Origin of the sequence: Mesorhizobium sp. WSM4312 (genome assembly GCF_002294875.1) — a bacterium.
GTDB lineage: Bacteria > Pseudomonadota > Alphaproteobacteria > Rhizobiales > Rhizobiaceae > Mesorhizobium.
In genome coordinates this window covers 1-110,555 of sequence record NZ_NSFU01000010.1, presented here as the reverse complement: position 1 = coordinate 110,555, position 110,555 = coordinate 1, and the positions used below count along the sequence as shown (strand labels likewise).

The window sequence follows — 110,555 nt, the reverse complement described above, 5'->3', positions numbered from 1 at the left end:
CCGGCCTGTCGCTGACCCTGCTCGGCCTCGGCCTCTCCGGCATGATCGGCACGAGCTTCGTCGGCCAGCCCGGTGTCAGGCTGCCCAATCTCGACATTCCAGGCCTGAGCGCCATCCCGGTCGTGGGCAAGCTGCTGTTCGGCCAGGATCCGGTGTTCTACATCTCGATCGTGCTGACCGCCGCCGTCATGTGGTTCCTGTTCAAGACGCGGACCGGGCTGACGCTGCGCTCGATCGGCGACAGCCACACCTCGGCGCACGCACTCGGCATCAAGGTCATCCGCTACCGCTATCTCTCGGTGATCTTCGGTGGGGCCTGCGCCGGTCTTGCCGGCGGCCATCTGTCGCTGGTCTACACGCCGCAGTGGGTCGAGAACATGACCGCGGGCCGCGGCTGGATCGCGCTGGCGCTGGTGGTGTTCGCGTCGTGGCGGCCGTGGCGGGTGCTGGCCGGTGCCTACATCTTCGGCGCGGTGTGGATCGGCCAGCTTCATGCACAGGCTTTTGGCATTCCGGTGCCCTCGCAGATGCTTTCTTCTCTGCCCTATCTGGCAACCGTCGTGGTTCTCGTTCTAATCTCGCGCAACAAGCGTCTGACGATGATGAACACGCCGGCATCCCTGGGGCAGCCATTCGTTCCGGATCGTTGACAAAAACAAAAAGACGGGAAGCTCCAAGGCTTAACACAGAGAGGTAACACGATGAAAAAACTGCTTATTGCCCTGATGACGACGACAGCGGCACTGTCGCTGGCCGCGTCCGCGGAGGCTGCCGAAAAGTTGAAGGCCTGCTGGGTCTATACCGGCCCGATCGGCGATTTCGGCTACTCCTACCAGCACGACCAGGGCCGGCTCGAAGTCGAGAAGGCGCTCGGCGACAAGGTCGAGACCGCCTATCTGGAGAACGTCTCCGAAGGTCCCGATGCCGACCGTGCTTTCGAGCGTCTGGCGCGCGAAGGCTGCAAGCTGATCTTCGGCACCTCTTTCGGCTTCATGGATGCCGAGGTGAAGGTCGCCAAGAAGTTTCCGAAAGTGATGTTCGAGCACGCCACCGGCTACAAGACCGGTGACAATCTCGGCATCTACAACGCACGCTTCTACGAAGGCCGTTATGTGCTCGGCCAGATCGCCGCCAAGGAATCGAAGTCCGGCGTTGCCGGCTACATCGTCTCCTTCCCGATTCCCGAAGTGGTGATGGGCATCAACTCCTTCATGCTCGGCGCGCAGTCGATCAACCCGAACTTCAAGGCCAAGATCGTCTGGGTCAATTCGTGGTTCGATCCGGGCAAGGAAGCCGACGCCGCCAAGGCGCTGTTCGATCAAGGTGCCGACATCATCGTCCAGCATACCGATTCGACCGCCGCCCTGCAGGTCGCCGAGGAGCGCAAGCTGCATGGCTTTGGCCAGTCGTCCGACATGATCAAGTTCGCGCCGAACGCGCAGCTGACCTCGCTGACCGACGAATGGGGTCCGTACTATATCAGCCGGGTACAGGCAGCCATCGATGGCACCTGGAAGCCGGACAATGTGTGGCTCGGCATCAAGGACGGCGCGGTCAAGCTCGCGCCCTACACCAACATGCCCGACGACGTGAAGGCGATGGCCGAGGCAACCGAGAAGAAGATTGCCGGCGGCTGGAACCCCTTCACCGGACCGATCGCCAAGCAGGACGGTACACCGTGGCTCAAGGACGGTGAAGTCGCCGATGACGGCACACTGCTCGGCATGAATTTTTACGTGAAGGGCGTCGACGACAAGCTGCCGCAGTAAGCGGCGCATCACATTTCGAACAGGAAAGGGCGCCGCGAGGCGCCCTTTTCATTTGCCGGGAGAAAGTGACGAAACGCTCAGACGGCCGAACCATAGAGGTCGTAAGCGTCGGCGCGCTCGATCTTGACGGTGACGATGTCACCGGCACGCATCGGGCGGCGCGACTGGATATGGACCGAGCCATCGATCTCGGGCGCGTCGTATTTGGTGCGGCCCTTCGCCGAATTGCCATGGGCTTCGTCGATCAGTACCGGTAGGCGCTTGCCGACCTTCCTGGCCAACTGCGTCGCCGAAATCTTCTGCTGACGCTGCATGAAGCGGTGCCAGCGTGCTTCCTTGACGTCCTGCGATACCTGTTCGAGGCCGAGGTCGTTGGATCGCGCGCCCTTGACCGGTTCGTATTTGAAGCAGCCGGCGCGGTCGATCTTGGCCTCGTCCAGCCAGTCGAGCAGCATCTCGAAATCCTCATCCGTCTCGCCGGGGAAGCCGACGATGAAGGTCGAGCGGATAGCGAGATCCGGGCACACGTCACGCCAGCCGCGAATGCGCTCCAGCGTCTTTTCGCCACGTGCCGGACGGCGCATGTTTTTCAGTACTTGCGGCGAGGCATGCTGGAACGGGATATCCAGATAGGGAAGGATTTTTCCTTCGGCCATCAGCGGGATGACGTCGGCGACATGCGGGTAGGGGTAGACATAGTGCATGCGCACCCAGATGCCGAGCTTGCCCAACTCCTCGGAGAGATCGAGGAATTTCGCGCGCACTTCGCGGTCGCCGAACATCGACGTCTGGTACTTGATGTCGATGCCGTAGGCGCTGGTGTCCTGCGAGATGACGAGGAGTTCCTTGACGCCTGCCTTGGCCAGTTTTTCGGCTTCGCGCAGCACATCGGCGGCCGGGCGCGAAACGAGATCGCCACGCAGGGCGGGAATGATGCAGAAGGTGCAGCGGTTGTTGCAGCCTTCCGAGATCTTCAGGTAGGCGTAGTGGCGCGGCGTCAGCTTGACGCCCTGCGGCGGCAGCAGGTCGATATAGGGATCATGCGAGGGCGGGGCTGCCTCATGCACGGCTGCCATGACGCTCTCATAGGCCTGCGGCCCGGTGATCGCCAGCACATTGGGATGCTTTTCGCGGATCACCTCCGGCTCGGCGCCGAGGCAGCCGGTGACGATGACCCTCCCGTTTTCCGAAAGCGCGGAGCCGATGGCGTTGAGCGACTCGTCGCGGGCGGAATCGAGGAAACCGCAAGTGTTGACCACGACGAGATCGGCGCCGTCATGCTTGCGGGCGATCTCATAGCCTTCGGCGCGCAGGCGCGTGATGATGCGCTCGGAATCCACGAGCGCCTTCGGGCATCCAAGGCTAACGAAACTGACGCGAGGGGCGGACATAGGCAAGCTTCCAATGGGGGCACGGGCCGAAACGCTGGTCCGGCCTCAAATCGCTGTAAATGTCGGTCTATGGCGCATGGCAGGAGCCAATACGCGCGGCGCAATAGCATGGGTTGCGCAATCAAGCAAACCGGCCGACGGGCTGGTCCGCGCCATCGGATGGCTCAGTGGCCCCCGGATCCGAACCAAGGCGCCAGGAAAGCGAAGTGCTCGGGGAATTGCTGCACGGCCCCGTCAAGCAGCATCTTGACCGCGACATAGAGGATGATTGCCAGGCCGACATAGGCAATCCAACGGTATTTGTGCAGCAGGCGCGCGACGAACGACGCGGCAAAGCCCATCAAGGCGATCGACAGGGCCAGTCCGATGATCAGCACCGTCGGATGGTTCATGGCCGCGCCGGCCACGGCCAGGACATTGTCGAGCGACATCGACACGTCGGCAATGACGATCTGCCAGGCGGCCTGTGAGAAGGTCTTGCCGGATCCCTTGCCGCCGATGACGCCGTCCTTGTCGAAATCGCCATTCGACAGCGCTTCGGTCGCGTCGCGCTCCTCATCCTGGCTGACGCGCAATTCGCGCCACATCTTCCAGCAGACCCACAGCAAAAGCAGGCCGCCGGCGATCAGCAGCATCGGGCCGATGGTCAGCAGCCATTGCGTGATCAGGGCGAAGAAAATGCGAAGCACGGTGGCCGCCGCGATGCCGACCAAAATGGCGCGCTTGCGCTGGGCGGCGGGCAGGCCGGCCGCCGCGAGGCCGATGACGATGGCATTGTCGCCCGCAAGTGCAAGGTCGATAGCGATGACTTGAAAAAGAGCCGATATGCCCGCGGCGGTAAATATTTCCATCGACCGGGAAGCCCTTCGCCGAGTGTTCGTTGTCGATTGTCCAGACGGGCCTAAAGGCATGGTCCGCTGGCGTCAAGACGCCGCGACGGACACCACTGGAAAACCACTTTCGTGGCAGGGGTATTACAGGGGATTCTTAGCCGCTGCCGGCACGTGAGCCAAAGCCTACGCAAGCCCGCGAAAAACTAATCGTAGAGATTGTACTTCGCCCAGTCGGCTTCCGGAATTTCGTCGCCGATCCGGTAGCGCAGCTGCAGGACTTCCATATGGTCCGGCCCGGTCTGGCATTTGAATTTCAGTCGGTACCACTGTCCTTTGCTGCGGAATGCCGCACCCGGACTCCTGATCGCATCGGCGCTCATCTCGGGCGTCGCAAAGGCGTAGGCGACGACCCGGTCGGCCTTGAACTTGCGATCATCGTGGGTGATCCGGTCCAGGACTTCGGCATCGCACCGCTGTTCGAGGCGTGTTTGCGGGTCAAGTTTCATCAGCCCGGCACGCAAAGCATTGTCCATCGCGCTGGCCGGGAAAGTCAGCGTCAGGGACGCAATGGCCATCATGCAGAGTGTCTTCATGGGCGGGACTAGCAGCATGTTTTGTCTGAAAAATCAACCAAAGGACCCGGCAGGTTCCCGTGTTCAGGCGGCCCTCGCGTTCAAAATCCCGTGTCGTGTTTCGTCGTCGGACCGAATTCCTGGTGAACGTTTGGAGCGCCGTCCTCTAAGACTTGGCCGCGCCAACCTGTTGTCGGAGAAACGCCTTTGTGTCCGGTTTGAGATCCCGCCAATCGCAATCGGATAATGCAGCTTCCATCGCATAGAGCGCGAGGATCGTCACATGTCGGCCAAATCGAAACTTTAGGCGACGATAGGCTTCGACCGAGCCAAGATGGCGCAAATCCTCATCGTCGATAATGTCGATTTCCGCCAACATCCGCGCCGTCGCCGGTCCAAGATTTCGCATGCCCTGAATGCGTACCGTCATCATGCCTCCCTGTCAGAAAGTTGATCGGAACGTCCGTTCGATCGGCAAATCCTGCGCGAACTGGATGACGGCTAGAGCACGTTCACGGTCATCCCGCCGAACTGTCCGAGGCCTGCGGCCAACGGATCAACGAGGCGCGGCCGGCGTCGGTGAGGTCGTAGACGCCGCGATCGACGCGCGCGAACCAGCCATAGACATTGTGCTGCAGGATTTTCGGCGCGATCGGCGTCAAGACCTTCAGATCGCGTGGTCGTTTGGGTCCGTCCGCCATCGCGGCCGCACAGGTGAGGGCACTCTGGCGATAGGCGGTCATGATCGGATTGCGCGATCCTCCACCGGCGACAGGATCGCCGCGGCGGCGCTGGTGCTCGTCGACAAGGCGTGAGCGCCGCCGTGCATTCCTGCGCGGCTCCGGCGCGGCGGGACTGACAAGCACCTCGACCTTGTCGTTGGCTGTCACGCCAAGCACGCCGAAGCCAAGCCGGCGGCAGAGGTTGCGGAACCGGGCGTCGCTTTCACGTCCCTTGCCGCGCGCCGACATGCGCGCCGCCAGCCAGACTTCGTCGCAAGCGGCCGCACGGTCGACGCCCTGCAGCACCAATTCCAGATTGAATTGCAGCTTCAACTCGCAGATGACGACGATTGGCGGCTCACCGTCGCGCAGCGCGACGATGTCGCACCCGCCGATCTCGCCCTTCACGACGAAGTCGAGGCTTTCGAGGAACCGCTTCACCGGCGCATAGAGTGAGGTCTCGTTCATGCCGCAAGGCTTAGCCGATTCGACAAAAAAAGCCTTCCCGCATCGGCGCGCGCTGCGCACCGAGCTCTCAAGAATGCATTTTTTCGAGGAAGGCCAGCAGCACGCTGTTGAACTGCCCGGGCAGTTGCAGCGGTGCGAAATGGCTGACGTCGGGCAGGATTATCAATTGCGATGCCGGGATGCTGCGGGCCAGATAGCTCGCGTGCTCGTGTCTGATGAACTCGTCATGCTCGCTTTGAACGATCGCCACGGGCACGCGCGTCCGCGCCAGGTCGGCGGCGGTGTAATTGGGTTCGGACTTCATCATCAGGCCGACGGCTTCGACGAATGCGTCGAACTGGTCCGGGGTCGCCGACAATTCGGCATAGTCCCTGGCATGCCGGCTGAAACAGCGATCGATGACCGGACTGGGCTCGAATTCCCTGGTGCCGCTCGGATCCATGTTGCAGCCGAAGAAGAACACGCCGGTGATGCGGTCGGCGGCTTTCATGCCGAGGATCAGGGCAACGCAGGCGCCATCGCTCCAACCCACCATAGCCGCCTTTTTCAAGTGCAGCCTGTCCATCACGGCCAGGACATCGGAAGCCATCAGTTCATATTTGTATGGCCGCTCGTCGCGGCTGCTGCGCCCATGGCCACGGCTGTCGATCACCACGACCCGATAGCCGGCCTTGACCAGCGCGGGGACCTGAAATCCCCAATTGCCGCTGTGACCGAGGCCGCCATGCAGCAGGATCACGGGGAGGCCGGCGCCAAACGTGGCGTACCAGATTTCGGCGCCATCATGTGCCACCCGGCCTTCGTCCCTTGCGGCCGGCAGGGGCGTCGCGCCATGCGCTTCGAATTTCCTGAGATCGTCATCGTGATGGTCCATGCCGGGAATGCCTCGAGGCGAACGCGCAGGACCCACAATTATTGCCGGTATCAGCCAAAGCCAACCCGCGACGCAACGTCTGCTGCCACCTGGCGACACCGCCGGTTTCGAGCGGCGAAAGACCTGCGTGTCGGTGTCAGCCGTCAGGCTTCGGTGCTCGGCACTGGACGGTTCGATCGCTTCTCGTCCGGCAGGAGCGGATAGCTGACCTGCCCGAAATAGCTGGAGGGGATCGGATCATCGACGCCGTATTTTTCCGGCACCTTGTCGCCAGTGGCATTGTAGGTGCCGAACACCATGTCGAGGACAGGTAATTGCCCGGCGAAGTTCTTGTCATAGGCCTCGCGCTGGTTGGCATGGTGCCAGCGATGGAACTGCGGGCTGGCGATCAGCCACTTCAAAGGCCCGAACGGAATCCGCACGTTCGAATGAACGAGCAGCGTGTGCCAGAAGTAGATGACCGAAAAGATGGCGATCGAGGCTTCGGAGAAGCCGAGGAAAAAGATCGGTGTCAGCGACAATGCCTTTGTGAGGATGGCGTCGACCGGGTGGGAGTGGAAAGCGCCGAGCCAATCCAGTTCCTCAATGCCGTGGTGCACCGCATGGAATTTCCAAAGCGCCGGGATCGTGTGGAAAGCCCGGTGTGCCCAGTAGACGCCGATATCGGTGATCACGATGATTTCGGGAACCTGCAGCCAGACGGGCTGGCCGACAACGGTCTGCGTGATTGATTGCGGAACGAGGATCGCGGCGGCTTCGAGTGTGTTGGCCGCGATCAGAATGATGACCGATTTTACGATGGGGCCATTGAACAGCACATAGATCAGATCGACACCCAGGCCCTTGCGCAGGACCTTCTGGGGCCGTTCGTGGAACAGATGTTCGAACGGAATGAAGATCAGCGCGCAGATCAACAGCCCCCTGATGCCAAATATATCCATTCGCTCGCCTCTATTGCCTAGCCTGGCCAGCACCCGCACGCGCCTCAGCTTCCGAACAGAACCACATTTCTCCTTTCCAAAGGCTTGATGCCGGCGTCCGAGCCCTGCGCATGGCCGAGCATGGAATTGAGCAGCTGACCAGAGTGTCACATCGGTGTCGCAACCGGGCGATATGAAGACAAGGCGCGGTCGACGAACGCAGCGCGTGCCGTGCGTCCTCCCAGGACTAACCCCTCCGGTTCCCTGCCGGTGGGGTTTTCTATTTCAGCTACCATCTTGGCAGTCGCGAGTTATCCTTGCTATCGTGGTCTTCGGTCAGCACAGGACACCCCGTCATGGACGCAAGTGAAATGAGCGCGATCGGCGACACCCTCATGAGGATCGTCACGCCCGACATGTCTCCCAAACAGCTTGTCAAGGCAGCCCAGAAAGCGCACCCCAAGGCCTCGAAGAAGGACATCGCCAGAGCGGCCTTCTTTTCGATCATCGCAAATGCGGATCAGGACATCGGCAAGGCCAAGAACCTGCAGGCATTCGCCATAGCGGAGCGTACCCAGCCGTCGGATTGAGCAATCGCCTGGCATTGCAAGGGCCTGTCGTCGCCGCACGCGCTCATCGCCGCGGATAGGCCACCCGGCAAACCGACATTATGGTGTCGCCCCAACGGCTGGATCGAACGCCCGACCAGTTCGCGGATCAGCGCCTGGATCCGTGCGGTCTTGGCTCGGCCCGCATCACCCCCGCCAACGTGATGCAGGCGCCATTTGACGCGTGCCGACCAACTAAGGTCATGCCGAACGTTGGCCAGCGGCCGCGCGGGCTGCCACGATTGCAACCACAGGAAAAACCTGGGCGCGTAAAGCATCTAGGCGCTGGCTCTCTCAAGCCCGTTTATTAGCCCTCGAAAGGATTTCACGAGACCGCTCTATAAGCCTACGGTTCCGCTCGATGAGTTCCTGAGTTTCCTTAATGCGGATGAGGCTTTGCCGCTCCCGTTCATCGAACTCAACCGGCTTTTTGGTGTCGTCGATCTGTTGCATGCAATGGCCGCCTTTAAATCGTTGCGCGTCCGCCTGCATTAGAAACTCGCGAGGGGTGGAACTGTTCCTCGGCAAGCAACAGAGCGTGGCAGAGGCTTCGGCGGTGGGAGGGATGCTTCGCCGGTGTAGGACGGAGCCTTTGGCCGCTGTGCCGCTAGTAGTCCGGCCAGCGAGCGTTTCTGCGGGCCGCGCTGTCGGCCTGATCTACACGCCAAGAACTTGCTAATATTCGACTGGAGGCGCAAGATTTTCTGACACATGAGGCTCTTTTTGATCGCACTCGTTGTCGCTCACAACTGGTATACCGGCTACCACGATCCGGTCACCGGATATGAATGCTGCGACGACAAGAAGGATTGTAGGGTCATTAGCTCGCGCTATGTCGAGCCGCTACCGGGCGGCGATTTCAATATCCGCACGGGGTCCAAGAGTCGATACTTCATCCCCAAGAACCGCGTCCTAGAGAGCGAAGACAACCAATATCACATCTGCACGTCTTCCCCGAATATGACCATCCGCTGCTTCTTTGCGCCGCACACGGAAGCCAGTCGATAGCGAGGAGGTGGCTGAGGCCACACGATGAGCCGGGAGGAAGTCATATCCGCCTACGCGGCACGGGAGTGGCCGATGCAGACCCACAGTAGCCCGCTGCCTAACAGTTGCGGGCCTTCCGCTTTATGGAGCGCCTAGAGTCCGAATGAGGGAGTCCAAGGGTTGGTATCGTACCCAAGGTGCGGCTTAGGACTACTTGAATCGGCCTGTGGTGAAATGGCCGTACCGGTTGCCGCACAGTCCAATTTCGCGGCAACTGCAGCCTTGATCGAAAGGCCGGCACACGCGTCGGCAACGACCTTTGCCTTCTTGTCGTGCGCCATGGCGGCGCTCGACGCGGCAAGCACAATTGCCGCGCAAAGAATAGCGGTTTTCATTAGAATGCCCCTCTTTTAGCAAAAGCTAATAATAGGTTAACGTTACGTAAGATCACCGTCAATCGTAGAATCGGCCCACCGAAGGCACGTCATTGTTTCGCTTCGATCGCCTCACTTCCCAAAGCCCGCCACGATTTCCCTGGCGGGCTTCATCTTCAGGGGAAGTTAGGAATTGAATTAGGAAATATCGCGGTACCCTCAAAATCTTGCAGATTATTCAAGGTGATGCCGAAATAACTGGCGGAGGGAGTGACCGTAAGTTGGCCTAGTCGTGATTAGTCGCTAGTAGCCAACCTATTGATATCGCTAGATTTTGCTTATCGTGCCTATTCAACTGATCTGTCGGACGGCTCCTATTGGTTAGCACGGCAACGGCCAACTAACCAAAGGGTCACTCCGCAATGGCAACCAAAATCGACACTCTTAACCGCGAACTCCGCAACCGCATTAAGGCGGGCCAACCCAATCTCTGGTCGCATGGCAACGGCTTGTGCTTCGCGCTCGCCAAGAACGGAACGGCGTCATGGGTCATCCGCTACACCGTCAACGCCAAGCGCCGCGTGATGACGCTCGAACCGCATTCCGACCCGATCACAGATCGCAAGCTGAAAGAGCTAGAAGCAGCAAATACCCGAACAGAGGCCGACGTAGCGGCACCGACGACAAACCGCAACAAATTCAACGATTCGAAGGTGCCGCAAGTGCAACAGGCGCGGGCAGGGGAAGACTAGGGGTAAAAATGTCGTCCAGAGCGGGGTTACGTGCCGGTCATCGAAACGCCGGGCGGTGTGAACACTCGCCTTGTGCCTGGGCCGCCAGAAAACCCGTTGCAACAATCTGCGTCAGGTTGCGTCTGGCGAGCCAGCCAATCTTGCAGGTTTTCCGGATATAGAGAGCTCGGTGACTAAGTCTAAGTCTAGTAAGCACCTCTTGTGATGTTCAGCTTCGACACTAGGTTCTTGATGTGCTCCGGGTATTTGCCATAATAGTTTCGCAGCCACTCTTGGTAAACCTCAAAAGCGTCCAGCAGCGCGTCCCTGCTTACATCACCATCATGGCTACCAAGGTTTCCGACGTGCCGAAGGGCGTCGAGCGTATCCATCAGTTCGGGATGCGCTTGGCCGAAGTCGTCAATCCGCTCATGAAGCTTCTTCTTGGGATCGATACCTTCCGCATCCATGATACGCTCGACGCTTATGCGGAGCCTGTTGGCAGCCGATCCTCGATCGCCCCAAAATGCCGTGAAGGCCTGATTCATAGCTCCCGCAGCAGGAGGAGGAACGCTTGCAGGAATGTCCATGAGAGGCGGGCCGGGGTACATACTGTAAGGCCGAAGGGAAGTAAGTGGCTCTTCCTCGAACAGCTCCGCAAACGCGTCGCCCATCACCACAACTACCTCACGGCAGCGACGGTTACTGCACACCAGCGTACAGGTAAAGCGGCCCTCGTCCTGCTCAGGCGTAAAGCCGTATTTGAGATGATGAATATGCGCGCGATTTAATCGCGTCACCTTGAAGCTGTCCTTGTCCAGCTCTAGCCGGCCGGGCCGGCAGGATGGACAGGGCAAGGCAGGAATCGAGTTCTTGTCAAAAAACTCAGGCCATATATCACGGTTGGACGCCATCTCAGGTTCTCTAGTAGGCGTTTCCTCTCTCAATGCGCTCCATTGCTCCCGGGGTCGCGCATAGTCAAGACGGATTGCGCGGCGGATATCATGGATGGAGGGTGTTCAATGCCAAGACCTTACATCAAACGAGCCGCACTTTATCTGGCACTTCGGCTGAAACCGCCCGTCAGCAATGACCCGTTTGACGACGACCCGGCTCGCGGCAACTTCTTCGTGAACTACCTTCACGAAAAGGACGGCCGGAAGCGGTTCATCGTCCGGGACGTGGACACCGATGGCGTGTCCGGATTGTGGTTCGACGAGGACGGTGGGAACGGACAGCCCAAGAAGCTCACGAACGAAGAGCTGAAAGAATTCTCCCTTTCATTTGTCCATCACTACCTCGGCGCACCCATGACCACATATGGCAACTTGTTTGCCTTCTTTTGGGGTGTCTTCACGTTCTACCCGCTTCGTCGCCGTTGGTGGGATAAGCTCGCACAGGATGAGTTCAACCGGAAACCCCTCATTCGTTCGGGGCGGTTGGAGGTTCTACGGTTCTTTCTTAATCAGACAGTCAAGAGGGGTAGCTACAGGGTCAGCTCGGTTTCCCTCATGGCCGATCTTTTCTCCATGAGGTTCTTCGGCCATCCCGAAGAGGAGGAGACCAGCACCTATTACGAATTGGTGCTGAGGTCCCTGGTACACTCAAAGGACCTCCAGACGGAGGACCACGAAATATATTATTCTCTGAGCGATCAAGGTCTCACGACGCTCAGCGGCTACGAGGAGGAAGAACGTCGCCACCGGGGCAACCTATGGCTCCAGGCCCTCATCGTGATTCTGACCCTTGCTACGGTCGGCGTCGCTATATGGCAAGAATACCATCCCGACCCGCCAGAAGCTCCGCCGTCCGCCGATAGACGCAACCTCCCATGACGGAACACCGTGGGAAGAGCTTGACGGAGATGCAAGAAAGCGGCGCAATCTGGCGACGATTGAGGCTCGAAAAGCCTGCGCGAAATCTCCGGAGGAACTTGCGAGCGCCGTGGAAAAGTACATGCAGATCACTCGCGCTTTGACGATAGCAGCAAACATTCAAACCGATGCGAAACGGGAATTCGCGCCGAACGGTTAGTGGATTTGGTTAGTCGCTTTGAAAGCGCTTTAGAATTCACCAATTCCCGGGGGGAGGGGTTCTCCGACTTGCGTCCAACAGGAGAGGAGATGATGGAAAGAAAGCCGCGCGTGGCTAGAGCCAGCGAGTATGGGTTCGCCACCATTTGCGCGAATGCCGGCGTGCATCCGCAAAAGGTCAGCGAGGACGAGACCGGTTGGGACTACCTCGTTGAGTTTCCTCCCGATCCAGACTTCAGCCCTGCGGGCGCGCAGCCTCCAGGCGTTTCAGCGTATTCGCAAATCAAATCAACGACTGGCCGTACCGTCAGCACGTCAATCACGTTGTCGAACGCTCGTCGAATGGCGCAACAAAGCCATCCTTGGTTCATCGTGCTTTTCCATCGACTTCCATCCGGCGAAACTCGAATTTATGCGAAGCACTTTTGGATCGATTTGATCACGGAAAGTTTGAAAGCAATACGCAAGGCCGATTTGGCTGCAGAGAAACTTCACAAAAAGGCGCTGACAATTTCATTCGATGATAGCGACGATCACACAGACGATTTGCTTCAATGGATGGAGGAGACAATTGCGACAATCGATGATTACCATGGACAGAAAACCAGCGTATACGAGTCCGTCGGCTACGAGAATGGCCAAGCATCAGTCAAATTCAGCTTCCAATCCGAAAAGTCGGATGCAGTTGCCAAGGCTTTCTTAGGTATTGGCACAGTGCAAATACAAGATTTTGAGATGGTTCCGCACCGGTTTGGTTTGCCGGACCCGCGCGGTCAGCTCTTGGCCGGAACTGCAACACTCACAGCATCTCCGTCAACGTGGTACAATTGCCGGATTAAGGTAAGGGCAAAGAACGAAGACAACCCAATCGTGATGCCTGGCAAAGCGGCGTTTACATCGTTTCCTAGAGGTTATGCACGCTTTACATCAGAGTACATGGACTTGGTGTGGTCCACAAGCGACAACGGCGTTACATTTAACAGCAAAATCTCCATCCACGAACGCCGAAGTTTGATCGCGCTGGTAACGCACGTCAGACTATTGTCCCTGTTCACAACCACTGACACTGATATCCAAATATGGGTGGGGGGCAGGCGTGTTTACGGAGGCCGAGCGCGAAAGGCTGAGGATGGTCGCTGGCATCAGCTCTATCTGCTTCTAGCGTTCCTGCATTCCCTTTCGCCTGACGAATTAGAGCTGTCGATTGAAGACGTGGTGGCGGCGGCGCCGGAACTGGCGCGTCTTCGCGAGATTGTGGCAGTGAAAGGGGTAACTTGCACTCTTGAGTTTACGGATATCGAGAGGGTGCCAGTTGGTGCGGAACGGCTGCTCTATGCCGCTCAAGTGACGGTTGGTTCAGTGACCTTCTTTGCAATTGTTGAGAGGCCGGTGATTGTCGAGGACGCGACGGGACTGCAAAGACGCTTCGAACTCGGCGACCCTCGAATCATAGAGAGTTACGCTTCGACAGGCGATGGTTTGGGGCAGCAAATGCAAGCGGACTTCGAACGGCAGATCAATCAAAGCCACCTAACTTTAGGTATCGCAGACATAAGACCAGCGCTCGAAGGGCGCGAAATACGCATCTATGGGTCGCCGGGATTTGATCGTCTAGACGAAAGGACCAATTAGCGACCAAGTGCAATCAACTCCCTTGGCAGTTTGTGAAACCTCCAGCCGAACAGCACTTAAGCGATGCCCGCATTTGTAAGCGTCCGATCCAGTTCGAATGCTATCTGGCGCATGGTCGGCAAATGCGGAAAAGGTTGCAAAGGTGACCAACCGGGTTTGCCCGCCTGATTTGTCATGACGGTCATCTCTTTGATATTCTCGAACCAGACCGGATGCCGAGAAAACTCGACATAGGCTTCGTCGGTCAATTGAGGGTCAACGTGCCCCCCTCCATCTTGGTTTCTTAGGGAAAAAACCAAACGGCGCCGGTTCATTGATGCGCCTCTGGGAGACTGGAAAATGATCTCCTTCTCCCACCAATCGTGGAATTGGAGTTTCCTTTCAGCCATGGGCCCTTGGTCTAGCACCGGCTCCCAACTGCTCTTTCCGCCGCCGACTATGTGCATATGTGCCAGCGGCTCTTCCGGCAGCAGATTGTCGGGTCTGACCGGTGTCGCAAAACTGGAGAACCGAAGCCCGACGCGCAAGCCGAGCTGCGTTAGGAGACTTTTTTGAGAGCCATCATGCACCAGAACGAACACTGGCGCTGCCAATCGAACCGCTTCAGCGTGCCGCCCTCCGTCATAGGCTGCGGATGACGCACGCATGAATGAGATTTGATCTTGCAGCGCTTGCTCAATTTCTTCGCGTGGGCGGGTCCAACCGGCCTTACTATTAGGTTTCCTAGACATCCCTTTGCATAGCCGCAAAAAGTATGGGGATCAAAGATACGCGTCACGAACCCTGCAGAAGCGCAGCGCAATTGTTCCTCGCCGTGCATATCTTTGCAATCAACTCAGTGCCAACCGCTGTGGTTAGCGGATTGGTTAGTTACCGGCTAACCGAAAGTTGCCAAACCCTACGCTTTCCGGGCCTTCTAGGGGTTGACTTGGCGGAGGGAGTGGGATTCGAACCCACGGTGAACTTGCGCCCACGCCGGTTTTCAAGACCGGTGCCTTAAACCGCTCGGCCATCCCTCCAGTGACATCAGTCACATGCGACTGCTCTAGTGTGCCCGGCAAAGGCCTGTCAACCGGCATGCGTGGCCGCGCGTGTTCCTTCACTGAACCATGCAGCAGGGCAGCGCCACAATCTTGCCCGGTTCCGGCCACAATCAATTAATACCGTGATAAACAATTCCTGCGCACAAAGGATCGGGGTTCAGGGTGCCGTTGGTATTGTCGAGCGAGTGCTTTGGCTCCTCTGCTGTTCATACGACGGCGTCTTGATTGAGACTGTAGGGGATTTCAGGACAATGCAGGCTATGACGCGCCCGCGTCTTCGTCGCGCTTCCACGCTTACGCTGCTTGCTGCGTCGGCTGCTCTGCTGGCGGCTTGCGCGTCGCAGCCTGAGCCGAAGGGGATGGTCAATCCCAAGCATCGCTCCAAGGAATATTTCGCCGAAACCGAATATGGCGTGAAGGCGAGCCCGCGCGCTGGCTTCATGCGGCGTGGCGGCGGTCGCGACCAACTCGGCAAGCCTTACCAGGTGCGCGGCAAGTGGTACTATCCCAAGGAAGATCGGCACTACGCGAAGGTCGGCCTGGCCTCGTGGTATGGCGACGCCTTCCATGGCCGGCTGACCGCCAATGGCGAAGTCTACGACATGACGCATCTAACGGCCGCGCACCCGACCATGCCGCTGCCCAGTTACGCCCGTGTCACCAACCTCGAAACCGGCAGTTCGGTCATCGTGCGCGTCAACGACCGCGGACCGTATCATGAGGGCCGCATCATCGACGTCTCGGAGCGCGCGGCGCAGATGCTCGACTACGACAAAGTCGGCACGGCGAAGGTCAAGGTCGAATATGTCGGTCGTGCGCCGCTCGATGGCAATGACGACCAGTATCTGATGGCCTCCTACCATCCCGGCAACAGGATTCCGGATCCGTCGGATGGCCTGCCGACCGGCGTCATGGTGGCCATGAACGGACCGTCGCCAAGCCTGCCGGTGGGCGCGGCCGCCGTGCCGTTCCCCGGTCAGCTGACGGATTCAAGCGAGGCCGCGCAACCGTCTTTGTCGGCGCAGGCGCCGGCTTTCGGCGATCTGGCGCTGCCCGATTTCGGACCGATCGTGCCGGAGCGTCCGGAGATCGGCCTGCCGCCGCAGTCGCCGTTCGCGGTGGCCTCGCTGTCCTATGCGGATGAACGCGTGCAGCGCGCCGACGTCTTTGCCGCGCTGGATGATAGCGGCATGTCACCCGCCGATATCCTGCGGTCGTGGCAAAAGTCCAATCCGCAGGCGTCACCGTCCAGCGCCGACTATGTCGCCGCCGGCACGTTCGACGACGCCACCGAAGCCAAGCGCGTGGCAACGGCACTTCAGCCCTTCGGCCGAACGGAAATCCAGCGTTCCGACCTCGACGGCAATGACTGGTACGCGGTCAATCTCTATCCGAACGGCCATGGCGGCCTGGACGAATTGCTGCAGGCGGCATGGTCGCACGGCGCACCCGATGCGCTGGCTGTGCGCAACTGATCTATTTTCTCCGCGCGGTTGATCCGGCGGAAAAAACCCTGATAGCTTGGCTGTGCCAAAACCGGCAAACGGGTCGAGATTTCATGCAGTTGCGCGCCTTTCCGCCATTTGCCGGCTTTCTGGGACTGGCCTTACTGCTGCTTTGCCTCGCACCAGCCCAAGCGCAGCTTTTCGAGACCAAGGCCACACAAGCCTTCATGATCGATGCCGACACCGGCACGGTCCTGTTCTCGAAAGACGCCGACAAGCCGATCCCGCCGGCCTCGATGGCCAAGCTGATGACCATGGAGGTGGTTTTGAACGCCATCAAGTCCGGGCGCCTCAAGCTCGACGACACGTTCGTGGTCAGCGAAAACGCCTGGCGCAAGGGCGGCGCGCCATCGGGCACGTCGACGATGTTTGCCAAGCTCAAATCCGCGATCCGGCTCGAAGACCTGATTCAGGGCGTGACGGTGCAGGCGGCCAATGACGGCTGCATTGTCATCGCCGAAGGCATGGCCGGCTCCGAGGACAATTTTGCCGCGCAAATGACCGAGCGCGCCCGCCAGATCGGGCTCAAGACATCGACCTTCGTCAATTCGACCGGCCTGCCGGCCGACGGCCAGCAGACGACGGTGCGCGAGCTGGCGCAGTTGGCGCTGCATTTGTGGCGCGATTATCCGGATTTCTATCGCTACTACGGGCTGAAGGATTTCACCTGGAACAAGATCTCGCAGAAGAACCGCAATCCGCTGTTGGCCATGGACATCGGCGCCGACGGTCTGGCCGTCGGTGCCAGCGAGGTGGCCGGCTTCGGCATCGTCGCTTCGGTCGCTCACAACGGCACGCGGGTGATCATGGCGATGAGTGGGTTGGCCAATGACAAGGAGCGTGCCGAGGAGGCGCGAAAGCTGCTCGACTGGGGCGCGCGCTCCTTCGAGAAGACCGAGATCTTCGCCAAGGACGAGGTGGTCGGCGAGGCCCAGGTTTTCGGCGGTGCGAAATCCGGCGTGACGTTGAAGGCAAAAGGGCCGATCGACATCTTCCTGCCGATCACCAACCGCGACAAGCTGACGGCCAGGATCGTCTACACCGGGCCGGTTGCGGCGCCCGTGGAGGAGGGCCAGCCGGTGGGGGCGCTGCGCGTCTGGATCGGCGACACGCTGAGCCAGGAGACGCCGCTTTTCGCTGCCGAATCGATCGGCGTCGGCACATTGCCGCAGCGCGCGCTCGATGCCGTCAAGGAACTGGCGATCGGCTGGCTGCGATAGCACCGACGGCATGGACGTTTTCCCGAACGCGGACTATCTAGAGCGCAACAATCCACCTGGACAAAGGCCCTTTCGATTGGCGCGCGGATTTTTCATCACCTTCGAAGGCGGCGAGGGCGCAGGCAAGTCGACGCAGATCGAGCGGCTGGCGAGAAAGATGCGCGCCAAGAAGTATGATGTCCTGCTGACGCGCGAACCGGGCGGCTCGCCGGGCGCCGAAGCGGTCCGGCATGTGCTGCTTTCGGGTGCCGCCGAGCCATTCGGACCGAAGATGGAGGCGCTGCTCTTCGCCGCCGCGCGCTCCGACCATGTCGAGCAGGTCATCCGGCCGGCGGTCGAGCGCGGCTCCATCGTGCTTTGCGACCGTTTCCTTGATTCCTCGCGCGTCTACCAGGGCGTCACCGGCGGGATCGACCCGGCGTTCATGGCCACGCTGGAACAGGTCGCCATCAATGGCATGATGCCCGATTTGACGCTGATCTTCGATATCGATCCGGCCGAGGGCCTCAGGCGCGCGACGCTGCGGCGCGGCAGCGACGCCGACCCCGACCGCTTCGAAAAGGAGACGCTGGCCATTCATCAAGCCCGCCGCGCGGCCTTTCTGGCGATCGCCGCGGCCGAGCCGGAACGCTGCATCGTCGTCGATGCCTCCGCCGATCCCAATATGGTGGAGGACGTCGTCACCGCGGCCGTCTTCGCGGCTCTGGAGGCGAGGGCGCCCGCGCGCAACAGGCAGGCCGCACCCGTATGATCTTCGAACGCATCGCGCCGGAACAGCATGACACGCTGGACGGCGTTCCCGAACCCTCCGAAACACCCCGTCTGGTCGGGCACAGGCAGGCGGGCGAGATGCTCGCCGCCGCCTATCGATCGGGAAAGCTGCCCCATGCGCTGATCTTCACCGGACCGGTCGGCATCGGCAAGGCCACGCTGGCCTTCCACCTGGCGCACCATCTCTTGAAGCACCCGGCCTTCGGGCAGGCGCCGGAAAGCCTTGCCAGTCCCGATCCGGCCTCACCGCTGTTTCGCCAGATCGCGACCGGGGCGCATCCGGGCGTGCTGCATCTGACCCGGCCGATGAACGACAAGACCAAGAGCTTCAAGACGGTCGTCACCGTCGACGAGATCCGCCGGGTCAGCCGCTTCCTGTCGATGACCTCGCATGACGGCAGCTACCGGGTCGTCATCGTCGATCCGGCCGACGACATGAATGCCAACGCCGCCAATGCCTTGCTGAAGAATCTTGAGGAGCCGCCGGCGCGAACGCTGTTCATTCTCATCGTCCATGCGCCGGGCAGCCTGCTGCCGACGATCCGCTCACGCTGCCAGGTGATACGCCTGACACCGCTCGACGCCGACGAGTTGATGGCGGTGCTGGAAACAGCCGAACCGCCGCCGCCGGACGATCCGGCCGCGCGGGCGGCACTGGTCGAGCGGGCAGGTGGAAGCGCCCGCAACGCGATCCTTTTGACACAATATGGCGGGTTGGAGATCGCCTCGACGCTCGACGCGCTGGTTGCGAAGGGAAAAAACGACATCGGCGGCGCCTATCGGCTCGCCGAAGCCGTCGCCGGCCGCGATCAGGCGATCCAGTTCGATATCTTCAACCGCCGGGCGCTCGACCTTTTGTCGGATGCTGCAAGCCAGGCCGCGCTCGCAGGCGACCTCGCAAGGGCGAAAACGCTGTCGGACACTTGGCATGAGGCGCTGGACGCTATATCTGAGACCGACACCTACAATCTCGACAAAAAGCAGCACGCCTTGATCATGATCGACCGCCTGAATTCTGCGATGCGAATGTGACGGCCTCCACCGGGATGGCAATCGCCATTCCGATGCGATATCCACCGCCACGGCTTCCATTCAGACATTCATGACGGTTCATTCATGTCACGCGACACATTCTACATCACGACCGCGATTTCCTATCCAAACGGCAAGCCGCATATCGGACATGCCTACGAGCTGATCGCCACCGACGCGCTTGCGCGCTTCCAGCGCCTCGACGGCAAGCAAGTCTTCTTCCTCACCGGTACCGATGAGCACGGCATCAAGATGCTGCAGACGGCGAAGCGCGAAGGCATTTCGGCGCGCGCGCTGGCCGATCGCAACGCGGCCGATTTCAAGCGCATGGCGACCGCGCTCAACGCCTCCAATGACGATTTCATCCGCACCACGGAAGAGCGGCACTATGCGTCCTCGCAGGCGATCTGGAAGGCGATGGACGCCAATGGCGACATCTACAAGGGCGGCTATGCCGGCTGGTACTCGGTGCGCGACGAAGCCTATTACGGCGAGGAGGAGACGGAGGTCCGTCCCGACAATGTCCGCTACGGACCGCAGGGAACGCCGGTCGAATGGGTCGAGGAAGAGAGTTATTTCTTCCGCCTCTCGGCCTACCAGGACAAGCTCATCGCGCTTTATGAAAGCCAGCCCGACTTCATCGGCCCGGCCGAGCGCCGCAACGAGGTGATGAGTTTCGTCAAATCGGGACTGAAGGATCTGTCGATCTCGCGCACGACCTTCGACTGGGGCGTGCCTGTGCCGGGCGACGACAAGCACGTGATGTATGTCTGGGTCGACGCATTGACCAATTACATCACCGGTGTTGGCTATCCCGATGAAAACGATGAGAAATGGCGCTTGTGGCCGGCCGATGCGCACATCATCGGCAAGGACATTGTGCGTTTCCATGCGGTTTACTGGCCAGCCTTCCTGATGTCGGCCGGCATCCCGCTGCCGAAGCGGGTTTTCGGCCACGGCTTCCTGTTCAACCGCGGCGAGAAGATGTCGAAATCGGTCGGCAACGTCATCGACCCGTTCACCATGATCGAGCATTACGGTCTCGATCAGGTGCGCTACTTCTTCCTGCGCGAGGTACCGTTCGGCCAGGATGGCAGCTACAGCCATGAAGCGATCGTCAACCGCACCAACGCCGATCTTGCCAATGGCCTCGGCAATCTGGCGCAGCGGTCGCTGTCGATGATCGCCAAGAACTGCGGCGGCGTGGTGCCGAAGCGCGGCGATTTGACGGAAGCCGACAGCGCGATCCTGGATCAGGCGGTGACCGCTCTCGCCACCGCGCGCAAAGCCATGGCCGGGCAAGGCATTCATTTGGCACTGGCGGCGATCTTCGATGTGGTGGCGGAAGCCGATCGATACTTCGCAGGACAGGCACCATGGGCGCTGAAGAAAACCGATCCGGAACGCATGGAAACGGTGCTGTGGACGACCGCCGAACTGGTGCGGCGCGTGGCGGTGCTGTGCCAGCCCTTTATCCCCGGATCGGCAGCGAAGCTGCTCGACCTGCTGGCGGTGCCCGCGGACAAACGTGATTTCGCGCATGTCCACGCCGACCATGCGCTGGTGCCGGGCACTGCCTTGCCGGTGCCGGAAGGCGTGTTTCCACGTTACGTCGAACAGCCGAGCGCGAACGCCTGATGCTTGTCGACAGCCACTGCCATCTGGATTTTCCAGATTTCGCTGAGGAGCGGGCGGCCATTGTCGCCCGCGCCAAGGCGGCCGGAATTGGCCGTATGGTAACGATCTCAACCCGTGTGAAGCGGTTTCAGCAAATACTTGAAATCGCGGAGACTTTCGACGATGTCTATTGCTCGGTCGGCACCCATCCGCACAATGCGGAGGAAGAGTTGGACGTGACGGCGGCGGAGCTGATCCGCCTGTCGGCACACCCGAAGGTGGTGGCAATCGGCGAAGCGGGGTTGGATTATTTCTACGACAAGGCGCCGCGCGATGCGCAGGCGCAGGGCTTTCGCAATCACATTGCCGCCGCTCGCGAGACCGGCCTGCCTCTCGTCATCCATTCGCGCGATGCCGATGACGACATGGCAGCCATTCTCGAGGACGAAACAGGGAAGGGCACCTTCCCCTTCATCCTGCATTGTTTCTCCTCCGGACGCCGGCTGGCCGAGGTGGGCGTCTCGCTCGGCGGCTACGTGTCGTTCTCGGGCATACTGACCTTCAAGAACTCTGCCGAACTGCGCGTCATCGCCGCCGGCGTGCCGCATGACCGCCTGCTCGTCGAAACCGACGCACCCTATCTGGCGCCGATCCCGTTTCGCGGCAAGCGCAATGAGCCGGCCTATGTCGCGCACACCGCCAAGGTGCTGGCGGAGACAATTGGTGTCAGCGAAGCTGAAATCGCCGATCTGACGACGAACAATTTCTTCCGCCTGTTCGGCAAGATGCCGCGACCTGCTGAACTGAGCGCCTGAGCGATGGCTGACCGGCTGCGCCTCACCATTCTGGGCTGCGGCTCGTCGCCAGGTACGCCGCGCATCACCGGCGACTGGGGCAATTGCGATGCGACCAATCCGAGGAACCGGCGCATGCGCACGGCAGCGCTGGTCGAACGGATTGCGGCCGATGGCGGCCGTACCACCGTGGTCATCGACACCGGGCCGGATTTCCGCGAGCAGATGCTGCTTGCGTCGGTCAAACGCATCGACGCGGTCGTCTACACCCACCCACATGCCGACCATATTCACGGCATCGACGATCTGCGCGGCTATGTGCTCGAGCAGCGCCACCTGATCGACATCTATGCCGACCAGCCGACGATGCTGCGCCTGCGGCAGGCGTTCGGCTATTGCTTCGAGACGCCGCCGGGCAGTTCTTATCCGCCGATCGTGCGGGCGCATATCATCGACCACGCAATGCCTGTCATGATCGAAGGCGAGGGCGGTGCCCTCGCCCTCGAACCGCTGCCGCAGATTCATGGCGACATCATCTCGCTCGGCTTCCGCATTGGAGGGCTGGCCTATTGCCCTGATATCAGCGACTTTCCCGACGCCACCGCCGAGCGGCTGCGCGGCCTGGAGATGCTGGTCATCGACGCGTTGCAGTACAACCCCCATCCCAGCCATCTGTCGCTGGGCCAGGCGCTCGGCTGGATCGAAAAGCTGACACCGAGGAAGGCCGTGCTGACCCACATGCACGTGCCGCTCGACTATGCCACGGTCAAGGGCGAACTGCCGGCCAACGTCACCCCGGCCTATGACGGCATGGTGATCGAAATTCCCTTTGAATCAGCTTGATACGAACGGGCTCTGATGAAGGTGCTCTGCGTTTTGGGGCGAACATCAGCAGCGTTCACATCCGTTCATAGCCCGTCATGCACGAACACTTCAATCGGCCAGTTCGATCTCCACGCTTTGCTATCATCATTCGCGCAGCGTCGGCCGTTAGCTCAAGGCAACACGCCCCGATCGAGCCAAATCCATGAAAATCAACGGCAATTTCCAGATGCTGGCCAACAGATAAGTTCCATAATCTATCTTATGCGACTTTCGGACATCGTAAACGCTGGACGTTGCGCTTGCCCCATGCGTGATCCTCAAACTCCTCCGCCCGCCGACATTGACGGCCTGTCGGCGCTGACCGTCGCGCGCCTTCTGGTCAATGTGATGGGCACCATCGCCCGGCAGGTTTGAAACCCCGGACCATCCTCGCAAGCTTTCCCGTCACGTAGCGCCGGCCGCTGAAATGCGCCGATGCACGCCGTCCAGGCTTTCCGCCAGCGCATCGAAGACGTTGCGGGCCGTAAGTTCGTTCAGGACCTGCTCGTTGATGCCGCCACGGGTCGCATAATCCTGCGCCAGATGCGTGAAGTCCGCATCGGGCGCCGTCTCCGGAGCGTGTCCGAGCGCCATGAAGAGCGCGGCGATATAGTCGCGCCCCTTGGTGTCCGGCACATCATGCGCTTTCAGCCAGCGATGGATCGTATCGAGGTACTTGAAATAGGTGGCATAGGTCGCGGTAACGACGCTCAACGCATCGAACTCGCTGGAGCTCTCGACCTCGATCACGGTCCCCAGCCCGCCGAACAAAGCGGTCATGTCCCGATCAGGCGGATAAATGATCGTCGCCCCCCGCCGCCGGGCGATCATCGGCATCGGCAGCGCTTTGGTCACGCGGCTCGCCGGTGCGGTCAGGCCGGTGATTTCCTCGCGCGACAACGTGGCGATCAGGCTGACGAGGTGATGGTCGCGCCGAAATTTCAATTCAGGCAGCACCTGGTGGGCATCTTGCGGTCGGACAGCCAGCATGACGGTATCGCAATCGTCGAGCACCGCCTGGTTGTCGGCGGCAACACGTACGTTCGGATAGCGGGAAGCGAGGTTGGCCGCGATCTCTTCGTTGCGTGGCGACAACACCACCGATACCGGATCGCCATCGAGGGATTTGAGCCCGGTGACAATGGCTGAAGTCAGCGCACCTGTGCCGATGAAGCCGAGTTTCATTGGGTACTCCCAGCTGTTCGCTCTGCAGCTCGGTCGGTCACCGCCGCCCCTGCTCCAGACCGATCCGGTAGCTTAGCGAACGCTTGGCCCCCGGCTCGATCAGCATCACGCCGGGCTTGTCGCTGAACTCGCCGTCGAAATCGGCCGGGCTCGCAATACCACGCCAGGGTTCGATGCACAGGAAGGGCGCGCCGCCGGGCTTGGACCAGATGCCCAACTCTTCGGCTCCCTGCCATGACATTTCGATTGCCGGACCGCGCTCGGCTGCATATCGCACACTGGTGCTGGCGGGCCGATCCAGGATGACGGCGTCGTCATCGAACAGCCGTTCGGACAGCGCAAGCGTTCTGCCATCGATGGGCGTCGTCCGCGTTTCCGAGACGAGAAGGCCATCCTTCAGGCGACGAACCGGCGCCGGCTCACTCGCGGCAAAGGTCAGCCGATAGGCCTCCTTGGGCAACTCCGGCAGCAACGGCCAGTTGAATGCAGGATGAGCACCGATCGAGGCCGGCAATTTCTCGTCGCCGGTGTTGGTCACTCGCAAGGTCACATCGAGCTGCTGTCGGTCCAGCGTATAGGTGACGGCAAGGCGAAAGGCGAAGGGATAATGCGCACGCGTGTCGGCGTCGTCGGTGAGCACCAGCGTGCAGGAGCGGGGTCCCCTCTCCTCCCAGGTGAACGGTTTGTCTCGAGCGAAGCCGTGCTGCGTCATCGGATAGGTTCGGCCGCGATGACGCAGTCGATCGCCCTTTAGCCGGCCAACGATCGGGAACAGCACCGGCGAATGGCGCCGCCACTCCGGCCCGGCCTGCCACAGAAACTCAAATCCCCGCCCATCCTGCAGCGAAACCAGTTCGGCACCCTGCCCTGTTATGACAGCCGAGATGCCGTCGCCATGAAGCGTTTGGCTGTCCTGTGCCACATGTCCTCGCGGGCCGGTGTTGAAGGCTGGTGCGGCGGCAGACTAGCAAAACCTCTTGGGGACTCAAGGTGCGGCCGGAACGATTTGTGGCCGGAGGATCTCTCCTCCGGCCACCTCTCCGCATCAAGGGCGAGAACCCCCGCCCTTGCCCATGGCGGACAGTCGCTACTCGCGCTCACCGGTGAAGTTTAGCAGCAGCTGGAAGATGTTGATGAAGTTCAGGTAGAGCGAGAAAGCACCGAAAACAGCCAGCTTCTGGCGCGATTCCGCGTCGAAATTCTCGGCATATTGTTCCTTGATCGTCTGCGTGTCCCAGGCGGTCAGGCCGATGAAGACGGCGATGCCGATCACCGAAATGGCGAACTGCAGCGCGGTCGAACCGAGGAAGATGTTGACGATGCTGGCGATCACCACGCCGATCAGGCCCATGATCAGGAAGGACGAGAACTGCGTCAGGTCGCGCCTGGTCGTGTAGCCGTAGAGGCTGGTGGCGCCGAACATGGTGGCGGCGATGAAGAAGGTGCGCGCGATGCTGGTGCCGGTGAAAACCAGGAACACGGAGGCGAGCGACAGGCCCATCACCGCGCAGAAGGCCCAGAACATCGCCTGGGCGCTGGCCGCCGACATGGTCTGCATCTTGAACGAAAACAGCATGACGAAGGCCAGCGGCGCCAGCATCACCACCCATTTCAACGGGCTGGAGAAGATTGGCACGTAGAGCGCCGGCGTCGATGACACTAGGAACGCGACCAGGCCGGTGACCACGAGGCCAAGGCCCATATAGTTGTAGACGCGCAGCATATGCTGGCGCAGGCCCTCGTCAAAGACGGCTCCGGCCTGGGCGCCGGCGCCGACGCGATATCCCAGATTGGGCGTGTTCATTTGCAGTCTCCTTTGTGGCTCGGTCAGTAAAGCGTTCTGGCGAGCGTCTCGGCGGCGCGGTCGAGATCATGAACCCCGCTCCGCGCGACCACCGCATAGGCGACCTCGCCGATCTGGAAATAGGCCGAGGAAATGTCGCCCGACGGCGCGACGGTCGGCTTGACCACGTCGAAGGTTCCCGGCCGGATCGCAAACAGCGACACCAGGCCCATATCCTTGGTGTCGACAGCCATCTCGACGCTCGGGCCGAAGCGCGACGGGTAGATCTGCACGTCGCGCACCTTCCAGTCCTTTGGCAGTGACGGCATGACGATCGCGGTCGCCGCACGGATCTCGCCGGCACTGTAGTTGGGCGCTTCCGGCTGCGAGGGCATGGTCTCGCGCACCAGCGTCGTCCGGTGCGCGCGCACCGCCTCGTCGACATAGGCGGGCGGCTGCGGCGACGCGACGACCTTGGTCACCGACATCGGCCCGATGATGCCGTTTGCCACCCAGCCGGCGGCAACGAAGGCGGCAACGGCTGCAGCACGCTGCAGCACGCCGAAGATGCGGCCACGGACAAGTCCCCTCTCCAGCCGCCGCGCCGCGTCAGCGGTGGCCGGCCGTGCCATGCCCTTGGAGCCGGCAAGCGCCACGCGCAGTTCATCGCGGGTCCGCAGATCCGACATGACGCGCGCGGCGGCCTCCGGGCGTGTCGACAGGAAGGCTTCGACCTCGATGCGGCGGGTGACATCCAGCTGGTCGTCGACATAGGCGTCGAGGTCAGTTTCCGTCACAGGGTCGACAAGAGCGCTCATGGCTCACCTCCCACGATGCTGAGATGATTTCTTCCGCGCGCCGGGGCGGCATCTTCCATCTGGCGCAGTGCCGCGCGCGCCCTGCCGATGCGCGACATCAGCGTGCCCAGCGGCACGCCGGTGGCATTGGCCGCCTGCTGGTAGGAAAGCCCTTCGATGGCGACCAGATGCAGCGCCGAGCGCTGCTCTTCCGGCAGGTTGAAAAAGGCGTCCCGCACCTGCGCCAGGCGCACCGAATGTTCCTGCGGCGCCGGCGTAGCGGCGTCGGCGAGGTATCCGGCCTGTTCGATGCGCATCGCTTCCGAGCGGCGCGAGCGCATGCGGTCGACAAATGCGTTGTGGACGATGGACAGCAGCCAGGCACGCAGGTTTGCGCCCGAGCGGAAGGTGCCGCGCCGCTCATAGGCGCGCACAAGCGCGTCATGCACGAGATCCTCGGCATCCGCGCTGTCGCGCGTCAGCGACCGCGCATAGCGCCGCAGCGACCCGAGCTGTCCTATGATGTCAAAGCGTGGCATCGACCGTTTCATGCCCTGTTTACGGAGCATGTGGGGATGTTAATCCCGACCCGTGCCATTTTTCCTTGGCGGTTTCCCCGGAGGATTGCGCTCGCAGCCCCTCCGCCCGCCCGGCTCTTAGGGGCGAAGTGGTTTTGCCGGTTTGGGTGTAGTCACACCGCAAGCGCGCAACACCCATCGGCCGCCGTCGCTGCGAAAATCGGTGATGCTCAGCGGCTCGATATCAATCTTCCGACAGGCGGCAAGCGGAGCACCCAGAACGTGCACGATCGCGGTGCGAATGACACTGGCATGGGTCAGCGCGATGGTGTGGCCAGGCTCTGCCATCAACCGGTCCATTAACTCGGAAGCCCGGCGGCCAACGTCGGCCAGCGACTCGCCGCCATGCGGCGCTGCGTTGGGGTCGGTCAGCCAGGCGGCGATGTCGCCGGGCTGTTGGGCCTGCACGTCCTCAAAACTCTTCCCGGCCCAGCCTCCATGATCCTGGTCCGCCAGGAGCGGTTCGACCGATGCGTCCAGCGATAGCGCCTCGGCGGTCTGGCGGGCGCGAAGCGCGGGCGCTGTCCATGCGCGGTCGGCGCGGCGCAGCGTCCCGCGCATCGCCTTCGCCTGCGTCAGCGAGCGCGGGTCCAGCGGCTCATCGAGCGGAAACGAACCCCGCCGGGTCGCGGCCGTGGCGCCGTTGCAGATCATCGTCAGCCGTACGAGCATGAGGCAGTCATTCCTTGAGCCGCTTTCGAAGCGAGGCATACGCTGCAATTAGAATAGCTGCTATCGTTTCGAAAGGCCGCGCCCCCTGGGGTGCCGCCCTCCGTTTTGCGCAATTAAAACCGCTGGCGAAGCGCCTTCGATTTGCGTATCACTCCGCCGCGCAAACGGAACCATAACGATGTTCGAAGACCTGCAGCCAGCTCCCGCCGACAAGATCCTGGCCCTTATCGGCCTCTATCGCGCCGATCCGCGTCCCAACAAGGTCGACCTCGGCGTCGGCGTCTACAAGGATCGCGACGGCAAGACGCCGGTGATGCGCGCGGTGCGTGAGGCTGAAAAGCGGCTGCTGAACAGCCAGGACACCAAGACCTATCTCGGGCTCGCCGGCGACACCGGCTTCAACGCGGTGATGGCCAAGCTCGCCTTCGGGCCGGGCGCGGACATGACGCGCATCCGGGCGGCACAGGCGCCCGGCGGCTCCGGTGCGCTTCGCCTTGTGGCGGAGCTGCTCAAGCGGACGCGTTCGGACGCCACGATCTGGCTGTCGGACCCGACATGGCCGAACCACATGCCGGTGATGCGCGCAGCCGGCCTGCAGATTCGCGAATATCCCTATTTCGACGCTGCCTCCGGTGCTGTTCGTTTCGACGACATGCTGGCGGCGTTGCGAACGGCCAAGAGCGGCGACGTGGTGCTGTTGCATGGCTGCTGCCACAACCCGACCGGCGCCAACCTCGATGCGGGGCAGTGGCAGGCCGTCACCGATCTGGTCGTCGAGCGCGGCCTGCTGCCGTTCGTCGACATCGCCTATCAGGGCTTTGGCGACGGCCTCGAGGCCGACGCTCTCGGCCTGCGCCTGCTGGCGGCGAAAGTTCCGGAAATGGTCGTTGCCTCGAGCTGCTCGAAGAACTTCGCCGTCTATCGCGATCGTGTCGGCGCGGCGATGGTCTTGGCCAGGGACAGCGCGCAGGCCGACGTGGCGATGAGCCAGATGCTGTCGGCCGCACGCGCCATGTATTCAATGCCGCCCGACCATGGCGCGGCGGCGGTGCGCATCGTGCTGGAAGACGCAAGCCTGCGCGCCGACTGGGAAGCCGAGTTGGAAGAGATGCGCCTGCGCATGCTGAGGCTTCGCATGGCTTTCGCCGACGCGCTGCGCCGGCAGTCCAACTCCGACCGCTTCGACTTCGTCGCCAGCCATCGCGGCATGTTCTCGCGGCTTGGTCTCACGGAAGCGCAGGTCGAGCGGTTGCGTACCGAGCACGGCGTCTACATGGTCGGCGACAGCCGCATCAACGTCGCTGGATTGCCGGAGGACGGCATGGACGACCTCGCCAAGGCGATCGTCTCCGTGCTCGACTGAAGCGGCTCAGCTGTGGACAAGGCCCCCTCGCCGGCTGACAGTGTTGGCCGTGCGTCGGGTCGCAGGATAGCATCCGCCGCATGACGCCATCCAAAGACATTTCGCGCCTGATCGAGATCATGGCCGCGCTGCGCGCGCCGAGGACCGGCTGCCCCTGGGACATCGAGCAGGATTTCTCGACCATCGCGCCCTATACGATCGAGGAAGCCTACGAGGTGGCGGATGCCATCGCGCGCGGTGACCTCAACGATCTGCGCGATGAGCTCGGCGACCTCCTGCTGCAGGTCGTCTACCACGCGCAAATGGCCGAGGAAGCGGGCGAATTCGCCTTCCCGGATGTCGTCCAGGCCATCACCACCAAAATGATCCGGCGCCACCCGCATGTCTTCGGCGACGAGGAAGCCCGCGGCGCCGGCATGGCCAAGGGCATGTGGGAGAAGATCAAGGCCGAGGAGAAGGCGGAGAAACGGCAAGGCCGTCTCGCGCGCGGCCTCGACCCCGAAGACAATGGCAAGGGATTTCTGGACAGTGTTCCGGTCGCCCTGCCCGCTTTGACGCGAGCGCTAAAACTTCAGGAGAAGGCTGCCCGTGTCGGCTTCGACTGGAGCGAGGCAGCCCCCATCCTCGACAAGATCGAGGAGGAGATCGGCGAGTTGCGCGAGGCTCTGGCAAAGGGCGAGACGGCCTCGATCAAGGACGAGTTCGGCGACATGCTGTTCGCCGTCGTCAATCTCGGCCGTCATCTCAAGCTCGATTCGGAAGCCGCTTTGAGCGGCACCAACGAAAAATTCCGGACGCGCTTCCACTATGTCGAGCAGGCTCTCGAGAAGTCCGGCAACACACTGGAGAAGGCCACCCTGGACGAGATGGAAGCGCTCTGGCAGGAAGCGAAGAGCGCGAAGTAGGCCTGTAGATCGGCAATCCGGGACGGAAACGCGTTTAGACTTTTCCTATAGTTGCTCCGGCCTAGCCGTTGTTTTTGCGACGCAATCGGCTTTCGATCTCTTCGCGAGCGCTTTGTGTAGCCTTGAGCGAGATGGTGGCGCTGCCGTCTTCATTGTCGGTGCGCGAAACGATATCGCCATTGCGATACAGCCAATCGACAAAGCCAAATTGTGCCGGCTCGATCGTCACCGTCAGATCTTCGAGCTCGCCGGCCATGCGCGTCTCGATGAGCGCCTTAAGCGCATCGATGCCCTCGCCGGTCACCGCCGATATGGCGATCGGCGGACCCTTGCTGCCGTCCGCGGCATCGGCAAGCAGGCGGCTCCTGTTGCCTTCGTCCAGCAGATCGATCTTGTTCCAGACTTCGATCACACGCTTGGTGTCACCGGCGTCAACACCGAGGTCGGCCAGGATGCGCTCGACATCCTCGGCCTGTGCCGCCGTGTCGGGATCGGAAATGTCGCGCAGATGGATGACGAGATCGGCCTCGACCACCTCTTCCAGCGTGGCGCGAAAAGCCGCGATCAAATGCGTCGGCAGGTCGGAGATGAAGCCGACCGTGTCCGACAGGATGATCGGCGTGCCATGCGGCAGGCGCACGCGGCGCAGCGTCGGATCGAGCGTGGCGAACAGCATGTCCTGCGCCAGCACGTCCGCCCCGGTCAGCCGGTTGAACAGCGTCGACTTGCCGGCATTGGTGTAGCCGACGATCGCCACCACCGGGAACGGCACCTTCTTGCGCTTGGCGCGATGCAGGTCGCGGGTGCGACGCACCGTTTCCAGCTCGTGCTTCAGCTTGATGATCTTTTCCTGCAACTGCCGCCGGTCGGATTCGATCTGGGTTTCGCCGGGACCGCCGAGGAAGCCGGCGCCACCGCGCTGGCGTTCAAGGTGGGTCCAGCTGCGGACCAGGCGGCCCTTCTGATAGTTGAGATGGGCAAGCTCGACCTGCAGCGTGCCTTCCTTGGTGCGGGCGCGCTCGCCAAAGATTTCTAGGATCAGCCCGGTTCGGTCCAGAACCTTGGCATGCAGTTCCTTCTCGAGATTGCGTTGCTGCACCGGGGTCAGCGGATGGTCGACGATGACCAGCTCGGCGTCGTTGTCCTTGACGATTTGGGCGAACTCTTCGACCTTGCCGCTGCCGAGCAAGGTTGCTGGACGCGGATCGTTGACCGTCACGACAGCCGTGTGGACAGGGTCGAGATTGATGGCGCGCGCAAGGCCGATCGCCTCGTCATGGCGAGCGTCGGCCGAACGCGTCAGCCGCGGGCGGTTGGTGTCGTCGTCGCCGCGCGGCTGACGAGTAAGTACAGGCACAATGACGACAGCCCGGGTCGGCCCCTTGGCTTCCGTCCCGGGATGATGCGCTGGTTTTCCGCGAACCGTGCCGTCCGCGTCCTTCTCACGTGCCAATCAGGCGCCCTGGCTTTCCTCGCCATCGAACATCTGAACCGGCTGGCTCGGCATGATCGTGGAAATGGCGTGCTTGTAGACGAGCTGGGAGTGACCGTCGCGGCGCAGCAGCACACAGAAATTGTCGAACGAAGTGACCACGCCGGTCAGCTTCACGCCGTTGATGAGGAAGATGGTGAGCGGGTTCTTGCTCTTGCGAACTGAATTCAGGAACAGGTCCTGAAGATTTTGCGATCGTTCCGCCATTGTTCTTGTCTTTCGCCGATCCCCTTCGGTTTGCAAGCCAATGCGCCAAATTGTCGGGCACATGTCAAGCGCGCAAACACCGTCTTGTCGTCAGTAACGACAAGCAGAACGAGATATATTGATGTTCATTCCACCTGTGCGGTTATCAGGCTGGACTTTTTTCCGCAATGTCAAAAAAGGCCTGCCGTAACGAAAGTGTCACTGAGCCGGGGTGCCCGTTGGCCACAGGATCGCCGTCAATGGCCACGACCGGCATGGCGATCGTCGTGGCGGAACTGATGAACGCCTCGCGCGCCGCCTTGGCCTCGGCGACGGAAAAACCGCGCTCTTCGATCTTCAGGCCGAGCTTCGCCGCAACCTCGAACATGGTCGTGCGGGTGATGCCGCGCAGGATGCCGTGATCGGCCGGTCTGGTAACCAGGACGCCGTCCCTGGTGACGATCCAGGCGTTAGACGAGCCGCCTTCCTTGACGTTGCCTTCGGGGTCGACGAACCATGCCTCCTGCGCGCCGGCCTCCTTGGCTTTTTGCTTGGCCAATACATTGGGCAGCAGTCCGACGGTCTTGATATCGACCCGGTCCCAGCGATTCTCTGGCACGGTAATGATCGAGATCCCGGTCTCGGCTCGCTTTGCTCCAGCCGCCGGATCGGCCTTTTTGGCAGTGACCACCAAAGACGGCTTGGTGTCCGCCGACGGGAACACAAACTCGCGGCTGGCGACACCGCGCGTTACCTGCACATAGACCAGGCCGTTGACGACATGGTTGCGGTTGACCACTTCGCGCAGGATGAGCGGCAGCACGTTGCGCGCGACCGGCCATGCAATCGACAGTTCGGTCAGCGAGCGGTTGAGCCGGGCAAGATGGCGCGGCATGTCGACGATGAAGCCGCGCGCCACCTCGCAGACCTCATAGACGCCATCGGCGAACTGATAACCGCGATCCTCGATATGCACGGAAGCGTTCGCGTGAGCGACATAGCGCCCGTTGACATAGGCAATGCGCGGCATTGGCGACCCCTGAAAAATCTCGGGCCTTCTTATGCGATTCCGCCGCCGCCGTAACCGGCAAATGCTTGGACCACGCGCTGTTCAGCACAGGTCCCGCGCGTCAGACGCCCAGCGACTTCAGTTTGCGGTGCAGCGCCGAGCGCTCCATCCCGATGAACTCGGCGGTCTTCGAGATGTTGCCGCCAAAGCGGTTGATCTGGGCGATCAGATAGTCCTTCTCGAACTGTTCGCGCGCCTCGCGCAGCGGCAGCGCCATGATGTGCTGGTCGGACTGATTCGGCGTGCGCGGCATGACATCGCCGATCTCGGACGGCAGAAGGTCCGCGGTGATCGGCGCATCGACGTCGTCGCCGCGCGCCAGGATCATCAGGCGCTCGACATTGTTGCGCAGCTGACGCACGTTGCCCGGCCAATTGTGCGCCTGCAGCACGGCAAGCGCATCGTCGCCGATACGGCGCGGCTTGATGCCGGCCTGGCGGGCGATCTGCTTCATGAAATTGTCGACGAGATAGGGAATATCCTCGCGCCGTTCGGCCAGCCCCGGCACCATCACCGGAACCACCGCCAGGCGATGATAGAGATCCTCGCGGAAACGCCCGTCGGCGATCATGGCTTCCAGGTTCTGCGAGGTCGAGGAGATGATGCGGACATCGACCTTGACCCGTTTGGTGCCCCCTACCCGCTCGAACTGCTGCTCGACCAGCACACGCAGGATCTTGTTCTGCGTCTCGCGCGGCATGTCGGCCACTTCATCGATGTAGAGGATGCCGCGATGGGCTTCTTCCAGCGCGCCGACCTTGCGCTCGACACCGTTCGATTCGGTACCGAACAGTTCGATCTCCATGCGCTCGGGCGTGATGTTGGCAGCGCTCAGGGTCACGAACGGCCCGCCCTTGCGGGCCGACAGCGTGTGGATGGCGCGCGCCGCCAGTTCCTTGCCTGATCCGGACGGGCCGATGATCATCACACGGCTGTTGGTCGGCGCGACGCGCTCGATGGTCTGGCGCAGTTGGCTCATCGCCGACGACATGCCGATCAGGTCGAAGGTTTCGCCGCTGCGCTGCTTGAGGTCGGAAACCTCGCGCCGCAACTTCGAGGTTTCGAGCGCACGCTCGGCGATGAGGATCAGCCTGTCGGCCTTGAACGGCTTCTCGATAAAATCGTAGGCGCCACGGCGGATGGCCGAGACCGCCGTTTCGATGTTGCCGTGACCGGAGATCATCACCACCGGCAGAGTGGGATGCATGGTCTTGATCTCGTCGAGCAGCGCCAGGCCGTCCAGGCGCGAGCCCTGCAGCCAGATGTCGAGGAAAATCAACCTCGGCGCCCGATCGGCTATGGCCGCCAACGCGCTGTCGGCGTCAAATGCCGTACGGGTTTCGTGACCTTCGTCGCTCAGTATGCCTGCGACGAGCTCGCGGATGTCTTCCTCGTCATCGACGATGAGAATATCAGACGCCATTACCGACCTTTTCAGTTTCTCTTTCGTGTTCCGTCTTGCCTTCGCCGCGCAACGGCGTGACGGCCGCGGGCGGCAGGATGATGCTGATCATCGCCCCGCGGCCACCATGGAAGTCTGCAGGCGCATCATGAAGTTCCAGCCTGCCGCCATGGTCCTCCACGATCTTCTTGACGATAGCGAGACCAAGCCCGGTGCCCTTCTCGCGCGTGGTCATATAGGGCTCGAGCAACCGTTGGCGATTCTCCCGCGGCAGGCCTTTGCCATTGTCGATGACGTCGATTCGAATCGCGCCATTCTGACGGCCGGCTTGAATCCGGATTATGCCGTGCGAGCCGTCCTTTTGTTCCAGTCCGTCGATCGCCTCGGCGGCGTTCTTGATCACATTGCCGAAAGCCTGCGCCAAAAGGCGGCTGTCGAACGTGCCCTTGAGCGGTTCGTTGCCGAAAATCCGCTCGAAGGTGATGTCGGCGCGGCTGACTTCGACCAGGAAGGACGCCTCACGCAGCGATTCGCGCAGATCGATGGCTTTCATCTCGGGCTTGGGCATGCGCGCGAAGGCGGAGAATTCGTCGACCATCCGGCCGATGTCCTCGACCTGCCGGATGATGGTGTCGGTGCATTGGTCGAAAACCTCACGGTCTTCGGTGATGACCTTGCCATAGCGGCGCTTGATGCGCTCGGCCGAAAGCTGGATCGGCGTCAGCGGGTTCTTGATCTCGTGGGCGATGCGCCGCGCCACATCGGCCCAGGCGGAAGAACGCTGCGCCTGGACCAGATCGGTGATGTCGTCGACGGTCACGACGTAGGATTTCTCCTCCGAGCCGTCATCGCCCGCCTCGACGGTGATCTGCACGTTGAAAGTACGCTCGGTCCCGGCGCGGAAAAACGTCACCTGCTCTCGGTAGACGGGCTTGCCCGACTGGCGACCGATCTCGAAGACACGGCCAACATGCGGCAGAATGGCGGAAAGGTTCTGCCCGAGTGCGGCACTGGCGGAGACGGCCAGCATCGATTCGGCTGAACGGTTGACGATGGTGACGATGCCGTAGGGATCGACGCCGATGACGCCGGCGGTGACACCGGCAAGCACGGCTTCGGAAAAGCGCCGCCGTTCGTCGATCAGGTCCTTTGCCGACAGGATCTCGTTGCGTTGCGATTTGAGCTCCAGCAGCATCTTGTTGAAGGTGTCGCCCAGCGAGGCGACGTCGCCGTCGGAAGGCCTGACCGGAACCGCGACGTCCAGATTGCCTGTCGCCACCTCGTCGGCGGCGCCGATAAGCTGGCGAATCGGCCGCACGAGACGGTCGGCGACCGCGATGCCGGTCCAGATTGCCGACAAGATGATGATCAGCGTCAGCGACAGATAGGGCAGCGCGAAGGCCACTTGCGAGGTGCGCCTGTTGTCTTCGAGATTGCGATACTCGTCGGTGTTGGACCTGACGATCTGCCGCGCCTTGATCACCTCGGGATCGACAAGGCGGATGGTGTAGAGGTAGAGGCCCTCGATCTCGCGCAGCTTGACGATGGCGCCCATGATGTTGCGGGTGCGCGGCTCTATCAGCACCGGTTTGCCGTCGGTGGCGCTGCTGACCGCGCCTTCCGGCGGTTCCGGCATGGCGAAATCGGCATCGGTCTGCGCGCTCATGACGAACGAACCGTCGGGCTTGATCAGCGCCGCATGGGCCAGCGACCGGCCCACCGCCTCCTTGTTCAGGAGGTCGAGAAAGCCTGTGCGATCAAGGCCGTAGAGTGTTCGCGACGCGTCGAGATCATAGGCCATCGACAGCGTCGTGCCCTGCAAGTTGCGGGCATTTTCCTGAACATAGGCATCGGCGATCGATAACGAGGAATTGACGATCGTCTTGGTGCGAATCTCGAACCAGCGATCGAGGCCGATATCGAGCGTGATCGAGGCGATAATGGCCACCATGATGGCGGGAATGGCGGCAACCAGCGCGAACATGGCAACGATGCGCACATGCAGCCGCGAGGCCGCCTTGCCATGCCGGCGCGCCATGACGATGCGATGCACCTCGCGCCCGACCAGCGCCATGAGGAACAGCACGAAAGCGGCGTTAAGCGCGATCAGCGCCCAGGTCGTCCTGGCGTCAGGCGCGATCGGCGTCGCGCCGACCAGGATAGTGAATGAAATGGCCGCCATGACCAGCGCGCCGACGACCGCCACCACGCCGGGCAGCGCCAGCAAGCGGCGTCCGTCGCGCGCGCCGGGTTCGCTGAATAGCGGTTGGTTGAGTACAGGTGCCTGCGGAGCCATGTCGCCGTCTGGGAGCCAATGATTGCGTCCGATCTATGCAACGCATTGTGGCGATTATGCAACAAGTGTGACAATGGCGGAAATCTTTCGCCGCTCAGTCCCCTGAAAAGAGTGCGTCAGACCAGCACTCAGCCCGGCCGCGACGATTTATAGACGTTGACGCCCAGTTCGCGAATCTTCTTGCGCAGCGTGTTGCGGTTCAGCCCCAGCAGTTCCGCAGCCTTGATCTGATTGCCGCGGGTTGCCGTCATCGAGGCCAGGACCAGCGGATATTCGACTTCGGACAGGATGCGCTGGTAGAGCCCGGCTGGCGGCAATTCGCCGGCAAACGAGGCGAAATAGCGCTGCAGGAAATGCTCCACCGCCTGGCCGATGGAAAGGTCGTCGGGAATGAGGTTGCCGCCGCCGGGGACCACGGGGCGCTCGCCGGTCTTCAGCTCCGCCTCGATGATTTCGGCGGAGATCTCATCCTGTGAATAGAGCGCGGCCAGCCGGCGAACCAGGTTTTCCAGTTCGCGCACATTGCCTGGCCACGGGTAGCGCTTCATCAGTTCGATGCCGCCGGATGAAATACGCTTGGTCTGCAGCCCTTCCATTTCGCCGAGCTTGAAGAAGTGGCGCACGAGATCGGGCACGTCCTCGGAGCGCTCGCGCAGCGCCGGCAACCTCAGCGGAACGACATTGAGACGATAGAACAGATCCTCGCGGAACAATCCCTGGTTGATTAGGGTACGCAGATCCTTGTTGGTGGCGGCGACGATGCGCACATCCGTCTTGATCGGCGTGCGGCCGCCGACCGTCGTGTATTCGCCCTGCTGCAGGACACGCAGCAGGCGCGTCTGCGCCTCCATCGGCATGTCACCGATCTCGTCGAGGAACAGCGTGCCGCCCTCGGCCTGCTCGAAGCGGCCGGTGGAGCGGTTCTGGGCGCCGGTGAAAGCGCCCTTCTCGTGGCCGAACAGTTCCGATTCGATCAGGTCGCGCGGGATCGCCGCCATGTTGATGGCAACGAACGGTCCGCCGCGACGGCGGCCATATTCATGCAGCGCGCGCGCCACCAGTTCCTTGCCGGTGCCGGATTCGCCCGAGATCATCACCGTCAGGTCGGTCTGCATCATGCGCGCCAGCATGCGATAGATGTCCTGCATGGCCGCCGACCGGCCGACCAGCGGCATCGTTTCGGGCTGCTCGTCGGGCCGCGCATCGATTTTCGGCCGGCGGGGCTCCGACAGCGCCCGGTTGACGATATTGAGCAGTTCGGTCAGATCGAACGGTTTCGGCAGATATTCATAGGCACCGGTCTCGGATGCACGGATCGCCGTCATGAACGTGTTCTGGGCGCTCATGACGATCACGGGCAGCTCTGGCCGCGCCTTCTTGATGCGCGGCAGCATGTCGAAGGCGTTCTCGTCCGGCATGACGACGTCGGTGATGACAAGGTCGCCTTCGCCCGCCGCCACCCAGCGCCACAAGGTCGAGGCGTTGGACGTGACGCGCACCTCGTGGCCGACGCGAGAGAGAGCCTGGTTGAGCACGGTGCGGATCGCCGCATCGTCATCGGCGACGAGAATATTGCCGCGAGCGGTCATTTGCGGTCTCCTTCACCGTCTTCTTCAGGGCCGAACGGCGTTTCCTTCCAGGCCGGCATCAGGATGCGGAAGGTGGTCCCGCGCGGGGTCGATTCGCATTCGATGATGCCGCCATGCTCGCCGACGATCTTGGCGACCAGCGCCAAGCCCAGCCCCGAGCCGTTCGGCTTGGTGGTGATGAAGGGATCGAACAGGATCGGCAGTATATCCTCCGAGACACCGGAGCCATTGTCGCGCACGCAGAATTCGAGCGGCAGCGACACGCGGTCCTGCGTGCCTGGAACCGAAACGCGGATGCCAGGCCGGAAGGCGGTCGACAGCACGATCTCGCCATGCGGGTCGCTGCCGATAGCCTCGGCGGCGTTCTTGACCAGGTTCAGGAACACCTGGATCAGCTGGTCGCGATTGGCGAATACCGGAGGCAATGATGGATCATAGTCCTCCAATATCTTGATTTTCTTCGCAAAACCGTTCTTTGCGATCGCCTTCACATGGTCGAGTACGACATGGATGTTGACGGGGTAGCGATCGATCGGCCGCTCGTCGGAAAACACCTCCATGCGATCGACCAGCGAGACGATGCGGTCCGTCTCGTCGGTGATCAGCCGGGTCAGAGCGCGGTCTTCATCGGAGGCGGACAGCTCGAGCAGTTGCGCGGCGCCGCGGATGCCGGAGAGCGGGTTCTTGATCTCGTGGGCGAGCATCGCTGCCAGGCCGGTCACAGAGCGTGCGGCACCGCGATGCGTCATCTGCCGGTCGATCTTGTCGGCCATCGACCGTTCCTGGAACATGACCACGACGGAGCCCGGGAATTCCGACACTGGCGCGACATAGAGATCGACGACCTTCTCGATGCCGAGGCGTGGCGACGACACATCGACCCGATACTCGTTGACCGGAGCCCGACGCTCGCGCACCTGATCGACCAGGGTCAGCAGCGGACTGCCGAAGGGGACGAGCTTGGCCAGCGTGTTGCGCGCCAGCATGGTCGCGCTGGAGCGAAAGAAATCCTCGGCATCGGCATTGGCGAAGGTGATGAACCCGTCCTCGCTGATCATGATCACCGGGCGGCGGATGGTGTTGAGGACGATCTGGGCGGCATCCACCATTTCAGTTCCCTGGCCAGCGGTGGCGTTCATGCGGCGCTCCGCAGGCTCAAGGGTTGCGGATCGCGCGAAAACACATTGCGCAGCAAGGCAATGACGCGAGCCGGATCGAACGTCGTCAGGATAGCCTTTCGGTCTTCGTCGGCGACGCCAACGGCATGGTGATCGAGATACCAGCCCAGATGCTTGCGCGCCTGGCGCAAACCGCTCTCGACGCCATAAAGCGCCAGCATGTCCTCGTAGTGACCGACGACATAGTCGGCCAGAGCCGCGGGAGTCTGCGGCACGTTGGCCGCCGTTTGGCCCGCCGCAGCTGCCGCGATGCCACCGGCGATCCAGGGCGCGCCGTAATGCGCGCGGCCGACCATCACAGCATCGGCGCCCGATTGGTCGAGAATGGCGGCTGCCTCGGCCGGGGAACAGACATCGCCATTGGCAACGACCGGAATGGACACGGCTTCCTTGACACGGGCGATGGCACGCCAGTCGGCCTTGCCCTGGTAGAACTGGCAGCGCGTGCGGCCGTGCACCGTCACCATCTTGACGCCCGCCTGCTCGGCACGGCGCGCGAGGATGGGCGCATTGAACGCGCCTTCGTCCCAGCCGAGCCGCATCTTGACCGTCACCGGCACCTTGACCGCGCCGACCACAGCCTCGATCAGCGACAGCGCATGGTCAAGATCCAGCATCAATGCCGAGCCGGCATAACCACCGGTGACCTTCTTGGCCGGGCAGCCCATGTTGATGTCGATGATGTCGGCGCCCTCGCCTGCGGCAATCCGTGCGCCTTCGGCCATGTGGATCGCTTCGCGGCCGGCTAGCTGCACCATATGGACCGGCAGGCCGGAATGCCGTATGCGCAGGTCGAAGCCGGCCCTACCCTTGGCGAGTTCGCCGCTTGCCACCATTTCGGACACGACCAGGCCCGCGCCATGCGCATGGGCGCGCTGCCGGAAGGGCTCGTCGGTGATTCCCGACATCGGCGCGAGGAATACGCGGTTGCGGATTTCCACGCCGCCGACGTTCAAAGGCGCGGCCAATCTGGTTGAGTTAACCATGCACAAAAACCAAGCATGTCCATTCGTTGCACATTCTCTAGCCATATCAGCGGCAATGTGCAACGCGGAATGACGTCACATTGAGGCGCAATTGGGAAAATTCCAGAGCCTTGGGGATTTGCCGTGGCCAAGGCGCCGCGCGTCCTTCATGCCGTGTGAAGGAGGCTTTGAGTTCATATTTGACGCACGATCTTTTCGGAAAACCAATTACACTTTTGGGGATCGTGCGCTAAGCCAATCGCCATGACTGACGGAAGTGAAAACTCGAGCGCGACAGGTGGGGTTGCGGTGGTGATCGTCGCCGCCGGCCGCGGCGCTCGTGCCGGGCAGGCCAACGGACCCAAGCAGTACCAGAACATTGGCGGCCGCGCTGTCATTGCGCACACGCTGGAGATGTTTCTGACCCATCCGCGAACTGGCCGGATCGTTGTCGCCATTCATGCCGACGACCACGAATTGTTCCGGCAAGCAGCGGGCGCACAGGCACAGCGCGTCACTGCCATCATTGGCGGACCGACCAGGCAGGAGTCCGTTCGGCTCGGGCTGCTGGCGCTGAAGGAACACGCGCCGGGCCAGGTTCTGATTCACGACGCCGTCCGCCCGTTCGTCGATGCGGAGTTGATCGACCGCACCATCGCCGCCATCGGCGAGAACGAGGGGGCGTTGCCCGCCCTGCCCGTCGCCGACACGCTGAAGCGCGAGTCGGCCGCCGGCGTGGTCGCGGAGACCGTTTCCCGCAGCGGGCTGCACGCGGCGCAAACGCCGCAAGGTTTTCCCTACGGGCCGATCCTTGCCGCGCACGACAGGGCCTACCAACTGGGCAGGCTGGATTTCACCGATGACGCGGCCATCGCCGAATGGGCGCAGATTCCAGTCAATCTCGTTCCGGGCTCGCCGGACAATGTCAAACTCACCTGGGCACGGGACATCGCCATGGCGCACCAGCGGCTTTCCAGCGAACGCACGCATTTCCCCGACATCCGCACCGGCAACGGCTACGATGTCCACGCCTTTGAGCCCGGCGATCACGTCACACTGTGCGGCGTCGCCATTCCACATGACAAGAAACTGTCCGGTCATTCCGATGCCGATGTCGGCCTGCACGCCTTGACCGACGCCCTGCTGGCAACCTGCGGCGCCGGCGACATCGGCACGCATTTTCCGCCATCCGATCCGCAGTGGAAAGGTGCGGCGTCGCGGATCTTCGTCGAACACGCGGCGAAGCTGGTGCGCGAGCGCGGCGGACGCATCGCCAATGCCGACGTCACATTGATCTGCGAGGCGCCGCGCGTCGGGCCGCATCGCGAGGCGATGACGGCAGCCCTGTCGCGGATGCTGGGGATTTCCGCCGACCGTATCTCGATCAAGGCGACAACCAACGAAAAATTGGGCTTTGTCGGTCGTGAAGAAGGCATTGCGGCGATCGCCACCGCCAGCGTGGTGTTCCCCGGCGAGGTGCCGGAATGAGCAACGCCGAACTGGCCATTGCCCTGTTCGAGGCCTGCCGCGAACGCGGCATCATGGTGGCGACGGCGGAAAGCTGCACCGGCGGCATGATCATCGCCGCGCTGACCGACATTGCCGGTTCCTCGGCCGTGGTCGATCGCGGCTTCATCACCTATTCCAACGACGCCAAGATGGACATGCTTGGCGTTTCAGCGGCGACGCTCGAGGCGCATGGCGCGGTGTCCCGCGAGACGGCGATCGAGATGGCGGCCGGAGCACTTGCCCGTTCGCGAGCGGGACTAACCCTTGCGGTCACCGGCATCGCCGGGCCAGGCGGCGGTTCGTCGCAGAAGCCTGTCGGCCTGGTGTGGTTCGGCGTCGGACTGGAAGGCCAAACCGTGACGGCCGAACACAGGCAGTTTGCAGATAAGGGCCGCGATTTCATCCGCCGTGAGACGGTCGGGCACGCCCTGGAGCTTGGGCTGCGAGCGCTTGGCCGGATTTAGGTCGACGACGCGACGCCATAGATGACGTCGGCACGCTTTTCGAAAGCCTCGGCGAACATGCGGAAGGCACGGTCGAACATGGTGCCCATCAGCGCGCCCAGGATACGGCTCTTGAACTCATAGTCGATGAAGAAGCGAACGGCACAGCCGGCGCCATCGGGCTCGAAACGCCAGACATTGCTCAGATATTTGAACGGACCATCGATATACTTCACGTCGATGGCGTTCTCGTCGGGCTTCAAAAGCACCTGCGTGGTGAAGGTCTCGCGGATCGCCTTGTAGCCGATGCTCATGTCGGCCAGCAGAACGGTACGTCCGTCACGCTCCTTGCGCGAGCGTACCGTCAGCGCTTCGCAAAGCGGCAGGAATTGCGGATAGGCCTCGACATCGGCTACCAGCGCAAACATCTGTTGCGGCGTATGGGCGACGCGGCGGGTGGCTTCGAATTTCGGCATTCAACCAGCGCTAGACCGACTTCTGAAGCTGTGCTTCCCGCGCCGCGCGCAGCCGGGCGAAATCGTCGCCGGCATGGTGCGATGAGCGCGTCAGCGGGCTCGATGCCACCAGCAGGAAACCCTTGGTCCGGCCGATCGTCTCGAAGGACTTGAACTCTTCGGGCGTGATGAAGCGGATCACCGGATGGTGCTTCTTCGACGGCTGCAGATACTGGCCGATGGTCATGAAGTCGACATTGGCCGTGCGCAGATCGTCCATCAGCTGCAGGATTTCATTCCGCTCCTCGCCCAGGCCGACCATGATGCCGGACTTGGTGAAGATCGACGGATCGAGTTCCTTGACCCGTTGCAACAGCCGGATCGAGTGGAAATAGCGGGCACCCGGCCGAACCTTCAGATAATTCGACGGCACGGTTTCGAGATTGTGGTTGAAGACGTCGGGCTTGGCCGCCACCACAATCTCCAGCGCGCCGTCCTTGCGCAGGAAATCAGGCGTCAGGATTTCGATCGTCGTCGACGGCGTTGCCGCGCGGATCGCGCGGATGACATCGGCAAAGTGCTGCGCACCGCCATCGGCAAGATCGTCGCGGTCGACGGAGGTGATGACGACGTGGTTCAGCCCCATCTGCCTGACGGCATGCGCGACGCGGGCCGGCTCGTCGGGGTCGAGTGCGGTCGGAATGCCGGTGGCGACATTGCAGAAGGCGCAGGCGCGCGTGCAGATCTCGCCCATGATCATGAAGGTGGCGTGCTTCTTGTCCCAGCACTCGCCGATGTTGGGGCAACCAGCCTCTTCGCAGACCGTCACCAGCTTGTGCGATTTGACGATCTCGCGTGTCTCGGCATAGCCCTTGGAGACCGGCGCCTTGACGCGAATCCAGTCCGGCTTGCGCAACACCTCCTGGTCGGGCTTGTGCGCCTTCTCGGGGTGCCGCAGCCGTGGCGCGTTGGCGATCGTGTCGAGGACAGTAACCATCTGGACCCTGGCTTTTCTCGCGACCGCCCGTCGGCGATCGTCACTTCATCGTCATCTAGGACTTTTCGGCGCAAAGAAAAAGGCAGCGGCGGCGCATGCCGCTACAACCGTTTTCGCATAGCCGGGAACGGTACCGACTAGCGGCGCACCAGGCGACCGACCCAGATCAGCAGGCAGGCACCGATGAAGCCGGTGATCAGATAGGCGGTCCAGCCGACTCCGAACGGGCCGAAATTGAGCGCCTGCAGGATGGCGTTCAACACGATCGCTCCAACGATGCCCATGATAATGTTCATGAAAATGCCAGTGTTGCTCTTCATGACCATTTCGGCGAACCAGCCTGCCAGGCCGCCGATAATGATGGCTGCGATCCAGCCCACGCCGTTCAAGTGCATATGCCTTCTCCTTGCGCGCGTAAAAATGCATGCGGAAACGAGCTGCCTTGCCGTCGAACTCCTGCGGCTTTCGCGGCTGAGTCTCTTGCGGCGAATCTATCATGCGTTCAGCGCGCGGCCATAGGCGTCGAGCACGCTCTCCTTCATCATCTCCGACAGCGTCGGATGCGGGAAGATGGTGTGCATCAGCTCTTCCTCGGTCGTCTCCAAGTTCATCGCGACGACAAAGCCCTGGATCAGTTCGGTCACCTCGGCGCCGACCATATGGGCGCCGAGCAGCTGACCGGTCTTCTTGTCGAAGATGGTCTTGATGAAGCCCTGATCCTCGCCAAGCGCGATCGCCTTGCCGTTGGCGGCGAACTGGAAGCGGCCGACGCGGATATCCTTGCCTTCGGCCTTGGCCTTGGCTTCCGTCAGGCCGACGGAGGCGACCTGCGGATTGCAGTAGGTGCAGCCGGGGATCTTGAGCTTGTCGATGGCGTGCACGCCGGGGAAGTTGGCGATCTTTTCCACGCACACGACGCCCTCATGCTCGGCCTTGTGGGCAAGCATGGGCGGGCCGGCGACATCGCCAATGGCGTAGATGCCGGGTACGTTCGTCTTGCCGTAGCCGTCGACGACGACGCAGCCGCGGTCGGTCTTCACGCCGAGCGCTTCAAGGCCGAGATTCTCGATATTGCCCTGGACGCCGACGGCCGAGATCATGCGGTCGGCGGTGATCTTCTCGACCTTGCCGTCCTTCATCTCGACATGCGCGGTGACCGAGTTGGCGCCCTTCTCGACCTTGGTCACCTTGGCTTCGAGAATGATCTTCATGCCTTGCTTCTCGAACTGTTTTTGCGCGAATTTCGAGACTTCGGCGTCCTCGACCGGCATCACCGCCGGCAACAGCTCGACCACCGTCACCTCGGCGCCCATGGTGCGGTAGAAGGAAGCAAATTCGATGCCGATGGCGCCCGAGCCCATCACCAGCAGCGATTTCGGCATCTCCTTTGGCACCATGGCCTCGAAATAGGTCCAGATGAGCTTGCCGTCCGGCTCGATGCCGGGCAGCGCGCGCGGCCGCGCGCCGGTCGCCAGGATGATGTGCTTGGCGGTGTAGGTGCCCTCGCCCTTGACGCCCTTCGGCACCGGCGGCTGCGGTTCCATCGGCTTCTTGGCCGTCTTGGAGACGACGACCTCGCCGGGTTTCGACAGCTTGGCTTCGCCCCAAATGACGTCGACCTTGTTCTTCTTCATCAGGAAGGCAACGCCGCCATTGAGCCGCAGCGAGACTTTGCGCGAGCGATCAACGACGGCCGAGGTGTCGACGCTGACCTTGCCGTCGAGCTTCAGGCCATAGTCCTTCAGATGGTCGGAATAGTGCATGATCTCGGCCGAGCGGAGCAGCGCCTTGGTCGGAATGCAGCCCCAGTTGAGGCAGATGCCGCCAAGATGCTCGCGCTCGACGATCGCCGTCTTGAAGCCGAGCTGGGCGGAACGCACCGCCGTGACATAGCCGCCGGGGCCGGAGCCGATGATGATGACGTCGTAGTTCTCAGCCACGGATTTTCTCCTTCAGTCACAATTCCAGCATGACGCGCACGACCGATGTCAGCGTCTTGCCGATGTTTCGCGTGTTTTCGGCATCGAGATGGACGCCGTCGAGCGGTGTGGTTTGCGCCACCGTGCCGGCATCGAAGAAGCCGCAGCCGACTTCGTCGGCGAGCGCCGCATATTGCGGGGCAAGCTGCTTCGACGCCTCATCGCCGCCGGCAAACATGTCCCTGAAATCGGCATTTTCGGTGCGGCTTACAACGGGCGGCGACACAATGAGTATCTGTGGCGCCGGCCAGTCGAACGGATAGTCATGACCACGCACGATGTCGATCAACCGTTGGATGCCTTGCTTGGCCGCGACCGGATTGCCGTGGATCCAAGGCTTCATGTCGTTGGCGCCGAGCATGATGATGATCAGATCGATCGGTGCATGCGTCGTCAGCACCGTCGGCAACAGCCGCGCGCCGTTGCGATCGGCACCTGCCAGATGGTCGTCGAAGGCCGTGGTGCGGCCATTGAGTCCGTCGGCGATAACCTGGACGCCACTGCCAAGGCCGGCCTGCAGGACGCTTGGCCAGCGGTCTTCCAGCGCATGACGCCCGCCTTCGGCGTTGTAACCCCAGGTCAGCGAGTCGCCGTAGCAAAGCACCGTCTTCATGCGTTCACCTGTGCATTCATCAAACCGCGCCCCAACCGCCAGCGTACGAACAGCCAGTGAACCAGCACCGTGGCCAAGCTTGGCAAGACCAGGCCGGCGACGAGTCGATGATCGCGGGTGCATTCGAAAAAAACTTCGCAACGAAAAACACAATCGTCACGACAATGGTGACAAGCGCGGACGCCATGAACACCAGAATGTATTCTTCCCGGGCTTCCGTTGCGGTGGCCAGTCCCAGCGCCGTCAGACCGCCGGCAAACCAGGAAATGAAAAAGGCGAAAAGGCTGGTGAAGAACTTCCGCACAGCCTTTTCCTTTCCTAGACCAGCATGCCCATCGGGTTCTCGATCAGCCGCTTGAAGGCGACGAGCAGTTCCGCGCCGAGCGCCCCGTCAACCGCGCGATGGTCGGTCGACAGCGTCACCGACATCACGGTGGCGATTTTGATCTCGCCATTCTTGACCACCGCCCGCTCCTCGCCGGCGCCGACCGCCAGGATCGTCGCATGCGGCGGGTTGATGACAGCGGCAAAATCCTTGATGCCGAACATGCCGAGATTGGAGACGGCCGTCGTGCCGCCCTGATACTCTTCCGGCTTCAGCTTGCGGCTGCGGGCGCGGCTGGCCAGGTCCTTCATCTCGTTGGAGATGGTGGACAGCGTCTTTTCATCCGCATGCCGAATGATCGGCGTGATCAGGCCGCCGGGGATCGACACGGCGACGCCGACATCGGCATGCTTGTGCTTGACCATGGCGCTTTCGGTCCATGAGGCATTGGCATCCGGCACCGCCTTCAGCGCCATCGCCATTGCCTTGATGACCATGTCGTTGACCGACAGCTTGTAGGCGGGCACCTCGCCCTTCTCCGTCTTCTTCATCGGGGCCGCGGCATTGATCTGCGTGCGCAATGCCAGCAGCGCATCGAGTTCGCAGTCGAGCGTGAGATAAAAATGCGGGATGGTGGACTTGGCCTCGACCAGCCGGCGCGCAATGGTCTTGCGCATGTTGTCGTGCGGGACGAGTTCGTAGGAGCCGGGTTCAAACAGCTTCAGCACCTGGTCGTCCGACATCGCTTTCACCGCCGGAGCAGCGGCGGCAGGTGCACCGGCAGGAGCCTTGGCGGCGGGCTCAGCCCTGGCCCCGCCACCGGCAATCGCGGCATCGACATCGGCCTTCACCACGCGGCCATGCGGGCCGGTGCCGGTCACGGCTGACACATCGACGCCGGCTTCCTTGGCGATACGGCGTGCGAGCGGCGATGCGAAGGTGCGCTCGCCAGTCGCATGGCCATTGGCGACCGGAGCCGGCTCTGCCTTCGGAGCGGCTGCGGCAGCAGGTTCAGCCTTTGGTGCCTCAGCCTTTGGTGCCTCAGCCTGGGGAGCGTCCGCTTTCGGCGCTTCGGCTTTCGCCGGTGCGGTACCGCCACCGCTTTTCGCGGCGGCGCCCGCATCCTCGCCCTCAGCGGCAAGCACGGCGATCAGCGCGTTGACCTTGACGCCTTCGGTGCCGGCGGGAACGACGAGCTTGGCGACCGTGCCCTCGTCGACAGCCTCGACCTCCATCGTCGCCTTGTCGGTCTCGATCTCGGCGATGACATCGCCCGGCGAAACCTTATCGCCTTCCTTGACCAGCCACTTCGACAGATTGCCCTCTTCCATCGTGGGCGAGAGCGCCGGCATGGTGATGTTGATTGGCATTTTGTCCTCCCGGCCGGTTCAGCGATACGTGACGGCTTTGACTGCCTCGATGACCTCGCCGACATTCGGCAAGGCCAGCTTTTCGAGGTTGGCCGCATAAGGCATCGGCACATCCTTGCCGGCAATGGTGATGACCGGTGCGTCGAGAAAATCGAAGGCGCGCTGCGACACCTGGTTGGCGATATGGTCGCCGACCGAGCTCTGCGGATAGCCTTCTTCGACCACGACAAGCCGGTTGGTCTTCTTGACCGAAGCGATGATGGTGTCGAGGTCGAGCGGGCGGACGGTGCGCAGATCGATGATCTCGGCGTCGATGCCCATGCCGCGCAGTTCGGCTTCGGCCTTGACCGCGTAGGTCATGCCGATGCCGAAGGAAACGATGGTGACATCCTTGCCTTGCTTGTGGATGCGGGCCTTGCCGATCGGCAGCACGAAATCATCAAGCTTCGGCACGTCGAAGGATTGGCCGTAGAGGATTTCGTTCTCGAGGAAGATGACCGGGTTCGGGTCGCGGATGGCTGCCTTGAGCAGACCCTTGGCGTCGGCGGCCGTATACGGCATCACCACCTTCAGGCCAGGAATGTGGCTGTACCACGCGGCGTAACACTGCGAGTGCTGGGCTGCGACGCGGGCAGCAGCCCCGTTCGGTCCGCGGAACACGATCGGCGCGCCCATCTGGCCGCCGGACATGTAGAGCGTCTTGGCGGCCGAATTGATGATCTGATCGATCGCCTGCATGGCGAAGTTGAAGGTCATGAACTCGACGATCGGCTTCAACCCGGCCATCGCCGCACCGACGCCGACGCCTGCAAACCCATGCTCGGTAATCGGCGTGTCGACGACGCGACGCGGCCCGAACTCCTGCAGCAACCCTTGGGTGATCTTGTAGGCGCCCTGGTATTCGGCGACCTCCTCGCCCATGACGAAGACATCGCCGTCGCGGCGCATTTCCTCGGCCATGGCATCGCGCAGTGCTTCGCGCACCGTGGTCGAGACCATCTCGGTGCCCGCGGGGACATCCGGGTCAGCGGCAATCTCGGTCTTCGGCGCCGCCGCGACAGGTGCCGCGGCCTCGTTCTTCGCCGCAGTTGGCGCCGGCGCAGCCGTTTCAGCCTTGGCGGGCTCGTCGCCAATACCTTCGCCGGCCTTGTCGGTGTCTTCGCCGTCAACCGCAAGCACGGCGATCACCGCGTTGACCTTGACGCCTTCGGTGCCGGCGGGAACCACGATCTTGGCAAGCGTGCCTTCGTCGACGGCTTCGACTTCCATCGTCGCCTTGTCGGTCTCGATCTCGGCGATGACGTCGCCGGCGACGACCTTGTCGCCCTCGTTCTTCAACCACTTGGAAAGATTGCCCTCTTCCATGGTCGGCGAGAGCGCGGGCATGAGAATTTCGATCGGCATGTCCTGGCCCTCCCTTACAATACGATATCGGTCCAGAGCTCGGACGGATCCGGCTCCGCATCGTTCTGGGCAAATTCGGCGGCGTCGGCGACGATGTCGCGAACCTCCTTGTCGATGGCCTTGAGTTGGTCCTCGGTCGCCCATTTCTTCTCGGTCAACCGCGCCTTGACCTGTTCGATCGGGTCATGCTCGGAGCGCATCTTCTGCACTTCTTCCTTCGAGCGGTATTTCGCCGGGTCGGACATCGAGTGACCACGATAGCGATAGGTCTGCATTTCGAGAATGATCGGCCCGTTGCCGCCGCGGCACCATTCGGTCGCCTGATCGCCGGCGGATTTGACCGCGCGCACATCCATGCCGTCGACCTGAATGCCGGGAATCTTGAACGAGGCGCCACGATGCGAAAAATTGGTTTCGGCCGACGAGCGCGACACCGAGGTGCCCATGGCGTAGCGATTGTTCTCGATGATGTAGATCACCGGCAGCTTCCACAGCGAGGCCATGTTGAAGCTTTCATAGACCTGGCCCTGGTTGGCGGCGCCGTCGCCGAAATAGGTCAGCGAAACGTTGTTGTTGTCGCGGTAGCGGTTGGCGAACGCCAAGCCCGTGCCGAGCGACACCTGCGCGCCGACAATGCCGTGGCCGCCGTAAAAATGCTTTTCCTTGGAGAACATGTGCATCGAGCCGCCCTTGCCCCTGGATAGGCCGCCACGGCGTCCGGTCAGTTCGGCCATGACGCCGCGCGGGGAAAGCTCCATGGCCAGCATGTGGCCGTGGTCACGATAGGCCGTGATCATCTGGTCGCCATCGATCAGCGCCATCTTCATGCCGGTGACGACAGCTTCCTGGCCGATATAGAGATGGCAGAAGCCGCCGATGAAGCCCATGCCGTAGAGCTGGCCGGCCTTTTCCTCGAAGCGGCGGATGAGCAGCATGTGCCGATACGCGGCAAGCTCCTCATCCTTGGTGAATTCGGCAGGTTTGGGCGCGGAAAGCCCTGATTTGGCTTCGGATTTGGATTTGGCAGGCGCTTTTCTGGCTGCGGTGGCCATGCATCACTCCCTGTTGGCGTCTCTTTGCGGACATTAGGGCAGGATGAAATCCGCCCTGGGAAGATCAGCTCTCCCCACCGATTTATGCAAGGCTAACACGCGTTAGAGCGTTGCGCCATGACGAATTTGCATAGCTGGCATGCGCCTAAGCGATTAAAATCATTGAAAATATTGCCGATTAACTGAAATTCAGTTATTTCGACGAAGCCGGCAGCATGATGGTGATTTCATCGGCCTGGGACAGATTGAGCGCCCTGCGCGCCTGTTCGTCAAGCATGTCCTTCTCCAGCGTGCCGTCATGCATCAGCCGAACGCGCCGTTCGAGTTCCATCCGGCGCGCCTTGATCGCATCAAGCTGAGCCTGCAGAGCAACGGTCTGGGCTTCCAGCTGATATTTCGAATTGATGCCGAACTCGCCGTGATAGGCATGGAAGCCGAAATAGGCGAGAAACACCACGCAAAGCGAGGGGATGATCAGCCGGCCGGTATTTCTCTGCTTGTGCTGACGCGTCCACATGATCCGAATCCCCGCGGCCGCGAACTCATGCGGCTCGCATCTTTTTCGCCCGATTGTGCTTAACGGACGGTTACGTGCCGTGGGGTTTGGCGAGCGGGGCATGACCTGGCCCGGCAAGTTGCATCCGGCCGTCGTTTTTTTTCAATCCTTTGCAGTCGTGCAGCTTGCATGCGGAAAAGCGGTTGACGTTCTGCCGAAATAACATATGCATACGCTATGCACTTATTGGACGCCAACAAACTCGGCGCGCTCGGCGCCATGATTCGCGACAGGACGGAAGCCTCGTTGAGAGAGCTTTCACCAAGTGCTGCGGCGGTGCTGTCGATGCTGCATTTCAAACCCGGGTTGACGACGACAGAACTCGCCGAGGTCGTCGGCGTCAGTCAACCGACAGCCGTGCGTTTGATCGACGGCCTGGAACGGCAGGCGCTGATAGTGCGTGGCAGCCCGGTGGGTCGCGTCACTCCGCTGTCGCTGACGGAGACTGGCCACGCCCAGGTAAGGGAAATGCAAGCTCTTCGGCTCGCCGCGCTCGACGGATTGCTGTCTGCGCTGCGGCCGGACAAGCGGCGGCACTTTGCTTCCATGCTGGACGAGATCCTTGCCGGCGCGACGACTTCCCGCGCTTTCGCGAGAACAACGTGTCGCCTCTGCGAGCATGACCTTTGCGGGCATGAGATTTGCCCGATCGGCTGCCGCGCGGCTGAGATCGAGAGAGAGGAGAGCGAGCGATGATCGTTTCTTATGCAGGGCATTCGCCTGCGATCGACACCGATGCTTGGGTCGCCCCGGATGCCACAGTATGTGGCGATGTCGTCATTGGCGCTGGCAGCCGGATCATGCACGGCGCCCGCCTTGTGGCGGAGGCGGGCGGCTCAATTCGCATTGGCCGCGACTGTATCGTGTTGGAAAATGCAGTGATCCGGGCCACAGCGAGTCATCCTTGCACCATGGGGAACCATTGCCTTGTAGGCCCTAACAGCCACGTGGTTGGCGCGGAAATCGGCGATGACGTTTTTGTCGCTACAGGCGCGGCGGTGTTCCATGGTGCGCACGTAGGCCGCGGATCGGAAGTCCGCATCAATGGCATCGTTCACCTGCGTACCCGCCTCGAACCTGGTACGGTCGTACCGATCGGCTGGATTGCCGTCGGCAATCCAGCTCAGATTCTGCCTCCGGACCAGCATGAAGCGATCTGGTCTCACCAGAAACCGCTCGATTTCCCAGGCTTCGTCTACGGTGTCGAGCGAGACTCGCCGGATATGATGCAGAAAATCACTGCAGACCTCTCGTTGGCGCTAGGCGTGCATCGCACGGAAAGCGCTTGAGCGCTTCCCGCCACAGCAGAAGCGTTCCAGTTCGAGCTCGGCAGTGCATGTCGCCCAAAGCTTGCTCATGGGGCCAGGACCGAGGGTGCGCAGCGCGTCACACGAGGCCGTGTGACGCGCGTTGGCGGCAGCGAATGACCCGCCTACACATTCCCTGGAATTCCCGGATCAGGCCTTCAACACCGACTTGCCGGCGTAACTCGCCTGCTTGCCAAGCTCTTCCTCGATGCGGATCAGTTGGTTGTATTTGGCCATGCGGTCCGAGCGAGAGAGCGAACCGGTCTTGATCTGCCCGCAATTGGTGGCGACGGCGAGATCGGCAATGGTCGAATCCTCGGTTTCGCCCGAACGGTGCGACATGACAGCGGTGTAGCCGGCCTTGTGCGCGGTCTCGACGGCATCGAGCGTTTCCGTCAGCGAGCCGATCTGGTTGACCTTGACCAGGATCGAATTGGCAACGCCCATGCGGATACCGTCGCGTAGACGCGCCGTGTTGGTGACGAAGAGGTCGTCGCCGACCAGCTGCGTCTTCTTGCCGATCAGGTCGGTCAAATACTTCCAGCCTTCCCAGTCGTCCTCGGCAAGGCCGTCCTCGATCGAGATGATCGGATAGTCGGCGGCGAGCTTGGCGAGGTACTTGGCCTGGGCCTTGGGATCGCGCGTCTTCTTCTCGCCTTCATAGACGTAATTGCCGTCCTTGAAGAACTCGGTGGCGGCGCAATCGAGGCCAAGCGCGATTTCCTCGCCCGGCTTGAAGCCTGCCTTTTCGATCGATTCCATGATGAAATCGAGCGCCACCGGCGCGCTCTTCAGGTTCGGGGCAAAGCCGCCCTCATCGCCGACATTGGTGTTGTGGCCGGCATCCTTCAACTTCTTGCGCAGTGTGTGGAAGATTTCCGAGCCCCAGCGCACGCCTTCGCGCAAAGTCGGCGCGCCGACCGGTAGGATCATGAATTCCTGGAAGTCGATCGGATTGTCGGCATGGGCGCCGCCATTGATGATGTTCATCATCGGCACAGGCAGGATATGCGCCTTGGTGCCGCCGACATAGCGATAGAGCGGCAGGCCGGCCGTGTCGGCAGCAGCCTTCGCCACCGCCAGCGAAACGCCGAGAATGGCATTGGCGCCGAGCCGGCTCTTGTTGGGCGTGCCGTCGAGCTCGATCATGGTCTGGTCGATATGGATCTGGTTCTCGGCTTCCATGCCGCCGATCGCCTCGAACAGCTCGCCATTGACCGCCTCTACGGCCTTGAGCACGCCCTTGCCGAGATAGCGGGCGCCGCCGTCGCGAAGCTCGACGGCTTCGTGGGCGCCGGTCGAGGCGCCCGACGGCACCGCGGCGCGGCCCATCGAACCGTCTTCGAGTACGACATCGACCTCGACGGTCGGGTTTCCACGGCTGTCCAGGATTTCACGTCCGACAATGTCGATGATGGCGGTCATTGCGATGTCCCCGATTGATCTGACGAAAGGTCGCGCCCGTCTTAGCCAAAGCGACGCAAAAGGCAATCCGGCCATGGCCGAATAGTGCCACCAGCCCGATTCACGAAGCGCAAATTTCTGTCATGATAAGTCATGCGCCCGGACATCCATTTCGGGTTATGGCTGTTGTCGCGCGGGGCGAAACAGGAGGAGTTTCGCCATGTCCGAGTTAAGCGGTATCGTCAGTTTGTTCCTGATCGCGGCGGCGTTGCTGACGTCGTGCGACACACAGCAATCGCCGCCAAAGGCCCTTGCGCCTTTGTCGGCGTTGAGCACCAGCGAATAGGCGTTCGTGTTGAATAAAAAAGGACCCCGTCGAGACGGGGCCCTTTTTGATCGTGGCTGCATCAGTGCCAGTAGGGCGTGACCTTGTAATATTCATAGGATGCGTCTCGCGCCGCCTCGCCATCCGCGCCGGCCAGTTCGTTGATCGAATAGGCGGGTGCTGCTTTCAGCTGCTCCTTCGAGAAGGGCACGACATAACCGCCCCTGTTCTCGTCGTAGTCGAGGCTGGCCCAGGGAATGGCGTGGTACTTCTCGCCGATGCCGAGAAAACCGCCAAAGCCGATCACCGCGAACATGATGCCGTTCGACGTCTTGTCGAGCATGATGTCCTCGATGCTGCCGATGCTCCTGCCTTCAGTATTGTAGACCGACGTGCCGATGACGCGCGAAGCGGCTATGGCTTCGGTGTGGCCTGTCTGTGTTGTCATAATCTGCTCCTCGTTGTCGTTGAACTCTGCTTTGACAATGAGGGGCGCGGGTGAAAGTTCCCGACTTTTTCGGCGTCGGCCAATCACTCCGCGAGGATGAAAGTCACCTTCATGTTGACGCGATAGGCAACGATCTTGCCGTCCTCGACGACGATCTTCTGATCCTGGATCCAGGCGCCTTCCACGTTCTTCAGGGTTTTCGCAGCGCGGGCGATTCCCTTCTCGATGGCGTCCTGAAAGCTCTTCTTCGACGACGAGGTGATTTCGGTGACGCGGGCGACGGACACGGCTTCCTCCTGGCAACACGCATTTGCCGGCCAAGCGTACAACCGGCCCCTCCCGACCACAAGCACGGCAGGAAGCGCAGGGCTCAGCGGCCCTTCGCGATCCGGTCGAAAGCCATCAGCCTTTCCAGGAGGGCCGGCATATCCTTCAGCGGCAGCATGTTGGGCCCATCGGAAGAGGTCGAATTGTCAGGATCCTGATGGGTCTCGATGAAGACGCCGGCGACACCGACGGCTACGGCCGCACGGGCCAGCGTCTCGACAAAGCGGCGCTCGCCACCGGACGAGCCGCCCTGCCCGCCTGGCTGCTGGACCGAATGCGTGGCGTCGAAGATCACCGGCGCGCCGATCTCGGCCATGACAGGCAGCGCGCGCATGTCAGACACCAGCGTGTTGTAGCCGAAGGACGCGCCACGCTCGGTAGTGAGCACATTGGCGTTGCCGGAACCGGTGATCTTGGCGACCACATTCTTCATATCCCAGGGCGCGAGGAACTGCCCCTTCTTCACGTTGATGACCTTGCCCGTTTTCGCGGCGGCGACCAGCATGTCGGTCTGGCGCGACAGAAAGGCTGGGATCTGCAGCACATCGACATGCGGCGCGACGATCGCGCACTGTTCCTCGGTGTGGACATCGGTCAGCACGGGGAGCGAAAATTCCTTGCGCAACTCGTCGAAGACCGGAAGTGCGGCGTCCATGCCGGCGCCGCGCGTTGCCGACAGCGAGGTGCGGTTGGCCTTGTCGTAGCTGGTCTTGTAGACGAGGCCGATGCCGAGCTTGGCAGTCAGTTCCTTCAGCGCGCCGGCCATGTCGAAGGCATGCTGGCGCGACTCGAACTGGCATGGGCCGGCGATCAGCGCCAAAGCCGCCTTGTTGTCGAACACGACATTACCGACCGTTACCGACGAATTGGGTGCCATCGAATTGGGCACTTGGGGCTTGTTCATTGTATCTCCCGGAAGATGAAAGCCGCGCCCTGTCCGGATGCCGGCCGCACGACAATATCAGTGCCCGCTATATCGTGCTGGACAGCATTGGCTGCAAGCAGGCTCGACGTGGCATCGATGCTGCGGACAGCAAAGACGATCGCGGCGAAGCGCAGCTTCGTGGACGAACCCGCCGGAATGCCAAAGCGAGCGGTGAAGAATTTGGGGTCGAGCACGCTCAAGGTTGCGTTTGGCAGGAAAAACGCCCCGCCCTCGCCGCTGGCAGCAGGATCGTTCGCCGCGATGGACACCAGCCTATGCTGTTCGGCGGGCTGGTCGCTGATCGCCACCACCTCCAAAATGCCGGTGGCGCCATTGGCGTGGGCCTGCAAAGCCGTACGGTCCAAGTCAGGCGCATTGATCCGCTGACAGGCAAACAGGAACGCGTCGGTTGCTCCGCGGGTCGCAGCAAAGGCGAGCTTGAACGATGCGATATCGCTCTTGCCCGACGTATCGGCGAAAGCGCGCGAAAAGCTCAGAATGTCTCCCGCCGACAGACCGGCGCCGACAAAGCGTGCATGGTCGGCATCGGCATTGTCGGTCGCCAGGACCACAGCCGAAAACCCCTCATCGCCACGGCTGTCGCGATAGAGGCGATCGCGCGCGACGAAGACGTTACCGGCGGCCGTCGCATCGATCGCTGCCTGCTCATCGCCAATCGCGAGCGGCTCCAGATAGGTGCCGTCGGCGAGGAAGACGCAGCAGTTTACCGTTCCAAAGGGATGGACACCGGTCGGCGCAACGACGAAGCCCAGCGCAGTGAGCCGGGCTCGCGCCACCTCGAGGTTCTGCGTCGGCAGAACGAGATGGTCAAGCGGATGCGTGCCGGTGGTTGGTCTGTCGGTCATCGGGCGCGGTGTGCATCATTCGGGAGCGCGGTTCAAGGCCGTTTCCGGTCGGCGGCCGCAGGCACTTGTCGAGATCCAGAACCGCGCCCGGGATCAGCTGCCGGCGACGACATCGGCGGAATAGCGCAGTTCGCGTAACGGTTTGACCTTGGCTGTGGTCTGCGCATAGAGCGGATGCGCCTTGTAGGCGGCCAGCGCCGCGTCGTCGGCGAACTCGGCGTAGACGACGACATCAATTTCATCCGACAGCGGGTCGACCTTGGTGTTCAAAGTGACCTCGAAGAAACTGGAATGCGGAATTTTGCCGAGCGCCAGCAGGCCGGTGCGCACCGCCTCCACAACCTCCTTGCGCCGCGCGCTGAAGAAAACGATATGCCGGATCAATCCCGCCTCCTCGATCTGAATGCCGGGGTCTTTTGTGACGGCGGTTTCGTCGCGTCAACCGTTCATGGCGCCACGCGTCCTTGCGACGCGCCCCAAACGATGCGGGTGCCAATCCCGCGGCGCCGGGCACGTCGTGCGACGCGCCAGGCTGCGCTCTTCGGGAGGGAAATTCAGGCCTTGCCGGTCACGTAACGCACGACGTGGTTGAGCTCCCTGACCGAGATGTCGAGATACCGGCCCTGGTTGTAGAGACCGTCCCAGATCAGGAAAAACGCGATTGCCGCAATGACGATTACATAACGCATGGCTAAAGCTATCGCACATGCGCTGCGACGGCCATAGACGTTTTGGATCGTGGACAGCAGCAACTTGACGCAAGGCGCCGATGCCAGACGCCACGTGGCACAGCCCAGCCAGTGGCCTGCCTCTTGAAGTTCCCCCTCATCACGTGGAAGATTGTGGCAGGCATTCACTGGGAAGCACTGGGAGCTACCTGGACAGGCAAGGCTTTCGAACCTGGCGAATGATCCAAGAGAACCGTGACCCGGCAATTTGCGCCGGCACCACGGAAATCCAGGGGCGTGAAATGGCAGACGGGGACCATCAAAGCGTAGCGCCGGGCGAAGCGGTCAGGCTCGACGAGTTCAATTTCGCCGAGATCGTCAAGGGCCTGCCCGCCAAGGCGCGCATGGTGCTGTCGGCGGCAATGAACCTGCCGCGCGGTTCGCTCAAGGTCAGGATGCCGGATGGCCGCGCCGTTCTGGTTGGCGGCAAGGGGCCCGGCCCGGACGCCGAGCTGGTGCTCAAGAACTGGCGCCTGCCAGGCCGCGCCTTTTCCGGCGGTACGATCGGCGTTGCCGAATCCTACATGGACGGCGATTGGGAAAGCCCCGACGTCACCAGCTTCCTGGAATTGTTCGTGGTCAATTCGGCGATCGGCGAACGCGTCGCTGGCGGCGCCAGCTGGCTCATCAACACCGTCCAGCGCATCCGCCACTGGTTCAACGAGAACACACGCACCGGTTCGAAGCGCAACATCTCGGCGCATTACGATCTCGGCAACGCCTTCTACAAGGAGTGGCTCGATCCGAGCATGACCTATTCCTCGGCGCTCTACGCGAATGGCGCCAACGACCTGGAGAGCGCCCAGGCCGCCAAATATCGGGCGCTGGCCAGGGACACGGGTATCGGCGGAAAGGACCATGTGCTGGAGATCGGCTGCGGCTGGGGCGGTTTTGCCGAATTCGCGGCACGCGAAATCGGCTGCCGCGTAACCGGGCTGACGATCAGCAGCGAACAGCACGATTTCGCCAAGGCACGCATCGCCAAGGCCGGGCTTGCCGACAAGGTCGACATCAAGTTGCAGGATTACCGCGACGAAACAGGGACTTACGACCGAATCGCCTCGATCGAGATGTTCGAAGCGGTCGGCGAGAAATACTGGCCGGTGTTCTTCTCGAAGATGAAGTCCTGCCTGAGGCCCGGCGGCACCGCGGGCCTGCAGATCATCACCATCAACGAGGCCTCCTACGACACCTATCGCGCCAGGCCGGATTTCATCCAGCGCTATGTGTTCCCGGGCGGCATGCTGCCAACACCGTCGATCCTGAAGGCGCTCGGCAAGGACCATGGCCTCGCGCATCTGTGTGAGCGCGTGTTTCCCAACGACTATGCGCGCACGCTCGCCGAATGGCGCAACCGCTTCTGGGGATCCTGGGAGAAGATCGTGCCTCTCGGCTTCGACGACCGCTTCAAGAAGCTCTGGGAGTTCTACCTGCACTATTGCGAAGCCGGTTTCCGCGCCAGCTACATCGACGTGCGGCAGGTGGTCTACAAGGCGTAGGCTTTACACGCGTCGGTATCATTTGCCTGCGGCAGACGCCGATACCCCGCAACCAACGGAAGCCGCCGTTTCGCGACCAAGCCCACGCTTGTATGGCGTGGGCCTGTCTCCAAGGGATCGCCGATACCCTCAAAGAAGGATGCGATATTTCGCAAACCCTGCTTCGCCCTCGCCCGCCGGTTCGATCTTCAGCGCCTTCACATCGGCAATGAAATCCTTTGCCTTTACGCCTGTCTCGAACACGACGCTGGTTCCCGGCAGTGGTGCGAACGACCAGTTGCCGTCGGCCGACGGGTTGATCGTGCCCTGGCTCACAATGTAGCGAACGATGACGTCGCGGTTGGTGTCCGGCGCCTCGTAGATGATCTTCGAGGCATTGATGTCGGGGAAATTGCCGCCGCCGCCGGCACGGTAATTGTTGGTCGCAACGACGAATTTCTGATTGGAATCAATTGGTTTGCCGGCGAACATCAAGTCGACGATGCGATTGGCGCCGGCATTTGCCACTCCGCCCTTGGTGTCATATTTCGGCGGCTGCGCGAGATCGATCTTGTAGGAGACGCCATCGATGACATCGAAATTGTAGGACGGGAAATCGGTGTTTATGAGAGCCTGGTCGGCCTTCCCCACCTCTATCCTGTTGAAAATGCCGGCCGACATCTCCAGCCATTCCTTCACCTGGGCCCCCGTGATCTCCACGGCCCGCACGGTGTTCGGGTAGAGATAGAGGTCGGCGACGTTCTTGATGGCGATGTCGCCGGCCGGCACGTCGGTATAGTAGTCGGCGCCGTTGCGCCCGCCCGCCTTGAAGGGAGCAGCGGCCGACAGCAGCGGCACGTCCTTCCACTGCGTACTTTTGAGAATATCCTTCAAGTACCAGGTCTGCGCCTGGCTGACGACCTGCACCGACGGATCGTCGGCGACCAGCGCGAAATAGGAATAGAGCGGCGCGGAGGTCTTGCCGACCGGACGGCGCACATAGGTCAATGTCGCCTGGTGGTCCTGTTCGAGGGCGGCGATGATGCGCTTGTCGTCGGGGACAGTCGGCTTGTTCTTGTTGTCGACGCGCTCGAAGATCGGCCGCGCTTCGGAGGTCGCGGAGACAACCTTCCATTTCGATCCGTCACGCTCCAGCATCAGGTCGATCAGACCCATATGCGAGCCCCAGAAACCGCCCATCACAGCGGGCTTGCCCTGCAGCGTGCCTTTCTGCGTGTCGACGCCTTCGAGCGACTGGAAGTCCTTCTTGCCGGGGAACACCAGATGCTGGTGGCCGGTGAACACGGCATCGATGCCATCGACGCCGGCAACGAAGAACGAGGCGTTCTCCATCATGTCGCCCTGCTTCACGTCGATGCCGGAATGCGAGAGCGCGATGACGATGTCGGCGCCCTCTTCCTTCATCTGAGGCACCCAGGCCTTGGCCGCCTCGACGATGTCTCGCGTCTTGACGTTGCCTTCGAGATTCTTGAGATCCCAGACCATGATCTGTGGCGGCACGAAGCCGATGATGCCGATCCTGATCGGCTGTTCGGCGCCCGAACCGTCCTTGATCTTCTTGTCGAGGATCACATAGGGCTTGAGATAGAGCTTGTCGTCGCGCGGGTTGGCGGCAAGCTCGGTGCCGCGGATCAGATTGGCGCAGACGAAGGGGAAATTGGCGCCCGCCAGCACCTTGTCCAGGAAGGAGAGGCCGTAGTTGAACTCGTGGTTGCCGAGCGTCGAGCACTCGTAGCCCAGCAGGTTCATGCCTTTCATGATCGGATGCAGATCGCCGTCCTTCAGGCCCTTCTCGTAAGCGATGTAGTCGCCCATCGGGTTGCCTTGCAGCAGGTCGCCATTGTCGATCAGCATCGAATTGACGGCTTCCTTGCGCACCGCGTCGATCAGCGACGCCGTGCGCGAGAGACCCATCGTGTCGTTGGCTTTGTCGGCGTAGTAATCATAAGGCAGCACGTTCACGTGGATGTCGGTGGTCTCCATGATCCGAAGATGCGCCTGGTTGGCTTGAGCGCGGGCGGAGAAGGGATGAAGCACGATCAGCGCCGCTGTGGCTGCGGCGCCGGCGAGGAAACCGCGGCGGGAGACTGGATGGAGCAGTTGCGACATGTTTTCTCCTCATTGACGACGTGACACGCCCTGCCCCAAGCGAACTTCGCGCCGAAATCAGCTCAAGTCCATTCAAGAAGTCGCGCGCATCCGCACGTCAATCCATCAGCACCAGATGACGGGCGGATGAATGGGACAGCAAAGAAGAGTCAGGTCTTGTCGTTGTCACCCTGGGTGATCAGCCGGGCGCTGCGCTGGCCCGTCACGTAGATCCATAGCCAGCTCAGGGAAACCGCAAGTCGGTTGCGGAAACCGATCAGGAAATAGATGTGCGCGATGCCCCACAGCCACCAGGCGAGCCAGCCCGTGAGCTTGATCCAGCCGAAGTCGATCGCGGCGGCGCGTTTGCCGATCGTCGCCAGATCGCCGGCATGTTTGTATTGAAATGGCCGCGTGGTGTCGTCACCGCCGAGCCTGGACTTGATGGTCGCGGCGACGTGGCGACCCTCCTGCTTGGCGGAAGGCGCCACGCCGGGTACCGGCCGTCCATCGGGCCGCAGCACAAGGGCGGCGTCGCCGATGACGAAAATCTCCGGGCTGCCCGGCACGCTGAGGTCAGGCTCGACGAGCACCCTGCCCGCGCGGTCCGCCTTCGCTCCCAGCCATTCGGCGGCGGGCGAAGCGGCAACGCCAGCTGCCCACAGGATCGTTCGGGCTGCCAGCTGCTTGTCGCCAAACACGACACCTTCGGCGTCGCAGCGTGTGACGGCCCGGCCGAGCTCGACCGTCACGCCGAGCCGCTCGAGCGCCTTGCTAGCATAATCTGAGAGTTCTGGCGCGAAATTGGCCAGGATGCGGTCACCGGCCTCGATCAGCACCACGCGCGTTTGCCGCGTGTCGATGTTGCGGAACTCGCCGCGCAGCGTGTCGTGCGCCAGCTCGACGATGGTGCCGGCCAGTTCGACGCCAGTCGGCCCGCCGCCGACGATCGCAATGGTCAGCAGCGCCTGGCGTCTGGCGGGATCGGTTTCCCGCTCCGCCTGCTCGAAGGCCGTGAGAATGCGCCGGCGAATGGTGGTGGCGTCCTCCAGCGTCTTCAGGCCTGGCGCGAAAGGCTCCCATTCGTCGTGGCCGAAATAGGCGTGACGGGCGCCGGTGGCGAGCACCAGCGTGTCATAGGCGACTGTGCTGCCGTCGTCGAGCAATACGCGTTTGCCGGTACGGTCGACGCCGGTGACATTGCCCAGCAGCGTCGTCACGTCCTTGCGTTTGCGCAGAAGATGGCGGATCGGCCAGGCAACCTCGGAGGTCGCCAGCGCGGTCGTCGCCACCTGGTAGAGCAGCGGCTGGAAAAGATGGTGGTTGCGCTTGTCGATCATGGTGATGCGCACGGGCTGTCCAGCCAGCGCGTGGGTGAGTTCGAGGCCGCCGAACCCCGCGCCGACGACGACAACATGGTGGCTGACCTGGTTCATCTCGTTCACCCCAATGGCAAGATGCCTGTCCCGGATGTAGGTATTTTTGTGCAATGCAACAACAGAAGGATAGTGCCCGGGACTCGCCGTCCCATGTCGTGAATGCACAAGTTGTATCGTGTCGCGAGGTATAGCGTCACCGAATACGCTATGAGGTGACGCATGGCCAACAATCATGACGACCAGGGTCCGGCACAGTATGCCTCGCCGCCCTGTTTCATGCATGAACTCGATCCGGAATTCCGGGCGCCGCTGTCCGACTGGACCGATGTGCGGCGCTGGCGCAAGGCCGAACGCGAGCGACTGATCGCAGCCCGCCTTGGAGTTTCGGCCGACGCGCGAACGGCAATGTCCCGGCGCATCGCCGAAGGGCTCGACACGATCATAGGCGAGATCCGCGGTCGCATGGTCAGCCTTTACTGGCCGTTTCGCGGTGAACCGGATCTGCGGCCATGGATGGCGTCCGTCAACGAGCGCGGCGGCAGCACGGCGTTGCCCATCGTCGTCGAGAAAGGGCACCCCCTGATCTTCCGTGCCTACAAACCGGGCGACCGATTGGAAAAGGGCGTCTGGAATATCCCGATCCCGGCCGAGGGCGATCCGGTGCTGCCTGACATCGTCATCGCGCCGATCGTCGGCATTGATCCGGCAAATTATCGCCTGGGTTATGGCGGCGGCTTCTTCGACCGCACGTTGGCCGCCATACTGTCCAAGCCGCTGGTCATCGGCGTCGGCTACGAACTGCAGCGCATCGCCACCATCTATCCGCAGCCGCACGACATTCCGATGAATCGGATCGTCACTGAAGCCTGAAGCCTGTTTAGAGCAAGGTCAGGCCGGCAAGCTCAAGCCATCTCCGGCTTCATGCCCATGGCGGTGCGGTCGACGATTTCGCGCAAAGCGAAGGACGAGTTGATCTTGGTCACATGCGGCATCGCCGACAGCCATTCCTTGTGGATGCGCTCATAGTCGACCAGGTCTTTCGCTGCGATGCGCAGGATGTAGTCGTACTCGCCCGACATCAGGTGGCAGGACAAGACATTGGGGCAACGCTTGATGGCTGCTTCGAAATCCGACAGCGTCTTCTCGAACTGGCCCGACAGCGATATATGCACGATCGCCGTCATCCGATGGCCGAGCGCGGCATTGGACAGCCGGGCGTGGTAGCCACGAATGGTTCCGGATTTTTCCAAATTATCGAGCCGGCGCGAACAGGCCGACTGCGACAGGCCAACCTTCTCCGCGAGCGCCGCATTGGGTATCCTCCCGTCCTTCTGCAAAGTCTCAAGAATGGCGATATCGATCCTGTCGAGCGGCATTTTTCGTGAATCCTGCGAATATCCTGCTATTTCGCGCAAGGATTAGCGAAACCTGCCTGTCCGCGCAAGCGCATTCGCAAACACTTGCGAGCCGATTCATGGTTCACTCCGACAATACAGGGAGTGAGCCCAAAAGGGCCTGGATCAGGAGAAGAAAATGCGCGTCGGCTGCCCCAAGGAAATCAAGAACCACGAATATCGTGTCGGCCTCACACCAGGCTCGGTCCGCGAATATGTGGCGCACGGCCACGAAGTTCTGGTCGAAGCCGGCGCCGGCGCCGGCATCGGTGCCGATGACAACGCCTATCGCGCCGCCGGCGCCAGCATCGCCAAGACCGCCGCCGACGTGTTCGCCAAGTCGGACATGATCGTCAAGGTCAAGGAGCCGCAGCCCAATGAGTGGGTTCAGCTGCGCGACGGCCAGATCCTCTACACCTACCTGCATCTGGCTCCGGATCCGGAGCAGACCAAGGGCCTGCTCGCTTCGGGCGTCACGGCGATCGCCTACGAAACCGTGACCGACGATCGTGGCGGCCTGCCGCTGCTCGCGCCGATGTCGGAAGTCGCCGGCCGCCTGTCGATCCAGGCCGGCGCCACGGCGCTGCAGAAGGCCAATGGTGGCCGCGGCGTGCTGCTCGGCGGCGTGCCCGGCGTGCTGCCCGGCAAGGTCACCGTGCTCGGCGGCGGCGTCGTCGGTCTGCACGCGGCCCGCATGGCCGCCGGCCTTGGCGCCGATGTCACCATCATCGACCGCTCCATCCCGCGCCTGCGCCAGCTCGACGACCTCTTCGCCGGCCGTGTGCACACCCGCTACTCCACCGTCGAGGCGCTCGAGGAAGAATGCTTCTCGGCCGACATCGTCGTCGGCGCCGTGCTGATTCCCGGTGCCGCAGCACCGAAGCTCGTCACCCGCGAAATGCTGTCGGGCATGAAGAAGGGCTCGGTGCTGGTCGACGTCGCCATCGACCAGGGCGGCTGCTTCGAGACCTCGCATGCGACGACTCACGCCGAGCCGACCTACGAGGTCGATGGCGTCATTCACTATTGCGTCGCCAACATGCCAGGTGCGGTGCCGGTCACTTCGGCCCACGCCCTCAACAATGCGACGCTGCACTACGGCTTGCAGCTCGCCGACAAGGGCCTGAAGGCGCTGGTCGACGACCATCACCTGCGCAACGGCCTCAATGTCCACAAGGGCAAGATCACCAACCGGGCGGTCGCCGAAGCGCTCGGCTACGAGTTGGTCGAGCCGAAAGCTGTTCTGGCCGCCTGATACACCCAGAAAAAGTCAACTTGCTATTGTTGCCCGCCGGTCCACGCCGGCGGGCTTATTATTGGCCGATCTAGGGCGGTGGCCTGTTTACTGGGCAGAACAGTGTCAGCCGCAGGTTTTGGTTTGCCCAAAACTGTTGCACATTTGTCATTCCTAATCTGACCGACTCCCTGCTAGAGACGCGGCGGGTTTATTGATTAGGGGTTTGGGCTATGTTTCTTCGCGTTTCCGCGAAATCTTTCCTTTTAAGCGCAGTTTCTGCAGTGGCTTTGATGTCTGCCGCGCATGCTGCCGATGTGGTGCAGCCGGTCGAGGCGTCCGGTCTCAACTGGAGTGGGCTGTATGTCGGCTTCGGTGTGGGTGCAGGTGCCAACGTTCATAAACTCAGCAGCGACTTTATTCCGATTTCACTGAACGGCATTGGCGGTGAGGGTGTTTACGGCGAGCTGACCGCTGGTTACGACTATATGGTGTCTCCCCGCTTCCTGCTCGGCGGATTGCTGGACGTCCACGTGGGCGATATCAAAACCAAGATCGATGCCGCCGGTTTCAACGCCTCGATCCAGGAGACATACGGTTTCGACGCTGGCCTGCGCGTCGGCTATCTGTTTACCCCGAACACACTGGGCTACGTGCTCGGCGGCTATTCCTGGCAGAAGTACAAGCTCGATACCAATGCTGGCTTCGGCTTTGATTGGGACCAGAGCGGCTACTTCGTCGGCGGCGGCATTGAAACGGCCATCAACAGCAACTGGACGATCAAGACAGAGTACCGTTATACGCGCTTCGGCACCAAGGAGGATCTCCTCTCGGAGGCCGGCCTTATCGGAGCTCCGGATGGCCTTCTCAACCTCGATACGTCGCGGCATACGTTCCAGATTGCGGCCAACTATCGTTTTGGCGCCCGGAATGGCGGCGGTGCCACTTTTGAAACCCCTGCATACAACTGGACCGGCTTCTATATCGGCGGCGCGGCTGGCGCGGGTGCGTCCGTGCACCAGATTGAAATCCCGCCGCTCGGCGGCGCCAAGTTCAATGGCCTCGGTGGCGAAGGCGCGTTTGGCGAGTTGAACGTTGGTTACGACCAAGACTTTGGCAACTGGGTTGCAGGCGTTATGGTCGACGCCCGCTACTCCGGCATGACCTCGAAGCTGGACCTTGGCGGCGGATCGATCAATGTCGACACCGACTACGGTTTCGACGTGCTCGGCCGCGTCGGCATGAAGATGAACGAATCGACGCTTGCCTACGCACTGGCTGGCTACAGCTGGCAGCATTTCGACATAAATGCTTCCGACCCGATCGGCGATATCCTCGACTGGGGTTCCAGCGGTTTCTCGGTTGGTGGCGGTCTGGAAACGGCAGTGTCCAGCAACGTCACGGTCGGTGTCGAGTATCGCTATTCGCAGTTTGCCAAGAAGGATTTCTCGTCGGAGTCGGGGCTGCCCGACGACTCCATCACATCCACTTCTTCTTTCCATACCGTGCGTCTCGGCGCGAAGTACAAGTTCAACTAAAGCCCTCCAGGTAAAAGTTGCGGCCCGCCGGCCTAGCCGGCGGGCTTTTTTTTGCGCTGAAGGCTTTTGCGCTGGACCCAAGCAACAAAAAAGCGGAGCCAAAGCCCCGCTTCCTCGGTATCGAGATTGCCGCCGGTTCATCCGCGGTCGGCCAATCTATCGACAATCGGGTTCTATCGCATCTATGCGACGGGAGTACGACAGGCTTCCCGAGCGCAGTCCTTTGCGTTTCAGGCCCGCTCAATCCGGCACTGGTAGCAGTTGTTACGCGCCGAGCGGACATGCACATAGGCGATGTCGTCGCGCTCGAACAAAGTCTCGGCCCGTGCCGCAATCGCTTCGGTAGGAATGACCCCGCCACTGCCGTAGACGATTCGATCATCCCTGCCATAGCCGCGCACGATGTAGTCCGGGCTTTCGAGGACCTCGGGAAGCAATTCGGTCTCGGCCGCACGCTCGCACTCTTCCGCATGCAGAAAGATCGGCCCGGTTTCAGCATAGGGCTGAAGCTCCGGAAAGGGGCGGTAGGCAAGGATGAGATAGGCATCGCCGGCTGCGATGTTCTTCAGGCAATGCCGGCAAGGCATGCCGTCGCCGTCGGAAATCCTCCGCTCTGGCCTCTGGCCGTAAGCGTCGAGACCGCCGCGTTGCAGCGTCCTGACTTGTTCGCTGGGTAGCGCCTTGAACTGAATGGCCATGATGAAAACCTCCGGTTTGCTGACCGGAAATTATGTGCTCGGGCCAATGTTTCCCACCCGATTCTTGCCAAGGGATCGAGGGACCGATCCGATGTCGGTCCCTCCCATAGATCAAAAAGCATCATCGATAGGGCCGACCGATTAAAACAAGCCAGCTAATTAAAGTTGATCGAACCCTGGTTCACCGAATGAAATCGTCGAAGCGTCGCAATGTCACCCTGCGATTCTGCCAGTTTTCGTTCTGCGTCGGCACGAGCAGGAACTCCTCGCCGTAGCCCACGGTTTCCAGGACATAGCCGGGCACGCCGAATTCGCGCACCAGCGTACGTTTCAACGAAGCGGCCCGTCGTTCGGAAAGGATCTGGTTCGACTGGAAGGAACCGACGGCATCGGTATGCCCTTCGATCAGCACGCGGGCGCCGGGATCGCGGCGCAGGATGCGCCGCAGCGCGTCGGCGATATTCTCGATCTTGTCGTATTGCGAGCTGGAAATAGCCGCCGAGCCGAAGGCGAAATTGATCGACTGGATGTCGATCGAGCGCGCCATGCGGCGCAAATCCGGCCGGCGCTTGAATTCGCGGATGGTGACACGCTCGTTGGGCCGCAGCTTCACCCGGGGCGCCGCCTCGAGCTTGCGCTCGATCGTCGCGGCCGAAGGCGTCGTCGCCTGGGCGGCGGCAAGGCTCGGCATGGCGATCGCTGCGATCAGCGCGGCGACGAGTGTGCGGCGTGTCAGCATATCTATTTCTCCTTCGGCCTCGGCCGCATTGATGATGCGGGCAAGATGCCAAAGGCAGGCTGAAGCGCCGATGAACGGCCGGTTCAGGTTCCGGCCAATGTCACGGGCGCATGACGCTGGCCGAGCGCTCGGCGAAAGGCAGCGGATGCACGACCTCGTTCTTCTGCGCGACCGGCTTGAAGCCGAGCTTCTGGTAAAGCGGCAGAGCTGCCGGATGGTCCAGCGTGCAGGTCTGCACCGTTACCCGTTTTGGCCCATGCGACCAGGCGGCTGAAATCGCCGAACCCAGGAACCAGCGGCCAATGCCTTGCCCGGTGGCATGTTCCATCATGCCGAAATAGGCGAGTTCGACTTCATCAGGCAGATGCGGCTTGAGGTCAAAGAAGCCGGCTGGCGCGCCGTCGAGGTAGAGCACCCTAATGTCGCGGTCCTCGCGGTGGATGCCGGCCGAAAGCTCCTCATCGTCCAGCCTGAGAACATTCACCCAATGCCATTTGCGGCCGACCCGGTCCATCAGATAGCGATAGAAATGCAAGGGGATGTCCCTGGTCTTCAGCAGCGCGATCTGGCGGTTGTAGGGCACTGGCGGGGAGACCGCAGGAGGGGCATGCATTTCGAGAAAAGTCACCGTGACTTCAATGTCCTGCAGCACACCGTTTTCCATCGCGTTCATTCCTTGCCGCCCTTGGCGGGGCCGGTCTTGGCGGGGCCAACCGTCGCGGGGCCGGTCACGACAGGCGTATCGGAGAGCCCGCCCCATTCCGTCCATGAGCCGTCATAAAGCCTGTTGTCGGTGTGGCCAAGCGTCTCCAGCGCGAGCGTAACCACCGCGGCGGTGACACCGGAGCCGCAAGACGTGACGACGGGCTTCGACAGGTCGATGCCGGCGTCCTCGATCACCTTGCGCAAACGGTCCTTCGACAACAGCATGCCGTTTTCCGACAGTGCGGAGTACGGCACGTTGCGTGCGCCCGGCATATGGCCGGAGCGGACACCCGCGCGCGGCTCGGGCTCGACGCCGGTGAAGCGGCCGGGTCCACGGGCATCGGCAATCTGGCTGGCGCCGGTCTCGACGATCCCTCGCATGTCGGCAAGGCTGGCGACGCGGCCGGCGTCGAAATCGGCATGGAACACGCTTGGCGCGATCTTCGTCGGCTCAGACGTTACCGGGCGGCCGGCCGCCTTCCAAGCGTCGAAACCGCCATCCAGGATATAGGTCTGGAAAACACCCATGATGCGGAACATCCACCATGCCCGGGGTGCCGAGAAGAAACCCGGACCATCATAGACGACAATGGTGTCGTCGGCGGACACGCCCATCGCACCGACATATTGCGCGAAATGCTGAGGCGAAGGCAGCGTGTGCGGCAAGGCAGCGTCGGGATCCGACACCGCGTCCTGGTCCAGGAAGCGGGCGCCTGGAATATGGGCGGCATTGTATTCGGCGCGCGCGTCGCGCTTTTGCGCCGGCAGGTACCAGGACGCGTCCACGATGGTCAGGCCGGGCTCGCCCAGGCGCGCCTGCAGCCAGTCCGCGTCGACGGTGAAAGGACTGTCTTCGGCCATTCTGGTTCTCTCTATTGCGGGTAGGGCAAGGGTTAAGTGTCAGGCGGCCGGCATCGGGCCGAAACGGATGCGGAAGCGCCTGTTCTCGCGACCCTTCTTTTCGATCTTGCCGATGTGGATTTCACCGATTTCGCCGGTGCTTTTCACGTGTGTGCCACCACAGGGCTGGCTATCGACCGCGCCATTCTCACCAATGCAGACCAGGCGGATCCTGCCGGTGCCGACCGGCGGCCGGACGTTCTTCGACTTGACCAGGCCGGGGTTAGCGGCGAGTTCCTCGTCGCTGATCAGCCTGGTGAAAATCGGATGATCGGCGCGCACCAGATCCATCAGGCTGGCGGTGACCTCTTCCTTCGAGAAACTGGCGTCCGGAATGTCGAAATCGACCCGGCTATCGTCCTCGGAAACCGCGGCACCGGTGATTGGAAACGGACAAACGACGGTAAGCAGATGGCAAGCCGCGTGCATGCGCATCAACAGGTGCCGACGTTCCCAGTCTATCGCGAGGTTGACCTTCTCGCCAACCACCAGATCCGCCTGCTCCGGCGCCGGCACATGGATGATCTCGTCCTTGGTCTCACCTGTGATGGTGGCGGCAATGGCGATGCGGCTGCCATCGGCACGTACGAGATAGCCGGTATCACCCGGCTGGCCGCCCGAGGTGGCATAGAAGATCGTCCGGTCGAGGATGATGCCGCCACGATCATTGACTGCGGCAACCGCCGCATCCGCCGTACGCAGATAGGCGTCGTCGCGAAACAGCGCTTCCGTCTTGTGCGCCATCATGCGACCTTTTCGAAAGGCACCGAAATCTTGCTCTGCAGTTCCATCCAGCCCGGCACCGGGAGATTCTTCTCACGCAGGAATTCCGGATTGAACAGCTTCGACTGGTAGCGTGTGCCGTAGTCGCAAAGAATGGTCACGATGGTGTGGCCCGGGCCCAATTCCCTGGCGAGCCGGATAGCGCCGGCAATGTTGATGCCGGTCGAGCCGCCGACGCACAGGCCTTCTTCCTGGATCAGGTCGAAGACGATCGGCAGCGCGTCCTCGTCCTTGATCTGGAACGAGAAATCCGGCGTGAACCCTTCGAGATTGGCGGTAATACGCCCTTGCCCGATGCCTTCGGTGATCGAACTGCCTTCGGACTTCAATTCGCCGCTGGTATAGAAACTGTGAAGCGCGGCGCCAAGCGGGTCGGCAAGCGCGATTTTCACATCCTTGCTCTTGGCCTTCAGCCCGAAAGCGACGCCGGCCAGCGTGCCGCCTGAACCCACCGCCGAGACGAAACCGTCAACCTTGCCGCCGGTCTGGGTCCAGATTTCCTCCGCCGTGGTGCGGATATGCCCATCGCGGTTGGCGACATTGTCGAACTGGTTGGCCCAAATTGCGCCGTTGGGCTGGGTCCTAGCCATCTGCTCGGCCAGCCGCCCCGACAGTTTCACGTAATTGTTGGGGTTCTTGTAGGGCACGGCCGGCACCTCGATCAGCTCGGCGCCGAGCAACCGGATCGTGTCCTTCTTCTCCTGGCTCTGCGTATCGGGAATGACGATGACGGTGCGATAACCCAATGCCTTGGCGACCAGCGTCAGCCCGATGCCCGTATTGCCTGCCGTGCCCTCGACGATGACGCCGCCCGGCTTCAACAGGCCGCGCTGTTCGGCGTCGCGGATGATGAAAAGGCCGGCGCGATCCTTGACCGATTGCCCCGGATTCATGAATTCGGCCTTGCCCAGGATCTCGCAGCCGGTTTCTTCGGACGCTTTGTTAAGGCGGATCAGAGGCGTGTTGCCGATCGCGTCGATCACAGAACGGGGCATTCAGGATTCCTTGTGTGCGTGCGCCGAAACCCTAGAAACCCGAAGCTTCGGTTTCAAGGCAAGAATTCGCCTGGTCCAGTCGCATTTCCGGCACTGCTGTGCGTCTACACCCTTTGCAGCCTGCTCGATATCCCACAGTTCATTTGCATCCGTGGTCGAAAAGCACTCTTTTCATTCGATTCCCTGACCGCTAGAGCAAGGCACCAACAACTCGGCAGGGCGCAGCATGACACTCTATCGGGCAGATCCGAAACACGGCGTCGCCTGGGTCACGGGCGGCAGCAGCGGCATTGGCCGCTCGCTGGCCAGGGATCTGGCGTCCCAGGGCTATGCGGTGGCGGTAACGGCTCTGGATGACGATCCGATCGACACGCTCATCGTCGAGACCGCGCAGATGCCGGGCAGCGTCACGGCCTTTCCCTGCGACGTCACGGACGAGCCGCGCATGGCAAGAACGGTGGCCGCGATCGAGAAGGAGCTCGGCCCCATCGTGCTCGCCGTCTTCAATGCCGGAAACTACATTTCGACGCCTGGAGAGGCTCTCGTCGTCAAGGACTTTCGCCGGTCCTTCGAGGTCAACTATTTCGGCATCATCAACGGCTTGGTGCCGGTCGTGGAGTATATGCGCGTGCGGTCGCGCGGCCACGTCGTACTGGTCGGATCGGTCACCGCCTATTTCGGCTGGCCAACGACGGCCGCCTATGGCGGCACCAAGGCGGCGATCAATATCCTGGCCGAGTCGCTGAAGTATGATTTCGACAAGATGAACATCCGCGTCCAGGTGATAAACCCCGGCTTTGTCGACACGCCGCTGACCGAAAAGAACATGCTGCCAATGCCAGGCCTGATGCCGGTCACCCGGGCGACGCGCCGCATGGTGAAGGCAATCAAATCCGGCGGCTTCGAAGTCACTTTTCCGTACCGCACGAGCTGGCCGCTGAAATTTCTCGCTTTGTTGCCCAGGCCGATAAGCCGATGGGTGATCAGCTTGATGACCAGCTGGAAGGCACGGCCGCTGCATTACGAGCGCAAGTCACCCAACGAATAGGAAGCCCACAGGATTTGGTGGTGCGACGGCCTGAACGGTCGTTGCCTGTTCATGGCCACCGCCATAGGCTTGTTGTTGTTGCGTGGAGTCTGCGATGGGGCGACGGATCGTGCTTGCTGTGCTGACCCTGGTCGCCGTCCTCGCATTGGCCTTCGTCTTCGGCCCGCGCGTTCCCGTCGACACCACGATCCGCTTCGATCCTTCCGTCATCGGTGACGATCCGCAGGCCTATGTGGCGAAGGTGGAAGCCGCCGTGCCCGGTATCCGCGACGGGCTCGAGAAGGAGATCGTCTGGGCCAACCCCATGGTGCATGCCAAGACGCCGCTGTCGATCGTCTACATCCACGGTTTCTCGGCTTCGAAGGGCGAGGTCCGCCCCCTGCCCGACGACGTGGCCGACCTGCTGGACGCCAATCTCTTCTACACCCGCCTGACCGGTCACGGGGGGGACGGCGCGGCGATGACGCAAGGCAGCGTCAACGCCTGGATCAACGACTATGAGGAAGCGCTCGCCATCGGCCGGGCGATCGGCGACAAGGTGATCGTCATCTCGACCTCGACCGGCGGCTCGCTGGCGGCATGGGCGGCAACGCAGCCGGGTGCATCGGATGGGGTGGCGGCGATTGCATTCATCTCGCCCAATTTCGGCGTGAAGGCATCCGGCGCCGAGATCCTGACCATGCCCTGGGGCAAGCAGATCGCCGAACTCGTCACCGGCAAGGAGCGCAGTTTCCTTGCGCGCAACGCGCTGCACGAGAAATTCTGGACCACCAAATATCCGGTTGCCGCGACGCTGCCGATGCAGGCGTTGACGGAACTCGCCTATAGGGCGCCGGTGGAGAAGGCCGATATCCCTGCCCTGTTCATCTTCTCGGATTCGGACAGGGTGGTGCGGCCAGACCGCACCCGCGAAATCGCCGGGCGCTGGGGGGCACCGCACGAACTGGTGCCGGTCGACGACACCGGTGACCCAGACAACCATGTCATTGCCGGCGATGCGCTGTCGCCATCGACCACGGCATTTCTGGCGCAACGGATTGCCGTCTGGATCGAGGCGGTGGCGAAGTAAGGTGCGCAGACGAAAAAGGCGGCTGAAGCATCGCTTCGGCCGCCTTTTTCTGTGTCAATCAGGCAACCAGCCAAGCGCCAAGGCTTGGCCGGCCTTCATGAGGCTGGTCAGGCAGCCCGCGCTGCCGGACGCTTGCCGCCGAAACGGCGCTTGTTGTTGCCCTTGAAAGGCTTAGCGCCTTCCGGCTTGCGCTCACCGGCAAAGGCCGGCTTGTCGCTGAAGCGCTTCTTGCCAAAGCCGTTGCCCTTGTTCTCGCCGCCCGGCCGCCGGCCGTCACGACGGCCATTGCGGTCGTTGCGATCATTGGCGGGCTCGAAGCGTTCGTGCTTTTCAGCCGGATTGCGCTGCGGATCGGGGCTGCCGAGATGGTCGGCGACGATCGGCAGTTTGGTGCGGATGATGCGCTCGACCTGGCGCAGCTTGCTGTTTTCCGAAGGATCGCAAAGCGTGATCGCAATGCCGTCCATGCCGTTGCGGCCGGTGCGGCCGATGCGGTGGACATAGCTTTCAGCCTCGTCCGGCAGGTCGAAATTCACGACATGGCTGATACCGGGGACGTCGATGCCGCGCGCCGCGATATCGGTCGCGACCAGAATGCGGACCGATCCATCGCGAAAATCGTTCAACGCCTTCTGACGGGCATTCTGCGACTTGTTGCCATGGATGACGGCGGCCTTGAAGCCATCGCGCTCGAGATCCTTGGTCACCCGGTCGGCGCCATGCTTGGTGCGCGAAAAGATGATGACGGACTTCATCGCCTCGTCGGCAAGCATCGTCGACAGCACCTGGCGCTTCTGCTTGGTGCGGGCGAAGACGACGCCCTGGACGATCTCGGCCGCCGCGGTGCTTTGCGGCGAGACTTCGATACGGACCGGGTTCTTCAGAAGACCCTTGGCCAGTTCGGCGATCTCGTCCGGCATGGTGGCCGAGAACAGCGCCGTCTGGCGGTCAGGCGCGGTCGCCTTGGCGATGCGCTTGACGTCGTTGATGAAGCCCATGTCGAGCATGCGGTCGCCCTCGTCCAGCACCAGCCATTTGGTGTCGGAGAGGATGAGGTCGCCCTCGCGCACCAGGTCGGTCAAGCGGCCGGGCGTGGCAATCAGGATGTCGACGCCGGGAGCAACCTTCTTCACCTGGCTGAAGCGCGAGACGCCGCCCAGCACGAGTGCCGTCGAGACATGCGCGCCCTTGGCGAGGATCTTGATCGTGTCCTCGATCTGCACGGCGAGCTCGCGGGTCGGCGCCAGGATGAGCGCACGGGTCGTCTTGGCGCGCCGCTTGGTGCCGAGCGCGATGATCTTCGACAGGATGGGCAGCGCAAAGGCCGCGGTCTTGCCGGAGCCGGTCTGCGCGATGCCAAAAATGTCACGGCCTTCCAGCTGCGGCGGGATGGCCTGCATCTGGATCGGCTTCGGCTCCGTGAAGCCGGCATTGTGGGTGGCCTTGAGCAGCGCACCCGTGATTCCCAGCGCTGCGAAGCCGGAGAGTTCCACGGTTTCGTTGCTGGGCAATGTGTTTTCGTTGGTCAAAATATTCTTCTTTCACGCGGCTTCTTGGCCGCAAACATCAATGGCGGCAGGGCGCAACCTGCCGTCGAAAAACTGATATGAAACGACAAGGCGGGCGGACGCGTGCGTCCGCTCGGCTGCGCTGTCGTGCCCGCAGGCATCATGCCACGGGGCTTTTTCGCCGCCTTACCGATTTGCCGGAAAGAGGGAAAACAGACGCAACCAGTCTCATTTGTCGAGAAGGCCGGAATCTCCCGGCCCAAGCGCCTATGGGCTGCATATGGCTGAGTTCGCCCCGGAATGCAAGGGGCGTCATGTTGCAGCGCAGCAAAACCAGCTGGGAAAGCCGACGCTTGCACTCCCCGACGGGCATCATTACCACAAATGCAGCTTCTATTTTGGGGACCGAGCGATGAAGGACGTGCTGAAGGAACTCGAGCGCCGGCGCGACATCGCCCGTATGGGTGGCGGACAGGCGCGCATCGATGCCCAGCACAAGAAGGGCAAGCTCACCGCGCGCGAACGCATCGAGGTGTTCCTCGACGAAGGCTCCTTCGAAGAGTTCGACATGTATGTCGAGCACCGCTCGACCGATTTCGGCATGGAGAAGACCAAGATCGCCGGCGATGGCGTCGTCACCGGCTGGGGCACGGTCAACGGCCGTCCGGTCTACCTCTTCGCCAAGGACTTCACCGTATTCGGTGGCTCGCTGTCGGAAGCGCATGCCGAAAAGGTCATCAAGGTGCAGGAGATGGCGCTCCGCAACCGCGCGCCGATCATCGGGCTCTACGATGCCGGCGGCGCGCGCATCCAGGAGGGCGTAGCGGCGCTCGGCGGCTATGCCGAGATTTTCCAGCGCAACGTGCTGGCCTCCGGCGTCATTCCGCAGATTTCGGTGATCATGGGTCCGTGCGCCGGCGGCGACGTCTATTCACCCGCCATGACCGACTTCATCTTCATGGTGCGCGACACCTCCTACATGTTCGTCACCGGCCCGGATGTGGTGAAGACCGTCACCAACGAGACGGTGACGGCCGAAAGCCTCGGCGGCGCTTCGGTGCACACGACGAAGTCCTCCATCGCCGACGGCGCCTATGACAATGACGTCGAGGCGCTTTTGCAGATGCGCCGGTTGGTTGACCTGCTGCCGGCCTCGAACACATCTGACATTCCCGAGATCGAATGCTACCAGTCCGTCACTGACCACGATTTGTCGCTCGACCGGCTGATCCCCGACAACGCCAACAAACCCTACGACATCAAGGAGCTGATCCTGAAGGTCGCCGACGAGGGTGACTTCTTCGAAATCCAGCAGAGTTTCGCCAAGAACATCGTCACCGGCTTCGGGCGCGTCGAGGGCCGCACGGTCGGCTTCGTCGCCAATCAGCCGATGGTGCTGGCCGGCGTGCTCGATTCCGACGCCAGCCGCAAGGCGGCGCGCTTCGTGCGCTTCTGCGACTGTTTTTCGATCCCGATCGTCACCTTCGTCGATGTGCCGGGCTTCCTGCCCGGCACCGCGCAGGAATATGGCGGGCTGATCAAGCATGGCGCCAAGCTGTTGTTCGCCTATGCCGAAGCAACCGTGCCGAAGATCACTGTCATCACCCGCAAAGCCTATGGCGGCGCCTATGACGTGATGGCGTCAAAGCATTTGCGCGGCGACATGAACTATGCCTGGCCGACGGCGCAGATCGCCGTGATGGGCGCCAGGGGCGCGGTCGAGATCATCTACCGCAAGGACATTGGCGATGCGGAAAAGATCGCAGCCCATACAAAGACTTACGAGGATCGCTTCCTGTCACCCTTCGTCGCCGCCGAACGCGGCTATGTCGACGAGGTGATCATGCCGCACTCGACGCGCCGCCGCGTGGCACGGGCGCTGCGGATGCTGCGCAACAAGGACATGCAGAACCCCTGGAAGAAGCACGACAACATCCCGTTGTGAGGCGACGGCCTTCAGCGCCCGCCTCGATCCGCAACCAGTTCGCGCAGCACCGGCACCAGCGCCAGCGGCAGATCCTCGGCAATCAGCCCCGCACCGAACCGGCTGCCGGCCTCGGCATGGATCCAGACCGCGGCGCAGGCCGCTTCGAACGCCGGCATGGCTTGCGCCAGCAGACCGGCTGATATGCCGGACAGCACGTCGCCAGACCCGGCAGTGGCAAGCCAGGCCGCGCCATTGGAATTGATCGCCGCCCGGCCGTCGGGAGCAGCGATCACCGTGTCGGCGCCCTTGTAGACGATAACGGCATTGGCTCGTGCGGCCGCCGCGCGTGCCTTGTCGAGTTTGGACGAGGCATTGTCAGAGGCGATGTCAGGAAACAGCCTGGCGAACTCACCGTCATGCGGCGTCATTACCAGGGCTGGCGCATGTGGCCTGCGCGCCGCTTCGAACAGGACGTCCGGCGCGTCGCGAAACGCGGTGATCGCGTCGGCGTCGAACACGAGGCCATCAACCTGTGTGGCAGCAGCTTGAGCCTGTCCGGAGGCGAGGAGTGCCAGCCCAAAGGTCCGCGTTTTGTCACCAACGCCGAAGCCGGGGCCAAGAACGAAGGCCGAAGGCCGGCGTTCGCCGACAAATTCCCTGATATCGGCGACATCATCGGTTTTGCGCAGCATGATCGAGGTCAGATGGCCGGCATTGACCCGCATGGCATTGCCCGGCGACAGCACGGTCACCGCCCCTGCTCCGCTTCGAGCCGCGGCAAGCGCCGACAGCCGCGCGGCCCCGGTAGCGCTCGGCCCGCCGGAAAAGACGCCCACATGGCCGCGCTTGTACTTGTGTGTGTCGACAGCCGGCACCGGGAAATCGCGCAGCCAATGCGCCGGCCTGTTCTCGAATATCCGGGACTGGAGCCGTGCAATGATGTCGTCGCCGATGCCGATATCGGCGAGCACGATGTCGCCGCATCGCTCTCGGCCCGGCAGAAGCAGATGGCCTGGCTTCTTGCGCGCGAAGGTCACAGTGGCGGCTGCGGCAAACGCCAAGCCCAAAACTCTGCCGCTGTCGCCGGAAACGCCCGAGGGCAGATCGACCGCGACAACCGGCAAACGCCGATCAGTGGCGACCCCCACCGCCCTGACGGCATCGCCCGACAGCGGCTTGGACAGCCCTGCCCCGTAAAGCGCATCGACCACGATCGAGCCGGGCTCCGCTTCAAACCTGGACAGCGGCCGGGGCGCGATTGGGCACTCCGCCGCCGCAAGTGCTGCGTCGCTTTGCGGCCTCGGTGCACCGGACGCCCAGATCGTGGTGGTGACGCCGCTGCCGGCCAGGATGCGGGCGACGACATAGCCGTCGCCACCATTGTTGCCGGGCCCGCACAACACGTGGACGTGCATCGCTGAGGGGTAACGCCTGAAAACTTCGCCCGCGACCGCTTCGCCCGCACGCTGCATCAGGCCATAGCCATCGATTGGACCGGCGGCAATCGTCAGCCGGTCCGCCTCGCCCATTTCGGCGGAAGTAAGAAGTTCATCGCTCATGGATTGCCGATCCGCATTCGATCAAGCATTGTCCAGTTTTCGAGCCGACGCAAACAAAGAGGAGCGCATCACCAACTGCGGCCATGCCACCAAGGCGGGTATCAAGGCAAAATCGCACACCAGATGAGCATCCTGCCTAATTGTTAGGCGGACGCAATCATGGGGACTGTGTCGCTTCAGCAGGCCATGCCGCATCCGATACTGCGAATGACGCGAATTTGCATCTCGGCGCGGCATAGGTTGGAAATCGTATGAAACCGCTTCGAATCCAGCTATCTGGCACAGTTCGTGCTTGATGGAGGCGCAAGCGGGGGTTCACAACCCGTTTTTTTGGCAGTGGAGGCCACTTTTTACATGAAAAAGATCGAAGCGATCATCAAGCCATTCAAGCTGGACGAAGTGAAGGAAGCGCTTCAGGAGGCCGGACTGCAAGGCATCACCGTGACCGAGGCCAAAGGCTTCGGGCGTCAGAAAGGCCATACCGAACTCTATCGTGGCGCCGAATATGTCGTCGATTTCCTGCCCAAGGTGAAGATCGAGGTCGTGCTCGGCGACGACGCGGTCGAAGGCGCCATCGAGGCCATCCGCAAGGCGGCCCAGACCGGCCGCATCGGCGACGGCAAGATCTTCGTCTCCAATATCGAGGAAGTCGTGCGCATCCGCACCGGTGAGACCGGAATGGACGCGGTCTGACGCGACCAGCCTTCCAAGAAACGTCATCCATCAAAAAACGTCATCAAACAGGGATACATGACATGACGACAGCCAAAGACATCATGAAGCAGATCAAGGACAACGACGTGAAATTCGTCGACCTGCGCTTCACCGACCCGAAGGGCAAACTGCAGCACGTAACGATGGATGTCGTCGAGGTCGAGGAAGACATGTTTGCCGATGGCGTCATGTTCGACGGCTCCTCGATTGCCGGCTGGAAGGCCATCAACGAGTCCGACATGGTGCTGATGCCCGATCCGGACACGGTCCACATGGACCCGTTCTTCGCCCAGTCGACCATGGCCATCCTGTGCGACATCCTCGACCCGGTCTCGGGCGAATCCTACAACCGCGACCCGCGCGGCACGGCCAAGAAGGCCGAAGCCTACATGAAGTCGGAAGGCATCGGCGACCAGATCTTCGTCGGCCCGGAAGCCGAGTTCTTCGTGTTCGATGACGTCAAGTACAAGGCCGATCCCTACAACACCGGCTTCAAGCTCGACTCCACCGAACTGCCGTCCAACGACGACACCGACTACGAGACCGGCAATCTCGGCCACCGCCCGCGCATCAAGGGCGGCTATTTCCCGGTGCCGCCGATCGACAGCGCGCAGGACATGCGCTCCGAGATGCTGACCGTGCTCGCAGAAATGGGCGTACGCGTCGAAAAGCATCACCACGAGGTCGCGGCTGCGCAGCACGAACTCGGCATCAAGTTCGACACGCTGGTCCGCAACGCCGACAAGATGCTGATCTACAAGTATGTCGTGCATCAAGTCGCCAACGCCTATGGCAAGACGGCCACCTTCATGCCGAAGCCCATCTTCGGCGACAATGGCTCGGGCATGCACGTCCACCAGTCGATCTGGAAGGGCGGCAAGCCGACCTTCGCCGGCAATGAATATGCCGGCCTGTCCGAAAGCTGCCTGTTCTACATCGGCGGCATCATCAAGCACGCCAAGGCGATCAACGCGTTCACCAACCCGCTGACCAACTCCTACAAGCGTCTGGTGCCCGGCTATGAAGCGCCGGTGCTGCTCGCCTACTCGGCGCGCAACCGTTCGGCCTCCTGCCGCATCCCGTTCGGCTCGTCGCCGAAGGCCAAGCGCGTCGAGGTCCGCTTCCCCGATCCGGGCGCGAACCCCTACCTCGCCTTCGCCGCCATGCTGATGGCCGGCCTCGACGGCATCAAGAACAAGATCCACCCGGGCCAGCCGATGGACAAGGACCTCTACGACCTGCCGCCGAAAGAGCTGAAGAAGATCCCGACCGTCTGCGGTTCGCTGCGTGAAGCCCTCCAGAGCCTCGACAAGGACCGCGGCTTCCTGAAGGCCGGCGGCGTCTTCGACGACGATCAGATCGACAGCTACATCGAGCTGAAGATGGCCGAGGTGATGCGCTTCGAAATGACCCCGCATCCGGTCGAATACGACATGTACTATTCGGTGTAAGAACCCGTACCGGTAGCGTTGAAAAGGCCTTTGAAGGATATCCGCCTTCAAGGGCCTTTTGCTGTTCGTCAATGCTCATCGACCAATGCTCACCGATGGGCGCGCACGTCGCCAGCCACGCAAGCGCTGCTATTTCGTTCCAAAGGATCGTTTGATGTCCCGTGCCAGGGCCGTGACCACCGGCGGAAATCACAAATGAAGGCTTGTGGGTGGCAGTTTCGAGCGCGCGATCGAACGCCAGGAGCGAGCGGCGCACTGCCTCAGGCTGCAATGCCCGCTCGTCCGGCGCCCCCGCCAATGCCGTCGTTCAAGAAACCCCGCCCCGTTCGAACAGCATCGCTTTGGCGTAACCACATGGCCACGAATACGCATGCCGCAGCGTGATCTGTCAACGTCGCCGGACGAAGGCATAAATCGCCGATTTCAATGTATGAACAGAGGCTTATAGAAAGGATCGTTGGACTACGGATGAGATGAAACAGGCCGTTTTCCGGGCTTTTCCGGCGAAGTGGAAAGCGCACCACACCGGTGGCGGCAAGTAGTATCAGCCAAAAGCCTCTCCGTCCGGCAAATTTGCCCGGTCTTTTTCAACCTGACTTTTTTTGGGGGTATTCGCTCCGCCAGGCGACATTGACCTCGATCTCGCGCAGCAACTGCCTTTCCGAGCGCACGCCGAACAGGTAGCCCACAAACAGCGCCTTGAACATCAAAGTCGGATCAAGCGGCGGCCGGCCATTGTCGGCGCAGTAGAGCGGGTGCCGTCAGATCGTGGATGAGGGAAAAGTCGACTGCGCGGTCGATCTTGCGTAACAGGTGGTCAGCAGGATCCAACTGATCCAACGTTACCATCTCAAGCGCGGTTCGGGGGCGGGTCGCTTCAACATGACCCATTGAATCAAAAACCCCCGGCAATTGCCAGGGGTTTGTCAGAAACCTGAGCCCTGGCGTTTCCGCCAGGGCTTTTTGTTATCGAGTTCTGGTCGAGGCGAAGACCTTGCGTTCGGCGCCGCGAACAATCAGGCGGCGGCCGAAACCTTCGCGTCGGTCGCGACCTGCGAGATCGTCTTCAGCACCTGCGAAGCGATCTGGTAGGGGTCGCCCTGGGAGTTCGGACGACGGTCTTCCAGATAGCCCTTGTAGTCGTTCTTGACGAAGGAGTGTGGCACGCGGATCGACGCGCCACGGTCGGCGACGCCATAGCTGAACTTGTTCCACGGCGCGGTCTCGTGCTTGCCGGTCAGGCGCTTGTCGTTGTCCGGACCGTAGACGGCAATGTGGTCCATCAGGTTCTTGTCGAACTGCGCCATCAGGGCCTCGAAATAGGCCTTGCCGCCGACTTCGCGCATGAACTTGGTCGAGAAGTTGCAATGCATGCCGGAGCCGTTCCAGTCCGTGTCGCCGAGCGGCTTGCAGTGGAACTCGATGTCGATGCCGTAAGCCTCGGTCAGACGCAGCAGTAGGTAGCGCGCCATCCAGATCTGGTCGGCGGCCTTCTTGGAGCCCTTGCCGAAAATCTGGAATTCCCACTGGCCCTTGGCCACTTCGGCGTTGATGCCTTCATGGTTGATGCCGGCCGCAAGGCACTGGTCGAGATGCTCTTCGACGATCTTGCGCGCGACGTCGCCGACATTCTTGTAGCCGACGCCGGTGTAGTACGGGCCCTGCGGCGCGGGATAACCGCTCTCGGGGAAGCCGAGCGGGCGGCCGTCCTTGTAGAAGAAGTATTCCTGCTCGAAGCCGAACCAGGCGTCCTCGTCGTCGAGGATGGTCGCGCGGCTGTTCGATTCATGCGGGGTGACGCCATCGGGCATCATGACCTCGCACATGACGAGAATGCCATTGGTGCGGGCCGGATCCGGGTAAAGCGCCACAGGCTTCAACACGCAATCGGAGCTGCGGCCTTCGGCCTGCATGGTCGAGGAACCGTCGAAGCCCCACAGCGGCAGCTGTTCGAGCGTCGGGAATTCGGCGAATTCCTTGATCTGCGTCTTGCCGCGAAGGTTGGGGACCGGGGTGTAACCATCGAGCCAAATGTACTCGAGCTTGTATTTCGTCATTCTAGCCTCTCGTTGCTTGTTCATGGAACACCAAACGGCCTCGACACACGTCTGCCGTCGGCAGCCGGCGCTGCCGATCCCTAAAACGCAATTCATGTGCCACTCCGACTTCGGCGGGTGCGGCAAAATGGCAGGGGTATCGCGTCGAATTTGCTGAGCCGCCTCAACACTGGGCCCAAATCAATCAAGCGCGAATTATGCATAAATATTCGGCAATTGCTGATCTTTTCATAGGCATATTGCCTAAAGGAATCGCAGGACCTATCTTGTGGGAAAGCTGAATCGACAAGCTCCTGAAAACTAAGGAAACCGCCCATGGAAGTCGTCCCCTCCCGTCCGTCGGCAAAAATTCTGATGTTCCCTCTTGCAGCGCGAAGATCTGCCTCAAATTTAGGCGCAAAGGCGAAATTCGCGGCAGAGATCGCTTCGTTGCGCTACACGTACGCCGATTTTGACGGCTGGTATCACGAAGCGGCGATCGAGGAAGAAAATCAGCCAAAGAGCTGATCAGCTTCTTCGGAGTCCCAGACACGGAAAAGCCCGGCGTGAGCGATCACGCCGGGCTTTCTGTTGGCCGAGGCCAGCTACTCCTTGCCGTGCAGGTCGGTGCCAAGCGTATCCTTAACGAAGATCATGCCGATGATCAGCGTCATCGCCGCGATCACCACCGGATACCACAGACCATAGTAGATATCGCCCTTGTAGGCGCTGAGCGCGAAGACTGTTGCCGGCAACAGGCCACCGAACCAGCCATTGCCGATATGATAGGGCAGCGACATGCCGGTGTAACGAATGCGGGTCGGGAACATCTCGACCAGGATCGCCGCGATCGGCCCGTAGACCATGGTCACGAACAGGACCAGGATGAACAGGATGCCGATCGTCATCGGCCAGTTTACGGCGGCCGGATCGGCGAACATGGCGAAGGCACCGCCGCCCGGTATGTTGTAGACGGTGACCTCTGGCGCGCCGGCGGCCTCGTCGGTGGTCAGGAGCTTGTCCTTGACCGCCTGATCGGTCGGCACCGCGGTTTTTTCGCCACCGCGAATGGCGGCGGCATCGAGCTTCAGTTCCGGATTGGCGGCGACAAATGCATCGAGCTTCTGGTCCGGTATCTTGATCGCCGCACGCTTCAGTGGATAGCCGCCGTCCCGAAGCGAGATATTGACGGCCTTCATGAAGGCTGCCTCTTTGGCTTTTGACTGGTCGCCGGCGGCGACGACGTCGTAGGACTCAACCGTCTCGCTACCGATTTTGACCGATGCCGCTGTTCCAGGGGCCGCCGTAGTGATCACGTCATAGGGAACTGAGTTCCTGGTTAGGAATGCCGTTGCCACATCACACGATGTGGTGAATTTCGCATTCCCCACCGGGTTGAACTGGAACCTGCAGTCGCCGGGTGCTGCCGTGACCGTTGCCTTTGTGTCCAGCTGCGCCTTGGCGAGTGCCGGATTGGCGGCCCAGGTCAATGCCTTGAACAGCGGGAAGGTGCAGACGATGGCGAGCGCAAGGCCAGCCATGATGATCGGCTTGCGGCCGATCTTGTCGGAAAGCCAGCCGAACACGACGAAGAAGATCGAGCCGAGTGCCAGCGCGATCGCGATCATGATGTTGACCGACTGCGCATCGACTTTCAGCACGTTCTGCAGGAAGAACAGCGCATAGAATTGGCCATTATACCAGACGACGGCCTGGCCAGCAGTCAGGCCAAGCAGCGCCAGCAATGCGATCTTGGCATTCTTCCACTGACCGAAGGCTTCCGAAAGCGGTGCCTTCGAGCCCTTACCTTCGTCCTTCATCTTCTGGAAGGTCGGAGACTCCGAGAGAGACAGTCGAATCCAGATCGAGACGGCGAGCAGCACGAAGGAAACGATAAACGGAATACGCCAGCCCCAAGCGGCGTAGGTTTCCTTGCTCAGGGAGCTCTGAACAGTCAGAATGACGATCAACGACAGGAACAGGCCAAGTGTCGCCGTCGTCTGAATCCACGACGTGTAGAAACCGCGGCGGTCATCAGGCGCGTGCTCAGCGACATAGGTCGCCGCACCGCCATATTCGCCGCCGAGGGCTAGGCCCTGCAGCATGCGCAGCCCGATCAGGATCACCGGAGCCGCGATACCCAAGGTCGCATAACCGGGCAGCAAGCCGACCAGGAAGGTCGACAGACCCATGATCGTCATGGTGACGAGAAAGGTATACTTGCGGCCGACGAGGTCACCGATACGGCCAAACACCAGGGCGCCGAACGGGCGGACGAGAAAACCGGCGGCAAAGGCCAGCAGCGCGAAGATGTTGCGCGTCGCCTCCGGAATGGTCGGGCTGAAAAAGGTCGAGCCAATGAAGGCCGCCAATGAACCGTAGAGATAGAAATCGTACCATTCGAAAACGGTGCCGAGTGAGGAAGCGAAGATGACCTTCTTCTCTTCCCGAGTCATGCCGCGGCTCGTTTTGCCGGCGGTCGATGCCATTGCCATAGAGTTGTCCTCCCGTGAGACCCTTGTCCTCGATGCCGGCCGCCAGTGTCAGCGCTCTCCTCCGAACGCGGACTCGGAAAGTGCCGGGCCATCACGGGAAAAATGACAGAAAGCGCCCGCCGACGGCAGAGCGACGATGGGATTATGACTTTGGTATTAGGTGCGGTGCGGCAATCGCCGCATAGTCAGCCCTTGAGTGCTTCGAGAAGGCTGACGGCAGCCATCATATCGCGTTTGCGGGAGGCACGGCGCGCAACCGCTTCGGCATCCTGCCCCCAATGCTCGATCTGCCAGTCCTCGTCGACATGGCTGGCGGCCCAGGCAGTCTCGGCATCGAGCTTGCCGAAATCGACCGCCAGCGCCAGCAGCGCCGAACCCGTCAGCGAGGTCATGAGGTGGATGGCGGCCAGCCGCAGCGGCTCGGCGCGCTGATTGAGATGACTGCCCAGAACGGCGATCGTCTCGCGCGGCTGCTCGACATGGATGATCCCCTCGGCAAGGTTGAAGCGAGCCCCCAATGTCGTGCGCGCCCAATCGATGACCGGATCCCACTGCTCGTTCTGCCGCTCGACCAGCCCCTGGGGGGCGTCGGCGCGGTAACAGAGCAGATCCGATGAGGCAAACCGCAGTATGTCTTCCAGCACCGCCTGCGGATCGCTGGCAACGCCGTCGATGGCGGTGTTGACCAGGCGCATCACCGGCATCGTCACCGGATTGATCGTCTCGCCCTGTTCCGCGAATTCGCCTGCAACCAGCACTGCCGCCGCCTCGGTCGGCAGCGCCAGCAGCGCCTTGCCCGGCGTGCGCACCGGCTTGCCGTCGAGATGCACGGCGAAACCTCCCGCTATCGGCGCAACCGAAGCGGTTTTGTAGAAGCGCTTGGGCAGCGGCGTCTTCATCTGGATCTGGGCGCGGCGCACCGGATCCGGATCGGAAAGATACTTGCCCGCTTCGAGGTCGTTGAGGATGTCACGCATGAAAAGCCTCTCTCACACCGGTGTCAGCTTGCGCGCCGGCCGGTTAACGATGATCAGGCCCGCCGCAATCAAGCCAAGTGCCAGGAAAATGCGAATGGTCAGCGGCTCGTTCAAGATGATCGCGCCGCACAGGACACCAAAAACCGGCGACAGGAAGGTAAAGCTGGACAGGCCGGAGGCCGGATAGCGACGCAGCAGCCAGAACCACAGGACATAGGTGAAGGCGACGATATAGATCGCCTGGAAAAGCAGTGCCAAAGTCGGCAACAAGGACGGATCGCGCACCGGCGGGCCGGCGAGAGGCAGCACCAATATGCCGACGATCGCCGCACCGGCGAGTTGGTAGAGCAGCAGCTTCTCGGCGCTCGCCTCAACCAGTTTCGAGCGCTTGATGAGGATATTGGTCAAAGCCCAGAAAAATCCGGAGCCAAGACTGAGCAGATCGCCGAACAGCATGTCGCCGCCGCCAAGCTTGTCGGAAAAGACGGCGGTGAGGCCGGCAAAAGCCAGCAGCAGGCCGAGGAACTTGCGCATGGTGATCTGTTCGCCAAGCAGGAAGTGACCGCCAATCAGCATCCAGAACGGCATCGAGTTGACCAGCAGCGTGTTGCGGGCAACGGTCGTATGCTCCAGGCCGACATAGAGGCAGAGGAACTCGATGCCGAAAAGCACGCCCACGGCAATGCCGGCGAGCAATGTGCCATCGCGCCTGAACAGAGCGATGCCGCGCCAGCGGCACCAGAGGAAGACGCAGACGCCGCCGATGATCGAGCGTGCGATCGACAGGAAGACGGGGTCGTAGCCGGCATAGGAGATTTTGGCGGCGACGTAGTTCAAGCCCCAGGAAAAGGTCAGACCGACCATGATGGCGGCGGCGGCCATGTCGACCGTGTCGCGCCGATCGAGCGCGTCAGTGGCGCCGCTCAAGATCAATCCTCCGCGCTGGCGTCGTCGAAGCCGATCAGATTCCAGCTCTGGCGCATATGCGGCGGCATCGGCGCGGTGACGTCGATGACGCCTTTGTCGGGATGCGGAATGATGATGCGGCGCGCATGCAGATGCAGGCGATTCTGAATACCGCCGGGGAAGTCCCAGTTGGTGTCGGCCTCGAAATATTTCGGGTCGCCGATGATCGGGCAGCCGATATAGGCGGCATGGACGCGAAGCTGGTGGGTGCGGCCCGTATAAGGTTCCATCTCCAGCCAGGTCATGGTCTGCGCCGCCTGCTCGATGATACGGTAGTAGGACACGGCATGGTCGGCGCCTTTTTCACCATGCGCGGCGACCCGGACACGGTCGCCATCCTCGGTCGGCTCCTTGATCAGCCAGGTCGAGATCTTGTCCTCGCGCTTCGGCGGCACGCCCCTGACCAAGGCCCAGTAGGTCTTCTTCGTTTCGCGGGCGCGGAACGCCTCCGACAGCTTCATGGCGGCCAGTCTCGTGCGGGCGACGACCAGCACGCCCGACGTGTCGCGATCGAGCCGGTGGACCAGCCGCGGCTTCTCGCCCTTCTGGTTGCGCCAGGCCTCCAGCATGTCGTCGACATTGCGGGTGACGCCCGAGCCGCCCTGCACCGCCAGGCCCGCCGGTTTGTTGAAGACGAAAACCTTTGGGTCCTCGTGGATCAGCATTTTCGCCAGGACGTCGGCATCGCCCTGGTTGCGGATCGAATGGCCAGTCAGCGCGCTCTCGCCCTTCTTGTCGACCTCGAGCGGCGGGATACGCACCACCTGGCCGGGCTCGACACGGCTGTCGGCCTTGACGCGGCCGCCATCGACGCGGATCTGGCCGGAGCGCAGCAGCTTCTGCAAATGGCCGAAACCTAGGCCCGGGAAATGCGTCTTGAACCAGCGATCGAGCCGCATGCCCGCCTCGCCGGCCTCCACCGTGATCTGTTCAACGCCTGCCATTTTTTCTTCGCTTATCCGTTTCCAAAGCAGGGCTCGGCCTGCGCTTGGCGCGGCAATAGCATTAAGGCAGGCTTCTTGCGAGCCAAAGACCTAAAAACAGGGCGATGATCGCGCCAATGACACTGGCCAGCGCATATCCAAATGCCGGCAGCGTGGCTCCCCGTTCCCACAGCGTCGCGAAATCGAGCGAAAACGCGGAAAAGGTAGTGAAACCGCCAAGAATGCCGGTGGCGACGAACAGCCTGACTTCGTTCGACCCGCCACGCCGCACCAGGATGGCGATGAACAGGCCCATGGCAAAGGAGCCTACGATGTTGATGGCCATCGTGCCCCAGGGATAATTGGGGCCGACAAGACGCAGCGCGCCCATACTGGTGAGATGGCGAATGCCGGCGCCGATGCCGCCGCCGACGACCACGAGAAGCAGATTGAACATTATGGTCTACTGCCCGTGTCGAGGCGGTGGCGTCAATCCCTTCACCGTCACCATTCAGGCGCTGCCCAGTCCGGATACTTCTTCCTGAATTCAGCGTAGAGGGCGTCGACCTCGGCTTTGCTGACCGGGCGCACCTGTTCGTAAAGATAGCCGGCGACGCCGCCTGACAATTGGTACTGCGCAATGCGCCCGTACGCGGCACCGATACCCTTGCCTTCAAGAATATACTGGTTCGGGAGCGTGACGCAGATCTGCGCGCTCGGTTGCAGATAAGTAACCGGCCGGTCGGTCACGACAACGTATCTGGATTTCAATGCGTCCGGTTGGAACCGGTCACGACTGTCCACCTGGCAAATCCATCCGACATGGGCAACAAGATCCCGTTTCATGCCGAACAACAGGGCGTCGCTCATCACAGGACCCGACGCAAATACCGAAAAGCGGTCCTTCGGTTCCATCCTGTCGACGAGGTCATCGATCAGGCGGCTGTATTCGGCGAGATTGTCGAGGTGAAGGGGAAGCGTGGCTTCCCTGGCGAAGACGAAGCCAACCGGGGACAACAACTGACGGCCGGCTGGAAAAAACGTGCCCAAAAAAGCAAATCCGGCAACAGCGACCATAGCGACGGTCGGCCATCGTGATTTCAGGCCCGGCACGGAGACGATCGAAACAATTGCCTGGGCATAGGCGGGAAAGAGCCAAAGAAACATCGGCAAGGAATGATGACGTTCCGGGTCCTGCGTCCGGATGAAAGCCAGGAAGGCAAGCACCGAGGCCATGGCACAGAACACCGCAAATCTGTTGCGGCGCACAACCGAGATGTGGAGGCCCACCACAATCAACGCCCAGTTCAGATAGCTGAGCCGGGATCCGACGTCACCGAGCTGAGTGACAAAGGTCGTCTTGTATCCGCTGTAAAGGTCAGCGTAGCTGGTTTGCAGAATCTTGGCAATCAACGGCAGCTGGAAGTTCAACGCCGTCGCGGCAATAAGGAAAATCGCGCACGCGCCGCCCAGGGCCGCGTTGCGGAGGGCCGGCAAATCCCGCTCCCTTGCAATCTGCAGCAAACCCAGGAATGCCGCGGAAACGGTGATCCCTATGTCCGCATAGGCGTACCAGCGGCGCAGCATGAACGCCAACCACAGGCAGGCGCCGACGGATATTCCGCTCATCACCGGTTCGCGGGTCAGGAATTTGGATTTCCAGAGAAAATAGGTTGCCGCGGTCAAGGCGAGACAGCCGGCAATGTCAGGCATTCCCCGAAGCGTCGGCGCCCAGAATGGCGTGTACAGGAAGGCCGCGATCCATACGGCGATCCAACTACGGGAGGGCGTCTCGGAGACCGCCTCCTGATAGCTTATTCTGCCTATCAAAAGAACCGCCGGAACCAGGTAGACCGCGACTATTCCGGTAACGAAGGAAAGCCTTGAACCGCCAAAAACAAGGTGAAACGGCATCAGGGGCACCAGGATCGCCACGCCGTAATCTTCCGTGGCGATGGAGGTGCCCAATTGGCTCAGCCATTCGAAAGGGCTCTCGACAAGCAGAGCGCCCTGCTGGTTGAACATGTTGAAATAGGCCGCGAAGTCCCAGTAATAGACGGGCTCTTCGAGATTTATGTACGCGGCGCTCAGAGCGGCGCCAAGTAACACGGTGCAGATGTAAGCACCCCAGAATCCGAAGATTTTTTTCCCGATCACCTGAAGCCGCCAACAAAGGAAGAGACGGGTCTGCCGCAGTCTAATTTAAGCTATTTCTAATGCACTCGAAGTGCCGTTCCACCAATCGGGATTACCAAATTCGTATCACGAATTATTGATGACTTGATAAAGATGTATACTTAAACGCATGGACATCGCAAGCGTCGACGACGCACAGTAATACCGCCGAAGGGACCGCTTCTTCCAAACGGCCGTTCGATATATTATACATATGTGATATACAGAAGCCGTGCGCGAGAAAGTCGGCAGAGATAAAATGCATCTCACCCTGACGCTGCCAGCAGAGCCGGCAGCGTCGACGTTTTCAGGTCAGGTGGTTTCGACCTTCTTCGGCTTGGTCGAGCCGATCATCTTCCAGTTCTTGTAGAACATCGAATTGATGCGCTCGACGCTGACCGAGACAACCGCGAGCATGCCGGCAATGAGTCTCGGGAACGGGGACGGCCTGATGATGTCCATGAACACGCAGTAGCGGCGGCCGTCATATTCGTTGACCGAACGGTGCAGCAGCGTGTCGTCGAAAATGAACTGCGGATTGTCGTACCAGTAGTTCTTGACGTTGCCGCATTCGACGAAGATTTCCGCTTTCACGGGGATCAGGTTGTAGAGGATACGCAGGCTGAGCCGCAGCGGGCCGAAATGCCAGGAAGTCGATTCGCGCTTGCTGAAGACCGAAACGGCGATGGTCTTGATGTATTTGAAATCCTTGTTGAACTCGGCGACGTTGTCGATCCGGTGCTTGCCGTACCACTGGTAGACATACATGCCACGCCGGCCGGCGCCGAAATTGGCGTCGATGTCGGCGATGATCTCATCCTTGCGCGCCTTGAAGATGTCCAGGACCTCATTGACCTCGCGCTGATAATCCTCCGGAAACTGCTCCAGCTTCCACACGCCGGGATTCCGGTAGCAGAGCAGATCGACCAGCAGGTTGAACGGCGACAAGAGCCAGGTGAACAGGCCGTTGCCGAGGAAGTAGCCTGAGAACAGCGCCAGATCCTTCCTGTCGTTGCGCAGCACGTCGATCAGGCCGCAGACGATGAAGATCGTCGTCAGAATGGGGATAAAGTAGAAGCCAAGGGCGAGAAGCGGGATGGCGATGGCGAATTTGCGAAGGGATTTGCGAAGGGCTTTTGTCATTTTTCCACGCGCGGAGCGCGATCCTGTTGCGAATGAGTGTGCCAAATCTCGGCAACGACCACCGCCCGGTCGTGCGCCTTGATAAGGTTTTTTGGGTCGCCGCACAACGCCACGACATCGTGGCCCGGCAGTTGCCTGGTGGAATTTACCAGCCGTCGGTCAATGCACCGCTGGCAAGCTGAGCTCGTCCCATTTCTCCCTGGCCACGGGATCGCCGACCAGGAACTCAAAGCCGATGACGCTTTCGCCGTCCCGCGCGAGCTGGCATTTGAACTTCAGACCATACCAGTTTTTGCGACTGCGGAAAGCCGCGCCGTCCGCGGTGATCGCGGTGCCGCTGATCTTCTCCTCGGCCGTTGCATAAGGCACGACGCGTTCCGGCTCAAAGTCCGCGCGCCATCGCCGGATCTGGTCCATGGCCTCGAGATTGCACAATTGCACCATGCGTTCATCGGAAGCGAAGGTCGCGAGATCTGCGCGCGCCTGCCGGCTGCGCGGATCGGCGAGCGTCTTGGCCGACAGCATTTCGGTCGGCCGAATCATGGTCGGCGCGGTGGGTGGTGTAGATCGAGGAGCGCTCGGCGTTGGCGTTGGCGTTGGTGCGGGCGCTTGTGCCTCGGGTGCTGAAGGCGGTGCTGGCGCCGGCGGCGGCCTTGTCGAGGCCTCGAACTGCTGGGGTGTCAGAATGTCGACCGACACCCGTTCCTCGTCCAGCCGCTTCGGCCGCTTTGGCAGCGGCATGAGCGCCAACATCGCAGCCAGCAGGGCGTGGAGAGCAACCGAGGTTGAGATGCCCCATGGCGAGGCCTCGCTTCGAAGCGTGACGACCGCCGGGCCGCGCAATCCTATTATTCCCGTTCCTTGCGCAGCTTCGCCCAATAGTCGAGCCGCTTCCTGATGTCGCGCTCGAAACCACGCTCAGGCGGATCGTAGAAGGTCTGGCGGCCAATCTTCTCCGGAAAATAGTCCTGGCCCGAAAAGGCGTCAGGCTCATCATGATCGTAGCGATAGCCGGCGCCGTAATCCTCTTCCTTCATCAGCTTGGTCGGCGCGTTGAGGATATGCTTCGGCGGCAGCAGCGAGCCATGCTGCTTGGCTGCCTGCGTTGCCGCCTTGAAGGCGGTGTAGACGGCATTGGATTTGGGCGCGGTGGCGAGATAGACGGTGGCCTCGGCAAAGGCGAGCTCGCCTTCCGGAGAGCCCAGATAGTCGTAGGCGTCCTTGGCGGCATTGGCGACGACCAGCGCCTGCGGATCGGCTAGGCCGATGTCTTCCATCGCCATGCGCACCAGCCGGCGGCCGAGATAGAGCGGATCCTCGCCGGCGTCGAACATGCGGGCGAGATAGTAGAGTGCCGCGTCGGGATCGGAACCGCGCACCGATTTGTGCAGCGCCGAGATCAGATTGTAGTGCCCGTCCTGGCCCTTGTCGTAGATCGGCGCACGGCGCTGGACGACGCGCTGCAGCCCCTCGGGATCGAATATCTCGCCGGGCTTGGCGGCGCGCCAGACTTCCTCGGCGAGGGTCAGCGATGCGCGGCCGTCGCCGTCGCTCATGCGGATCAGCATGGCGCGGGCCTCGTCGTCGAGTGGAAGCGCCCTGCCCTCCGTCTCCTCCGCCCGCACCATCAGCTTGGCTATGCTCTCCTCGCCGAGCGAATGGAAAACCATGACGCGCGCGCGCGATAACAGAGCCGCGTTGAGCTCGAAGGACGGGTTTTCGGTCGTGGCGCCGACCAGGACCACTGTTCCATCCTCCATGACAGGAAGAAAGGAATCCTGCTGTGCGCGGTTGAAGCGATGGATCTCGTCGACGAAAAGCAGGGTCTGGCGGCCGTTGGCGCGGCGCAGCTTGGCCGTCTCGAACACTTTCTTCAGGTCGGCAACGCCGGAAAACACCGCCGAAATCTGCTCGAAGGCAAGGCTGGTCTCGCCGGCGAGCAGCCTTGCCACCGTGGTCTTGCCGGTGCCCGGCGGCCCCCAGAAAATCATCGAGCCGAGTGAGCCCGAGCCGATCAGCCGCGTCAGCGCGCCATCGGGGCCGGTCAGATGCTCCTGGCCGACGACCTCGCCTAGATTTCTCGGCCGCAGCTTGTCGGCCAGCGGCCGCCCGGGCGGCGCCTTTTCCGGTTCATCGACACTGAACAGATCGGCCATGTACTTCTTTTGGTTTGGAGCGCGATCCCTTCAGATCGAACTCAATAACGCAACACCTGGCGCAGTATCTGCCCGCCGCGCTCGACGGTAAAGCGCCACCAGCGCGTATCCTGCTGGGCGACCTGCGCCAGTGTCGCGGCGGTATCGATGGTGGTGCCGTTGACCTCGCGCACGATGTCGCCCGGCAGGAAGCCGAAATCGGCGGCCGGCGAATCGCGGTTGATATCGATCACCGTCACGCCCTTGAGATCGGTGCGCAGGCCAAGCTTCTGGGCAAGGCGCGGCGACAGTTCCGCAACCTTGGCGCCCGAGAACGGGCTGCGGCCATGCAGCGTCACTTCCGAGGCTTTCGCACCTTCGGGCGCGCGCTCCAGCGCGATGTCCATGGCTGCCTGCTGGCCCTTGGTCAGGATCGCGAAATTCGCCTTGGTGCCGATCGACAGCGTCGCCATGCGATAGTCCAGCGCCTCGATGCTCTCGACCGGCTTGCCGTTGATCTGCAGCACGACATCGCCCGCTTTCAGCCCGGCCTTTCCGGCAGGACCGGCGGCATCGACCGAAGACACCAACGCACCGGTCGGCTTTTCCATGCCGAGCGATTCGGCGATCTGCGGCGTTACCGCCTCGAACTCGGCGCCGATATAGGGGCGTTCGAAGAAATCGAGGCCGGCCTTGGCCGCATCGGCGAAAGCCCGCACCATGTTGGCGGGAATGGCAAAGCCGATGCCGATCGAACCGCCGCTGCGGCTGTAGATGGCGGTGTTGATGCCGACCAGCTGGCCGCCCATGTTGATCAGCGCGCCGCCGGAATTGCCGGGATTGATCGCCGCGTCGGTCTGGATGAAATAGCCCGAATCCGAGACGCCGATATGGCTGCGGGCAAGCGCCGAGACGATGCCGCTGGTGGTGGTCTGGCCGACGCCGAAGGGGTTGCCGATGGCCAGCACTAGGTCGCCGACCTCAAGCGCGTCGGAATCACCAATGGCGATGACGGGGAACGGCTTGTCGGATTCGATCTTGAGCACGGCAAGATCGAGCGTCTCGTCCTTGAGCATCACCTTGCTGGTGAATTCGCGCCCGTCGGCGGTCGCCACCTTGACCTCGTCGGCATCCTTGATGACGTGGAAATTGGTGACGATGACACCGCTCGGATCGACAAGCACGCCCGAGCCGAGCGAGGACTGCGCGCGCGGCTGGGCACGGCCGAAAAACTCCTCGAAGAACGGATCGCCTTCAAAAGGCGATGTGACCTTGGCCGTCTGCGAGGCATAGACATTGACCACGGCCGGCGCCGTCTGCTTGACCAGGGGCGCGAACGAAAGCTGCACCTCCTCGCGGCCGAACGGCACGCGCTTGTCAGGCCCCGAGGTGGCGTTCTCGCCTTCGACGCCATGCAACAGATCGGTCAACACATCGGATAGACCGGGATCGGCGGGCTTTGCGGCGTCTTCTGCCAGCGCCTGCCGGACTGCCGGTGCGGCTGCGAACACCATGAAGGCGCAGAGCAGAACAAGGGACAGTCTTTTGGCGCGCATTTCGCGAATCCTCCAAGGCAAGGTCGGGCGCATTGTCCCGACGATTGTGCAAAATGAAAGGCTAAGCCGCTGAAATCCGATTATTTTATGCAGCAAAAGCAGCTACAGCTGATTTCGAAACCGAAAACCTCCTCGGCGCTCATGAAAAAACAACTGATGTCATTCCGTGACTTTTTGAAGACCGGCAAACTGGGCGCAATCTCCCCCGACATGACAATGACCGAGATTGTCAAAGTGCTCGGTACGCCTGAGCATGCCGATCCAGATTACTGGACGTTCGGAAAGCTCGAAATTTCCTTTGATATCGAGGCGCCTCGCCAGATGAACTGGTTTCAAATTGAAGAGGCCGGCTACCTCAAAGGCGACCTTGAGGTTCTCACCAATCGCCTTTCGCTTTCGCTGGATGGGTTGAGCGGAAAGACAAAGCCATCGCAATTTCTGGATGCCGGCCTGTGGGCTCCAGATCAGGTCAAAATTTTCTATGCAGCTTCCGGGAATGACATCTTGCTGAACATATGCGCCGGACCAATACAGATGCACTTTCGCGTTGATGCCAACTTGACCGGCGGCCAAGACGCCGAAACATATTTGAGCAGTTCCCCCACGTCGCAACTAATCATGGAGATCGACTCTCGAGTCGTTCTCGACAGTATCTATTCCTATCCATACCCGAAGACCGAAGAGGTACCGGGAGCGTTCAATTGGAAGCTGTTGAGCGGAAGCCGCTACCTGATCTTGGCCGGCAGACGATAAGCACCGGCAAACCAAAGGGGCCCGCAGGCCCCTTCAATTCATTCCGGAAAGACGTGGCGTTATGCGGCCGCGGCTTCCGTGTCGGTGCCTTCGGCTTCGAGGCGAGCGCGGTCGGCGGCGCCCTTGGCATCCGTGTCGCGATCGACGAACTCGATGACGGCCATCGCGGCGTTGTCGCCGTGACGGAAGCCTGCCTTCATGATGCGCAGATAGCCACCGTTGCGGTTGGCGTAGCGCGGGGCAATGGTGTCGAACAGGCGCTTGACGACGCCTTCATTGCCGATCTGCGCGATCACCTGGCGGCGGGCGTGCAGGTCGCCGCGCTTGCCGAGCGTCACCAGCTTCTCGACGATCGGACGCAGGTCCTTCGCCTTCGGCAGGGTGGTGACGATCTGCTCGTGCTCGAGCAGCGACACGGCGAGGTTGGCGAACATCGACTTGCGATGGCTAATGCTTCGGGCGAAGCGGCGGCCTTTGAAACCGTGGCGCATGGCTCTTTTCCTTCTTCAGTTATTCAAGAGGCCAAGGCCTCTGATGGTTTTCCGCATGACCGTCGGATCGAGCGGCGTACGCCGCCGATCCTTGGAATTCATGCTCAATATTGATCTTCGTAACGCTTGGCGAGGTCTTCGATGTTTTCCGGCGGCCAGTCCGGCACTTCCATGCCGAGGTGCAGGCCCATCGCCGCGAGCACTTCTTTGATCTCGTTCAGCGACTTGCGGCCGAAGTTCGGGGTGCGCAGCATCTCGGCTTCGGTCTTCTGGATGAGATCGCCGATGTAGACGATGTTGTCGTTCTTCAGGCAGTTGGCCGAACGCACCGAAAGCTCGAGTTCGTCGACCTTCTTGAGCAGCGCCGGGTTGAAGGCGAGCTCGGTGACGGCTTCGGCGGCGACTTCCTTCTGCGGCTCGTCGAAGTTGACGAACAGGCCAAGCTGGTCCTGCAGGATGCGAGCGGCGAAAGCCACCGCGTCCTCGCCCGAGATCGAACCGTCGGTCTCGATGGTCATGGTCAGCTTGTCATAGTCGAGAACCTGGCCCTCGCGGGTGTTCTCGACCTTGTAGGAGACCTTCTTGACCGGCGAATAGAGGCTGTCGACCGGGATCAGGCCGATCGGCGCGTCCTCGGCGCGGTTGCGCTCCGCCGGCACGTAGCCCTTGCCGGTGTCGACGGTGAATTCCATGCGGATTTCAGCGCCTTCGTCCAGCGTGCAGATGACGTGATCGGGGTTGAGGATCTCGACATCGCCAACCGTCTGGATGTCGCCGGCGAGAACCGCACCCGGTCCCTGCTTGCGCACGACCATGCGCTTGGGGCCATCGCCTTCCATGCGGATGGCGATTTCCTTGATGTTCAAGACGATATCGGTCACGTCCTCGCGCACGCCGGCGATGGACGAGAATTCATGCAGAACGCCGTCGATCTGCACGGCGGTCACGGCCGCACCGCGCAGCGAAGACAGAAGCACGCGGCGCAGCGCGTTGCCGAGGGTGAGACCAAAGCCACGCTCGAGCGGCTCGGCGACCAGCGTGGTCAGCGTCTTCTTCTTCGACGAGAACTCGATCTTGTTCGGCTTGATCAGTTCCTGCCAATTTTTCTGGATCATGATGCTTTCCTTCCGTTGACCCGCCACCATCCAATCGTGGCGGGCGACCTGGAATACCACGGAGGAACGCCCCTATGAGCGTTCGCGCGGCGTTCGGTAATTTCTTAGACGCGGCGCTTCTTGCGCGGGCGGCAGCCATTGTGCGGGATCGGCGTCACATCACGGATCGAGGTGATGGTGAAGCCGGCCGCCTGCAGGGCGCGCAGCGCCGATTCGCGGCCCGAGCCAGGTCCGCAGACCTCGACTTCGAGCATGCGCATGCCGTGTTCCTGGGCCTTCTTGGCGACGTCCTCGGCAGCCATCTGGGCGGCGAAGGGGGTCGACTTGCGCGAACCCTTGAAGCCCTGGGCACCGGCCGACGACCAGGCAATCGAATTGCCCTGCGCGTCGGTGATGGTGATCATCGTGTTGTTGAAGGTCGAATTGACGTGGGCAACGCCCGACGAGATATTCTTGCGTTCGCGACGGCGAACACGAGCGGCTTCCTTGGCCATGGTATTCCTTTCAGTTGATCTCTACACCGCCGTAATGCCAGCGGCTCCACCTGGAAAGCGAGTAGTGAATTGGTGAGTAGTGACGAGACGCAGGCGTTGACGCTGCTTCTCACTACTCACCACCGACTACTCACTTCAAATTACTTCTTCTTGCCGGCGATCGACTTGGCCGGACCCTTGCGGGTGCGTGCATTGGTGTGCGTACGCTGGCCGCGGACCGGCAGCGAGCGACGGTGACGCAGGCCGCGGTAGCAGCCGAGGTCCATGAGACGCTTGATGTTCATCGACACTTCGCGGCGCAGGTCGCCTTCGACCTGATAGTCACGGTCGATGGTCTCGCGGATCTGCAAGACTTCCGCGTCGGTCAGCTGGTTGACGCGACGCTCGGCCGGGATGCCGACCTTTTCGACGATCTCCTGGGCGAACTTCTTGCCAATGCCGTGAATGTACTGAAGCGCGATGACGACGCGCTTGTTGGTCGGAATGTTGACGCCGGCTATACGAGCCATGTTCTTTCCTTCTCCATGTGGGCCGACCAACCTTTCAAACAAGGCAGGCCTGGCGCTGTCAAAGTTGCCCCGCGTCCGGTGGAGGCCGGCCCTTGCGGGAGTTTCCAGTTCAAAGCGACTGCCTTGCCCTTGCGGACAAGCAAAGTTCGCACCTGATAGGAAGACGGGCCGCCATACCGCAGCGGGCCGCCCCCGTCAAGCCTAATCTTTAAATTCCCTTACAGCGCCTCGGCGGCCGCCGTGAGCAGGGCCTCGATCTCGGCGGTCACCGCGTCGATGCTGGCCATGCCGTCGACCGTCTTGAGCTTGCCTTTGGCATAATAATAGCCGGTCAGCGGAGCGGTCTTCTTGTAGTATTCGCGCAGGCGTTCCTCGAACACCGCGGGATTGTCATCCTTGCGCACCGGTTGCCCGGCGGCCTTGGCGTCCTCGGCGCGCTTGACGATGCGGCCGACCAGGGCCCTGTCGTCGACGACCAGTTCGATGACCGTGTCGAGACCGATGCCACGCTGCGAAAGCATCGATTCAACCGCATCGGCCTGCACCAGTGTGCGCGGGTAGCCGTCGAGGATGAATCCCTTGGCGCAGTCGGCCTGGTCGATCCGCTCGGCGACGATGGCGTTGACGATGGCGTCGGACACCAGTTCGCCGGCATCCATCACCGCCTTGGCACGCTTGCCGACTTCGGAACCGGCCTGAACGGCGGCACGCAGCATGTCTCCCGTCGAGAGTTGGGGTATGCCGTGTTTTTCTACCAGTCTTTGTGCTTGTGTCCCCTTGCCCGCCCCTGGCGGCCCAAGCAAAATCAACCTCATCTGGCTTTCTTCCCCCCGCGCAGCTTCGACTTCTTGATCAGGCCTTCATACTGGTGCGCGATCAAGTGGCCCTGAATCTGCGCAACCGTATCGAGCGTGACACTGACCACGATCAGAAGCGATGTGCCACCAAGGTAGAATGGTACGCCAGTCGCCGAGATCAGGAACTCCGGCAGCAGGCACACCAGCACCAGATAGATGGCGCCGACGACGGTGATGCGGGTGAGAACGTAATCGATGTAATCGGCGGTGCGCTCGCCCGGACGATAGCCCGGGATGAAGCCCGAATGCTTCTTGAGCTGATCGGCGGTGTCCTTCGGGTTGAAGACAATCGCTGTGTAGAAGAAGGCGAAAAACACGATCATCGCCGCGTAGAACGCCATGTAGAGCGGCTGGCCATGGCCGAGCGAGGCCAGGATGGTGCTCGCCCAGGCGGGCATGTTTGTGGTCTGCGAGAAGCCGGCGACTGTGGCCGGCAGCAGGAGCAGCGACGAAGCGAAGATCGGCGGGATGACGCCCGACGTGTTGAGCTTCAGCGGCAGATGCGAGGTGTCGCCCTGGAACATGCGGTTGCCGACCTGGCGCTTCGGATACTGGATCAGCAGGCGGCGCTGCGCGCGCTCGAAGAACACGATGAGCGCAATGACGACGATGGCCAGGACGATGATCGCCAGGATGAGGCCGGTCGACAGGGCGCCAGTGCGGCCAAGCTCCAGCGTGCCGGAAATGGCGCGCGGCAGGCCGGCGACAATCCCGGAGAATATGATCAGCGAAATGCCGTTGCCGATGCCGCGGGCGGTGATCTGCTCACCGAGCCACATCAGGAACATGGTGCCACCGACCAGCGTGACCACGGTCGAGATGCGGAAGAACATGCCGGGATCATTGACGATGCCGTTCCCGTTCTCAAGCCCCACCGAAATGCCATAGGCCTGCACGAGTGCCAAAAGCACGGTGCCGTAGCGCGTGTACTGGTTGATGACCTTGCGGCCCTGTTCGCCTTCCTTCTTCAGCGCTTCCAGCGACGGGATGACCGAGGTCATCAGCTGCATGATGATGGAGGCGGAGATGTAAGGCATGATGCCAAGCGCGAAGATCGCCATGCGCTGCACGGCGCCGCCGGCGAACATGTTGAACATGCCAAGCACGCCCTTGCTCTGCGAGGAGAAGGCCTGGGCGAAGGCGTCGGGGTTGATTCCGGGAAGCGGAATGTAGGTGCCGAGGCGGTAGACGAGCAACGCGCCAATGGTGAACCAGATGCGTTTCTTCAGGTCCTCTGCCTTGGCGAAGGCCGAGAAATTCAGATTCGAGGCTAGTTGTTCAGCAGCCGAAGCCATGCCTGATTCTCCGCTTGGTAACGCTTGATGGCCCGTGAGGTCAGGCGGTGCGTTTCACCGAAGCTCACGAGATAAGCTCCGGGCTCTAAACATGCAAGCGGCCGCGTTGACGCGGCCGCTTAATTGAGCAGATCAAAGCGCAATCGTGAGCAAAAACGGGATCCCACTCTTGCCGATCGCGCTTCAAATTGCCGTTACTCGGCAGCTGCCTTTTCCGGCAACTTGACCGAGCCGCCGGCCTTTTCGATCTTCTCGATCGCCGCCTTGGAAGCGCCGGCGACGTCGAAGGCAAGCTTGGCCTTCAGTTCACCATCGGACAGTACGCGCACGCCATCCTTGACGCGGCGGATGACGCCGGCGGCGACAAGCGCCTCGGCCGTCACGGTTGCCTTGGCGTCGAGCTTCTTGGCGTCGACGGCTTCCTGGATACGGCCCAGCGACACGACGACGAAGCTCTTGGCGAAGATGTTGTTGAAGCCACGCTTCGGCAGGCGCCGGTAGAGCGGCATCTGGCCACCCTCGAAGCCGTTGACGGCGACGCCGGAGCGCGCCTTCTGACCCTTGACGCCGCGACCGGCGGTCTTGCCCGAGCCGGAACCGATGCCGCGGCCGAGACGCTTCTTGGAATGCGTCGCGCCGTCCTTGTCACGCAGATCGTTGAGTTTCATCTGAGTTCTCCTGCGCTTTGGCTCAGCCCTCGTCCACGACGCGGACGAGATGCTGAACGGCGGCGATCATGCCGCGCACGGAAGGCGTATCTTCCAGCGTGCGCTGCTTGTGCATCTTGTTGAGGCCGAGGCCGACCAGCGTCGCGCGCTGCTCCTTCGGACGGCGGATCGGCGAACCGATCTGCTCAACGGTGATGGTCTTGGTTGCTTTCTTGGCCATGGTCAAAATCCCTGGTCAGATCGACTATTCTTCAGCCGCAACGGCGGTGCCGCGGCGGGCCTGAAGGGTCGAATACTTGATGCCGCGAGCGGCAGCCACATCCTTGGGATGCATCTGGCTCTTCAGCGCGTCGAACGTGGCGCGAACCATGTTGTAGGGGTTCGACGAACCCATCGACTTGGCGACCACGTCATGCATGCCGAGCGTCTCGAAAACGGCGCGCATCGGGCCGCCGGCGATGATGCCGGTACCCTGCTTGGCGGCGCGCAGCAGAACGCGTCCGGCGCCCCAGCGTCCCTCGACGTCGTGATGCAGCGTACGGCCCGAGCGCAGCGGCACGAAGATCATGTCGCGCTTGGCCGATTCGGTTGCCTTGCGGATGGCTTCCGGCACTTCGCGTGCCTTGCCGTGACCAAAGCCGACGCGCCCTTTCTGGTCGCCGACAACGACGAGTGCGGCGAAGCCGAAGCGACGGCCACCCTTGACGACCTTGGCGACGCGATTGATGTGGACCAGCTTGTCCACCATGCCGTCGTCGCGCTCTTCGCGCTCGCGGCCGCGGCCGCCTTCCCTACGTTCCTGTGCCATATCCTGTTCCTTGTTCTTTTCCGGAAGCACGGGTTGCTGATTGCCGGCGCCGCTTTGGGTCGCCGACGGTGAAAGATTAGAAGCTCAGGCCGCCTTCGCGGGCAGCTTCAGCCAGCGCCTTGACGCGGCCGTGATAGATGTACGGGCCACGGTCGAAGACGACTTCCTTGACGCCGGCCTTGGTGGCGCGCTCGGCGATCAGCTTGCCGATCGCGGCGGCGGCTGCGGTGTCGGCGCCGGTCTTGAGCGAACCCTTGAGGTCCTTCTCGAGCGTCGAAGCGGCGGCGATGGTGTGGCCCTTGGCGTCGTCGATCACCTGGACGTAGATGTTCTTCGAGGTGCGGTGAACCGACAGACGCGGACGCTCGCCGGCGACCTTCCTGATCTGCCTGCGAACGCGCTGCGCACGGCGCTGCGTGGATTCCTTGGTACCCATGATGGTCTTCCTTGCCTTCAAAAAACGGGGGCCGCCCTGTGCGGTAGGCGAAAGCGCCTCCCGCGGCCGCTCCCCGCGGCGTTACACTTCCTTGGCTTGGTCCTTTCCGAAAAGCCTGCGACTTTTCAGGACCAGGTCCACTACTTCTTCTTGCCTTCCTTGCGGACGATCTTCTCGCCAGCATAGCGAACGCCCTTGCCCTTGTAGGGCTCCGGACCGCGATATTCGCGGATCTCGGCGGCGACCTGGCCAACCTGCTGCTTGTCGATGCCGGTCACGGTGATTTCCGTCGGCTTCGGCACAGCGATGGTGACACCGGCCGGCGTCTCATAGACGACGTCATGGCTGAAGCCAAGAGCCAGCTGCAGGTTCTTGCCCTGCATGGCGGCGCGATAGCCGACGCCGGTGATCTCGAGCTTCTTCTCGAAGCCGTCCTTGACGCCATGCAGGATGTTGACGATCTGCGTGCGCGACATGCCCCACTTGGAGCGGGCGGTCTTGGTCTGGTCGCGCGGCTGGACAGCGATCTCGCTGCCTTCCATCTTGACCAGGACTTCGTCGTTCACCACGAACTTCAGCTCGCCCTTGGGGCCCTTCGCCGTCACGGTCTGGCCGTTGACGGTCGCGGTCACGCCCTGCGGCAGCGAAACGGGTTTCTTTCCAATACGAGACATTTTGTTGTCCTCGTCACTTCTCTTGTTTCAGGTCTCTGTCTTCGGAACGATCCGAAGACCGGATTCCAATTTGCGGTCGCTGCCAGATCAGAAGATCTGGCAGAGGATCTCGCCGCCGACGTTCTGTTCGCGGGCTTCGTGATCGGCCATCACGCCCTTCGGCGTCGAAAGGATGGCGATGCCGAGGCCGTTGGCGACGTGCGGGATCGACTTGGCCGAGACGTAAACGCGGCGGCCCGGTTTCGAGACGCGGGCGATTTCGCGCACGACCGGCGCGCCGTCGAAATACTTCAACTCGATTTCGATCTCGGACTTGCCGTTATCGAAGTCGGTCTGGCTGTAGTCGCGGATATAGCCTTCAGCCTTCAGCACGTCGAGGACGCGGGTGCGCAGACGCGAGGCCGGCGTCGAGACGCTCGACTTCTTGCGGCCGTAGGCGTTGCGGATGCGGGTCAGCATATCGCCGAGAGGATCGCTCAATGACATGTTATGTCCTCCTTACCAGCTCGACTTGACCAGGCCCGGGATCTGGCCGTTGTTGCCGAGATCACGAAGCGCGATGCGCGATACTTTGAGCTTGCGATAGTAGGCACGCGGACGGCCGGTGACTTCGCAGCGGTTGCGGATGCGGATCTTGGCCGAGTTGCGCGGCAGGGCAGCAAGCTTGAGCTGAGCGCGGAAGCGCTCCTCCATCGGCTTGGACTGATCCATGATGATCGCCTTCAGGGCGGCGCGCTTGGGACCGTACTGGTCGGCAAGCTTGCGGCGCCTGTTGTTCTTCTCGACTGAGCTGGTCTTTGCCATTTCAGATTTTTCCTTTTCTCGCTGCCGTTACTGGCGGAAGGGGAAGTTGAAAGCCTTGAGCAATGCCCTGGCTTCGTCGTCCGTCTTCGCAGTCGTACAAACGATGACGTCCATGCCCCAGATCTGATCAACCTTGTCGTAGTTGATCTCCGGGAACACGATGTGCTCCTTGATGCCCATGGCGTAATTGCCACGGCCATCGAAGCTCTTGGGGTTCAGTCCGCGGAAGTCGCGGACGCGCGGCAGCGCGATGTTCACGAGGCGGTCGAGGAACTCGTACATGCGTTCCTTGCGCAGCGTGACCTTGGCGCCGATCGGCATGTTCTCGCGGACCTTGAAGCCGGCGATCGAATTGCGGGCGCGGGTGACGACGGCCTTCTGGCCGGCGATCAGCGCCAGGTCTTCGGCCGCGACCGAGGGCTTCTTCGAATCGGCGGTCGCTTCGCCGACACCCATGTTCAGGACGATCTTGTCGAGGCGCGGAACCTGCATGTCGTTGTCATAGCCGAACTGCTCCTGCAGCGCCTTGCGGATGGTCTCGTTGTAGACCTGCTTCAGACGCGGCGTGTTGGTGGCAGTCGCCTGCTTGCTTTGAGCCTTAGCCATTGATGACTTCTCCCGAGCGCTTGGCGACGCGCACCTTCTTGCCGTCCTTCTGGAAGATGAAACCGACGCGGGTCGGCTTGCCATCCTTGGGGTCGGCCAGCGCGATGTTCGACAGCTGGATCGGCGCTTCCTTGGTGATGATCCCGCCCTCTTGGGACTGGGTCTGCTTCTGGTGACGACGGATCATGTTGACGCCGCGCACCAGCGCGGTGTCATCCTTCGGCTGAACCGAGAGGACTTCGCCCGAACGGCCCTTGTCCTTGCCGGCCAGCACGACGACCTTGTCGCCTTTTCTAATCTTTTGCATTGGTCCGGCTCCTTACAGCACTTCAGGCGCGAGCGAGATGATCTTCATGTGGTTCTTGGCGCGGAGTTCGCGCGGAACCGGTCCGAAGATACGCGTGCCGATCGGCTCTTTCTTGTTGTCGACGAGAACGGCCGCGTTCTTGTCGAAACGGATCACGCTGCCGTCCGGGCGGCGGATGTCCTTGGCCGTGCGTACCACGACCGCCTTCATCACATCGCCCTTCTTAACGCGGCCGCGCGGAATGGCTTCCTTGATGGACACCACGATGATGTCGCCCACGGAAGCGTATTTCCGCTTCGAGCCGCCCAGCACCTTGATGCACATGACACGACGCGCGCCGGAATTATCCGCCACGTCGAGGTTTGTTTGCATCTGAATCATGACTGGCCGCCTTCTTCTTTTCTAACGGGACGGGCTCGAAGCCCCTCCCCGGTCTGTCCAAAATTCGTTGTTTACGCCCAGAGGTCAGGCTTGGTCCGAAGACACGACGATCCAGCGCTTGTCCTTGGAAATCGGCTTCGATTCCTGGATGAACACCTGATCGCCAACCTTGTGGGCGTTGTTCTCGTCGTGCGCCTTGTACTTCTTGGTCATGCGCACGGTCTTCTTCATCACGGGATGCGTGAAGCGCCGTTCGACCTTGACGACAACCGTCTTCTCGTTCTTGTCGCTGACGACGGTGCCCTGCAGAATGCGCTTTGGCATGGTTTTCGTCCTTAAGCCTTCTTGGCCGCGGACTTTTCCGCAGCGATGGTCTTGATACGCGCAATGTCCTTACGAACCTGCCTCACGCGCGCGGTCTTCTCGAGCTGGCCGGTGGCCTTCTGGAAGCGCAGGTTGAACTGCTCCTTCTTCAGGCTGGCCAAGTCGTCGGTCAGCTGGTCCTGGGTCTTGGTCCGGATGTCTTCGGCTTTCATGATCAGCCCGTCCTTATTCTGCGATGCGCTGTACGAAGCGCGTCCTGACCGAGAGCTTGGCCGCGCCGAGACGCAGCGCCTCACGGGCGGTTTCTTCACTGACGCCGTCGATCTCGAACATGATGCGGCCCGGCTTGACGCGCGCCGCCCAGTAGTCGACGGCACCCTTGCCCTTGCCCATGCGGACTTCGGTCGGCTTCGACGTGACCGGCAGATCCGGGAAAATACGGATCCAGACACGGCCAGCACGCTTCATTTCACGAGTGATCGCGCGGCGGGCCGCCTCGATCTCACGCGCGGTGACGCGGTTCGGCTCAAGCGCCTTCAGCCCGAAACCACCGAAATCCAGGTTGGTGCCGCCCTTTGCGGTACCATGGATACGGCCCTTGAACTGCTTGCGGAACTTTGTGCGCTTTGGCTGCAGCATCGTTCTAACTCCAAATTCCTAAATGTCTCAGGCGTTTTCGCGACGACGACCGCGTTCGCGATCACCACCACCGCCATGCGCAGCATCACCCTCGGTCGCGCGACGTTCCGAAGCCATCGGGTCGTGCTCGAGGATCTCGCCCTTGAATACCCAGACCTTGACACCGCAGATGCCGTACGCCGTATGCGCTTCGGCCGTGCCGTAGTCGACATCGGCGCGCAGCGTGTGCAGCGGCACGCGGCCTTCGCGGTACCACTCCATGCGGGCGATTTCGGCGCCGCCGAGACGGCCCGAGCAGTTGATGCGGATGCCTTCGGCACCGAGGCGCATCGCCGACTGCACGGCGCGCTTCATGGCGCGGCGGAACGCGATGCGGCGCTCGAGCTGCTGGGCGATCGACTGGGCGACCAGGGTCGCGTCGATTTCCGGCTTGCGCACTTCGACGATGTTGAGGTGCGTCTCGGACTTCGTCATCTCCATCAGCTTCTTGCGAAGCTTCTCGATGTCGGCGCCCTTCTTGCCGATGATCAGACCCGGGCGCGCGGCATGGATGGTGACGCGGCACTTCTTGTGCGGGCGCTCGATCACGACCTTGGAGATCGCGGCCTGCTTGAGTTCCTTCTCAAGATACTTGCGGATCTTGATGTCCTCATGCAGCAGCTTGCCGTACTCGCCGGTGTTCGCGAACCAGCGCGAATCCCAGGTGCGGTTGATGCCGAGGCGAAGACCGATCGGATTGACTTTCTGGCCCATTATGCGGCCTCCCCTTTTTCTTCGACTTCACGAACGACGATCGTGAGGTGCGAGAACGGCTTCTCGATGCGGCTGGCGCGACCACGGCCACGAGCGTGGAACCGCTTCATGACGATCGACTTGCCGACATAGGCTTCCGCCACGATCAGCGCATCGACGTCGAGGTCGTGGTTGTTTTCCGCGTTGGCAATCGCCGATTCCAGCGTCTTCTTGACCGTGCCGGAAATCCGCTTGGCCGAGAATTCGAGATCGGAAAGCGCTGTCGCGACCTTCTTGCCGCGGATCAGCGCGGCAACGAGGTTCAGCTTCTGCGGGCTGATACGGATCGTGCGCAACACGGCGCGCGCTTCGTTGTCAGCAAGCCTGCGCGGAGCTTTGGCCTTGCCCATGATTATTTCCTCTTCGCCTTCTTATCCGCGCCGTGACCGTAATAGGTCCGCGTCGGAGCGAATTCACCGAACTTATGACCGACCATGTCCTCGTTCACCGAGACGGGAACATGCTTCTGGCCGTTGTAGACACCGAAGGTGAAGCCGACGAACTGCGGCAGGATGGTGGAGCGACGGCTCCACATCTTGATCACCTCATTGCGACCACCTTCACGAACCTTGTCCACCTTCTTGAGAAGGTAGCCGTCGATGAAGGGGCCTTTCCAAATAGAACGAGTCACTTGGCGTTACCTCTTCTTAGCTCTTGCGCTGATGGCGCGAGCGCAGGATGAACTTGTCGGTCGCCTTGTTGGACCGCGTCTTCTTGCCCTTGGTCGGCTTTCCCCACGGGCTGACCGGATGACGGCCACCGGAGGTGCGGCCTTCACCACCGCCGTGCGGATGGTCGACCGGGTTCATGGTCACGCCGCGATTGTGCGGACGCTTGCCGCGCCAAACCGTGCGGCCGGCCTTGCCGTCGTTGATGTTGCCGTGGTCGGGGTTCGACACGGCACCGACGGTGGCCATGCAGGAGCCGTGAACGACACGCTGCTCGCCCGAGTTGAGGCGCAGGATCGCCATACCCTGGTCGCGACCGACGAGCTGGGCGTAACCGCCGGCCGAACGGGCGACCTGGGCGCCCTTGCCCGGCTTCAGCTCGATGTTGTGGACGATCGTGCCGACCGGCATCGAGGCCAGCGGCATCGCATTGCCCGGCTTCACGTCGACCGCTTCGCCAGCCACGATCTTGTCGCCGGCGGCAAGGCGCTGCGGGGCGATGATGTAGGATAGCTCACCATCGTCGTACTTGATCAGCGCGATGAAGGCGGTGCGGTTCGGATCGTATTCAATGCGCTCGACCGTGCCGACGACGTCGAACTTGCGGCGCTTGAAGTCGATGATGCGGTACGAACGCTTGTGACCACCGCCGATGAAGCGGGCGGTGATGCGGCCGTAATTGTTGCGGCCGCCCGACTTGGTCAGGCCCTCGGTCAGACCCTTGACGGGCTTGCCCTTGTAGAGGCCCGAGCGGTCGACGATGACCAGCTGGCGGGTGCTCGGCGTTACCGGGTTGAATTTTTTCAGTGCCATTGTTCTGTCCTCGCGGCCTTGCTCAGAGACCCGTCGCGACGTCGATCGACTGGCCGTCGGCCAGCGTCACAATCGCCTTCTTGACGTCGCTCTGGCGGCCGATCGTGCCGCGGAAGCGCTTGATCTTGCCCTTGCGGACAAGCGTGTTCACGGCCATCACCTTGACGCCGAACAGCGCTTCGACGGCGGCCTTGATTTCCGGCTTCGACGCCTTCTTGGCGACGTTGAAGACGACCTGGTTCTGCTCGGAAGCCATGGTCGACTTTTCGGTGATCGCCGGGCTGACGATCACGTCGTAGTGACGAAGGTCGGTCATTTAAAGCGCTCCTCGAGAGCCTCGACGGCGGCCTTGGAAAGGACCAGCGTGCCGCGGCGCAGAATGTCGTAGACGTTGATGCCCTGGATGGGCAGCACGTCGATGTTGGGAATGTTGGTCGCGGCCAGCTTGAAGTTCTTGTCAAGCTCGGCGCCACCGATCACCAGGGCGTTGCTCAGGCCCAGCGTCGCGAAATTCGCGATCAGCGCCTTGGTCTTGGCCTCGGTCAACTTCAGCTCGTCGATGACGATGATCGACGCGCTCTTGGCCTTGGCCGAGAGAGCGTGCTTCAAGCCCAGGGCGCGCACCTTCTTCGGCAGATCGTGCTCGTGGCTGCGAACGACCGGGCCGTGGGCCTTGCCGCCGCCGCGGAACTGCGGAGCGCGTGCCGAATGGTGACGGGCGCGGCCCGTACCCTTCTGCTTGTACATCTTGGCGCCGGTGCGCGCGATTTCGGCGCGGCCCTTGGCCTTGTGCGTGCCCTGCTGCTTCTTGGCAAGCTGCCAGCGCACGACGCGCTGCAGGATGTCCTCGCGCGGATCAAGGCCGAAAATCTCCTCGGAGAGTTTCACCTTGCCGGCGTCCTTGCCGCCAAGCGTTGTGATCTTGAGATCCATTATTCCGCTCCCTCTGTGGCCGGAGCCTCGTTCTTAGCAGCACTTCCTGCTGCAACTGGGCGGATCGCGGCGGGCTTCGGCGCATTGGCCGGCAGTGCCACCTTGGCCGCATCGCGGACCAGGATCCAGGCGCCCTTCGATCCGGGAACCGCTCCGCGGATCAGGATCAGGCCGCGGTCGGCATCGGTCGAGACGATCTCGACATTCTGCGTCGTCACGCGGGTATCGCCCATGTGGCCGGCCATCTTCTTGCCCTTGAACACCTTGCCGGGGTCCTGGCGCTGGCCGGTCGAACCGTGCGTACGGTGCGAGACCGAGTTACCGTGCGTCGCGCGGCCACCACCCATGTGGTGACGCTTGATGACGCCCTGGAAACCCTTGCCGATCGTCGTGCCCGTCACATCGACCTTCTGGCCGGCGACGAAGTGCTCGACGGTGATCTCGGCGCCGACATCGATCATGTTGTCGGCCGAGACGCGGAACTCGGCAACCTTCGCCTTCGGCTCGACGGAAGCGGTCGCGAAATGGCCGCGCATCGCCTTCGACGTGTTCTTCACCTTAGCGAGGCCAACGCCGAGCTGAACGGCGGTGTAGCCATTCTTCTCCTGCGTGCGCTGCGCCACGACCTGGCAGTTCTCCATCTGGAGAACGGTGACGGGAACATGTTCCCCGGCATCGTTATAGATGCGGGTCATTCCCACCTTCTTTGCAATCACACCTGAACGCATCGGTTCAATTCCTTTAGAGTTCCGGGCCAGGGGCACCGCCCCTTACCGCGCTCTCATTCCCTTAGAGCTTGATCTCGACGTCGACGCCGGCGGCCAGATCGAGCTTCATCAAAGCATCGACGGTCTGCGGGGTCGGATCGACGATGTCGAGCAGACGCTTGTGCGTGCGCATCTCGAACTGCTCGCGGCTCTTCTTGTCGACGTGGGGCGACCGGTTCACCGTGAACTTTTCGATCCGCGTCGGCAGCGGAATGGGGCCGCGGACGTTTGCGCCGGTGCGCTTGGCCGTCGACACGATTTCCTTCGTCGAGGCGTCGAGCACGCGGTGATCAAACGCCTTCAGGCGGATGCGGATATTCTGTCCGTTCATGCGTCACTTCCTTGTTCTGGCGCGGCGCGGGCAACTTCCGCGCCCGCGACAGATCGGTTTAAGTCCAAATTACTCTTTGATGGTGACGACGATGCCGGCACCGACGGTGCGGCCGCCTTCACGGATGGCGAAGCGCAGCTTCTCTTCCATGGCGATCGGCACGATCAGCTCGACATCGACCGTGATGTTGTCGCCAGGCATCA

General features: G+C 61.8%; 123 protein-coding genes, 1 tRNA gene and 2 pseudogenes (1 of these 126 running past the window's edge). 32 read left to right on the top strand and 94 right to left on the bottom strand.

What is annotated here, in order from left to right:
- Together CK228_RS18265 and CK228_RS18260 are read left to right on the top strand one after the other, a co-directional pair.
- Positions 1–650 carry the 3' portion of an ABC transporter permease gene (locus CK228_RS18265; protein ID WP_095774446.1) on the top strand. It extends 271 nt beyond the left edge of the window, so only the last 650 of its 921 coding nucleotides appear in the window; its start codon lies off the left edge, out of view; the stop codon is at positions 648–650.
- Positions 651–701: 51 nt separating this feature from the next.
- Positions 702–1,769 (top strand): BMP family ABC transporter substrate-binding protein, encoded by a 1,068-nt coding sequence (locus CK228_RS18260; protein WP_095774447.1) that lies wholly within the window; start codon positions 702–704, stop codon positions 1,767–1,769.
- A 77-nt stretch (positions 1,770–1,846) separates the two neighbouring features.
- Here the strand turns inward: CK228_RS18260 and rimO are convergent, their stop codons facing one another.
- The 7 genes from rimO to CK228_RS18225 form a co-directional block, all read right to left on the bottom strand.
- Positions 1,847–3,160 carry a 30S ribosomal protein S12 methylthiotransferase RimO gene (gene rimO, locus CK228_RS18255; protein ID WP_095788749.1) on the bottom strand — a complete coding sequence of 438 codons (1,314 nt, stop codon included), beginning with the start codon at positions 3,158–3,160 and terminating at the stop codon, positions 1,847–1,849.
- 164 nt (positions 3,161–3,324) lie between these two features.
- Positions 3,325–4,011: a TerC family protein gene (locus CK228_RS18250; protein WP_095774449.1), complete on the bottom strand. Its 687-nt coding sequence runs from the start codon at positions 4,009–4,011 to the stop codon at positions 3,325–3,327.
- A 185-nt stretch (positions 4,012–4,196) separates the two neighbouring features.
- Positions 4,197–4,604, bottom strand: a complete 408-nt coding sequence (locus tag CK228_RS18245; protein WP_179295962.1) for a DUF930 domain-containing protein — start codon at positions 4,602–4,604, stop codon at positions 4,197–4,199.
- A 127-nt stretch (positions 4,605–4,731) separates the two neighbouring features.
- Positions 4,732–4,995 (bottom strand): TfoX/Sxy family protein, encoded by a 264-nt coding sequence (locus CK228_RS18240; RefSeq protein WP_210202897.1) that lies wholly within the window; start codon positions 4,993–4,995, stop codon positions 4,732–4,734.
- An 88-nt stretch (positions 4,996–5,083) separates the two neighbouring features.
- Complete coding sequence (locus tag CK228_RS18235) at positions 5,084–5,755, bottom strand: DUF2161 domain-containing phosphodiesterase (RefSeq protein WP_095788748.1); 672 nt, start codon at positions 5,753–5,755, stop codon at positions 5,084–5,086.
- Positions 5,756–5,822: 67 nt separating this feature from the next.
- On the bottom strand, positions 5,823–6,629 hold the full coding sequence (locus CK228_RS18230; protein ID WP_095774452.1) for an alpha/beta hydrolase: 807 nt from the start codon (positions 6,627–6,629) through the stop codon (positions 5,823–5,825).
- Between the two features lie 143 nt (positions 6,630–6,772).
- On the bottom strand, positions 6,773–7,570 hold the full coding sequence (locus CK228_RS18225) for a sterol desaturase family protein (RefSeq protein ID WP_095788747.1): 798 nt from the start codon (positions 7,568–7,570) through the stop codon (positions 6,773–6,775).
- Between the two features lie 350 nt (positions 7,571–7,920).
- Here CK228_RS18225 and CK228_RS18220 point away from each other — a divergent pair, with 350 nt between their 5' ends.
- Entirely contained in the window at positions 7,921–8,139 is a 219-nt protein-coding gene (locus CK228_RS18220; RefSeq protein ID WP_245438058.1) for a hypothetical protein, read from the top strand.
- A gap of 312 nt (positions 8,140–8,451) precedes the next feature.
- Here the strand turns inward: CK228_RS18220 and CK228_RS35340 are convergent, their stop codons facing one another.
- Positions 8,452–8,610, bottom strand: a complete 159-nt coding sequence (locus CK228_RS35340; protein WP_179295961.1) for a hypothetical protein — start codon at positions 8,608–8,610, stop codon at positions 8,452–8,454.
- Between the two features lie 270 nt (positions 8,611–8,880).
- On the opposite strand from CK228_RS35340, the gene CK228_RS18210 reads away from it, so the two are divergent.
- The gene (locus CK228_RS18210; protein ID WP_143750603.1) at positions 8,881–9,165 is read left to right on the top strand and encodes a hypothetical protein; all 285 of its coding nucleotides are present in this window, start codon (positions 8,881–8,883) and stop codon (positions 9,163–9,165) included.
- Positions 9,166–9,296: 131 nt separating this feature from the next.
- Here CK228_RS18210 and CK228_RS18205 read toward each other — a convergent pair whose 3' ends face one another.
- Positions 9,297–9,539 (bottom strand): hypothetical protein, encoded by a 243-nt coding sequence (locus tag CK228_RS18205; protein WP_095788745.1) that lies wholly within the window; start codon positions 9,537–9,539, stop codon positions 9,297–9,299.
- A gap of 401 nt (positions 9,540–9,940) precedes the next feature.
- Here CK228_RS18205 and CK228_RS18200 point away from each other — a divergent pair, with 401 nt between their 5' ends.
- Positions 9,941–10,270 (top strand): Arm DNA-binding domain-containing protein, encoded by a 330-nt coding sequence (locus CK228_RS18200; RefSeq protein WP_095788744.1) that lies wholly within the window; start codon positions 9,941–9,943, stop codon positions 10,268–10,270.
- 185 nt (positions 10,271–10,455) lie between these two features.
- Here the strand turns inward: CK228_RS18200 and CK228_RS18195 are convergent, their stop codons facing one another.
- Positions 10,456–11,163 (bottom strand): DUF4145 domain-containing protein, encoded by a 708-nt coding sequence (locus CK228_RS18195; protein ID WP_095788743.1) that lies wholly within the window; start codon positions 11,161–11,163, stop codon positions 10,456–10,458.
- Positions 11,164–11,271: 108 nt separating this feature from the next.
- On the opposite strand from CK228_RS18195, the gene CK228_RS18190 reads away from it, so the two are divergent.
- Positions 11,272–12,084 (top strand): hypothetical protein, encoded by an 813-nt coding sequence (locus tag CK228_RS18190; RefSeq protein WP_095788742.1) that lies wholly within the window; start codon positions 11,272–11,274, stop codon positions 12,082–12,084.
- A 288-nt stretch (positions 12,085–12,372) separates the two neighbouring features.
- Positions 12,373–13,914 carry a hypothetical protein gene (locus CK228_RS18185; protein ID WP_095788741.1) on the top strand — a complete coding sequence of 514 codons (1,542 nt, stop codon included), beginning with the start codon at positions 12,373–12,375 and terminating at the stop codon, positions 13,912–13,914.
- 56 nt (positions 13,915–13,970) lie between these two features.
- Here the strand turns inward: CK228_RS18185 and CK228_RS34755 are convergent, their stop codons facing one another.
- Positions 13,971–14,495 (bottom strand): hypothetical protein, encoded by a 525-nt coding sequence (locus CK228_RS34755; protein ID WP_143750602.1) that lies wholly within the window; start codon positions 14,493–14,495, stop codon positions 13,971–13,973.
- Positions 14,496–14,843: 348 nt separating this feature from the next.
- Positions 14,844–14,933 (bottom strand) — tRNA-Ser (locus tag CK228_RS18175).
- 275 nt (positions 14,934–15,208) lie between these two features.
- Between CK228_RS18175 and CK228_RS18170 the strand changes: the two genes are divergently transcribed.
- The 7 genes from CK228_RS18170 (at position 15,209) to CK228_RS18140 (ending at position 22,739) form a co-directional block, all read left to right on the top strand.
- The gene (locus CK228_RS18170; RefSeq protein ID WP_095788739.1) at positions 15,209–16,432 is read left to right on the top strand and encodes a septal ring lytic transglycosylase RlpA family protein; all 1,224 of its coding nucleotides are present in this window, start codon (positions 15,209–15,211) and stop codon (positions 16,430–16,432) included.
- 83 nt (positions 16,433–16,515) lie between these two features.
- Positions 16,516–17,682, top strand: a complete 1,167-nt coding sequence (locus tag CK228_RS18165; protein ID WP_095788738.1) for a D-alanyl-D-alanine carboxypeptidase family protein — start codon at positions 16,516–16,518, stop codon at positions 17,680–17,682.
- Positions 17,683–17,758: 76 nt separating this feature from the next.
- Positions 17,759–18,433, top strand: a complete 675-nt coding sequence (gene tmk, locus CK228_RS18160) for a dTMP kinase (RefSeq protein ID WP_095788737.1) — start codon at positions 17,759–17,761, stop codon at positions 18,431–18,433.
- Complete coding sequence (locus CK228_RS18155) at positions 18,430–19,485, top strand: DNA polymerase III subunit delta' (RefSeq protein ID WP_095788736.1); 1,056 nt, start codon at positions 18,430–18,432, stop codon at positions 19,483–19,485. Before tmk ends, CK228_RS18155 begins: the two co-directional genes overlap by 4 nt.
- An 84-nt stretch (positions 19,486–19,569) precedes the next feature.
- Positions 19,570–21,123 (top strand): methionine--tRNA ligase, encoded by a 1,554-nt coding sequence (metG, locus tag CK228_RS18150; protein ID WP_095788735.1) that lies wholly within the window; start codon positions 19,570–19,572, stop codon positions 21,121–21,123.
- A complete protein-coding gene (locus tag CK228_RS18145) occupies positions 21,123–21,917 on the top strand; it encodes a TatD family hydrolase (RefSeq protein WP_095774461.1) in 795 nt (264 codons plus the stop codon). The genes metG and CK228_RS18145 overlap by 1 nt, the downstream gene beginning before the upstream one ends.
- Positions 21,918–21,920: 3 nt before the next feature.
- The gene (locus CK228_RS18140) at positions 21,921–22,739 is read left to right on the top strand and encodes an MBL fold metallo-hydrolase (RefSeq protein ID WP_095788734.1); all 819 of its coding nucleotides are present in this window, start codon (positions 21,921–21,923) and stop codon (positions 22,737–22,739) included.
- Between the two features lie 426 nt (positions 22,740–23,165).
- Here CK228_RS18140 and CK228_RS18135 read toward each other — a convergent pair whose 3' ends face one another.
- The 6 genes from CK228_RS18135 to CK228_RS18110 form a co-directional block, all read right to left on the bottom strand.
- On the bottom strand, positions 23,166–23,945 hold the full coding sequence (locus tag CK228_RS18135; protein WP_095788733.1) for a pyrroline-5-carboxylate reductase: 780 nt from the start codon (positions 23,943–23,945) through the stop codon (positions 23,166–23,168).
- Positions 23,946–23,982: 37 nt separating this feature from the next.
- Positions 23,983–24,867, bottom strand: coding sequence for an aldose 1-epimerase family protein (locus tag CK228_RS18130; RefSeq protein WP_095775748.1), 885 nt, complete (start codon positions 24,865–24,867; stop codon positions 23,983–23,985).
- A 165-nt stretch (positions 24,868–25,032) separates the two neighbouring features.
- A complete protein-coding gene (locus CK228_RS18125; RefSeq protein ID WP_095775749.1) occupies positions 25,033–25,749 on the bottom strand; it encodes a Bax inhibitor-1/YccA family protein in 717 nt (238 codons plus the stop codon).
- Between the two features lie 23 nt (positions 25,750–25,772).
- On the bottom strand, positions 25,773–26,546 hold the full coding sequence (locus CK228_RS18120) for an anti-sigma factor (RefSeq protein ID WP_095788732.1): 774 nt from the start codon (positions 26,544–26,546) through the stop codon (positions 25,773–25,775).
- Complete coding sequence (locus tag CK228_RS18115) at positions 26,543–27,094, bottom strand: sigma-70 family RNA polymerase sigma factor (protein WP_095788731.1); 552 nt, start codon at positions 27,092–27,094, stop codon at positions 26,543–26,545. Before CK228_RS18115 ends, CK228_RS18120 begins: the two co-directional genes overlap by 4 nt.
- Before the next feature lie 87 nt (positions 27,095–27,181).
- Positions 27,182–27,775: a histidine phosphatase family protein gene (locus tag CK228_RS18110; RefSeq protein ID WP_095788847.1), complete on the bottom strand. Its 594-nt coding sequence runs from the start codon at positions 27,773–27,775 to the stop codon at positions 27,182–27,184.
- Between the two features lie 178 nt (positions 27,776–27,953).
- Between CK228_RS18110 and CK228_RS18105 the strand changes: the two genes are divergently transcribed.
- Both CK228_RS18105 and mazG read left to right on the top strand, forming a co-directional pair.
- On the top strand, positions 27,954–29,138 hold the full coding sequence (locus CK228_RS18105; RefSeq protein ID WP_095788730.1) for an amino acid aminotransferase: 1,185 nt from the start codon (positions 27,954–27,956) through the stop codon (positions 29,136–29,138).
- 80 nt (positions 29,139–29,218) lie between these two features.
- Positions 29,219–30,043: a nucleoside triphosphate pyrophosphohydrolase gene (gene mazG / locus CK228_RS18100; protein WP_095788729.1), complete on the top strand. Its 825-nt coding sequence runs from the start codon at positions 29,219–29,221 to the stop codon at positions 30,041–30,043.
- A gap of 61 nt (positions 30,044–30,104) precedes the next feature.
- Here the strand turns inward: mazG and hflX are convergent, their stop codons facing one another.
- From hflX to dusB, 8 genes are all read right to left on the bottom strand, one after another.
- The gene (gene hflX / locus CK228_RS18095) at positions 30,105–31,496 is read right to left on the bottom strand and encodes a GTPase HflX (protein ID WP_095788728.1); all 1,392 of its coding nucleotides are present in this window, start codon (positions 31,494–31,496) and stop codon (positions 30,105–30,107) included.
- Positions 31,497–31,742, bottom strand: coding sequence for an RNA chaperone Hfq (hfq, locus tag CK228_RS18090; protein ID WP_006202172.1), 246 nt, complete (start codon positions 31,740–31,742; stop codon positions 31,497–31,499).
- A 145-nt stretch (positions 31,743–31,887) separates the two neighbouring features.
- Positions 31,888–32,751, bottom strand: coding sequence for a D-amino-acid transaminase (locus CK228_RS18085; RefSeq protein ID WP_095775755.1), 864 nt, complete (start codon positions 32,749–32,751; stop codon positions 31,888–31,890).
- 100 nt (positions 32,752–32,851) lie between these two features.
- The gene (locus tag CK228_RS18080) at positions 32,852–34,213 is read right to left on the bottom strand and encodes a sigma-54 dependent transcriptional regulator (protein ID WP_095775756.1); all 1,362 of its coding nucleotides are present in this window, start codon (positions 34,211–34,213) and stop codon (positions 32,852–32,854) included.
- Complete coding sequence (locus tag CK228_RS18075; protein ID WP_095775757.1) at positions 34,203–36,488, bottom strand: PAS domain-containing sensor histidine kinase; 2,286 nt, start codon at positions 36,486–36,488, stop codon at positions 34,203–34,205. The genes CK228_RS18080 and CK228_RS18075 overlap by 11 nt, the downstream gene beginning before the upstream one ends.
- A 128-nt stretch (positions 36,489–36,616) precedes the next feature.
- The gene (gene ntrC / locus CK228_RS18070) at positions 36,617–38,077 is read right to left on the bottom strand and encodes a nitrogen regulation protein NR(I) (protein WP_010909344.1); all 1,461 of its coding nucleotides are present in this window, start codon (positions 38,075–38,077) and stop codon (positions 36,617–36,619) included.
- Positions 38,074–39,216, bottom strand: a complete 1,143-nt coding sequence (locus CK228_RS18065; protein WP_095788727.1) for a nitrogen regulation protein NR(II) — start codon at positions 39,214–39,216, stop codon at positions 38,074–38,076. The genes ntrC and CK228_RS18065 overlap by 4 nt, the downstream gene beginning before the upstream one ends.
- Positions 39,213–40,241, bottom strand: a complete 1,029-nt coding sequence (gene dusB / locus CK228_RS18060) for a tRNA dihydrouridine synthase DusB (protein ID WP_095788726.1) — start codon at positions 40,239–40,241, stop codon at positions 39,213–39,215. Before dusB ends, CK228_RS18065 begins: the two co-directional genes overlap by 4 nt.
- Positions 40,242–40,484: 243 nt before the next feature.
- On the opposite strand from dusB, the gene CK228_RS18055 reads away from it, so the two are divergent.
- Together CK228_RS18055 and CK228_RS18050 are read left to right on the top strand one after the other, a co-directional pair.
- Entirely contained in the window at positions 40,485–41,708 is a 1,224-nt protein-coding gene (locus tag CK228_RS18055) for a bifunctional 2-C-methyl-D-erythritol 4-phosphate cytidylyltransferase/2-C-methyl-D-erythritol 2,4-cyclodiphosphate synthase (protein WP_095775761.1), read from the top strand.
- On the top strand, positions 41,705–42,193 hold the full coding sequence (locus CK228_RS18050) for a CinA family protein (protein ID WP_095788725.1): 489 nt from the start codon (positions 41,705–41,707) through the stop codon (positions 42,191–42,193). Before CK228_RS18055 ends, CK228_RS18050 begins: the two co-directional genes overlap by 4 nt.
- Here the strand turns inward: CK228_RS18050 and CK228_RS18045 are convergent.
- The 10 genes from CK228_RS18045 to CK228_RS18000 form a co-directional block, all read right to left on the bottom strand.
- The gene (locus CK228_RS18045; RefSeq protein ID WP_095775763.1) at positions 42,190–42,648 is read right to left on the bottom strand and encodes a type II toxin-antitoxin system RatA family toxin; all 459 of its coding nucleotides are present in this window, start codon (positions 42,646–42,648) and stop codon (positions 42,190–42,192) included. The genes CK228_RS18050 and CK228_RS18045 overlap by 4 nt on opposite strands.
- 10 nt (positions 42,649–42,658) lie before the next feature.
- Positions 42,659–43,624, bottom strand: coding sequence for a lipoyl synthase (gene lipA, locus CK228_RS18040; protein WP_095788724.1), 966 nt, complete (start codon positions 43,622–43,624; stop codon positions 42,659–42,661).
- Between the two features lie 137 nt (positions 43,625–43,761).
- Positions 43,762–44,019 carry a GlsB/YeaQ/YmgE family stress response membrane protein gene (locus CK228_RS18035; protein WP_095775765.1) on the bottom strand — a complete coding sequence of 86 codons (258 nt, stop codon included), beginning with the start codon at positions 44,017–44,019 and terminating at the stop codon, positions 43,762–43,764.
- 99 nt (positions 44,020–44,118) lie between these two features.
- Positions 44,119–45,564, bottom strand: a complete 1,446-nt coding sequence (gene lpdA / locus CK228_RS18030) for a dihydrolipoyl dehydrogenase (RefSeq protein ID WP_095788723.1) — start codon at positions 45,562–45,564, stop codon at positions 44,119–44,121.
- Positions 45,565–45,580: 16 nt separating this feature from the next.
- Positions 45,581–46,216 carry an SGNH/GDSL hydrolase family protein gene (locus tag CK228_RS18025; RefSeq protein WP_095775767.1) on the bottom strand — a complete coding sequence of 212 codons (636 nt, stop codon included), beginning with the start codon at positions 46,214–46,216 and terminating at the stop codon, positions 45,581–45,583.
- Between the two features lie 19 nt (positions 46,217–46,235).
- Positions 46,236–46,520 (bottom strand): hypothetical protein, encoded by a 285-nt coding sequence (locus CK228_RS18020; RefSeq protein ID WP_245438057.1) that lies wholly within the window; start codon positions 46,518–46,520, stop codon positions 46,236–46,238.
- A 14-nt stretch (positions 46,521–46,534) separates the two neighbouring features.
- On the bottom strand, positions 46,535–47,911 hold the full coding sequence (locus CK228_RS18015; RefSeq protein WP_095788722.1) for a pyruvate dehydrogenase complex dihydrolipoamide acetyltransferase: 1,377 nt from the start codon (positions 47,909–47,911) through the stop codon (positions 46,535–46,537).
- A gap of 18 nt (positions 47,912–47,929) precedes the next feature.
- Positions 47,930–49,315, bottom strand: coding sequence for a pyruvate dehydrogenase complex E1 component subunit beta (locus CK228_RS18010; RefSeq protein ID WP_095788721.1), 1,386 nt, complete (start codon positions 49,313–49,315; stop codon positions 47,930–47,932).
- 14 nt (positions 49,316–49,329) lie between these two features.
- Entirely contained in the window at positions 49,330–50,367 is a 1,038-nt protein-coding gene (gene pdhA, locus CK228_RS18005; protein WP_095788720.1) for a pyruvate dehydrogenase (acetyl-transferring) E1 component subunit alpha, read from the bottom strand.
- Positions 50,368–50,560: 193 nt separating this feature from the next.
- A complete protein-coding gene (locus tag CK228_RS18000; RefSeq protein WP_044550389.1) occupies positions 50,561–50,884 on the bottom strand; it encodes a septum formation initiator family protein in 324 nt (107 codons plus the stop codon).
- A 216-nt stretch (positions 50,885–51,100) separates the two neighbouring features.
- Here CK228_RS18000 and CK228_RS17995 point away from each other — a divergent pair, with 216 nt between their 5' ends.
- Together CK228_RS17995 and CK228_RS17990 are read left to right on the top strand one after the other, a co-directional pair.
- On the top strand, positions 51,101–51,619 hold the full coding sequence (locus CK228_RS17995) for a MarR family transcriptional regulator (protein ID WP_179295960.1): 519 nt from the start codon (positions 51,101–51,103) through the stop codon (positions 51,617–51,619).
- Positions 51,616–52,212, top strand: a complete 597-nt coding sequence (locus CK228_RS17990) for a gamma carbonic anhydrase family protein (protein WP_095775772.1) — start codon at positions 51,616–51,618, stop codon at positions 52,210–52,212. The genes CK228_RS17995 and CK228_RS17990 overlap by 4 nt, the downstream gene beginning before the upstream one ends.
- A gap of 168 nt (positions 52,213–52,380) precedes the next feature.
- Here the strand turns inward: CK228_RS17990 and eno are convergent, their stop codons facing one another.
- Positions 52,381–53,655 carry a phosphopyruvate hydratase gene (gene eno / locus CK228_RS17985; RefSeq protein ID WP_095788718.1) on the bottom strand — a complete coding sequence of 425 codons (1,275 nt, stop codon included), beginning with the start codon at positions 53,653–53,655 and terminating at the stop codon, positions 52,381–52,383.
- Positions 53,656–53,854: 199 nt separating this feature from the next.
- On the opposite strand from eno, the gene CK228_RS36330 reads away from it, so the two are divergent.
- The gene (locus CK228_RS36330) at positions 53,855–53,980 is read left to right on the top strand and encodes a hypothetical protein (RefSeq protein WP_095775774.1); all 126 of its coding nucleotides are present in this window, start codon (positions 53,855–53,857) and stop codon (positions 53,978–53,980) included.
- Between the two features lie 61 nt (positions 53,981–54,041).
- Here the strand turns inward: CK228_RS36330 and CK228_RS17975 are convergent, their stop codons facing one another.
- From CK228_RS17975 to CK228_RS36325, 6 genes are all read right to left on the bottom strand, one after another.
- Complete coding sequence (locus CK228_RS17975) at positions 54,042–54,407, bottom strand: PRC-barrel domain-containing protein (protein ID WP_032933411.1); 366 nt, start codon at positions 54,405–54,407, stop codon at positions 54,042–54,044.
- An 83-nt stretch (positions 54,408–54,490) separates the two neighbouring features.
- Positions 54,491–54,694: a dodecin family protein gene (locus CK228_RS17970; protein WP_095775775.1), complete on the bottom strand. Its 204-nt coding sequence runs from the start codon at positions 54,692–54,694 to the stop codon at positions 54,491–54,493.
- A gap of 83 nt (positions 54,695–54,777) precedes the next feature.
- Positions 54,778–55,638: a 3-deoxy-8-phosphooctulonate synthase gene (gene kdsA, locus CK228_RS17965; RefSeq protein ID WP_019858015.1), complete on the bottom strand. Its 861-nt coding sequence runs from the start codon at positions 55,636–55,638 to the stop codon at positions 54,778–54,780.
- Positions 55,635–56,525: a VOC family protein gene (locus CK228_RS17960; RefSeq protein ID WP_095788717.1), complete on the bottom strand. Its 891-nt coding sequence runs from the start codon at positions 56,523–56,525 to the stop codon at positions 55,635–55,637. Before CK228_RS17960 ends, kdsA begins: the two co-directional genes overlap by 4 nt.
- A 93-nt stretch (positions 56,526–56,618) precedes the next feature.
- Complete coding sequence (locus CK228_RS17955; RefSeq protein WP_095788716.1) at positions 56,619–56,909, bottom strand: Dabb family protein; 291 nt, start codon at positions 56,907–56,909, stop codon at positions 56,619–56,621.
- A gap of 170 nt (positions 56,910–57,079) precedes the next feature.
- On the bottom strand, positions 57,080–57,214 hold the full coding sequence (locus CK228_RS36325; RefSeq protein WP_257784390.1) for a hypothetical protein: 135 nt from the start codon (positions 57,212–57,214) through the stop codon (positions 57,080–57,082).
- Positions 57,215–57,495: 281 nt separating this feature from the next.
- Here CK228_RS36325 and CK228_RS17950 point away from each other — a divergent pair, with 281 nt between their 5' ends.
- Positions 57,496–58,752 (top strand): cyclopropane-fatty-acyl-phospholipid synthase family protein, encoded by a 1,257-nt coding sequence (locus CK228_RS17950; protein ID WP_095788715.1) that lies wholly within the window; start codon positions 57,496–57,498, stop codon positions 58,750–58,752.
- 129 nt (positions 58,753–58,881) lie between these two features.
- Here CK228_RS17950 and CK228_RS17945 read toward each other — a convergent pair whose 3' ends face one another.
- Together CK228_RS17945 and CK228_RS17940 are read right to left on the bottom strand one after the other, a co-directional pair.
- On the bottom strand, positions 58,882–60,861 hold the full coding sequence (locus tag CK228_RS17945; protein WP_095788714.1) for a bifunctional 2',3'-cyclic-nucleotide 2'-phosphodiesterase/3'-nucleotidase: 1,980 nt from the start codon (positions 60,859–60,861) through the stop codon (positions 58,882–58,884).
- A 149-nt stretch (positions 60,862–61,010) separates the two neighbouring features.
- On the bottom strand, positions 61,011–62,276 hold the full coding sequence (locus CK228_RS17940) for an NAD(P)/FAD-dependent oxidoreductase (protein ID WP_095788846.1): 1,266 nt from the start codon (positions 62,274–62,276) through the stop codon (positions 61,011–61,013).
- 162 nt (positions 62,277–62,438) lie between these two features.
- Between CK228_RS17940 and CK228_RS17935 the strand changes: the two genes are divergently transcribed.
- The gene (locus CK228_RS17935) at positions 62,439–63,089 is read left to right on the top strand and encodes a 5-formyltetrahydrofolate cyclo-ligase (protein WP_095788713.1); all 651 of its coding nucleotides are present in this window, start codon (positions 62,439–62,441) and stop codon (positions 63,087–63,089) included.
- Between the two features lie 32 nt (positions 63,090–63,121).
- Here the strand turns inward: CK228_RS17935 and CK228_RS17930 are convergent, their stop codons facing one another.
- A complete protein-coding gene (locus CK228_RS17930; protein WP_095775782.1) occupies positions 63,122–63,595 on the bottom strand; it encodes an Lrp/AsnC family transcriptional regulator in 474 nt (157 codons plus the stop codon).
- 157 nt (positions 63,596–63,752) lie between these two features.
- Here CK228_RS17930 and ald point away from each other — a divergent pair, with 157 nt between their 5' ends.
- Together ald and CK228_RS17920 are read left to right on the top strand one after the other, a co-directional pair.
- Entirely contained in the window at positions 63,753–64,868 is a 1,116-nt protein-coding gene (ald, locus tag CK228_RS17925) for an alanine dehydrogenase (protein WP_095775783.1), read from the top strand.
- A gap of 212 nt (positions 64,869–65,080) precedes the next feature.
- Complete coding sequence (locus tag CK228_RS17920; RefSeq protein ID WP_095788712.1) at positions 65,081–66,385, top strand: outer membrane beta-barrel protein; 1,305 nt, start codon at positions 65,081–65,083, stop codon at positions 66,383–66,385.
- Positions 66,386–66,615: 230 nt separating this feature from the next.
- Here CK228_RS17920 and CK228_RS17915 read toward each other — a convergent pair whose 3' ends face one another.
- The 6 genes from CK228_RS17915 to CK228_RS17890 all read right to left on the bottom strand — a co-directional run bounded on the left by CK228_RS17915 (position 66,616) and on the right by CK228_RS17890 (position 71,205).
- The gene (locus CK228_RS17915) at positions 66,616–67,083 is read right to left on the bottom strand and encodes a DUF1203 domain-containing protein (protein WP_095775784.1); all 468 of its coding nucleotides are present in this window, start codon (positions 67,081–67,083) and stop codon (positions 66,616–66,618) included.
- A 181-nt stretch (positions 67,084–67,264) separates the two neighbouring features.
- Positions 67,265–67,822 carry an OmpA family protein gene (locus CK228_RS17910; protein ID WP_095788711.1) on the bottom strand — a complete coding sequence of 186 codons (558 nt, stop codon included), beginning with the start codon at positions 67,820–67,822 and terminating at the stop codon, positions 67,265–67,267.
- Positions 67,823–67,922: 100 nt separating this feature from the next.
- Positions 67,923–68,486: a GNAT family N-acetyltransferase gene (locus CK228_RS17905; protein WP_095775786.1), complete on the bottom strand. Its 564-nt coding sequence runs from the start codon at positions 68,484–68,486 to the stop codon at positions 67,923–67,925.
- A 5-nt stretch (positions 68,487–68,491) separates the two neighbouring features.
- Positions 68,492–69,388, bottom strand: a complete 897-nt coding sequence (gene sseA, locus CK228_RS17900; protein ID WP_095788710.1) for a 3-mercaptopyruvate sulfurtransferase — start codon at positions 69,386–69,388, stop codon at positions 68,492–68,494.
- Positions 69,389–69,427: 39 nt separating this feature from the next.
- Entirely contained in the window at positions 69,428–70,171 is a 744-nt protein-coding gene (locus CK228_RS17895; protein ID WP_095775812.1) for an alanyl-tRNA editing protein, read from the bottom strand.
- The gene (locus tag CK228_RS17890; protein ID WP_095788709.1) at positions 70,171–71,205 is read right to left on the bottom strand and encodes a cysteine synthase A; all 1,035 of its coding nucleotides are present in this window, start codon (positions 71,203–71,205) and stop codon (positions 70,171–70,173) included. The genes CK228_RS17895 and CK228_RS17890 overlap by 1 nt, the downstream gene beginning before the upstream one ends.
- 226 nt (positions 71,206–71,431) lie before the next feature.
- Between CK228_RS17890 and CK228_RS17885 the strand changes: the two genes are divergently transcribed.
- Entirely contained in the window at positions 71,432–72,253 is an 822-nt protein-coding gene (locus tag CK228_RS17885; protein ID WP_095788708.1) for an SDR family oxidoreductase, read from the top strand.
- Positions 72,254–72,347: 94 nt separating this feature from the next.
- Entirely contained in the window at positions 72,348–73,322 is a 975-nt protein-coding gene (locus tag CK228_RS17880) for an alpha/beta fold hydrolase (protein ID WP_095788707.1), read from the top strand.
- A 107-nt stretch (positions 73,323–73,429) separates the two neighbouring features.
- Here the strand turns inward: CK228_RS17880 and CK228_RS17875 are convergent, their stop codons facing one another.
- Positions 73,430–74,851, bottom strand: a complete 1,422-nt coding sequence (locus tag CK228_RS17875; protein ID WP_095788706.1) for a DEAD/DEAH box helicase — start codon at positions 74,849–74,851, stop codon at positions 73,430–73,432.
- Between the two features lie 391 nt (positions 74,852–75,242).
- On the opposite strand from CK228_RS17875, the gene CK228_RS17870 reads away from it, so the two are divergent.
- Positions 75,243–76,775 carry an acyl-CoA carboxylase subunit beta gene (locus CK228_RS17870; protein WP_095788705.1) on the top strand — a complete coding sequence of 511 codons (1,533 nt, stop codon included), beginning with the start codon at positions 75,243–75,245 and terminating at the stop codon, positions 76,773–76,775.
- Between the two features lie 11 nt (positions 76,776–76,786).
- Here the strand turns inward: CK228_RS17870 and CK228_RS17865 are convergent, their stop codons facing one another.
- Positions 76,787–78,316 carry an NAD(P)H-hydrate dehydratase gene (locus tag CK228_RS17865; protein WP_095788704.1) on the bottom strand — a complete coding sequence of 510 codons (1,530 nt, stop codon included), beginning with the start codon at positions 78,314–78,316 and terminating at the stop codon, positions 76,787–76,789.
- Between the two features lie 354 nt (positions 78,317–78,670).
- Between CK228_RS17865 and CK228_RS17860 the strand changes: the two genes are divergently transcribed.
- Both CK228_RS17860 and glnA read left to right on the top strand, forming a co-directional pair.
- The gene (locus CK228_RS17860; RefSeq protein ID WP_006205430.1) at positions 78,671–79,009 is read left to right on the top strand and encodes a P-II family nitrogen regulator; all 339 of its coding nucleotides are present in this window, start codon (positions 78,671–78,673) and stop codon (positions 79,007–79,009) included.
- 62 nt (positions 79,010–79,071) lie between these two features.
- Positions 79,072–80,481 (top strand): type I glutamate--ammonia ligase, encoded by a 1,410-nt coding sequence (gene glnA, locus CK228_RS17855; RefSeq protein ID WP_095788703.1) that lies wholly within the window; start codon positions 79,072–79,074, stop codon positions 80,479–80,481.
- A gap of 617 nt (positions 80,482–81,098) precedes the next feature.
- Here the strand turns inward: glnA and CK228_RS17850 are convergent.
- Together CK228_RS17850 and CK228_RS17845 are read right to left on the bottom strand one after the other, a co-directional pair.
- Positions 81,099–81,365: pseudogene (locus tag CK228_RS17850) on the bottom strand (transposase); the annotation flags it as partial.
- A gap of 132 nt (positions 81,366–81,497) precedes the next feature.
- Positions 81,498–82,538, bottom strand: coding sequence for a glutamine synthetase beta-grasp domain-containing protein (locus CK228_RS17845; protein WP_095775794.1), 1,041 nt, complete (start codon positions 82,536–82,538; stop codon positions 81,498–81,500).
- A 315-nt stretch (positions 82,539–82,853) separates the two neighbouring features.
- Between CK228_RS17845 and CK228_RS17840 the strand changes: the two genes are divergently transcribed.
- The gene (locus tag CK228_RS17840) at positions 82,854–83,045 is read left to right on the top strand and encodes a DUF2735 domain-containing protein (protein ID WP_095788702.1); all 192 of its coding nucleotides are present in this window, start codon (positions 82,854–82,856) and stop codon (positions 83,043–83,045) included.
- Between the two features lie 77 nt (positions 83,046–83,122).
- On the opposite strand, the gene CK228_RS17835 is transcribed toward CK228_RS17840, so the two are convergent.
- The 10 genes from CK228_RS17835 to CK228_RS17790 all read right to left on the bottom strand — a co-directional run bounded on the left by CK228_RS17835 (position 83,123) and on the right by CK228_RS17790 (position 94,887).
- Positions 83,123–85,012: an MFS transporter gene (locus tag CK228_RS17835; protein ID WP_095788701.1), complete on the bottom strand. Its 1,890-nt coding sequence runs from the start codon at positions 85,010–85,012 to the stop codon at positions 83,123–83,125.
- 185 nt (positions 85,013–85,197) lie between these two features.
- A complete protein-coding gene (locus tag CK228_RS17830) occupies positions 85,198–85,989 on the bottom strand; it encodes an ATP12 family chaperone protein (RefSeq protein WP_095775797.1) in 792 nt (263 codons plus the stop codon).
- A gap of 12 nt (positions 85,990–86,001) precedes the next feature.
- Positions 86,002–86,871 (bottom strand): DMT family transporter, encoded by an 870-nt coding sequence (locus CK228_RS17825; protein ID WP_179295970.1) that lies wholly within the window; start codon positions 86,869–86,871, stop codon positions 86,002–86,004.
- Positions 86,872–86,918: 47 nt separating this feature from the next.
- The gene (locus tag CK228_RS17820) at positions 86,919–87,899 is read right to left on the bottom strand and encodes an RluA family pseudouridine synthase (RefSeq protein ID WP_095788700.1); all 981 of its coding nucleotides are present in this window, start codon (positions 87,897–87,899) and stop codon (positions 86,919–86,921) included.
- Between the two features lie 61 nt (positions 87,900–87,960).
- Positions 87,961–88,335, bottom strand: a complete 375-nt coding sequence (gene crcB / locus CK228_RS17815; RefSeq protein WP_095775799.1) for a fluoride efflux transporter CrcB — start codon at positions 88,333–88,335, stop codon at positions 87,961–87,963.
- A gap of 47 nt (positions 88,336–88,382) precedes the next feature.
- A complete protein-coding gene (locus CK228_RS17810) occupies positions 88,383–90,035 on the bottom strand; it encodes a hypothetical protein (protein WP_095788699.1) in 1,653 nt (550 codons plus the stop codon).
- 330 nt (positions 90,036–90,365) lie between these two features.
- On the bottom strand, positions 90,366–91,196 hold the full coding sequence (locus tag CK228_RS17805) for an aspartyl/asparaginyl beta-hydroxylase domain-containing protein (RefSeq protein ID WP_095788698.1): 831 nt from the start codon (positions 91,194–91,196) through the stop codon (positions 90,366–90,368).
- A gap of 159 nt (positions 91,197–91,355) precedes the next feature.
- Positions 91,356–92,075, bottom strand: coding sequence for a DUF930 domain-containing protein (locus tag CK228_RS35790; RefSeq protein WP_245438056.1), 720 nt, complete (start codon positions 92,073–92,075; stop codon positions 91,356–91,358).
- Positions 92,045–93,352, bottom strand: a complete 1,308-nt coding sequence (locus CK228_RS17795; RefSeq protein ID WP_095788696.1) for a replication-associated recombination protein A — start codon at positions 93,350–93,352, stop codon at positions 92,045–92,047. Before CK228_RS17795 ends, CK228_RS35790 begins: the two co-directional genes overlap by 31 nt.
- 41 nt (positions 93,353–93,393) lie before the next feature.
- Positions 93,394–94,887 (bottom strand): DegQ family serine endoprotease, encoded by a 1,494-nt coding sequence (locus CK228_RS17790; RefSeq protein WP_095775803.1) that lies wholly within the window; start codon positions 94,885–94,887, stop codon positions 93,394–93,396.
- A gap of 87 nt (positions 94,888–94,974) precedes the next feature.
- Between CK228_RS17790 and CK228_RS17785 the strand changes: the two genes are divergently transcribed.
- Entirely contained in the window at positions 94,975–95,640 is a 666-nt protein-coding gene (locus CK228_RS17785) for a hypothetical protein (protein ID WP_095788695.1), read from the top strand.
- A 59-nt stretch (positions 95,641–95,699) separates the two neighbouring features.
- On the opposite strand, the gene rplQ is transcribed toward CK228_RS17785, so the two are convergent.
- The 28 genes and pseudogenes from rplQ to tuf form a co-directional block, all read right to left on the bottom strand.
- Positions 95,700–96,131 carry a 50S ribosomal protein L17 gene (rplQ, locus tag CK228_RS17780; RefSeq protein WP_095775804.1) on the bottom strand — a complete coding sequence of 144 codons (432 nt, stop codon included), beginning with the start codon at positions 96,129–96,131 and terminating at the stop codon, positions 95,700–95,702.
- Positions 96,132–96,235: 104 nt separating this feature from the next.
- Entirely contained in the window at positions 96,236–97,246 is a 1,011-nt protein-coding gene (locus CK228_RS17775; protein ID WP_006205443.1) for a DNA-directed RNA polymerase subunit alpha, read from the bottom strand.
- Positions 97,247–97,350: 104 nt separating this feature from the next.
- Positions 97,351–97,740, bottom strand: a complete 390-nt coding sequence (gene rpsK, locus CK228_RS17770; protein ID WP_006205444.1) for a 30S ribosomal protein S11 — start codon at positions 97,738–97,740, stop codon at positions 97,351–97,353.
- A gap of 140 nt (positions 97,741–97,880) precedes the next feature.
- Positions 97,881–98,249: a 30S ribosomal protein S13 gene (rpsM, locus tag CK228_RS17765; protein ID WP_095788694.1), complete on the bottom strand. Its 369-nt coding sequence runs from the start codon at positions 98,247–98,249 to the stop codon at positions 97,881–97,883.
- 218 nt (positions 98,250–98,467) lie between these two features.
- Positions 98,468–99,064: an adenylate kinase gene (locus CK228_RS17760; protein ID WP_095788693.1), complete on the bottom strand. Its 597-nt coding sequence runs from the start codon at positions 99,062–99,064 to the stop codon at positions 98,468–98,470.
- The gene (secY, locus tag CK228_RS17755) at positions 99,061–100,401 is read right to left on the bottom strand and encodes a preprotein translocase subunit SecY (RefSeq protein ID WP_095775806.1); all 1,341 of its coding nucleotides are present in this window, start codon (positions 100,399–100,401) and stop codon (positions 99,061–99,063) included. The genes CK228_RS17760 and secY overlap by 4 nt, the downstream gene beginning before the upstream one ends.
- Positions 100,402–100,595: 194 nt before the next feature.
- Positions 100,596–101,069: a 50S ribosomal protein L15 gene (gene rplO, locus CK228_RS17750; protein ID WP_095788692.1), complete on the bottom strand. Its 474-nt coding sequence runs from the start codon at positions 101,067–101,069 to the stop codon at positions 100,596–100,598.
- A 22-nt stretch (positions 101,070–101,091) separates the two neighbouring features.
- Complete coding sequence (gene rpmD, locus CK228_RS17745; protein ID WP_006205449.1) at positions 101,092–101,289, bottom strand: 50S ribosomal protein L30; 198 nt, start codon at positions 101,287–101,289, stop codon at positions 101,092–101,094.
- 24 nt (positions 101,290–101,313) lie between these two features.
- Positions 101,314–101,877 (bottom strand): 30S ribosomal protein S5, encoded by a 564-nt coding sequence (gene rpsE / locus CK228_RS17740; RefSeq protein WP_032933400.1) that lies wholly within the window; start codon positions 101,875–101,877, stop codon positions 101,314–101,316.
- 76 nt (positions 101,878–101,953) lie between these two features.
- Positions 101,954–102,313 carry a 50S ribosomal protein L18 gene (rplR, locus tag CK228_RS17735; RefSeq protein WP_010909284.1) on the bottom strand — a complete coding sequence of 120 codons (360 nt, stop codon included), beginning with the start codon at positions 102,311–102,313 and terminating at the stop codon, positions 101,954–101,956.
- Between the two features lie 140 nt (positions 102,314–102,453).
- A complete protein-coding gene (gene rplF, locus CK228_RS17730) occupies positions 102,454–102,987 on the bottom strand; it encodes a 50S ribosomal protein L6 (protein ID WP_010909283.1) in 534 nt (177 codons plus the stop codon).
- An 87-nt stretch (positions 102,988–103,074) separates the two neighbouring features.
- On the bottom strand, positions 103,075–103,473 hold the full coding sequence (rpsH, locus tag CK228_RS17725) for a 30S ribosomal protein S8 (RefSeq protein ID WP_006205453.1): 399 nt from the start codon (positions 103,471–103,473) through the stop codon (positions 103,075–103,077).
- A gap of 12 nt (positions 103,474–103,485) precedes the next feature.
- Positions 103,486–103,791, bottom strand: coding sequence for a 30S ribosomal protein S14 (rpsN, locus tag CK228_RS17720; protein WP_010909282.1), 306 nt, complete (start codon positions 103,789–103,791; stop codon positions 103,486–103,488).
- A gap of 27 nt (positions 103,792–103,818) precedes the next feature.
- Complete coding sequence (rplE, locus tag CK228_RS17715) at positions 103,819–104,397, bottom strand: 50S ribosomal protein L5 (protein ID WP_010909281.1); 579 nt, start codon at positions 104,395–104,397, stop codon at positions 103,819–103,821.
- Complete coding sequence (rplX, locus tag CK228_RS17710) at positions 104,390–104,704, bottom strand: 50S ribosomal protein L24 (protein ID WP_019857966.1); 315 nt, start codon at positions 104,702–104,704, stop codon at positions 104,390–104,392. The genes rplE and rplX overlap by 8 nt, the downstream gene beginning before the upstream one ends.
- Before the next feature lie 12 nt (positions 104,705–104,716).
- On the bottom strand, positions 104,717–105,085 hold the full coding sequence (gene rplN / locus CK228_RS17705; RefSeq protein ID WP_006205457.1) for a 50S ribosomal protein L14: 369 nt from the start codon (positions 105,083–105,085) through the stop codon (positions 104,717–104,719).
- An 84-nt stretch (positions 105,086–105,169) separates the two neighbouring features.
- Complete coding sequence (rpsQ, locus tag CK228_RS17700) at positions 105,170–105,409, bottom strand: 30S ribosomal protein S17 (RefSeq protein WP_010909280.1); 240 nt, start codon at positions 105,407–105,409, stop codon at positions 105,170–105,172.
- Between the two features lie 11 nt (positions 105,410–105,420).
- Positions 105,421–105,621 (bottom strand): 50S ribosomal protein L29, encoded by a 201-nt coding sequence (rpmC, locus tag CK228_RS17695; RefSeq protein ID WP_006205459.1) that lies wholly within the window; start codon positions 105,619–105,621, stop codon positions 105,421–105,423.
- 13 nt (positions 105,622–105,634) lie between these two features.
- A complete protein-coding gene (gene rplP / locus CK228_RS17690; protein ID WP_010909279.1) occupies positions 105,635–106,048 on the bottom strand; it encodes a 50S ribosomal protein L16 in 414 nt (137 codons plus the stop codon).
- Between the two features lie 27 nt (positions 106,049–106,075).
- A complete protein-coding gene (gene rpsC / locus CK228_RS17685; RefSeq protein WP_027028840.1) occupies positions 106,076–106,801 on the bottom strand; it encodes a 30S ribosomal protein S3 in 726 nt (241 codons plus the stop codon).
- Entirely contained in the window at positions 106,801–107,190 is a 390-nt protein-coding gene (rplV, locus tag CK228_RS17680) for a 50S ribosomal protein L22 (RefSeq protein WP_006205462.1), read from the bottom strand. The genes rpsC and rplV overlap by 1 nt, the downstream gene beginning before the upstream one ends.
- A 2-nt stretch (positions 107,191–107,192) precedes the next feature.
- Positions 107,193–107,471, bottom strand: a complete 279-nt coding sequence (gene rpsS, locus CK228_RS17675; RefSeq protein WP_006205463.1) for a 30S ribosomal protein S19 — start codon at positions 107,469–107,471, stop codon at positions 107,193–107,195.
- Positions 107,472–107,487: 16 nt separating this feature from the next.
- Positions 107,488–108,321 carry a 50S ribosomal protein L2 gene (gene rplB / locus CK228_RS17670; RefSeq protein ID WP_095775809.1) on the bottom strand — a complete coding sequence of 278 codons (834 nt, stop codon included), beginning with the start codon at positions 108,319–108,321 and terminating at the stop codon, positions 107,488–107,490.
- A gap of 22 nt (positions 108,322–108,343) precedes the next feature.
- Entirely contained in the window at positions 108,344–108,637 is a 294-nt protein-coding gene (locus tag CK228_RS17665) for a 50S ribosomal protein L23 (RefSeq protein ID WP_010909275.1), read from the bottom strand.
- Complete coding sequence (gene rplD, locus CK228_RS17660; protein ID WP_019857964.1) at positions 108,634–109,254, bottom strand: 50S ribosomal protein L4; 621 nt, start codon at positions 109,252–109,254, stop codon at positions 108,634–108,636. The genes CK228_RS17665 and rplD overlap by 4 nt, the downstream gene beginning before the upstream one ends.
- Positions 109,254–109,982, bottom strand: coding sequence for a 50S ribosomal protein L3 (gene rplC / locus CK228_RS17655; protein ID WP_095775810.1), 729 nt, complete (start codon positions 109,980–109,982; stop codon positions 109,254–109,256). The genes rplD and rplC overlap by 1 nt, the downstream gene beginning before the upstream one ends.
- 61 nt (positions 109,983–110,043) lie before the next feature.
- On the bottom strand, positions 110,044–110,352 hold the full coding sequence (gene rpsJ, locus CK228_RS17650; protein ID WP_010909272.1) for a 30S ribosomal protein S10: 309 nt from the start codon (positions 110,350–110,352) through the stop codon (positions 110,044–110,046).
- Positions 110,353–110,421: 69 nt separating this feature from the next.
- Positions 110,422–110,555: pseudogene (gene tuf, locus CK228_RS17645) on the bottom strand (elongation factor Tu); the annotation flags it as partial.

Bases quoted from the DNA above. Each gene is read 5' to 3' on its own strand.
- CK228_RS18155 (WP_095788736.1), top strand. From the start codon at position 18,430: ATGATCTTCGAACGCATCGCGCCGGAACAGCATGACACGCTGGACGGC.
- CK228_RS18245 (WP_179295962.1), bottom strand. From the start codon at position 4,604: ATGCTGCTAGTCCCGCCCATGAAGACACTCTGCATGATGGCCATTGCG.
- CK228_RS18195 (WP_095788743.1), bottom strand. From the start codon at position 11,163: ATGGCGTCCAACCGTGATATATGGCCTGAGTTTTTTGACAAGAACTCG.
- CK228_RS18025 (WP_095775767.1), bottom strand. From the start codon at position 46,216: ATGAAGACGGTGCTTTGCTACGGCGACTCGCTGACCTGGGGTTACAAC.
- CK228_RS18230 (WP_095774452.1), bottom strand. From the start codon at position 6,629: ATGGACCATCACGATGACGATCTCAGGAAATTCGAAGCGCATGGCGCG.
- CK228_RS17940 (WP_095788846.1), bottom strand. From the start codon at position 62,276: ATGAACCAGGTCAGCCACCATGTTGTCGTCGTCGGCGCGGGGTTCGGC.
- CK228_RS18220 (WP_245438058.1), top strand. From the start codon at position 7,921: ATGAGCGCGATCGGCGACACCCTCATGAGGATCGTCACGCCCGACATG.
- rpsC (WP_027028840.1), bottom strand. From the start codon at position 106,801: ATGGGCCAGAAAGTCAATCCGATCGGTCTTCGCCTCGGCATCAACCGC.
- CK228_RS18125 (WP_095775749.1), bottom strand. From the start codon at position 25,749: ATGAACACGCCCAATCTGGGATATCGCGTCGGCGCCGGCGCCCAGGCC.
- CK228_RS18200 (WP_095788744.1), top strand. From the start codon at position 9,941: ATGGCAACCAAAATCGACACTCTTAACCGCGAACTCCGCAACCGCATT.
- rplQ (WP_095775804.1), bottom strand. From the start codon at position 96,131: ATGCGCCACGGTTTCAAAGGCCGCCGCTTCGCCCGAAGCATTAGCCAT.
- CK228_RS18015 (WP_095788722.1), bottom strand. From the start codon at position 47,911: ATGCCAATCAACATCACCATGCCGGCGCTCTCGCCCACGATGGAAGAG.
- CK228_RS17960 (WP_095788717.1), bottom strand. From the start codon at position 56,525: ATGACCGACAGACCAACCACCGGCACGCATCCGCTTGACCATCTCGTT.
- rpmD (WP_006205449.1), bottom strand. From the start codon at position 101,289: ATGGCCAAGAAAGCAACCAAGACCATCACCGTTGAGCAGATCGGTTCG.
- CK228_RS17830 (WP_095775797.1), bottom strand. From the start codon at position 85,989: ATGCGTGACATCCTCAACGACCTCGAAGCGGGCAAGTATCTTTCCGAT.
- CK228_RS17920 (WP_095788712.1), top strand. From the start codon at position 65,081: ATGTTTCTTCGCGTTTCCGCGAAATCTTTCCTTTTAAGCGCAGTTTCT.
- CK228_RS18110 (WP_095788847.1), bottom strand. From the start codon at position 27,775: ATGCTCGTACGGCTGACGATGATCTGCAACGGCGCCACGGCCGCGACC.
- CK228_RS17905 (WP_095775786.1), bottom strand. From the start codon at position 68,486: ATGGAAAACGGTGTGCTGCAGGACATTGAAGTCACGGTGACTTTTCTC.
- CK228_RS18105 (WP_095788730.1), top strand. From the start codon at position 27,954: ATGTTCGAAGACCTGCAGCCAGCTCCCGCCGACAAGATCCTGGCCCTT.
- CK228_RS17835 (WP_095788701.1), bottom strand. From the start codon at position 85,012: ATGGCAATGGCATCGACCGCCGGCAAAACGAGCCGCGGCATGACTCGG.
- kdsA (WP_019858015.1), bottom strand. From the start codon at position 55,638: ATGAACAAGCCCCAAGTGCCCAATTCGATGGCACCCAATTCGTCGGTA.
- CK228_RS18145 (WP_095774461.1), top strand. From the start codon at position 21,123: ATGCTTGTCGACAGCCACTGCCATCTGGATTTTCCAGATTTCGCTGAG.
- rplP (WP_010909279.1), bottom strand. From the start codon at position 106,048: ATGCTGCAGCCAAAGCGCACAAAGTTCCGCAAGCAGTTCAAGGGCCGT.
- CK228_RS18170 (WP_095788739.1), top strand. From the start codon at position 15,209: ATGCAGGCTATGACGCGCCCGCGTCTTCGTCGCGCTTCCACGCTTACG.
- rimO (WP_095788749.1), bottom strand. From the start codon at position 3,160: ATGTCCGCCCCTCGCGTCAGTTTCGTTAGCCTTGGATGCCCGAAGGCG.
- CK228_RS17890 (WP_095788709.1), bottom strand. From the start codon at position 71,205: ATGCCCCGTTCTGTGATCGACGCGATCGGCAACACGCCTCTGATCCGC.
- CK228_RS18035 (WP_095775765.1), bottom strand. From the start codon at position 44,019: ATGCACTTGAACGGCGTGGGCTGGATCGCAGCCATCATTATCGGCGGC.
- CK228_RS17895 (WP_095775812.1), bottom strand. From the start codon at position 70,171: ATGGCGCACAAGACGGAAGCGCTGTTTCGCGACGACGCCTATCTGCGT.
- CK228_RS17975 (WP_032933411.1), bottom strand. From the start codon at position 54,407: ATGACAACACAGACAGGCCACACCGAAGCCATAGCCGCTTCGCGCGTC.
- CK228_RS17805 (WP_095788698.1), bottom strand. From the start codon at position 91,196: ATGACAAAAGCCCTTCGCAAATCCCTTCGCAAATTCGCCATCGCCATC.
- rplE (WP_010909281.1), bottom strand. From the start codon at position 104,397: ATGGCTAAGGCTCAAAGCAAGCAGGCGACTGCCACCAACACGCCGCGT.
- rplB (WP_095775809.1), bottom strand. From the start codon at position 108,321: ATGGCACTGAAAAAATTCAACCCGGTAACGCCGAGCACCCGCCAGCTG.
- CK228_RS18115 (WP_095788731.1), bottom strand. From the start codon at position 27,094: ATGCTCCGTAAACAGGGCATGAAACGGTCGATGCCACGCTTTGACATC.
- mazG (WP_095788729.1), top strand. From the start codon at position 29,219: ATGACGCCATCCAAAGACATTTCGCGCCTGATCGAGATCATGGCCGCG.
- CK228_RS17845 (WP_095775794.1), bottom strand. From the start codon at position 82,538: ATGACGAAATACAAGCTCGAGTACATTTGGCTCGATGGTTACACCCCG.
- ald (WP_095775783.1), top strand. From the start codon at position 63,753: ATGCGCGTCGGCTGCCCCAAGGAAATCAAGAACCACGAATATCGTGTC.
- dusB (WP_095788726.1), bottom strand. From the start codon at position 40,241: ATGGTTAACTCAACCAGATTGGCCGCGCCTTTGAACGTCGGCGGCGTG.
- CK228_RS17840 (WP_095788702.1), top strand. From the start codon at position 82,854: ATGGAAGTCGTCCCCTCCCGTCCGTCGGCAAAAATTCTGATGTTCCCT.
- CK228_RS17775 (WP_006205443.1), bottom strand. From the start codon at position 97,246: ATGATCCAGAAAAATTGGCAGGAACTGATCAAGCCGAACAAGATCGAG.
- CK228_RS17825 (WP_179295970.1), bottom strand. From the start codon at position 86,871: ATGGCCGCCGCCGCCATCATGGTCGGTCTGACCTTTTCCTGGGGCTTG.
- rplF (WP_010909283.1), bottom strand. From the start codon at position 102,987: ATGTCTCGTATTGGAAAGAAACCCGTTTCGCTGCCGCAGGGCGTGACC.
- rpsH (WP_006205453.1), bottom strand. From the start codon at position 103,473: ATGTCATTGAGCGATCCTCTCGGCGATATGCTGACCCGCATCCGCAAC.
- CK228_RS18235 (WP_095788748.1), bottom strand. From the start codon at position 5,755: ATGAACGAGACCTCACTCTATGCGCCGGTGAAGCGGTTCCTCGAAAGC.
- rplR (WP_010909284.1), bottom strand. From the start codon at position 102,313: ATGGGTACCAAGGAATCCACGCAGCGCCGTGCGCAGCGCGTTCGCAGG.
- CK228_RS18250 (WP_095774449.1), bottom strand. From the start codon at position 4,011: ATGGAAATATTTACCGCCGCGGGCATATCGGCTCTTTTTCAAGTCATC.
- CK228_RS18240 (WP_210202897.1), bottom strand. From the start codon at position 4,995: ATGACGGTACGCATTCAGGGCATGCGAAATCTTGGACCGGCGACGGCG.
- CK228_RS17935 (WP_095788713.1), top strand. From the start codon at position 62,439: ATGGCCAACAATCATGACGACCAGGGTCCGGCACAGTATGCCTCGCCG.
- secY (WP_095775806.1), bottom strand. From the start codon at position 100,401: ATGGCTTCGGCTGCTGAACAACTAGCCTCGAATCTGAATTTCTCGGCC.
- pdhA (WP_095788720.1), bottom strand. From the start codon at position 50,367: ATGGCCACCGCAGCCAGAAAAGCGCCTGCCAAATCCAAATCCGAAGCC.
- rpsQ (WP_010909280.1), bottom strand. From the start codon at position 105,409: ATGCCAAAGCGCATTCTGCAGGGCACCGTCGTCAGCGACAAGAACGAG.
- CK228_RS17885 (WP_095788708.1), top strand. From the start codon at position 71,432: ATGACACTCTATCGGGCAGATCCGAAACACGGCGTCGCCTGGGTCACG.
- CK228_RS18045 (WP_095775763.1), bottom strand. From the start codon at position 42,648: ATGCCGAAATTCGAAGCCACCCGCCGCGTCGCCCATACGCCGCAACAG.
- CK228_RS18225 (WP_095788747.1), bottom strand. From the start codon at position 7,570: ATGGATATATTTGGCATCAGGGGGCTGTTGATCTGCGCGCTGATCTTC.
- glnA (WP_095788703.1), top strand. From the start codon at position 79,072: ATGACGACAGCCAAAGACATCATGAAGCAGATCAAGGACAACGACGTG.
- rplX (WP_019857966.1), bottom strand. From the start codon at position 104,704: ATGCAAAAGATTAGAAAAGGCGACAAGGTCGTCGTGCTGGCCGGCAAG.
- sseA (WP_095788710.1), bottom strand. From the start codon at position 69,388: ATGGCCGAAGACAGTCCTTTCACCGTCGACGCGGACTGGCTGCAGGCG.
- metG (WP_095788735.1), top strand. From the start codon at position 19,570: ATGTCACGCGACACATTCTACATCACGACCGCGATTTCCTATCCAAAC.
- CK228_RS18080 (WP_095775756.1), bottom strand. From the start codon at position 34,213: ATGGCGTCTGATATTCTCATCGTCGATGACGAGGAAGACATCCGCGAG.
- CK228_RS17865 (WP_095788704.1), bottom strand. From the start codon at position 78,316: ATGAGCGATGAACTTCTTACTTCCGCCGAAATGGGCGAGGCGGACCGG.
- CK228_RS17860 (WP_006205430.1), top strand. From the start codon at position 78,671: ATGAAAAAGATCGAAGCGATCATCAAGCCATTCAAGCTGGACGAAGTG.
- CK228_RS17820 (WP_095788700.1), bottom strand. From the start codon at position 87,899: ATGGCAGGCGTTGAACAGATCACGGTGGAGGCCGGCGAGGCGGGCATG.
- CK228_RS18190 (WP_095788742.1), top strand. From the start codon at position 11,272: ATGCCAAGACCTTACATCAAACGAGCCGCACTTTATCTGGCACTTCGG.
- CK228_RS18260 (WP_095774447.1), top strand. From the start codon at position 702: ATGAAAAAACTGCTTATTGCCCTGATGACGACGACAGCGGCACTGTCG.
- CK228_RS17795 (WP_095788696.1), bottom strand. From the start codon at position 93,352: ATGGCCGATCTGTTCAGTGTCGATGAACCGGAAAAGGCGCCGCCCGGG.
- CK228_RS17790 (WP_095775803.1), bottom strand. From the start codon at position 94,887: ATGCGCGCCAAAAGACTGTCCCTTGTTCTGCTCTGCGCCTTCATGGTG.
- rpsJ (WP_010909272.1), bottom strand. From the start codon at position 110,352: ATGAACGGACAGAATATCCGCATCCGCCTGAAGGCGTTTGATCACCGC.
- CK228_RS17950 (WP_095788715.1), top strand. From the start codon at position 57,496: ATGGCAGACGGGGACCATCAAAGCGTAGCGCCGGGCGAAGCGGTCAGG.
- CK228_RS17990 (WP_095775772.1), top strand. From the start codon at position 51,616: ATGATCGTTTCTTATGCAGGGCATTCGCCTGCGATCGACACCGATGCT.
- rplV (WP_006205462.1), bottom strand. From the start codon at position 107,190: ATGGGCAAGGCCAAAGCTCCGCGCAGGCTTGCTGACAACGAAGCGCGC.
- CK228_RS18075 (WP_095775757.1), bottom strand. From the start codon at position 36,488: ATGGCTCCGCAGGCACCTGTACTCAACCAACCGCTATTCAGCGAACCC.
- CK228_RS17665 (WP_010909275.1), bottom strand. From the start codon at position 108,637: ATGACCGACCTTCGTCACTACGACGTGATCGTCAGCCCGGCGATCACC.
- CK228_RS18140 (WP_095788734.1), top strand. From the start codon at position 21,921: ATGGCTGACCGGCTGCGCCTCACCATTCTGGGCTGCGGCTCGTCGCCA.
- CK228_RS17910 (WP_095788711.1), bottom strand. From the start codon at position 67,822: ATGCTGACACGCCGCACACTCGTCGCCGCGCTGATCGCAGCGATCGCC.
- CK228_RS18065 (WP_095788727.1), bottom strand. From the start codon at position 39,216: ATGAACGCCACCGCTGGCCAGGGAACTGAAATGGTGGATGCCGCCCAG.
- lipA (WP_095788724.1), bottom strand. From the start codon at position 43,624: ATGGTTACTGTCCTCGACACGATCGCCAACGCGCCACGGCTGCGGCAC.
- rplD (WP_019857964.1), bottom strand. From the start codon at position 109,254: ATGGATCTCAAGATCACAACGCTTGGCGGCAAGGACGCCGGCAAGGTG.
- CK228_RS17915 (WP_095775784.1), bottom strand. From the start codon at position 67,083: ATGGCCATTCAGTTCAAGGCGCTACCCAGCGAACAAGTCAGGACGCTG.
- CK228_RS17760 (WP_095788693.1), bottom strand. From the start codon at position 99,064: ATGAGGTTGATTTTGCTTGGGCCGCCAGGGGCGGGCAAGGGGACACAA.
- CK228_RS36325 (WP_257784390.1), bottom strand. From the start codon at position 57,214: ATGCGTTATGTAATCGTCATTGCGGCAATCGCGTTTTTCCTGATCTGG.
- rplC (WP_095775810.1), bottom strand. From the start codon at position 109,982: ATGCGTTCAGGTGTGATTGCAAAGAAGGTGGGAATGACCCGCATCTAT.
- rpsM (WP_095788694.1), bottom strand. From the start codon at position 98,249: ATGGCTCGTATAGCCGGCGTCAACATTCCGACCAACAAGCGCGTCGTC.
- CK228_RS18135 (WP_095788733.1), bottom strand. From the start codon at position 23,945: ATGAAACTCGGCTTCATCGGCACAGGTGCGCTGACTTCAGCCATTGTC.
- CK228_RS18185 (WP_095788741.1), top strand. From the start codon at position 12,373: ATGATGGAAAGAAAGCCGCGCGTGGCTAGAGCCAGCGAGTATGGGTTC.
- rpsN (WP_010909282.1), bottom strand. From the start codon at position 103,791: ATGGCAAAGACCAGCTCAGTCGAGAAGAACAACAGGCGCCGCAAGCTT.
- rpsE (WP_032933400.1), bottom strand. From the start codon at position 101,877: ATGGCACAGGAACGTAGGGAAGGCGGCCGCGGCCGCGAGCGCGAAGAG.
- CK228_RS17870 (WP_095788705.1), top strand. From the start codon at position 75,243: ATGAAGGACGTGCTGAAGGAACTCGAGCGCCGGCGCGACATCGCCCGT.
- CK228_RS18085 (WP_095775755.1), bottom strand. From the start codon at position 32,751: ATGCCGCGCATTGCCTATGTCAACGGGCGCTATGTCGCTCACGCGAAC.
- CK228_RS17930 (WP_095775782.1), bottom strand. From the start codon at position 63,595: ATGCCGCTCGACAGGATCGATATCGCCATTCTTGAGACTTTGCAGAAG.
- crcB (WP_095775799.1), bottom strand. From the start codon at position 88,335: ATGTTCAATCTGCTTCTCGTGGTCGTCGGCGGCGGCATCGGCGCCGGC.
- CK228_RS18205 (WP_095788745.1), bottom strand. From the start codon at position 9,539: ATGAAAACCGCTATTCTTTGCGCGGCAATTGTGCTTGCCGCGTCGAGC.
- CK228_RS18010 (WP_095788721.1), bottom strand. From the start codon at position 49,315: ATGCCGATCGAAATTCTCATGCCCGCGCTCTCGCCGACCATGGAAGAG.
- CK228_RS18050 (WP_095788725.1), top strand. From the start codon at position 41,705: ATGAGCAACGCCGAACTGGCCATTGCCCTGTTCGAGGCCTGCCGCGAA.
- CK228_RS17945 (WP_095788714.1), bottom strand. From the start codon at position 60,861: ATGTCGCAACTGCTCCATCCAGTCTCCCGCCGCGGTTTCCTCGCCGGC.
- CK228_RS18000 (WP_044550389.1), bottom strand. From the start codon at position 50,884: ATGTGGACGCGTCAGCACAAGCAGAGAAATACCGGCCGGCTGATCATC.
- rplN (WP_006205457.1), bottom strand. From the start codon at position 105,085: ATGATTCAGATGCAAACAAACCTCGACGTGGCGGATAATTCCGGCGCG.
- rpsK (WP_006205444.1), bottom strand. From the start codon at position 97,740: ATGGCCAAGGAAGCCGCTCGTGTTCGCCGTCGCGAACGCAAGAATATC.
- CK228_RS35340 (WP_179295961.1), bottom strand. From the start codon at position 8,610: ATGCAACAGATCGACGACACCAAAAAGCCGGTTGAGTTCGATGAACGG.
- rpmC (WP_006205459.1), bottom strand. From the start codon at position 105,621: ATGAAAGCCGAAGACATCCGGACCAAGACCCAGGACCAGCTGACCGAC.
- rplO (WP_095788692.1), bottom strand. From the start codon at position 101,069: ATGAAACTCAACGATCTGCGTGACAAGGACGGCGCGACGCATTCCAAG.
- CK228_RS36330 (WP_095775774.1), top strand. From the start codon at position 53,855: ATGTCCGAGTTAAGCGGTATCGTCAGTTTGTTCCTGATCGCGGCGGCG.
- CK228_RS18165 (WP_095788738.1), top strand. From the start codon at position 16,516: ATGCAGTTGCGCGCCTTTCCGCCATTTGCCGGCTTTCTGGGACTGGCC.
- eno (WP_095788718.1), bottom strand. From the start codon at position 53,655: ATGACCGCCATCATCGACATTGTCGGACGTGAAATCCTGGACAGCCGT.
- CK228_RS18120 (WP_095788732.1), bottom strand. From the start codon at position 26,546: ATGAGCGCTCTTGTCGACCCTGTGACGGAAACTGACCTCGACGCCTAT.
- hfq (WP_006202172.1), bottom strand. From the start codon at position 31,742: ATGGCGGAACGATCGCAAAATCTTCAGGACCTGTTCCTGAATTCAGTT.
- ntrC (WP_010909344.1), bottom strand. From the start codon at position 38,077: ATGACCGCTCGCGGCAATATTCTCGTCGCCGATGACGATGCGGCGATC.
- CK228_RS17995 (WP_179295960.1), top strand. From the start codon at position 51,101: ATGCACTTATTGGACGCCAACAAACTCGGCGCGCTCGGCGCCATGATT.
- CK228_RS17785 (WP_095788695.1), top strand. From the start codon at position 94,975: ATGCAGCAAAAGCAGCTACAGCTGATTTCGAAACCGAAAACCTCCTCG.
- CK228_RS17880 (WP_095788707.1), top strand. From the start codon at position 72,348: ATGGGGCGACGGATCGTGCTTGCTGTGCTGACCCTGGTCGCCGTCCTC.
- CK228_RS18055 (WP_095775761.1), top strand. From the start codon at position 40,485: ATGACTGACGGAAGTGAAAACTCGAGCGCGACAGGTGGGGTTGCGGTG.